Source organism: Actinomycetospora straminea, from assembly GCF_028737255.1.
Taxonomy (GTDB): Bacteria; Actinomycetota; Actinomycetes; order Mycobacteriales; family Pseudonocardiaceae; genus Actinomycetospora; species Actinomycetospora straminea.
This window is the reverse complement of the sequence record NZ_JAQZAN010000002.1, coordinates 340,502-444,039: the sequence shown is the minus strand read 5'-3', so window position 1 is coordinate 444,039 and position 103,538 is coordinate 340,502. Positions and strand designations below refer to the sequence as shown.

Annotated in this window: 98 protein-coding genes and 2 tRNA genes (1 of these 100 cut by a window edge); 55 read left to right on the top strand and 45 right to left on the bottom strand. The window is 75.1% G+C overall.

Annotation, left to right across the window (positions count from 1 at the left end):
* Positions 1 to 50: 50 nt before the first annotated feature.
* Positions 51 to 791, bottom strand: coding sequence for an AIM24 family protein (locus tag PH190_RS05365; protein WP_274230448.1), 741 nt, complete (start codon positions 789 to 791; stop codon positions 51 to 53).
* A 254-nt stretch (positions 792 to 1,045) separates the two neighbouring features.
* On the opposite strand from PH190_RS05365, the gene PH190_RS05360 reads away from it, so the two are divergent.
* Positions 1,046 to 2,200, top strand: a complete 1,155-nt coding sequence (locus PH190_RS05360) for a CaiB/BaiF CoA transferase family protein (RefSeq protein WP_274230447.1) — start codon at positions 1,046 to 1,048, stop codon at positions 2,198 to 2,200.
* A gap of 47 nt (positions 2,201 to 2,247) precedes the next feature.
* Entirely contained in the window at positions 2,248 to 3,540 is a 1,293-nt protein-coding gene (locus tag PH190_RS05355) for an MFS transporter (protein ID WP_274230446.1), read from the top strand.
* Positions 3,541 to 3,552: 12 nt separating this feature from the next.
* Here the strand turns inward: PH190_RS05355 and ileS are convergent, their stop codons facing one another.
* Complete coding sequence (gene ileS, locus PH190_RS05350) at positions 3,553 to 6,690, bottom strand: isoleucine--tRNA ligase (protein ID WP_274230445.1); 3,138 nt, start codon at positions 6,688 to 6,690, stop codon at positions 3,553 to 3,555.
* Positions 6,691 to 6,869: 179 nt separating this feature from the next.
* On the opposite strand from ileS, the gene PH190_RS05345 reads away from it, so the two are divergent.
* Together PH190_RS05345 and PH190_RS05340 are read left to right on the top strand one after the other, a co-directional pair.
* Positions 6,870 to 6,941: transfer RNA gene (locus PH190_RS05345), tRNA-Gln, on the top strand.
* Positions 6,942 to 6,989: 48 nt separating this feature from the next.
* A tRNA-Glu gene (locus tag PH190_RS05340) sits at positions 6,990 to 7,062 on the top strand.
* A 55-nt stretch (positions 7,063 to 7,117) separates the two neighbouring features.
* Here the strand turns inward: PH190_RS05340 and PH190_RS05335 are convergent.
* Entirely contained in the window at positions 7,118 to 8,017 is a 900-nt protein-coding gene (locus PH190_RS05335) for a LysR family transcriptional regulator (protein ID WP_274230444.1), read from the bottom strand.
* Between PH190_RS05335 and PH190_RS05330 the strand changes: the two genes are divergently transcribed.
* Together PH190_RS05330 and PH190_RS05325 are read left to right on the top strand one after the other, a co-directional pair.
* Positions 8,016 to 8,483: a DoxX family protein gene (locus tag PH190_RS05330; RefSeq protein WP_274230443.1), complete on the top strand. Its 468-nt coding sequence runs from the start codon at positions 8,016 to 8,018 to the stop codon at positions 8,481 to 8,483. The two genes, PH190_RS05335 and PH190_RS05330, sit on opposite strands and share 2 nt — an antisense overlap.
* 74 nt (positions 8,484 to 8,557) lie before the next feature.
* Positions 8,558 to 9,349, top strand: coding sequence for an alpha/beta fold hydrolase (locus PH190_RS05325; protein ID WP_274230442.1), 792 nt, complete (start codon positions 8,558 to 8,560; stop codon positions 9,347 to 9,349).
* Here the strand turns inward: PH190_RS05325 and PH190_RS05320 are convergent.
* The 3 genes from PH190_RS05320 to PH190_RS05310 are packed head-to-tail and all read right to left on the bottom strand — an operon-like array spanning position 9,330 to position 12,975.
* A complete protein-coding gene (locus tag PH190_RS05320) occupies positions 9,330 to 10,289 on the bottom strand; it encodes an EamA family transporter (RefSeq protein ID WP_274230441.1) in 960 nt (319 codons plus the stop codon). The two genes, PH190_RS05325 and PH190_RS05320, sit on opposite strands and share 20 nt — an antisense overlap.
* Positions 10,290 to 10,341: 52 nt before the next feature.
* Positions 10,342 to 12,246, bottom strand: coding sequence for a S9 family peptidase (locus tag PH190_RS05315; protein WP_274230440.1), 1,905 nt, complete (start codon positions 12,244 to 12,246; stop codon positions 10,342 to 10,344).
* 54 nt (positions 12,247 to 12,300) lie between these two features.
* A complete protein-coding gene (locus tag PH190_RS05310; protein WP_274230439.1) occupies positions 12,301 to 12,975 on the bottom strand; it encodes a TetR/AcrR family transcriptional regulator in 675 nt (224 codons plus the stop codon).
* A gap of 143 nt (positions 12,976 to 13,118) precedes the next feature.
* On the opposite strand from PH190_RS05310, the gene PH190_RS05305 reads away from it, so the two are divergent.
* The 4 genes from PH190_RS05305 to PH190_RS05290 are packed head-to-tail and all read left to right on the top strand — an operon-like array spanning position 13,119 to position 17,756.
* Positions 13,119 to 14,705: a class I adenylate-forming enzyme family protein gene (locus tag PH190_RS05305; protein WP_274230438.1), complete on the top strand. Its 1,587-nt coding sequence runs from the start codon at positions 13,119 to 13,121 to the stop codon at positions 14,703 to 14,705.
* Positions 14,702 to 16,000, top strand: coding sequence for an MFS transporter (locus PH190_RS05300; RefSeq protein WP_274230437.1), 1,299 nt, complete (start codon positions 14,702 to 14,704; stop codon positions 15,998 to 16,000). Before PH190_RS05305 ends, PH190_RS05300 begins: the two co-directional genes overlap by 4 nt.
* A gap of 5 nt (positions 16,001 to 16,005) precedes the next feature.
* Complete coding sequence (locus PH190_RS05295; protein WP_274230436.1) at positions 16,006 to 16,938, top strand: fumarylacetoacetate hydrolase family protein; 933 nt, start codon at positions 16,006 to 16,008, stop codon at positions 16,936 to 16,938.
* A gap of 17 nt (positions 16,939 to 16,955) precedes the next feature.
* Positions 16,956 to 17,756 (top strand): cyclase family protein, encoded by an 801-nt coding sequence (locus PH190_RS05290; protein ID WP_274230435.1) that lies wholly within the window; start codon positions 16,956 to 16,958, stop codon positions 17,754 to 17,756.
* 13 nt (positions 17,757 to 17,769) lie between these two features.
* Here the strand turns inward: PH190_RS05290 and PH190_RS05285 are convergent, their stop codons facing one another.
* From PH190_RS05285 to glnT, 5 genes are read right to left on the bottom strand one after another with little or no spacing between them, the layout of a single operon-like run.
* Complete coding sequence (locus PH190_RS05285; protein ID WP_274230434.1) at positions 17,770 to 18,405, bottom strand: sarcosine oxidase subunit gamma; 636 nt, start codon at positions 18,403 to 18,405, stop codon at positions 17,770 to 17,772.
* Entirely contained in the window at positions 18,398 to 21,235 is a 2,838-nt protein-coding gene (locus tag PH190_RS05280; protein ID WP_274230433.1) for a 2Fe-2S iron-sulfur cluster-binding protein, read from the bottom strand. Before PH190_RS05280 ends, PH190_RS05285 begins: the two co-directional genes overlap by 8 nt.
* A complete protein-coding gene (locus PH190_RS05275; RefSeq protein ID WP_274230432.1) occupies positions 21,232 to 21,510 on the bottom strand; it encodes a sarcosine oxidase subunit delta in 279 nt (92 codons plus the stop codon). The genes PH190_RS05280 and PH190_RS05275 overlap by 4 nt, the downstream gene beginning before the upstream one ends.
* Positions 21,511 to 21,569: 59 nt before the next feature.
* A complete protein-coding gene (locus tag PH190_RS05270; protein WP_274230431.1) occupies positions 21,570 to 22,856 on the bottom strand; it encodes an FAD-dependent oxidoreductase in 1,287 nt (428 codons plus the stop codon).
* 31 nt (positions 22,857 to 22,887) lie between these two features.
* Complete coding sequence (glnT, locus tag PH190_RS05265) at positions 22,888 to 24,237, bottom strand: type III glutamate--ammonia ligase (RefSeq protein WP_274230430.1); 1,350 nt, start codon at positions 24,235 to 24,237, stop codon at positions 22,888 to 22,890.
* Positions 24,238 to 24,460: 223 nt separating this feature from the next.
* On the opposite strand from glnT, the gene PH190_RS05260 reads away from it, so the two are divergent.
* The 5 genes from PH190_RS05260 (at position 24,461) to PH190_RS05240 (ending at position 28,828) form a co-directional block, all read left to right on the top strand.
* Positions 24,461 to 25,189, top strand: a complete 729-nt coding sequence (locus PH190_RS05260; RefSeq protein WP_274230429.1) for a FadR/GntR family transcriptional regulator — start codon at positions 24,461 to 24,463, stop codon at positions 25,187 to 25,189.
* 144 nt (positions 25,190 to 25,333) lie between these two features.
* Positions 25,334 to 26,227 carry a class II glutamine amidotransferase domain-containing protein gene (locus PH190_RS05255; RefSeq protein WP_274230428.1) on the top strand — a complete coding sequence of 298 codons (894 nt, stop codon included), beginning with the start codon at positions 25,334 to 25,336 and terminating at the stop codon, positions 26,225 to 26,227.
* Positions 26,215 to 26,955, top strand: a complete 741-nt coding sequence (locus PH190_RS05250) for a glutamate synthase (RefSeq protein WP_274230427.1) — start codon at positions 26,215 to 26,217, stop codon at positions 26,953 to 26,955. Before PH190_RS05255 ends, PH190_RS05250 begins: the two co-directional genes overlap by 13 nt.
* On the top strand, positions 26,956 to 28,278 hold the full coding sequence (locus PH190_RS05245; RefSeq protein WP_274230426.1) for an FMN-binding glutamate synthase family protein: 1,323 nt from the start codon (positions 26,956 to 26,958) through the stop codon (positions 28,276 to 28,278).
* Between the two features lie 109 nt (positions 28,279 to 28,387).
* Complete coding sequence (locus PH190_RS05240; RefSeq protein ID WP_274230425.1) at positions 28,388 to 28,828, top strand: SRPBCC family protein; 441 nt, start codon at positions 28,388 to 28,390, stop codon at positions 28,826 to 28,828.
* Positions 28,829 to 28,901: 73 nt separating this feature from the next.
* Here the strand turns inward: PH190_RS05240 and PH190_RS05235 are convergent, their stop codons facing one another.
* From PH190_RS05235 to PH190_RS05210, 6 genes are read right to left on the bottom strand one after another with little or no spacing between them, the layout of a single operon-like run.
* Complete coding sequence (locus tag PH190_RS05235; protein WP_274230424.1) at positions 28,902 to 29,381, bottom strand: (2Fe-2S)-binding protein; 480 nt, start codon at positions 29,379 to 29,381, stop codon at positions 28,902 to 28,904.
* Positions 29,378 to 30,223 (bottom strand): FAD binding domain-containing protein, encoded by an 846-nt coding sequence (locus PH190_RS05230; RefSeq protein WP_274230423.1) that lies wholly within the window; start codon positions 30,221 to 30,223, stop codon positions 29,378 to 29,380. Before PH190_RS05230 ends, PH190_RS05235 begins: the two co-directional genes overlap by 4 nt.
* Complete coding sequence (locus tag PH190_RS05225; RefSeq protein ID WP_274230422.1) at positions 30,220 to 32,574, bottom strand: xanthine dehydrogenase family protein molybdopterin-binding subunit; 2,355 nt, start codon at positions 32,572 to 32,574, stop codon at positions 30,220 to 30,222. Before PH190_RS05225 ends, PH190_RS05230 begins: the two co-directional genes overlap by 4 nt.
* A complete protein-coding gene (locus tag PH190_RS05220; RefSeq protein WP_274230421.1) occupies positions 32,574 to 33,338 on the bottom strand; it encodes an SDR family NAD(P)-dependent oxidoreductase in 765 nt (254 codons plus the stop codon). Before PH190_RS05220 ends, PH190_RS05225 begins: the two co-directional genes overlap by 1 nt.
* A gap of 7 nt (positions 33,339 to 33,345) precedes the next feature.
* Complete coding sequence (locus tag PH190_RS05215) at positions 33,346 to 34,137, bottom strand: MBL fold metallo-hydrolase (protein ID WP_274230420.1); 792 nt, start codon at positions 34,135 to 34,137, stop codon at positions 33,346 to 33,348.
* On the bottom strand, positions 34,134 to 35,678 hold the full coding sequence (locus PH190_RS05210) for a class I adenylate-forming enzyme family protein (RefSeq protein WP_274230419.1): 1,545 nt from the start codon (positions 35,676 to 35,678) through the stop codon (positions 34,134 to 34,136). The genes PH190_RS05215 and PH190_RS05210 overlap by 4 nt, the downstream gene beginning before the upstream one ends.
* Before the next feature lie 104 nt (positions 35,679 to 35,782).
* Between PH190_RS05210 and PH190_RS05205 the strand changes: the two genes are divergently transcribed.
* The gene (locus PH190_RS05205; RefSeq protein ID WP_274230418.1) at positions 35,783 to 36,403 is read left to right on the top strand and encodes a TetR/AcrR family transcriptional regulator; all 621 of its coding nucleotides are present in this window, start codon (positions 35,783 to 35,785) and stop codon (positions 36,401 to 36,403) included.
* On the opposite strand, the gene PH190_RS05200 is transcribed toward PH190_RS05205, so the two are convergent.
* A complete protein-coding gene (locus PH190_RS05200; RefSeq protein WP_274230417.1) occupies positions 36,388 to 36,831 on the bottom strand; it encodes a DoxX family protein in 444 nt (147 codons plus the stop codon). The genes PH190_RS05205 and PH190_RS05200 overlap by 16 nt on opposite strands.
* A complete protein-coding gene (locus tag PH190_RS05195; RefSeq protein ID WP_274230416.1) occupies positions 36,828 to 37,253 on the bottom strand; it encodes a MarR family winged helix-turn-helix transcriptional regulator in 426 nt (141 codons plus the stop codon). Before PH190_RS05195 ends, PH190_RS05200 begins: the two co-directional genes overlap by 4 nt.
* Before the next feature lie 84 nt (positions 37,254 to 37,337).
* Here PH190_RS05195 and PH190_RS05190 point away from each other — a divergent pair, with 84 nt between their 5' ends.
* The 4 genes from PH190_RS05190 to PH190_RS05175 are packed head-to-tail and all read left to right on the top strand — an operon-like array spanning position 37,338 to position 38,915.
* A complete protein-coding gene (locus PH190_RS05190) occupies positions 37,338 to 37,970 on the top strand; it encodes a DJ-1/PfpI family protein (RefSeq protein WP_274230415.1) in 633 nt (210 codons plus the stop codon).
* On the top strand, positions 37,967 to 38,422 hold the full coding sequence (locus PH190_RS05185) for a hypothetical protein (RefSeq protein ID WP_274230414.1): 456 nt from the start codon (positions 37,967 to 37,969) through the stop codon (positions 38,420 to 38,422). Before PH190_RS05190 ends, PH190_RS05185 begins: the two co-directional genes overlap by 4 nt.
* Complete coding sequence (locus PH190_RS05180) at positions 38,419 to 38,679, top strand: DUF3817 domain-containing protein (RefSeq protein ID WP_274230413.1); 261 nt, start codon at positions 38,419 to 38,421, stop codon at positions 38,677 to 38,679. The genes PH190_RS05185 and PH190_RS05180 overlap by 4 nt, the downstream gene beginning before the upstream one ends.
* Before the next feature lie 53 nt (positions 38,680 to 38,732).
* The gene (locus PH190_RS05175; protein WP_274230412.1) at positions 38,733 to 38,915 is read left to right on the top strand and encodes a hypothetical protein; all 183 of its coding nucleotides are present in this window, start codon (positions 38,733 to 38,735) and stop codon (positions 38,913 to 38,915) included.
* Positions 38,916 to 38,925: 10 nt separating this feature from the next.
* Here the strand turns inward: PH190_RS05175 and PH190_RS05170 are convergent, their stop codons facing one another.
* Complete coding sequence (locus PH190_RS05170; protein WP_274230411.1) at positions 38,926 to 39,168, bottom strand: hypothetical protein; 243 nt, start codon at positions 39,166 to 39,168, stop codon at positions 38,926 to 38,928.
* Positions 39,169 to 39,277: 109 nt separating this feature from the next.
* On the opposite strand from PH190_RS05170, the gene glyA reads away from it, so the two are divergent.
* From glyA to PH190_RS05135, 7 genes are read left to right on the top strand one after another with little or no spacing between them, the layout of a single operon-like run.
* Positions 39,278 to 40,567 carry a serine hydroxymethyltransferase gene (glyA, locus tag PH190_RS05165; RefSeq protein WP_274230410.1) on the top strand — a complete coding sequence of 430 codons (1,290 nt, stop codon included), beginning with the start codon at positions 39,278 to 39,280 and terminating at the stop codon, positions 40,565 to 40,567.
* Positions 40,564 to 41,829 carry a sarcosine oxidase subunit beta family protein gene (locus PH190_RS05160; protein ID WP_274230409.1) on the top strand — a complete coding sequence of 422 codons (1,266 nt, stop codon included), beginning with the start codon at positions 40,564 to 40,566 and terminating at the stop codon, positions 41,827 to 41,829. Before glyA ends, PH190_RS05160 begins: the two co-directional genes overlap by 4 nt.
* A gap of 21 nt (positions 41,830 to 41,850) precedes the next feature.
* Entirely contained in the window at positions 41,851 to 42,123 is a 273-nt protein-coding gene (locus tag PH190_RS05155; protein ID WP_274230408.1) for a sarcosine oxidase subunit delta, read from the top strand.
* Positions 42,120 to 44,870 carry a 2Fe-2S iron-sulfur cluster-binding protein gene (locus PH190_RS05150; RefSeq protein WP_274230407.1) on the top strand — a complete coding sequence of 917 codons (2,751 nt, stop codon included), beginning with the start codon at positions 42,120 to 42,122 and terminating at the stop codon, positions 44,868 to 44,870. The genes PH190_RS05155 and PH190_RS05150 overlap by 4 nt, the downstream gene beginning before the upstream one ends.
* Complete coding sequence (locus PH190_RS05145; RefSeq protein ID WP_274230406.1) at positions 44,863 to 45,483, top strand: sarcosine oxidase subunit gamma; 621 nt, start codon at positions 44,863 to 44,865, stop codon at positions 45,481 to 45,483. The genes PH190_RS05150 and PH190_RS05145 overlap by 8 nt, the downstream gene beginning before the upstream one ends.
* A gap of 35 nt (positions 45,484 to 45,518) precedes the next feature.
* The gene (locus PH190_RS05140; RefSeq protein WP_274230405.1) at positions 45,519 to 48,002 is read left to right on the top strand and encodes a GcvT family protein; all 2,484 of its coding nucleotides are present in this window, start codon (positions 45,519 to 45,521) and stop codon (positions 48,000 to 48,002) included.
* Positions 48,003 to 48,061: 59 nt separating this feature from the next.
* A complete protein-coding gene (locus PH190_RS05135) occupies positions 48,062 to 48,583 on the top strand; it encodes a cyclodeaminase/cyclohydrolase family protein (protein WP_274230469.1) in 522 nt (173 codons plus the stop codon).
* A 52-nt stretch (positions 48,584 to 48,635) separates the two neighbouring features.
* Here the strand turns inward: PH190_RS05135 and PH190_RS05130 are convergent, their stop codons facing one another.
* Positions 48,636 to 49,304, bottom strand: coding sequence for a GntR family transcriptional regulator (locus PH190_RS05130; protein WP_274230404.1), 669 nt, complete (start codon positions 49,302 to 49,304; stop codon positions 48,636 to 48,638).
* 100 nt (positions 49,305 to 49,404) lie between these two features.
* Between PH190_RS05130 and PH190_RS05125 the strand changes: the two genes are divergently transcribed.
* Together PH190_RS05125 and purU are read left to right on the top strand one after the other, a co-directional pair.
* The gene (locus tag PH190_RS05125; RefSeq protein WP_274230403.1) at positions 49,405 to 50,769 is read left to right on the top strand and encodes an L-serine ammonia-lyase; all 1,365 of its coding nucleotides are present in this window, start codon (positions 49,405 to 49,407) and stop codon (positions 50,767 to 50,769) included.
* A gap of 10 nt (positions 50,770 to 50,779) precedes the next feature.
* Entirely contained in the window at positions 50,780 to 51,646 is an 867-nt protein-coding gene (gene purU / locus PH190_RS05120; RefSeq protein WP_274230402.1) for a formyltetrahydrofolate deformylase, read from the top strand.
* Between the two features lie 108 nt (positions 51,647 to 51,754).
* Here purU and PH190_RS05115 read toward each other — a convergent pair whose 3' ends face one another.
* From PH190_RS05115 to PH190_RS05105, 3 genes are read right to left on the bottom strand one after another with little or no spacing between them, the layout of a single operon-like run.
* Positions 51,755 to 52,531: an IclR family transcriptional regulator gene (locus PH190_RS05115; RefSeq protein ID WP_274230401.1), complete on the bottom strand. Its 777-nt coding sequence runs from the start codon at positions 52,529 to 52,531 to the stop codon at positions 51,755 to 51,757.
* A gap of 25 nt (positions 52,532 to 52,556) precedes the next feature.
* Positions 52,557 to 52,748 (bottom strand): hypothetical protein, encoded by a 192-nt coding sequence (locus PH190_RS05110; RefSeq protein ID WP_274230400.1) that lies wholly within the window; start codon positions 52,746 to 52,748, stop codon positions 52,557 to 52,559.
* Between the two features lie 37 nt (positions 52,749 to 52,785).
* Positions 52,786 to 53,931 (bottom strand): aromatic ring-hydroxylating oxygenase subunit alpha, encoded by a 1,146-nt coding sequence (locus PH190_RS05105; RefSeq protein WP_274230399.1) that lies wholly within the window; start codon positions 53,929 to 53,931, stop codon positions 52,786 to 52,788.
* Between the two features lie 359 nt (positions 53,932 to 54,290).
* Between PH190_RS05105 and PH190_RS05100 the strand changes: the two genes are divergently transcribed.
* On the top strand, positions 54,291 to 55,481 hold the full coding sequence (locus PH190_RS05100; protein ID WP_274230398.1) for an NAD(P)/FAD-dependent oxidoreductase: 1,191 nt from the start codon (positions 54,291 to 54,293) through the stop codon (positions 55,479 to 55,481).
* Positions 55,482 to 55,487: 6 nt separating this feature from the next.
* Here the strand turns inward: PH190_RS05100 and PH190_RS05095 are convergent, their stop codons facing one another.
* Positions 55,488 to 56,921, bottom strand: coding sequence for an MFS transporter (locus PH190_RS05095; protein WP_274230397.1), 1,434 nt, complete (start codon positions 56,919 to 56,921; stop codon positions 55,488 to 55,490).
* A gap of 237 nt (positions 56,922 to 57,158) precedes the next feature.
* On the opposite strand from PH190_RS05095, the gene PH190_RS05090 reads away from it, so the two are divergent.
* Positions 57,159 to 57,494: a bifunctional 3-phenylpropionate/cinnamic acid dioxygenase ferredoxin subunit gene (locus tag PH190_RS05090; RefSeq protein WP_274230396.1), complete on the top strand. Its 336-nt coding sequence runs from the start codon at positions 57,159 to 57,161 to the stop codon at positions 57,492 to 57,494.
* 175 nt (positions 57,495 to 57,669) lie between these two features.
* Positions 57,670 to 58,044 (top strand): hypothetical protein, encoded by a 375-nt coding sequence (locus tag PH190_RS05085; RefSeq protein ID WP_274230395.1) that lies wholly within the window; start codon positions 57,670 to 57,672, stop codon positions 58,042 to 58,044.
* Between the two features lie 15 nt (positions 58,045 to 58,059).
* Here the strand turns inward: PH190_RS05085 and PH190_RS05080 are convergent, their stop codons facing one another.
* Together PH190_RS05080 and PH190_RS05075 are read right to left on the bottom strand one after the other, a co-directional pair.
* Complete coding sequence (locus PH190_RS05080) at positions 58,060 to 59,127, bottom strand: uroporphyrinogen decarboxylase/cobalamine-independent methonine synthase family protein (protein WP_274230394.1); 1,068 nt, start codon at positions 59,125 to 59,127, stop codon at positions 58,060 to 58,062.
* Complete coding sequence (locus PH190_RS05075; protein WP_274230393.1) at positions 59,127 to 60,635, bottom strand: hypothetical protein; 1,509 nt, start codon at positions 60,633 to 60,635, stop codon at positions 59,127 to 59,129. The genes PH190_RS05080 and PH190_RS05075 overlap by 1 nt, the downstream gene beginning before the upstream one ends.
* Positions 60,636 to 60,819: 184 nt before the next feature.
* Between PH190_RS05075 and PH190_RS05070 the strand changes: the two genes are divergently transcribed.
* Both PH190_RS05070 and PH190_RS05065 read left to right on the top strand, forming a co-directional pair.
* On the top strand, positions 60,820 to 61,740 hold the full coding sequence (locus tag PH190_RS05070; RefSeq protein ID WP_274230392.1) for a methylenetetrahydrofolate reductase: 921 nt from the start codon (positions 60,820 to 60,822) through the stop codon (positions 61,738 to 61,740).
* A 22-nt stretch (positions 61,741 to 61,762) separates the two neighbouring features.
* Entirely contained in the window at positions 61,763 to 62,857 is a 1,095-nt protein-coding gene (locus PH190_RS05065) for a winged helix DNA-binding domain-containing protein (RefSeq protein WP_274230391.1), read from the top strand.
* A gap of 67 nt (positions 62,858 to 62,924) precedes the next feature.
* Here the strand turns inward: PH190_RS05065 and PH190_RS05060 are convergent, their stop codons facing one another.
* Entirely contained in the window at positions 62,925 to 63,899 is a 975-nt protein-coding gene (locus PH190_RS05060) for a hypothetical protein (protein WP_274230390.1), read from the bottom strand.
* Positions 63,900 to 64,114: 215 nt separating this feature from the next.
* Between PH190_RS05060 and PH190_RS05055 the strand changes: the two genes are divergently transcribed.
* Both PH190_RS05055 and PH190_RS05050 read left to right on the top strand, forming a co-directional pair.
* The gene (locus tag PH190_RS05055) at positions 64,115 to 65,605 is read left to right on the top strand and encodes a ferredoxin reductase family protein (RefSeq protein WP_274230389.1); all 1,491 of its coding nucleotides are present in this window, start codon (positions 64,115 to 64,117) and stop codon (positions 65,603 to 65,605) included.
* 240 nt (positions 65,606 to 65,845) lie between these two features.
* Positions 65,846 to 66,133, top strand: coding sequence for a DUF3040 domain-containing protein (locus PH190_RS05050; protein WP_274230388.1), 288 nt, complete (start codon positions 65,846 to 65,848; stop codon positions 66,131 to 66,133).
* A 9-nt stretch (positions 66,134 to 66,142) separates the two neighbouring features.
* Here the strand turns inward: PH190_RS05050 and PH190_RS05045 are convergent, their stop codons facing one another.
* The 3 genes from PH190_RS05045 to PH190_RS05035 all read right to left on the bottom strand — a co-directional run bounded on the left by PH190_RS05045 (position 66,143) and on the right by PH190_RS05035 (position 67,812).
* Entirely contained in the window at positions 66,143 to 66,823 is a 681-nt protein-coding gene (locus PH190_RS05045; RefSeq protein WP_274230387.1) for a hypothetical protein, read from the bottom strand.
* Positions 66,824 to 66,830: 7 nt separating this feature from the next.
* Positions 66,831 to 67,019 (bottom strand): hypothetical protein, encoded by a 189-nt coding sequence (locus PH190_RS05040; RefSeq protein WP_274230386.1) that lies wholly within the window; start codon positions 67,017 to 67,019, stop codon positions 66,831 to 66,833.
* A gap of 97 nt (positions 67,020 to 67,116) precedes the next feature.
* Complete coding sequence (locus tag PH190_RS05035) at positions 67,117 to 67,812, bottom strand: IclR family transcriptional regulator (protein ID WP_274230385.1); 696 nt, start codon at positions 67,810 to 67,812, stop codon at positions 67,117 to 67,119.
* A 115-nt stretch (positions 67,813 to 67,927) separates the two neighbouring features.
* Here PH190_RS05035 and leuC point away from each other — a divergent pair, with 115 nt between their 5' ends.
* From leuC to PH190_RS05020, 3 genes are read left to right on the top strand one after another with little or no spacing between them, the layout of a single operon-like run.
* Positions 67,928 to 69,364 (top strand): 3-isopropylmalate dehydratase large subunit, encoded by a 1,437-nt coding sequence (gene leuC / locus PH190_RS05030; RefSeq protein ID WP_274230384.1) that lies wholly within the window; start codon positions 67,928 to 67,930, stop codon positions 69,362 to 69,364.
* 13 nt (positions 69,365 to 69,377) lie between these two features.
* The gene (leuD, locus tag PH190_RS05025; protein WP_274230383.1) at positions 69,378 to 69,971 is read left to right on the top strand and encodes a 3-isopropylmalate dehydratase small subunit; all 594 of its coding nucleotides are present in this window, start codon (positions 69,378 to 69,380) and stop codon (positions 69,969 to 69,971) included.
* 32 nt (positions 69,972 to 70,003) lie between these two features.
* Positions 70,004 to 70,828: a siderophore-interacting protein gene (locus PH190_RS05020; protein WP_274230382.1), complete on the top strand. Its 825-nt coding sequence runs from the start codon at positions 70,004 to 70,006 to the stop codon at positions 70,826 to 70,828.
* 66 nt (positions 70,829 to 70,894) lie between these two features.
* On the opposite strand, the gene glxA is transcribed toward PH190_RS05020, so the two are convergent.
* From glxA to PH190_RS05005, 3 genes are all read right to left on the bottom strand, one after another.
* A complete protein-coding gene (gene glxA / locus PH190_RS05015) occupies positions 70,895 to 72,877 on the bottom strand; it encodes a radical copper oxidase GlxA (protein WP_274230381.1) in 1,983 nt (660 codons plus the stop codon).
* A gap of 126 nt (positions 72,878 to 73,003) precedes the next feature.
* Entirely contained in the window at positions 73,004 to 73,912 is a 909-nt protein-coding gene (locus PH190_RS05010; RefSeq protein ID WP_274230380.1) for an NUDIX hydrolase, read from the bottom strand.
* Positions 73,909 to 76,251: an RNA degradosome polyphosphate kinase gene (locus PH190_RS05005; RefSeq protein ID WP_420791578.1), complete on the bottom strand. Its 2,343-nt coding sequence runs from the start codon at positions 76,249 to 76,251 to the stop codon at positions 73,909 to 73,911. Before PH190_RS05005 ends, PH190_RS05010 begins: the two co-directional genes overlap by 4 nt.
* Before the next feature lie 231 nt (positions 76,252 to 76,482).
* Between PH190_RS05005 and PH190_RS05000 the strand changes: the two genes are divergently transcribed.
* Positions 76,483 to 78,084, top strand: coding sequence for a DUF6777 domain-containing protein (locus tag PH190_RS05000; RefSeq protein ID WP_274230379.1), 1,602 nt, complete (start codon positions 76,483 to 76,485; stop codon positions 78,082 to 78,084).
* 219 nt (positions 78,085 to 78,303) lie between these two features.
* Here the strand turns inward: PH190_RS05000 and cofC are convergent, their stop codons facing one another.
* On the bottom strand, positions 78,304 to 79,008 hold the full coding sequence (cofC, locus tag PH190_RS04995; protein ID WP_274230378.1) for a 2-phospho-L-lactate guanylyltransferase: 705 nt from the start codon (positions 79,006 to 79,008) through the stop codon (positions 78,304 to 78,306).
* Positions 79,009 to 79,198: 190 nt separating this feature from the next.
* On the opposite strand from cofC, the gene PH190_RS04990 reads away from it, so the two are divergent.
* The 4 genes from PH190_RS04990 (at position 79,199) to PH190_RS04975 (ending at position 83,058) form a co-directional block, all read left to right on the top strand.
* Entirely contained in the window at positions 79,199 to 79,948 is a 750-nt protein-coding gene (locus PH190_RS04990; protein WP_274230377.1) for a lysophospholipid acyltransferase family protein, read from the top strand.
* Positions 79,945 to 80,976: an NAD(P)H-dependent glycerol-3-phosphate dehydrogenase gene (locus tag PH190_RS04985; RefSeq protein WP_420791577.1), complete on the top strand. Its 1,032-nt coding sequence runs from the start codon at positions 79,945 to 79,947 to the stop codon at positions 80,974 to 80,976. Before PH190_RS04990 ends, PH190_RS04985 begins: the two co-directional genes overlap by 4 nt.
* A 68-nt stretch (positions 80,977 to 81,044) precedes the next feature.
* Positions 81,045 to 81,518 carry an ATP-binding protein gene (locus PH190_RS04980; RefSeq protein ID WP_274230376.1) on the top strand — a complete coding sequence of 158 codons (474 nt, stop codon included), beginning with the start codon at positions 81,045 to 81,047 and terminating at the stop codon, positions 81,516 to 81,518.
* A 70-nt stretch (positions 81,519 to 81,588) separates the two neighbouring features.
* A complete protein-coding gene (locus tag PH190_RS04975) occupies positions 81,589 to 83,058 on the top strand; it encodes an Nramp family divalent metal transporter (RefSeq protein ID WP_274230375.1) in 1,470 nt (489 codons plus the stop codon).
* A 66-nt stretch (positions 83,059 to 83,124) separates the two neighbouring features.
* Here PH190_RS04975 and PH190_RS04970 read toward each other — a convergent pair whose 3' ends face one another.
* Positions 83,125 to 83,832: a pyridoxamine 5'-phosphate oxidase family protein gene (locus PH190_RS04970; RefSeq protein ID WP_274230374.1), complete on the bottom strand. Its 708-nt coding sequence runs from the start codon at positions 83,830 to 83,832 to the stop codon at positions 83,125 to 83,127.
* A 60-nt stretch (positions 83,833 to 83,892) separates the two neighbouring features.
* On the opposite strand from PH190_RS04970, the gene pdxR reads away from it, so the two are divergent.
* Genes pdxR through PH190_RS04955 form a run of 3 tightly spaced genes read left to right on the top strand, consistent with a single transcriptional unit; the run spans position 83,893 to position 87,216 of the window.
* A complete protein-coding gene (gene pdxR / locus PH190_RS04965) occupies positions 83,893 to 85,323 on the top strand; it encodes a MocR-like pyridoxine biosynthesis transcription factor PdxR (protein WP_274230373.1) in 1,431 nt (476 codons plus the stop codon).
* Complete coding sequence (locus PH190_RS04960) at positions 85,302 to 86,105, top strand: tryptophan 2,3-dioxygenase (protein ID WP_274230372.1); 804 nt, start codon at positions 85,302 to 85,304, stop codon at positions 86,103 to 86,105. The genes pdxR and PH190_RS04960 overlap by 22 nt, the downstream gene beginning before the upstream one ends.
* Positions 86,106 to 86,127: 22 nt before the next feature.
* Positions 86,128 to 87,216: a D-alanine--D-alanine ligase family protein gene (locus tag PH190_RS04955; RefSeq protein WP_274230371.1), complete on the top strand. Its 1,089-nt coding sequence runs from the start codon at positions 86,128 to 86,130 to the stop codon at positions 87,214 to 87,216.
* Here the strand turns inward: PH190_RS04955 and PH190_RS04950 are convergent.
* Together PH190_RS04950 and PH190_RS04945 are read right to left on the bottom strand one after the other, a co-directional pair.
* Positions 87,191 to 87,748 (bottom strand): DUF3515 domain-containing protein, encoded by a 558-nt coding sequence (locus tag PH190_RS04950; RefSeq protein ID WP_274230370.1) that lies wholly within the window; start codon positions 87,746 to 87,748, stop codon positions 87,191 to 87,193. The genes PH190_RS04955 and PH190_RS04950 overlap by 26 nt on opposite strands.
* Positions 87,749 to 87,750: 2 nt before the next feature.
* Entirely contained in the window at positions 87,751 to 87,987 is a 237-nt protein-coding gene (locus tag PH190_RS04945; RefSeq protein WP_274198933.1) for an Lrp/AsnC ligand binding domain-containing protein, read from the bottom strand.
* A gap of 148 nt (positions 87,988 to 88,135) precedes the next feature.
* On the opposite strand from PH190_RS04945, the gene PH190_RS04940 reads away from it, so the two are divergent.
* Positions 88,136 to 89,125 (top strand): thiamine-phosphate kinase, encoded by a 990-nt coding sequence (locus PH190_RS04940; protein WP_274230369.1) that lies wholly within the window; start codon positions 88,136 to 88,138, stop codon positions 89,123 to 89,125.
* 56 nt (positions 89,126 to 89,181) lie between these two features.
* Here PH190_RS04940 and PH190_RS04935 read toward each other — a convergent pair whose 3' ends face one another.
* The 4 genes from PH190_RS04935 to PH190_RS04920 are packed head-to-tail and all read right to left on the bottom strand — an operon-like array spanning position 89,182 to position 94,008.
* Positions 89,182 to 90,579: a (Fe-S)-binding protein gene (locus PH190_RS04935; RefSeq protein ID WP_274230368.1), complete on the bottom strand. Its 1,398-nt coding sequence runs from the start codon at positions 90,577 to 90,579 to the stop codon at positions 89,182 to 89,184.
* Positions 90,576 to 91,733 carry an FAD-binding oxidoreductase gene (locus PH190_RS04930; protein WP_274230367.1) on the bottom strand — a complete coding sequence of 386 codons (1,158 nt, stop codon included), beginning with the start codon at positions 91,731 to 91,733 and terminating at the stop codon, positions 90,576 to 90,578. The genes PH190_RS04935 and PH190_RS04930 overlap by 4 nt, the downstream gene beginning before the upstream one ends.
* Entirely contained in the window at positions 91,730 to 93,256 is a 1,527-nt protein-coding gene (locus tag PH190_RS04925; RefSeq protein WP_274230366.1) for an FAD-binding oxidoreductase, read from the bottom strand. Before PH190_RS04925 ends, PH190_RS04930 begins: the two co-directional genes overlap by 4 nt.
* Positions 93,256 to 94,008 carry an HAD family hydrolase gene (locus PH190_RS04920; RefSeq protein ID WP_274230365.1) on the bottom strand — a complete coding sequence of 251 codons (753 nt, stop codon included), beginning with the start codon at positions 94,006 to 94,008 and terminating at the stop codon, positions 93,256 to 93,258. Before PH190_RS04920 ends, PH190_RS04925 begins: the two co-directional genes overlap by 1 nt.
* A 562-nt stretch (positions 94,009 to 94,570) precedes the next feature.
* Between PH190_RS04920 and PH190_RS04915 the strand changes: the two genes are divergently transcribed.
* Positions 94,571 to 95,251, top strand: coding sequence for a uracil-DNA glycosylase (locus tag PH190_RS04915; RefSeq protein WP_274230364.1), 681 nt, complete (start codon positions 94,571 to 94,573; stop codon positions 95,249 to 95,251).
* Between the two features lie 3 nt (positions 95,252 to 95,254).
* Here PH190_RS04915 and PH190_RS04910 read toward each other — a convergent pair whose 3' ends face one another.
* The gene (locus PH190_RS04910) at positions 95,255 to 95,650 is read right to left on the bottom strand and encodes a hypothetical protein (protein ID WP_274230363.1); all 396 of its coding nucleotides are present in this window, start codon (positions 95,648 to 95,650) and stop codon (positions 95,255 to 95,257) included.
* Positions 95,651 to 95,771: 121 nt separating this feature from the next.
* Between PH190_RS04910 and PH190_RS04905 the strand changes: the two genes are divergently transcribed.
* Positions 95,772 to 96,047 (top strand): DUF397 domain-containing protein, encoded by a 276-nt coding sequence (locus tag PH190_RS04905; RefSeq protein ID WP_274230362.1) that lies wholly within the window; start codon positions 95,772 to 95,774, stop codon positions 96,045 to 96,047.
* Positions 96,048 to 96,162: 115 nt separating this feature from the next.
* Entirely contained in the window at positions 96,163 to 97,098 is a 936-nt protein-coding gene (locus PH190_RS04900) for a helix-turn-helix domain-containing protein (protein WP_274230361.1), read from the top strand.
* A 23-nt stretch (positions 97,099 to 97,121) separates the two neighbouring features.
* Here the strand turns inward: PH190_RS04900 and rpmB are convergent, their stop codons facing one another.
* Positions 97,122 to 97,310 carry a 50S ribosomal protein L28 gene (rpmB, locus tag PH190_RS04895; RefSeq protein WP_274198923.1) on the bottom strand — a complete coding sequence of 63 codons (189 nt, stop codon included), beginning with the start codon at positions 97,308 to 97,310 and terminating at the stop codon, positions 97,122 to 97,124.
* Between the two features lie 185 nt (positions 97,311 to 97,495).
* Between rpmB and recG the strand changes: the two genes are divergently transcribed.
* From recG to PH190_RS04880, 3 genes are all read left to right on the top strand, one after another.
* Positions 97,496 to 99,751 (top strand): ATP-dependent DNA helicase RecG, encoded by a 2,256-nt coding sequence (recG, locus tag PH190_RS04890; RefSeq protein ID WP_274230466.1) that lies wholly within the window; start codon positions 97,496 to 97,498, stop codon positions 99,749 to 99,751.
* A gap of 397 nt (positions 99,752 to 100,148) precedes the next feature.
* Positions 100,149 to 101,066: a C40 family peptidase gene (locus tag PH190_RS04885; protein ID WP_274230360.1), complete on the top strand. Its 918-nt coding sequence runs from the start codon at positions 100,149 to 100,151 to the stop codon at positions 101,064 to 101,066.
* 199 nt (positions 101,067 to 101,265) lie between these two features.
* Entirely contained in the window at positions 101,266 to 102,168 is a 903-nt protein-coding gene (locus tag PH190_RS04880) for an alpha/beta fold hydrolase (protein ID WP_274230359.1), read from the top strand.
* A 56-nt stretch (positions 102,169 to 102,224) separates the two neighbouring features.
* Here PH190_RS04880 and PH190_RS04875 read toward each other — a convergent pair whose 3' ends face one another.
* The gene (locus PH190_RS04875; protein ID WP_274230358.1) at positions 102,225 to 102,950 is read right to left on the bottom strand and encodes a hypothetical protein; all 726 of its coding nucleotides are present in this window, start codon (positions 102,948 to 102,950) and stop codon (positions 102,225 to 102,227) included.
* Positions 102,951 to 103,093: 143 nt separating this feature from the next.
* Here PH190_RS04875 and PH190_RS04870 point away from each other — a divergent pair, with 143 nt between their 5' ends.
* Positions 103,094 to 103,538 carry the beginning of a pyruvate carboxylase gene (locus tag PH190_RS04870; protein ID WP_274230357.1) on the top strand. Its footprint extends 2,933 nt past the window's final position, so only the first 445 of its 3,378 coding nucleotides appear in the window; it begins with the start codon at positions 103,094 to 103,096; the stop codon falls past the right edge of the window.

The window sequence follows — 103,538 nt, the reverse complement described above, 5'->3', positions numbered from 1 at the left end:
TCACCTTCCGCGCCACCCTGGCCTGGATCTCATGATCCGCCAGACACGCTCTAGCTGAACAGCCCGCCCAGCACCCCGCCGCTGCCCGACTGCTGGCCGCTGCCGTGGCCGCCGACGGCGCTGGCCGGCGGCTCCTCGCTGGGCTGGACGATGACGAAGCCCCGGCCGGAGAAGCCCATCGTGTAGGCCTCGCCCGTGGTGCGGCCGAGCAGGGTGCCGAGGCCGAGCTGGTCGGCACGGTGCACGCCGACCTGCAGGCCGGCCGACCACGCGACGGCGGCCTGGGGGTCGGCGTAGGTGGGCTGGTCGACGTTGAGCACGACGGGCGAGCCCTTGCACGTGATGGCCAGCCGGCCCTGCCCACTGAACACGCAGTTGAACAGGCCCGAGCCCGACATCGACGCGGCGCCCTGGACCATCTGGATGTCGTAGGACAGCGTCGGCTCGAAGGCGAGCACGTTCGCGCCGTTGATCGACAGCGCGTCCTGCGGGCCCTCCAGGTCGATGAGGTGCACGTCGGAGGCCGCGTCGGCGAGGAACACGTCGCCGCGCCCGCTGACCTTCATCAGCGGCACGCCCTCGCCGGTGAGCTGCTGCTTGAGGAACCGCCCGATGCCCCCGGAGCCCTTGGCCTCGAAGTGCACCTGCCCCTGGAACGCGACCATCGAGCCCTGCCGCGCGAGGCACTCGCCGTTGAGCTCGATCTTGAGCATCTTCGAGTTCTGCAGGCGCAGACCCGGCTGGGCGGACTCCTGCTCCTGGTTCTCCGGGGCGAACAGGTTGCTGCGCATCGGGGTCTCCTCGTGACGCTCAGTGCTCGATCAGCCGAGAATGCGCCGAGATCATCCACTCGGCGAACACGCACGGTCAACGAGCACGAGGTGAACGGAGTTCCCCGGCCGGTACAGCGGGGAGACGCGAAGACGACGACGTTGTCGACGTACGACCGCGACCAACCGGGGGGACTGGTTCGCCAGAACGAGACGACGTGGGTCACAACGAGCAGTGCCGAGCGAGGATGTGCGCCGAGGGGCACGATCTCCGCGTGACCTCCCTCCCGCTGGACGGCGTCCTGGTCGTGGCGTGCGAGCAGGCCGTGGCCGCGCCGCTCGCGACGCGCCACCTCGCCGACCTCGGCGCCCGCGTGATCAAGGTCGAGCGGCCGGGACGCGGCGACTTCGCCCGCGACTACGACACCGTCGTCGGTGGCCTGTCCAGCCACTTCGTCTGGCTGAACCGGGGCAAGGAGAGCGTCACGCTCGACCTCAAGGACCCCGACGCGCTCGCCGCCCTGCACCGGATCCTCGCCCGCGCCGACGTGTTCGTGCAGAACTTCGCGCCCGGGGCCGCGGAGCGCCTGGGGCTCGGCGCCGCGGACCTGCGCCGGGAGCACCCACGCCTCGTGCACTGCAGCATCTCGGGCTACGGCTCGTCGGGCCCGTACCGCGACGCCAAGGCCTACGACCTGCTCATCCAGGCCGAGACCGGTCTGGTGACGATGACCGGCACGCCCGAGCACCCGGCCAAGGCGGGCATCCCGGCCGCCGACATCGGGGCCGGGATGTACGCCTTCTCCGGCGTCCTCGCCGCCCTCTACGAACGGGAGCGCACCGGCGAGGGCGCCGCGCTCGAGGTCAGCCTCTTCGACGCGCTGAGCGAGTGGATGGGCTTCCCGCTGACCTACGCCGCCGGCGCCGGCCACGCGCCCCGCCGCGCCGGCACCTCCCACCCCGCCATCGCGCCGTACGGGACGTTCACCGCCGGCGACGGCACCGAGGTCGTCCTCGCGATCCAGAACGAGCGGGAGTGGGCGCGCTTCTGCGCCGAGGTCCTGGGCGACGAGGCCCTCGCGACCGACGAGCGCTTCGCCACCGGCTCGGCGCGCCTCGAGCACCGCGACGAGCTGCACGCGGCCATCGACGCCGTGCTGGGCGGGCTCGACGGCGAGGAGGTCGTGGGACGCCTCGCGGCCGCCGGCATCGCGCACGCCCGTCAGCGCGACCTCGTCGGCGACGACGGCGTCCTCGCCCACCCCCAGCACGCCGCCCGCGACCGCTGGCGCACCGTCGGCTCGCCGGTGGGCGAGGTGCCCGCGCTCGTACCGCCGATCGGGCTCGTCGGCCGGGAGCCGCGGATGGGCGCGATCCCCGACGTCGGTGAGCACACCGACGCCGTCCTTTCCGAGTTCCGGGAGACCTGAGCCGCGCTGTTGCCCCGCCCCACCCGCGTGCGCTTCCCTGCCTGACCATGGCCGCTCCCTCGCGCCGCAGCATCTTCGCGGCGAGCTTCGTCGGCACGTCGATCGAGTGGTACGACTACTACATCTTCGGCACCGCCGCGGCGCTGGTGTTCGGGAGCCTCTTCTTCCCGCAGTTCTCCGCGGTGGCGGGCACGCTCGCGGCGTTCGGCACCTTCGCGGTCGGGTTCATCGCGCGCCCGCTCGGCGCGGCGGTGATCGGGCACTTCGGCGACCGCATCGGCCGCAAGGCCATGCTCGTGCTGACGCTGCTGCTCACCGGCGGCGCGACCGCGCTCATCGGCGTGCTGCCGACGTTCGCCGCGATCGGCATCGCGGCCCCGCTGCTGCTCGTGCTGTTGCGCCTCCTGCAGGGCTTCGGGGTCGGCGGGGAGTGGGGCGGCGCCGTGCTCATCGCCACCGAGCACGCCTCGAGCCGCCGGCGCGCGGTCTACGGCAGCTTCGCCCAGTTCGGCGTGCCGATCGGCGTGCTCACCTCGAACCTCGCCTTCCTCGCCGTCGCCGGGCTGCCCGACGAGGCGTTCCGGTCGTGGGGCTGGCGCATCCCGTTCCTGCTCTCGGTCGTGCTCGTCGTCGTCGGGTTCGTGGTGCGCAGCCGGCTGCAGGACGCACCGGAGTTCGAGCAGGTCAAGCAGCGTCGCGAGACGAGCACGGTCCCGGTCGCCGACCTCGTGCGCCGCCACCCGAAGGTGCTGGCGCTGGCGAGCCTGGCCTCGATCGCGCCGCCGGCCGTCGGCTACACCGTCATCGTCTACATGCTGAGCTACGGCACGACGGCGCTCGACTACGAGCGGACGACGCTGCTGACGTTGATCATGCTGTCGACGGTGGTGTGGGTGGCGACGATCGTCGTGGCGGCGATGCTGTCCGACCGGTTCGGCTCGCGCCCGGTGTTCGTCGTCGGCGCGCTGACGGCCGTCGCCTGGCCGCTGCCGATGTTCGCGCTGGTCAACACCGGGTCGGCGGCCCTCGCCGGGATCGCGTTCGCGGTCGCGGCGATCGTCCAGGGCATCATGGCCGGCGCCCAGGGCGGCCTCTTCGCCGAGATCTTCCCGGTGCGCGTGCGCTACAGCGGCATCTCCATCGCCTACCAGGTCGGTGGCATGGTCGGCGGGGCGGTGACGCCGCTCGTCGCCACCGCCCTGTTCGGCGCCACGGGCTCGTCGACGCCGATCGCGCTCTACGTCACCGGGCTGTCGCTGCTCAGCCTCGTCGCGGTGTTCGGGCTGCGGGAGGGGTCGGCCCGCTCGGCGGCGACGCCCGACGAGGTGTCGGCGGGCTGACCCCCGCGCCCGTCACGCCCCCGCGGCGGGGGCGATCGCGACGGCCAGCGCGAGGTCGTCGGAGTGCGCGGCGGCGTCCCCGTTGACGGCCCCCTCGGTCATCTCGACCGCGAGGACCTCCTCGGCGATGGTGCCGGCGTGCGTGCGCACGGCGTCGGCGACGTCGGCGCGCTCGGCGGCCCAGGTCAGCGCGATGCGGTCGGAGACCTCGAGCCCGCGGGTCTTGCGCGCCTCCTGCACGACGCGCACGACGTCGCGCGCGAGGCCCGCGGCGCGCAGCTCGTCGGTGAGCTCGGTGTCGAGGCCGACCGACAGGCCGCCCTCCGACCGGACCGCCCAGCCCTCGCGCGGGCTCTCCTCGACGACGATCTCGTCGCCCGACAGCACGATCTCCTCGCCGTCGACGGCCACCGTCAGCGTCCCGTCGACCGGGGCCCCGGTGGAGGCCTTGACCGCCTCGGCGACGACCGGGGTCTGCTTGCCGAAGCGCTTGCCCAGCGCCCGGAAGTTCGGCTTCACCGTGACCTCGACGAGGTCGGACCCCGCCGCCTCGACCCGGCCGACGTTGAGCTCCTCGGCGATCTCGGCGAGCAGCCCCTCGTCCAGGTCGGCGAACCCGGGCGCGGCCACCACCGCGCGCGACAGCGGCTGGCGCGTGCGCACCCCGCTGGCGGCGCGGGTCGACCGGCCGAGCTCGACGATCCGCTGCACGAGCGCCATGCGCTCCGCGAGCACCGGGTCGAGTGCCGCCTCGTCCAGGACCGGCCAGTCGGCGAGGTGCACCGAGTCGGGGGCGCCCTCGACGACGTCGCCCTGCAGCCGCGTCCAGAGGTGGTCGGTGGTGAAGGGGATGAACGGCGCCATGAGCCGCGAGAGCGTCTCGACGCAGTGGTGCAGCGTCGCCAGCGCCGCCGTGTCGCCCTGCCAGAAGCGCCGGCGCGAGCGGCGGACGTACCAGTTCGACAGCTCGTCGACGAAGGACGAGATCGCGCGGCCGGCGCTCGAGGAGTCGAAGTCGTCGAGCGCGCGGGTGACCTCGCGGACGCAGGTCGCCAGCTCGCCGAGCACCCAGCGGTCCATGGGGTGGTCCGACGCGAGCGGCTCTCCGGTCGGCCGCCACCCCGAGGCGTTCGCGTAGGTGACCAGGAAGGACGCGGTGTTCCAGTACGTCAGCAGGATCTTGCGGACGATCTCGCGCAGTGCCTCGTGCCCGACGCGCCGATCGACCCACGGCGAGCCCTGGGCGAGCATCAGCCACCGCACGGCGTCGGCGCCGTGGGACTCGAAGAGCTCGAACGGGTCGAGCACGTTGCCCAGGTGCTTCGACATCTTGCGGCCCTGCTCGTCGAGCAGCAGCCCCAGGCACACGACGTTCTCGTAGGACGACCGGTCGAACACCAGCGTCCCGACGGCCATCAGCGAGTAGAACCAGCCGCGGGTCTGGTCGATCGCCTCGCAGATGTACTGCGCGGGGTAGGCCTGCGCGAAGTCGGCCTCGTGGTGGTGCGGCGCGCCCCACTGGGCGAACGGCATCGCGCCCGAGTCGTACCAGACGTCGATGACGTCGGTGACGCGGCGCATCGTCCCGGTGCCGCTCGGCGCCGGGAACGTGACGTCGTCGACGTAGGGGCGGTGCGGGTCGAGCTCGGACAGGTCCTCGCCGGCCCACGACGAGAGCTCGGCCAGCGAGCCGACGCACACCATCTCCGACGGGTCGGCGTCGTTGCGCCAGATCGGCAGCGGGGTGCCCCAGTAGCGGTTGCGGGAGAGCGCCCAGTCGACGTTGTTCTCGAGCCACCCGCCGTAGCGGCCGTGCTTGATGTGCGGCGGGTACCAGTTGGTCCGCTCGTTCTCCTCGACCAGCCGGTCGCGGACCGCGGTGGTGCGGATGAACCACGAGGGGAGCGCGTAGTAGATCAGCGGCGTGTGGCAGCGCCAGCAGTGCGGATAGGAGTGCTCGTAGGACTCCGAGCGCCACAGCACGCCCCGGGCCCGCAGCTCCTCGACCAGCGTCGGGTCGGCGCCCTTGAAGAACATCCCGCCGATGAGCGGGACGTCGGCGTCGAAGTGCCCGTCCGGCCCGATCGGGTTGACCATCTCGAGGCCCTCAGCCTTGGCCACGAGGTGGTCCTCGGCGCCGAACGCGGGCGCCATGTGCACCAGGCCGGTGCCGGCGTCGGTGGTGACGTGGTCGCCGTGCACGACGCGGTGGGCGTCACCGAAGCGGTCGGGATCGATGAGGTCCAGCGGGCGGCGGTAGTGGCTGCCGATCAGGTCGGCGCCGGTGAGGCGGTCGGTGACCCGCGCGTCCTCGCCCAGCACGGGCAGGAGGTCCTCGGCGACGACGAGGTCGTCCCCGCCGGCGGTGGTCGCCCGGACGTAGCCGATGTCGCGCGCCACGGCCACGGCGGTGTTCGACGGCAGCGTCCAGGGCGTCGTCGTCCAGATCAGCAGGTCCGCCCCCGCCCACGGCCCGTCGGTCAGCGGAAAGCGCACGTAGACCGAGGGGTCGACGTCGTCCTCGTAGCCCAGCGCGACCTCGTGGTCCGACAGCGGCGTCTCGTCGCGGGGGCAGTAGGGCGTCACGCGGTGGTCCTCGACGAGCAGGCCGTCGTCGAAGATCTTCTTGAGCGACCACCAGACGCTCTCGACGTAGCGCGGGGCCATGGTCAGGTAGGCCTCGTCGAGGTCGACCCAGTAGCCCATGCGCTCGGTCATCGCGGCGAAGGCCGAGACGTTGCGCAGCGCCGACTCGCGGCACGCCGCGTTGAACTCCGCGATGCCGTAGGTCTCGATGTCGCCCTTGCCGGTGAAGCCGAGCTCCTTCTCGACGGCGAGCTCGACCGGCAGGCCGTGGCAGTCCCAGCCCGCGCGGCGCGGCACGTGGTAGCCGCGCATGGTCTTGAACCGCGGGAAGAGGTCCTTGAACGCGCGGGCCTCGACGTGGTGGGTGCCGGGCTGGCCGTTGGCGGTCGGCGGGCCCTCGTAGAAGATCCACGGCTCGCCGCCCGCGGTGCGCTCGAGGGAGCGACGGAACACGTCGCGGTCGGCCCAGCGGGCCAGGACCTCGCGCTCGATCGCGGGGAGGTCCACGCTCGCGGGGAGGGCGGCGAACGCGGGGCCCGTGGCGGGGGACGGCTGAGAGCTCACGTCTCGATCTTCCTGGTCGTACGGCGGCCCAACTCACCCAGGTTACCGGGGAGCGCTCCGGTGTCCTGAGCTGCGGGTGCGGGGGTCGCCGCGGGGGGTGTCGAACCGGCGTGCGGGCATGTCCTAGACTGGACGACGTCATCGGGCAGGACATGATTCGTCACGCTCGGTGATCGCCATGGGGTATGGTGTAATTGGCAACACGGCTGATTCTGGTTCAGTTGTTCTAGGTTCGAGTCCTGGTACCCCAGCTGCGAGCGGTGGCGGACCGTGATCTAGGGTCGTCGCCGTTCTCCTAGGGCCCCGTCGTCTAGCGGCCTAGGACGCCGCCCTCTCAAGGCGGTAGCGGGGGTTCGAATCCCCTCGGGGCTACACCACGAACGCGGTGCACCGTCCTCGGTGCACCGCGTTCGTCGTCTCCGGGGTCTCAGGCGATCGACCGGCCCGCCGCGCGCAGCTCGTCGCGCAGCCAGCAGTGCATCGGGTCGGCCTCCAGGCGCGGGTGCCAGACCATCCCGTAGGGGATCGCGTCGAACCCCTCCGGCGCCTCGACCACCCGCACCCACGGGAACGCGCCGGCCTGCGCCTCGGTCATCCGCCGCGGGATCGTCGCCACGAGGTCCGTCCCGTGCAGCGGCGCGGCGACCGAGCTGAAGTAGGCGACCCGCACGGCGATCCGGCGGGTCTGCCCCAGGGCCTGCAGCCACCGCTCGATCATCGGCTGGTCCCCGCCGACGACGGCGACGGCGACGTGGCGGGCGGCGACGTAGTCGGTTACCGAGAACCGGTCGCGGACGGGGTGGTCGCGGTCGACGACGCACACCAGGTCGTCGGTGAACAGGCGCTCCCAGCGCAGCGGGGCGGCCGGGCGCAGGACGGACAGGGCGACGTCGGCGCGGCCGCGCTCGAGGTCGGCGTAGCTGTCCTGGTCCCGCGGCTCGATGCGGACCTCGAGGTCGGGGGCGGCCCGCGCCAGCCGGGGGAGCAGGACCGGCCCGAGGGTTGCGGTCGTGTAGTCGGTGCCGATGAGGCGCACGACACCGGTGGCCGTGGACGGGTCGAAGCCCCGCCCGGACACGAGGCCCTCGAGGCGCGGCAGGAGCACCGCGAGCTCGCCCTGCAGCTCCCGGCCGCGCGGGGTCAGCGCGTAGTCGCCGCCGGACCGGACCATCAGCTCGTCGTCGAACACGGCCCGGAGCCGCTGCAGCGTGCGGCTCATCGACGGCTGGCTGAGGTGGAACCGCACGGCGGACCGGGTCACGTTGCGCTCGTCGAGCAGGATCGCGAGGGCGCGCAGATCGTGCAGCCCGAGGTCGCCATGCGACATGCGCCCAGTCCGCGAGGTCGTGGTCCGCGACGCGTTGTCGGTCCGCGCCGCTGCTCGGCAGGTTCGCCTGGCACGCGGACGCCGCCCCGGCGTCACCCTCCTGCGCCCGTGGGCCCTGCTCGCGTTCCGGTGCGTCGTGACCGCGCTCTTCCTCCTGCACCCCGTCGGCGCGTTCGGGGTGCTCGACGGCTCCACGCCCGCCGCGCCCATGATCGCGATCTCCGCCGTCGAGATCGTCGCCGTGCTGCTCGTCGCGGTCGGGCTGTACGCGCGGGTGGCGGCGTTCGTCCTGTCCGGGATGATGGCGTTCGCCTTCTTCGTCGTGCACCTGCCGTCGGGCTGGAACTGGCTCGAGAACGGCGGCGAGCCCGCGGCCCTCTACAGCTGGGTCTTCCTGCTGCTGGTCGTGCTCGGCCCCGGCTCGCTGAGCCTCGACCGGCGCCGGATCGCGCCGGCCGCGGGCTGAGCCGATCCCCGTCGACGGCGTCCGGTGATCGGTCGTAGCGTCCCCGACCGATCAGCACCCGACCGAGGAGCGCCGTGCCCCCGACCACCCACGTCCTCGTCCACGGCGCGTTCGCCAACGCCTCGCACTGGGGACCGGTGGCCCGCGCCCTGGCGCTCGCCGGCCACCGGGCCGTGGCCGTCGACCTGCCCGGGCACGGGCTCGACGCCCGGCCCGACGGCATGGCCGGCCTGTCGACCCCCGACGACGTCGCGGCCGTCGTCGGCGTCGTCCGCGCCGCCCGCGAGCACGGGCCGGTCGTGCTCGTCGGCCACAGCCGCGGCGGGATGACGGTGACGGCCGTGGCCAACGCCGTGCCGGAGCTGCTCGACCACGTCGTCTACGTCTCGGCGTGGTGCTGCGTCGACACCGGCCCGTCGACCTACCTCACCGACACCGGGCCGTCGGCCCTCGACCGGCTCGCCCCGAGCCTCATGACCGCCGACCCCGCCGAGGTGGGCGAGCTGCGGGTCGACCTGCACACCCAGGACCCGACGGCCCTCGACGCCCTCCAGGACGCGCTGCTCGCCGACGGCACGCGGGCCGAGCTGCTCGCGCTGCTCGCGGCGATGGACGTGCGCGAGGCCCTCGCGATCGACGAGGACCTCGTGCGCGTCGACCCGGAGCGCTGGGGCCCGCTCCCGCACACCTACGTGCGCCTGTCCGAGGACCGCGCGCTGTCGCCGGCGCTGCAGGACCGGTTCGTCCGCGAGGCCGACGCGGCCCTGCCGGTGCCGTTCGCCGTCGTCGACGTGCCCACGTCGCACGTCGGGATCCAGCTGCACCCCGCGCGGCTGGTGGGGGTGCTCACGGGGCTGTCGCCGTAGACCGGCGCTCGGGCGGCTCGGCCCGGCGGATCAGCGCGACCGCGCCGACCACGAGCACCCCGCCCGCGACCTGCGTGGCCGTCGGCTCCTGGGCCACCAGCCACCAGGCGCCGAGCACGGCGAAGAGCACCTCGCTCAGCCCGACGAACGACGCCAGCCGCGAGCCGAGCCGCCCGACCGCCGCGATCCGGGTGAGGTACGCCAGCGCCGTCGACAGGGCCGCGACGAGCAGGACGCCGACCCACCACGGGGCGCCCCGTCCGCCGAGGTCGATGGGCGCGGTCGTCGCGGTCAGCGGGAGCAGGCCGACGAGCCCCAGCAGCGCGACGACCACGCTGCCGACGACCGCCCCGCCCGCGGTGAGCACCAGGGCGGGCAGGCCCTCGGCGCCGCCGGCGTCGGCCGAGAGCCGGAAGTACGCCGCCAGGCACACCGCCGCGCCCAGGCCCCACAGCACGCCGACGACGTCGACCTGCGCCCCGCGCGCGACGTCGAGGACGAGCACGAGGCCCGCCACGGCCAGCGCGGCGCCCGCCAGCGTCAGGGGCCGGGGGCGGACGGCGGTGCGCGCCCACGTCCAGGCGAGCAGCAGGACCGGCGCGGTGTACTCGATGAGCAGGGCGACGCCGACCGACAGGTGCCCGACGGCGCTGAAGTAGCAGACCTGCGCGCCGGCCAGCGGGACCAGCCCGTAGACCACCACCGCCCGCCCGTGCCCCGCGCGCGGCCGCCACCCGCGGGCCAGGAGGAGCGCCAGCGGCACGGCGAGGAGGACCGCCGCGCCCGCCAGCCGGGCCAGCGCCACCGCCGGCGGCGACCACCCGACCGCGATCAGCGACGCCGCGAAAGGTCCGGCCAGCCCGAAGGAGAAGCCCGAGAGCAGGGCGATCGCGAGCCCGGACGCGGTGCGGGTCGTCGGCCGCGCGTCCGGGTGCCCCACGAACAGTGATCAGAACAGGCTGCGGGTCGGCCGGACAAGCGGCTCAGCCGGCTCAGCCGGCTCGGCCGCCGAGGTGCTCGGCGAAGTGCGCCTCCATCGCGCGGTAGAGCCGGAACCGGTTCTCCGGGTTGGCGAAGCCGTGGCCCTCGTCCTGCGCGACCAGGTACTCCACCGGTATGCCGCGGGCCCGCAGCGAGGACACGATGTTGTCGGACTCGGCCTGCACCACGCGGGCGTCGTTGGCGCCCTGGGCGACGAGCAGCGGGGTGCGGATCCGGTCGACCATCGTGATCGGCGAGCGGGTCAGCATGTCGGCCTCCTGCTCCGGGACCGCCGGGTCGCCGACGTAGCGGTACCAGTTGTTGATCAGGCTGGGCCGCGCGAACTCCGGCAGCGTGCGCATGAAGTTCGCGAGGTCGGAGATGCCCACGTAGTCGACCGCCGCGGCGAAGACGTCGGGGGTGACGGTGACGCCGACCAGCGCGGCGTAGCCCCCGTAGGACCCGCCGTAGATGCCGATGCGCTCGGGGTCGGCGTAGCCCTCGGTGACGGCCCAGCGCGCGGCGTCGATCAGGTCGTCGTGCATGGCGCCGGCGAGCTCGCCGACCGCCGCGGTGAGGTGGCGGCGCCCGTAGCCGGTGGAGCCGCGGAAGTTGACGTGCAGGACGGCGTAGCCGCGGTTGGCGAGGAACTTTGCCTCGGGGTCGTAGCGCCACGAGTCGTGCGCCCACGGCCCGCCGTGCACGATCAGCACCAGCGGCAGGTCCTCGAGCGGCACGCCCACCGGCAGCGTCAGGAAGCCCGGCAGCTCCAGACCGTCGCGGGCCGGGAACCGGACCGGCGTCACCGGGGCGAGCTCCTCGGGCGCGATGTGGGTGAACGACCGGAACAGCAGCCGGCTCTCGCCCGTCGTCCGATCGAACAGCCAGGTCGCGCCGGGCGCGCGGTCGTGGACGAAGCTCGCGGTCCACCACCGCTCCGCGTCGTCGGACGAGACCGGACCCAGCACGCCGTCGGAGAGCGCCGCGAGCGCGGCGAACACGTCGGCGTACGCGAGGTCGAGCACCTCGACGCGCGGGCGGTCGCCGACGAACCGGGCGGCGACGACCTCGTGGGTGCGGGCGCTCTCGATCACGGTGGCGGGCAGGAGCGGCGAGTGCGCCCCCATCGTGTCGAGGCTCTGCCCCTCGACGGCCGCGACGACGGTCTGCCGGCCGGTCGCGCGGTCGACGCGCACGAGTCGCAGGTCGTCGCCGTCCTGGTAGAGGCCGAGCAGCAGGCCCGTGCCGTCCGGGGTGACGAGCTGCGGGTAGACGCCCAGCGGGTGCTCGGGGCCGCCCACCCGGAGCAGGAGGCGGGTCTCTCCGGAGCCGTCGACCGCCGAGAACTCGTACTCGCCGTCGTCGGTGAGCTCGGAGAGGAACGCCGGGCGGCCCTCGCGGTCGAGGAGGAACGTCCGGCGCGGCGAGGGCTGCTCGAGGTGCAGGGTCGTCTCGCCGGTGGCGACGTCGACGCGGAAGACGTCGAACACCGTCGGCCGCCGGTTCATCGAGACGAGGACCTGCCCGGGGGACGACGGCAGGGGCTCGACGCCGACGACCCGCGAGCCGGCCGGCAGGGGCGTCAGGTCGACGGCCGGTCGGTCGGGCGCGGTGAGGTCCACGCGGTGGAGATGCCAGTCCTCGTTGCCGTCGGTGTCCTGCAGGTACAGCAGCCAGCGGGGGTCGTCGGTCCAGTGGTAGTCCGTGACGCCGCGCCGGGTGTCGTGCGTGACGGGCACGGCGTCGGCGTGCTCCTCGTCGATCCCGCGGACCCAGACCTGCAGCCGCCCGTCGCGCGGGGCGAGGTAGGCGAGCCGCGTGCCGTCGGGCGACACCGTCGCGTGCGCGAACTCGGGGTCGGCGAAGAAGTCCTCGACGTCGATGAGGCGCGGGCGGGACTGCGTGGGTGTGCTCATGACGACCAGTCCAGTCCGTGCCGTCGCGGCACACTCAAGCCCGCGTGCCCGCCGTCACCGGGCAGGACCCGCCGCATCGGCCTCAGCCGCGAGCGCCCCACCGAGCACGGTGTCGAGGATCGCGGCCAGCTCGACGGCGAGGTCGAACGGCGCGGGGTCGACCGCGACCCAGCGGGTGACGGCCGAGAAGTAGCCGAGGGCGAGGAGCCACCCGACCCGCTGCGGGGACGCCGATCCCGCCAGCGGCTCCCCGGCGTCCTCGACGATCTCCGCGAGGTCCCGGGCCAGCGGGTGGTCGACGAGGATGTCCGTCTGCTTCACCGCGAGGGGCATCAGCGCCGCCGTCTCCGCCCGGGTCTCGACGTTGACCTCGGCCAGCGCGCGGAAGTAGCTGCCGAGCACCGTGCGCACGGTGTGGGCGCCCCCCGTGTCGCGGAAGGAGCGGGCCGCCCGCTCCCGGCGCCGCAGGGTCCACTCCTCGAGGAACGCGGTCTTGCGCGGGAAGTGGTTGAACACCGTCGTGCGTGCCAGCCCGGCGCGCGCGGCGATGTCGTCCATCGAGGTCTCCTCGAAGCCCCGCTCGCCGAACAGGGCCACCGCGGCCTCGAAGACGCGGTCCCGGCGCTCGGTGCGCCCGCGCGTGCGCCGCGAGGGCGGCGGGCCGGGCGCCGCGGCGTCGCCGGTGTCGGCCATGAGCTCGCGGAAGCTCGGTGCGGCGTCGAGGTTCATCCCGGTCAGTAGACCACGCGACCCCACGAACTTGTACTCGGGTCTTGTTTCGAGCCGCCTCCCCGCTCTACCGTCCTCCCTCACGAACTTGTACTCGGGTACGCCTTCGTGACCCCGAGTGCGCTCCCGGAGGAGGCCGCACCGTGGCGACACCCCTGACCCCGACGGACCCGTCAGCCGCGTCGGCGCCGTCGTCGGACGCCTTCAGCCTGCTCGCGGCCCACGCCGCCGTGACCCCGGACGCGCCGTTCCTGCTGTTCGAGGACGCCGCGGAGCGGGTCTCGACGACCACCTACGCCGAGCAGGTCCGGCGCGCCGAGACCGCCGCGGCGTTCCTCTCCGACCGCGGCGTGGGGGAGGGGGACCGGGTCCACCTCCTGACGGCGAACCGCCCGGAGTTCCTCGACCTGCTGCTCGGCGCGGCCCGGCTCGGCGTCGTGCTGGTGCCGGTGAACCCGTCGTCGACGGCGGAGGAGGTGGCCCACCAGCTCGCGGCGTCGCGCGCGATCCTGTCGGTCGCCGAGGACGAGCGGGTCCCGGCCGTGCGGGCCGCGGCGGGCGCGGTGCCGGTCGTCCCGATCACCGAGGTGAGCGCCGGGCGCGGCGCCCTCCCGCCGCGCCGCCCCCGGGCGGGTCTCGCCGCGATCATGTTCACCTCGGGCACGACCAGCCGGCCGAAGGGCGTGCGGGTCAGCCACGCGAACTACGTGCGGGTCGGGACGGCGCTCGCCGAGCACCTCGGGGTCACGGCCGCCGACCGCTGGCTCGTCACCCTGCCGCTGTTCCACGCCAACGCGCAGTACTACTGCGTGATGTCGGCGCTGGTCGCCGGCGCGTCGGTGGCGCTGGCCGACCGCTTCTCGGCGAGCCGGTGGATCCGCCAGGCGCGCACCCTGCGCCCGACGCTCGCGAGCCTCTTCGCCGCCCCGGTCCGGATGATCCTCGCGCGGACCACGCCCGAGGACCGCGACGCCGACAACGACCTGCGGCTCGTGCTCTTCGCCCAGAACGTCGCCGACGAGCAGGCCGCCGCCTTCGAGCAGCGCCTCGGGACCCTGCTCGTGCAGCTCTACGGGATGACCGAGACCGTGCTGCCGCCGTTCGTGAACCCGCCGGACGAGCGCCGTCGCTGGGGCTCGATCGGCCTGCCGCTGCCCGGCGTCCCGGTCCGCGTCGTCGACGCCGAGGGCCGCCCCGTGCCCGCCGGCGCGCCCGGCGAGCTGCAGGTCGGGGGCACGCCGGGCGTCGACGTCACCGACGGCTACGACGGGCTGCCGGCCGCGACCGACGCGCTGCTCGCGGACGGCTGGCTGCGCACCGGCGACCTCGTGGTGCGCGACGCCGAGGGCCGCGCGTGGTTCGTCGACCGCGCCAAGGACATGATCAAGCGAGCCGGGGAGAACGTCGCCGCGAGCGAGGTCGAGCGCGTCCTGGCCGACCACCCCGACGTGCTCGAGGCCGCCGTGCACGGCGTGCCCGACCCGATCGCCGACGAGGCCGTCGTCGCCCACGTCGTGCCGCGGCCGGGCCACCGCCCCGACCCCGACGCCCTCGTCGCGTGGTGCCGCGAGCGCCTGGCCCGCTTCAAGGTGCCCGCCCTCGTCCTCGTCCGTGACGACCTGCCCCGGACGAGCGTCGGGAAGATCCGCAAGGACGTGCTCCGCGCGGAGACCCCGCCGCTCACCCCCACCGAGACCCCGTCGACCCCGTCCCTGCGGAGCCCGTCATGACCTCGTCCCTGTCCGCGTCCCCACCCGCCCCGTCGCCGGGCCCCCTCGGCGAGCTGCGCCGCCACTGGGCCGCCCTGACCGCGGCCACCGTCGGCATCGGCACCGGCGTCGCCGTCATGCCCTTCTACACGAACGGCCTGTTCATCCCCGCCCTCGAGGCCGAGTTCGGCTGGTCGCGCGCGCAGCTGTCCTCGCTGGCGCTGGTCGGCGCCGTCATCACGATCCTCACCTCGCCGCTCGTCGGCGTGATCGTCGACCGCTGGGGCGTGCGGCTCCCGGGCGTGGTGTCGCTGGGCGTGCTCGGCGGGGCCTACTTCCTGCTGTCGGCGAGCGGCCCGTCGTTCGCGGGCTACCTCGCCGTCTGGGTCGGGATGTACGTCCTCGCCGCCGCGTCGACCGCGGTGTCGTTCACCCGCACGGTCAACGAGCGCTTCGACCGGGCGCGGGGTCTGGCCCTGGGCATCGCGCTCGGCGGGGCCGGGCTGGTCGCCTTCGTCGTGCCGCAGGTCCTCGGCGGGCAGATCGCCGAGGACTGGCGCGGGGGCTACCGCGTCCTCGGCACCGCGATCCTCGTCGGCGCGCTCCTCGTGCTCCTGCTCATGCCGCGGCACCGGGCGCCCGCAGCATCGTCCCCCGCCACGTCGTCCCCCGCCGCGCGGTCGCAACGCGCCCGCATCGGCCCGCTGCTGCGCACCCCGCTCTTCGCCCGGCTCGCCGTGGCCTTCCTCGCGATCTCGCTGGCCGTCGGCGGGCTGACGGTCCACCTCGTCCCGCTGCTGCGCGACGCCGGGGTCGCGCCGGCGTCGGCCGCGGCCACCGCGGGGTTCGTCGGGATCGCGGTGATCGTCGGCCGGGTCGTCAGCGGCCTGCTCGTCGACCGCTTCTTCGCCCCGCGCGTCATGGTCGGCGTCCTGACGGTGGCGGCCCTGGGGTACGTCGCCCTCGTCGTCGGCGGGCCGTCGTTCGCGACCGCCGCCGCCGTCGGCGTCGGGCTCGCCCTCGGCGCCGAGGTCGACGTCGTCGGCTACCTCGTCGCCCGCTACTACGGGATGGCCGCCTACAGCCGCGTGTTCGGCGTCTTCTACGCCGTCTTCACCCTCGGCGTCGGCGCCAGCCCCCTGCTCATGGCGTTCCTGCGGGCATCGACGGGCAGCTACACCGCCCCGCTGCTCGGCGCGATCGGCCTGCTCGTGCTCGCGGCCGGCCTGTTGCTCACCGCCCCCCGCTTCCCGGCGACCACCGACCCCGCGGACGTCCCCGTCCCCGCGGCGACGACCGCGGGAGGCGCCTCGTGAGATGGGTGTCCTACGACGCGGGCGACGGCCCGCGGACCGGGCTGCTGGAGGGCGGTGAGGTGCGCGGGCTGCCGGCCCCCACGACGCTCCTGTCGCTGCTCGGCGACGACGGCGAGTGGCTCGCGGACGCCGCGCGCACGGCACGGGACGACCCGGCGGAGGTCCGGCCCGCCGGCGCCGTGCGCCTGCTCGCCCCGATCCCGCGCCCACCGTCGGTCCGCGACGGGCTGTGCTTCCTCGAGCACCTGCGCGGGTGCTGGCGCGCCCTGGGGCGCCCCACCGATCTCCCCGAGGTCTGGTCGCAGACCCCCGCCTTCTACTTCGGCAACCCCGCCGCGGTGGTCGGCCCGCACGACGACGTGCCGATCGCTCCCGGGTCGGCGCTCTTCGACTTCGAGCTGGAGATCGGCGCGGTCGTCGGCCGGGGCGGGCGGGACCTGCACCCGGACGAGGCCGCCGCGCACATCGTCGGGCTGACGTTCTTCAACGACTGGACCGCCCGCGACCACCAGGTCCGCGACATGGCCCAGGGCATCGGGATGGGCAAGGCCAAGGACAGCGCGATCACCCTCGGCCCCGCCCTCGTCACCGTCGACGAGCTCCCGCCCGCCCCGGACGGCCGCTTCGACCTGGACGTGAGCGCCGCGGTGAACGGGACCGAGGTCGCGCGCGGCTCCCTGACCGGCACGGACTGGTCCTTCGGCGAGCTCCTGGCCTACGTCTCGCGGGGCACCGACCTCGTCCCCGGCGACGTCGTCGGCTCGGGGACGGTGCCCGGCGGCTGCCTCCTCGAGGCCGTCGACACCCCCGACATCGCCGACTTCACCGGCTGGTTGCGGCCCGGGGACGTCGTCTCCCTCCGCTCGCCGGTGCTGGGCGAGACCACCCAGACCGTGCGCCCCGCCCCGCCCGTCCACCGCCTGCACTCCGGCCACTGACCCCGAGGAGCCCCCCCATGCCTACCCTCGTCGACCTGACCCGCACCATGGACCCCGAGCGGCGCGCCCAGGTGCACGAATCGTTCCGCGCGCTCGAGACCGTGATCGCCCCGCGCATCGAGTACCTCCGCCCCGAGGCCGGCGGGCTCGAGCGCATGACCTCCATCTTCGGCTGCGAGCCCGCCGACCTGCCCGACGGCGAGGGCTGGGGCGAGGACCTGCTCACCGAGATGAACACGCACTGCGGCACGCACGTCGACGCGCCGCTGCACAGCGGCAACACCGTCGAGGGCCGTCCGGCCCGCACCCTGTCCGACATCGGTCTCGCGGAGCTGTTCCGGCCCGGGATGGTGCTCGACCTGCGCGAGTGGGTGTCGCCGGGCACCGCCATCCCGATCGAGGGCCTCGAGGCGGCGGTGAAGGCGACGGGCCGCGACATCGCCGAGGGCGACGCCGTGCTGCTGCGCACCGGCCAGGAGGACTGGTACACGGTGTCGGACCCGGAATACTTCGACTACCCCGGGATGACGGGGGAGAGCACGCGCTGGCTGACCTCGCGGGGCGCCACGATCCTCGGCACGGACGCCATGGCGTGGGACCGCCCGTTCCCGGTGATGCGCCGGGCGTTCGAGGAGACCGGCGACCCCGCCCAGATCTGGGACGGCCACTTCGCCATCCGCGACAAGGAGGCGTTCATCGTGCAGCAGATGACCAACCTCGGTGCCCTCCCGCTGACCGGGTTCACCGTGGGCTTCTTCCCGATCAAGCTGCCCGGGACCAGCGCGGCCCCGGCGCGAGCGGTGGCGTTCCTCGACTGACCCCTGACTGACCTCAGCCCAGGCCGCGGAATCCCGTGACCTCGAGCCCCGCCCCGGCGCCCGCCTCGAGCAGGCTGTCGGCGAGGTACTGGCCCGACGACCGCTCGCCGTGCAGCAGGTAGGAGCGCACGCCGGCCCGGTCGTCGCGGACGACGTCGGTGACCACGGCCGCGACCGACGTCCGCAGCGCGGTGCCGTCGGGCGTCACGGCGTCGGCGAGGTCGATCGCGCAGACGCCGGCGAGCACGCGCGGCGCGGCGGCTCCCTCGAGGCGGACGAGGGCGCGGCCGTGAGTGAGGTCGAGGACCGAGGTGAACTCGCCGGTGCCGGCGAGCAGCTCCTCGAGCGACGCCACGAGCGCCGCGCCCGTGCCCGGCGCGCCGAGCACCAGCCACTCGCCGGGCCCGGCACCCGCGATCAGCACGCCCTCGCCGCCGAGGTCGACCCGCCCGGTGCGGCCGTACCGCACCCCGAGGGCCCGCCGCGCCGCGCCGTCGAAGGGCGCGCGGACGGACACCTTGGCCAGCGGCGTCTCGTCGGACAGCGTCAGCGGCCCGACGGTCACCGTCGCGTCGACCTCCCAGCCGTGCCGGACGGTCGGCGCGGCGGGCGCGATCGGGCTGCGCGCGACGGCCGTCTGCTCAGACACGGAGCCTCGCCCCCTCGGGGTCGACGTGGACCGGGCTGGTGACCTCGGCGGTGACGTCGCGGCCGTCGGGCAGCCGGATGGTGACGCGCGTGCCGACCTCGGCGAGCTCGCGGTCGAGCTGGGCCAGCCCGATCGACCGGCCGAGGGTGGGCGACATCCGGCTGGAGGTCACCCGGCCGGCGATGCCCCCGGCGCGGTCGAGGATCTGGCTGGCCTCGGGCGGGACGACCATCCCGTCGAGCGGGCGCAGCCCGACCAGGCGCGGGGCGGTGTCGCGCTCGCGCTGCCAGCGCAGCTCGGGCAGCCCGACGAAGTCGTCCTTGTCGAGCTTGATCAGCCCGTCGAGACCGGCGCTGAAGCCCTGGGTGAGCCCGTCGGTGTCCTGCCCGACGATGGCGTGGCCCTTCTCCAGGCGCAGGACGCGCTGGGCCTCCACCCCGAACGGCCGCACGCCGAGGTCGGCGCCGGCGGCCATCAGCTGCTCCCAGACGTGCAGGCCGTAGCCGGCGGGCACGTGGACCTCGTAGGACAGCTCGCCGGTGAACCCGATGCGCCACAGCACGCAGCCGTCGACGCCGGCGACGCGCCCGGTGCGGACCTGCATGTAGCCGAACCGCTCGGGGTCGAGGTCGACGTCGGTGAGGCGGCCCAGCAGCTCGCGGGAGCGGGGGCCGGCGATGTTGGTGCTGGCGTAGGCCGTGGTCACCGGCGTGACGTGGACGCGCCACTCGGGGTGGGCGGTCTGCAGCCAGTTCTCGACCCACTCCCACACCGTCGCCGCGCCCGACGACGTGGTGGACATGAGGTAGTGGTCCTCGCCGAGCCGCCCGGTGACGCCGTCGTCCATGACGACCCCGTCCTCGGCGCACATCACCCCGTAGCGCACCTTCCCGACCCCGAGCGTCGACCACCTGTTGACGTAGAGCAGGTCGAGCAGCGACGCGACGTCCGGGCCGCGCAGGTCGAGCTTGCCGAGCGGCGTGACGTCGATGATCCCGACGCCGGTGCGCACGGCGGTGACCTCGCCGGCCGGGTCGCCGTAGTGCTCGGGGCGGATCCACTGCCCGGCGATCAGCGGCACCGCGCCGTGGCGCTCGTGCCAGGGCTGCATCGGCGAGTACCGCACCGGCTCGTGGCTGCGCCCGGCCAGCGCCCCCAGGGTCACCGGCGCCCACATCGGGCGCCACGTGGTCGTGCCGGTCTCGGCGATCGTGCGGCCGGTCGCGGCGGCGAGCACCGCGACGGTGTTGACGGTCTCGAGCTTGCCCTGGGCCGGGCCCATCGTCGCCGTCGTGTAGCGCTTGACCAGCTCGACGGAGTCGTATCCCTCGGCCGCGGCGGTGGTGATGTCCTTCGCCGACACGTCCTCGGAGAAGTCGACGAACCCGCCGGTGCCGGCGCTGAACAGCTCGGGGTGGTCGGCGACGGGCAGCGCGGGGACCGCGACGGCCGCACTCGCGCTCCGGCCGGCCCGCCGCGCCGCCTCGCGGCCCACGGCGTCGGCGTGCTCGACCAGCGCGTCCACGTCGCCGTCGCCGACGATCCCGCCGGCGGCCAGCACGTTCTCCGGCATCCGCGTCGGGTCCGGCACGAAGCGCGCGGCCCGCGGCTCGTAGACCGGGCGGTCCCCGGACTGGTTGAGCAGCGACGTCGGCGCGGTCCACCCGACGGCGGTGACGAGCAGGTCGGCCTCGACGCGGCGCCCGTCACCGAGCTCGACGACCCGCAGCCCCGAGCGCCCGTGCGCGGCGCGCACCGACTCGCCGCGGCGGGCGTCGACGACCTCGGCCACCTCGACGCCCGCGGACTCGAGGTCACCGACGGCGGCGTCGCCCTCGGGGTTGGCGGAGAGCACGACCGCGCGCCGGCCGGGCCGCACGGCGTGGAGGTTCACCAGGCGCCGGACCGCGGTGGAGAGCACGACGCCGGGCAGGTCGTTGCCGGCGAAGACGTAGGGCCGTTCCACCAGCCCCGGCGCCACCACGAGCACGCCCGCGCGGGCCTTGACCAGCCGCTCGTCGATCCCGGGGACGCCGCGCGCGACGATCGGGATCCCGTTGTCGTCGAAGCGGGCGCCCACGACGGCGTCGGTGAGCACCTCGATCGCGGGCTCGGCGGCGACCTGCGCGCGCAGCTCGGCGAGGCGCGCGAGCTCGGCCGGGCCGCCCCAGCGCAGGTGCCCGCCGAGCTGGTGCTCCTCCTCGACGAGCATCACGGTGGCGCCGGAGCGGGCGGCGGCGACGGCGGCGGCCATGCCGGCCGGACCGCCGCCGGCGACGACGACGTCGGGGTGGGCGTAGCGCTTGTCGTAGACCCCGGGCGCGCTGTCCGGCGGCACCTCGCCGGCGTGCACGAACGTGCGCAGCACCTTCTCGTAGGCCGGCCAGAGCACCTCGGGCTTGATGAAGGTCTTGTAGTAGAAGCCGGTCGCCAGGAAGCGGCTCGCGAGCCCGTTCACGGCGCGGACGTCGAAGCGCAGCGACGGCCACGTGTTCTGCGAGCGCACGTCCATGCCCTCGGCGAGCAGCCGGTGCGCGCCGCGGACGTTGGGCTCGTCGCCGACCTGGACCACGCAGCCGGGGTCGAGGTAGCTCGCGGTCAGCAGGCCGCGCGGGCGGTGGTACTTGTAGCTGCGGGAGAACACGCGCTCGCCGGCCGCCGCCAGGGCCGAGACGATCGTGTCGCCGGGGTGGCCGGTGTACGGGGTGCCGTTCCAGCGGAAGCCCACCGTGCGGCGGCGGTCGATGACCTCGCCGGCCCGCGGCGGGAGGCGCTCGGCGTCCGCGCGGTCGGTCGCCCGGGTGCGCCGGGGCGTGGGCAGCAGGCTCACGGGGCGGCCTCCGCCGTCGTGCCCGTCGCCGCGTCCCGGACCGCGCGGATCTCGTGGGTGAGCGTGTGCCGTTCCACCGACAGGTACCGGCGGCAGCCCGCGCGGTGGTACCAGGTCTCGGTCGACCAGCCGCACGGGTTGGCGTGGACGTAGAGGTAGTGGCGCCACTGCTCGGGCGTCGCGGTCGCGGGGTCCGGGCGCGGCCGGGCCTCGCCGACGAACCGGAACTCGGTCGCGGTGCGGGGCCCGCACCAGGGGCAGGGGAGCAGCATCATCGTCGATCACCTCCGGGAGGGGCTGGCGGGGGAGCGGGACGGGCGGGCCTCTTGGGGGCTCAGTGGCCCACGGCGGCCGCCCCCTTCTCGCCGACGAGCCGCCCGTCGCCGAAGCGGTCGAGGCCGAAGGCGGAGATGATCTCGGGCGGCTTGCCGTGCGCGAGGCACGCGGCCATCGCCTCGCCCGACACCGGGCCGGCCTTGAAGCCGTAGGTGCCCCAGCCGACGTCGACGTAGAAGCCCTCGACCGGCGTCGGGCCCATGATCGGCGAGTAGTCCGGGGTCATGTCGCAGAGCCCGGCCCACTGGCGCAGCAGCCGTATCCGGTGCAGGGCGGGCATGAGCTCGAGGACGTGCCCGGCGATGCCCTCGGCGAACTCCAGCGACCCGCGCATCGAGTAGGACGCGAACGGGTCGACGCTGGCGCCGAACACGAGCTCGCCGCGGTCGGTCTGGGACACGTAGACGTGCAGGGTGCCCGAGACGACGACGGTGTCGAGGAACGGGCGCACCGGCTCGGTGACCGCGGCCTGCAGCGGCGAGGTCTGGATGGGCAGGGACACCCCGGCCATGTCGGAGACGAGGCCGGCCCAGCCGGCGGTGGCGTTGAGCACCACCGGGGTCGCGATCCGCCCGCGGTTCGTCTGCACGCCGGTGACCCGGCCGCGCTCGACGTCGATGCCGGTGACCTCGGTCTGCTGGTGGATGTGCACCCCGTGCGCGTCCGCGCCGCGCGCGTAGCCCCACACCACGGCGTCGTGGCGCACGATCCCGCCCGGCGGGTGGTAGAGGGCCCCGAGGATCGGGTAGCGGGCCTCCCCGCTGGTGTCGAGGTAGGGGACGAGCTCGGAGATGCGGTCCGGCCCGATCACCTCGGAGTCGACGCCCTGGAGCTTGTTGACCTCGGTGCGCCAGTGCATCGTGCGCAGCGACGCGTCGTTGTGCGCCAACGTGAGGTGCCCGCGCTGGGAGAACATGACGTTGAAGTTCAGGTCCGCGGCGAGGTGCTCGTAGAGCTTCACCGACCGGTCGTAGAACCGCACGCCCTCGGGGGTGAGGTAGTTCGACCGCAGGATGGCGGTGTTGCGCCCCGACCCGCCCGAGCCGATGTAGGCGCGGTCGAGCACCGCGACGTCGCGCACGCCGTGGTCGCGGGCCAGGTAGTAGGCGGTGGCCAGGCCGTGCACCCCGCCGCCGATGATCACCGCGTCGTAGCTCCCGCGCAGCTCCCGCTCGTACCAGGCCCGCGGCCACTCCTCCCGGCCGAGGCCGTGGCGCAGCAGGCTCCACGCCGAGTAGCCGCGCCGGCGTCCGGGCCGGTGCCCGTCGCCGTTCGTGCTGGTCACCGGGGCGTCCTCCTCGACGGTTCGGTGCGTCTCACGCCTGGGTCAGGTAGCGCCGCACTTCCCAGTCGGACACCGAGGCGTGATAGTCGTCGAACTCCTGCTGCTTGACCGCGGCGAAGTAGTCGACGAAGTCACCGCCCGAGGTCTTGCCCAGCGCCGCGCGCAGGACGTCGTCGGTGACGAGCTCCTCGATCGCGCGGTCGAGGGTCTTCGGCAGGTGCTGGATGCCGCGCGCGCGGACCTCGTCGGCGCCGAGCGTGAAGAGGTTGTCGTCGGTGCACGCGCCGGGGTCGATCTCCCGGTCGATGCCGTCGAGGCCGGCGGCGAGCAGCACGGTGGCGGCGAGGTACGGGTTGGCCGACCCGTCGACCCCGCGGTGCTCGACGCGACCGCCCTCGGGCACGCGCAGCATCACCGAGCGGTTGTTGCCCCCGTAGGCGACGTAGGCGGGCGCCCACGTGGAGCCCGAGGTCGGGGCGCCGACGCCGATGCGCTTGTAGGAGTTGACGGTCGGGCAGATGATCCCGGCCGACGCGCGGCCGTGCTCGATCAGCCCGCCGAGGTAGTGGTAGCCGGTGCGGGACATGCCGAGCGCGTCGGTGTCGTCGGCGAAGAGGGCCTGGCCGTCCTGCGTCCAGAGGCTCTGGTGGATGTGCATGCCGTTGCCGGTGAGGTGGGAGAGCGGCTTGGGCATGAACGTCGCGACCATGCCGGCGTCGTGCGCCAGCATGTGGATCATGTAGCGGAAGAAGACGGCGCGGTCGGCCGTGGTCAGGGCGTCCGCGTAGTGCCAGTTGTTCTCGAACTGGCCGTTGCCGTCCTCGTGGTCGTTGGCGTAGTTGCCCCACCCGAGGGCGTTGAGGTGCCGCGACACCGTGGAGAGGTGGTCCCACATGCGCGTCAGGCCCTTGACCTCGTAGCAGGGCTTGTCCGCGGTGTCGTGCGGGTCGGCGGGCTCGAGGCCCCCGTCCGCGCGCCGGCGCAGCAGGCTGTACTCCAGCTCGGTGCCGGTGTTGAACACCCACCCGCGCTCGGCGAGCTGGTCGAGCTGCCGGCGCAGGATCACCCGCGGCGCGTAGGGCCAGGGCCGCCCGTCGACGTGGGGGTCGCAGTGCAGCACCGCGACGCCCGGCTTCCACGGCAGCTTCGTGTACGACGCCGGGTCCGGGACGGCGAGCACGTCCGGGTCGGCGGGCGACTGCCCGAGGTCGCCGGCGGCGAATCCGGCGAATCCCGCGCCGCCGTCCATGAGCAGGTCGAAGGACGAGGACGGGACCGCCTTCGCGCACGGCTTGCCGTGCAGGTCCACGAACATCGCCAGGAAGAACTCGATGCCGTCCGCCTCGGCGCGCTCCCGCAGCTCGTCGCGCGTGTCGCCCACGCCGCCTCCTCGCTCGTGACGGCCGACGACCGTGTCGGTCCTCCGGTGTCCCGTCCCGCGACGGTCGCGTCGGCACGCTCCCGCCCGATCAAGGTCTGGACCGAGAACCATTCACGGCCCCGCCGAAGGGTGTCAACCCCGTCGCTCCCGTCACGGCCACGGCGGGACGCGGGGCGCTCCCTCGTCCGGACACGCACCGTGACGTGCGGGGTAGCCTCCGACCATGGCCCGGCAGGTCTCCTCCACGACGCTGGCCCAGGCCGTGGCGGACCACCTGCGCATGCGCATCCACCGCGGCGACGTCAGCCCCGGCGAGCGCCTGCCCGCCGAGCGCGAGCTCGCCGAGCAGCTCGGCGTCGCGCGGATCAGCCTGCGCGAGGCGATCCGCCAGCTCCGCGAGGACGGCTACGTCGAGGTCCGCCGCGGCTCCACCGGCGGCACCTACGTCACCGAGCTGCACCGCCCGGCCGAGGCGTGGCGGGCCCGGATGCGCGCCCAGGCCGGCGAGATGGACGACATCATCGACTTCCGGATCGCCCTGGAGACCGAGACGGCGGCGCTGGCCGCGCGCCGGCACACCGCCGTCGGGCTCGCCCCGGTCCGCGAGGCGGTGCTCGCGCTGCACGACGTCATCGGGCGCACCGCGTTCCGCCAGGCCGACTCCCGCTTCCACGTCGCCCTCGCCCGGGCCGCGGGCAACGAGCGCCTGGAGGAGGCGGTCGAGTCGGCGCGCGGCGAGCTGTTCAGCCCCCGTGACCTCCTGCCGTTCCGCGAGCCCGTCGAGGAGACGCTGCGCGACCACCAGGCGATCTACGAGGCGGTCGCGGCGGGCGACGCGGCGGCCGCGTCGGCGGCGATGCGCGCGCACCTGGAGGGGACGCGGCGGCAACTGAGGATCATCGTGTTCGGCGCCGAGGACGGGGCGGACGAGGTGGCGTGGAGCCCGGTGTGACCGCCGCCCGCCCGACGCGGCCGGTGACGCCGCCTTGACACGACGCGGCGTCGGTCTCCTATCGTGGCCCTCGATGGTCCTCTCACCGGACCAATGCGCCGGGCCGTCGCGGTGCTCCCTCACGACGCAGGAAGGCTGAGCCCCGTGTGCGGCATCATCGGTCTCCACCTCCGCGACCCCGCGCTGCACCCGGTGCTGGGACGCCTGCTCGACGACATGCTCGGCGGCGTCGCGGAGCGCGGGCCCGACTCGGTGGGCATCGCCGTCTACGGCGACGAGGAGCGCACCCCGCCGGGCCACGCGGCCGTGTCGGTGCTGCGTGCCCCCGGTGACCTCGCGGCCACCGTCGGCGGGCTCCTGCCGGGCGCGCCCGCGGTGTGCGCGCAGGCGGCGGGGGACACGACGGTGCTCACCGCGCCGGTCGCCGTCGACGCGCTGGTCGCCGCGGTGTCCGCGGCCGCGCCGGACGCGCTGGTCGTCGGCAGCGGCACCGACCTCGTCGTCTACAAGGGCGCGGGCCACCCCCGGGACCTCGCCCGCACCTACGGGCTGCGCGACGTCACCGGCTGGCAGGGCCTGGCCCACACCCGCATGGCGACGGAGTCGGCGATCAACCCGGAGGGCTGCCACCCGTACTCGGTGGGCGCCGACCAGTGCCTGGTGCACAACGGGTCGTTCTCCAACCACGCCACCGTCCGCCGCGAGCTCCAGCGCCGGGGGACGGCGTTCGACTCGGAGAACGACTCCGAGGTCGGCGCGCGGTTCGTGGCGGCGTGCCTCGCCGAGGGCGACGACCTCGAGAAGGCGCTGCTGCGCCTCGGGGAGACGTTCGACGGCTTCTACACGCTGCTCGTCACCACCGCCGACGGGTTCGCGGTGGTCCGCGACGAGATCGCGTGCAAGCCCGCGGTGATCGCCGAGCACCCGCGCTGGGTGGCCATGGCCTCGGAGTTCCGGGCGCTGGCCGACCTGCCCGGCATCGACGAGGCCCGGATCTTCGAGCCCGACCCCGGCCGGGTGTACACGTGGCAGCGCTGAGCCGCGCCGAGGCCGAGGCTCGCGAGACCGCAACGAGCACCGCCCACACCGTGACGGTCGACCTCGCCACCGCGACCGTCCGGTCGCTCAACGCCGAGCTCCACCGGCCCACCGCGACGTCCTACGAGGTGCTCCACCCGCACGGCGCGCACTCGATCGCGGCCGGCGTCCACGACGAGATCGACGTGCACGTCCGCGGGCACGCCGGCTACTTCTGCGCCGGGATGAACCAGCTGGCGCACGTCGTGGTCGACGGTTCGGCGGGCAACGGCGTCGCCGAGAACATGATGTCCGGGACCGTGCGGGTCCGCGGGGACGCGTCGCAGTCGGCCGGCGCGACCGGGCGCGGCGGGCTGCTGGTCGTCGAGGGCTCGGCGTCGATGCGCTGCGGCATCTCGATGAAGGGCATCGACATCGTCGTGGGCGGGTCGGTGGGCCCGATGAGTGCGTTCATGGCCCAGGCGGGGCGGATGGTCGTGTGCGGCGACGCCGGCGACGGGCTCGGCGACTCGATCTACGAGGCGCGGCTCTACGTGCGCGGGTCGGTGGGCGCGCTCGGTGCCGACTGCGTCGAGAAGGAGATGCGCGACGAGCACCGGGCCGAGCTCGCCGAGCTGCTCGCCGCGGCGGGGTTCGAGCACGGCGACCAGCAGCTCCGGGAGTTCCGCCGCTACGGCTCGGCCCGCGGCCTCTACCACTTCACCAGCGAGCACTCGGGGACGTACTAGATGAGGGATCCCTCGGAGCGGGGCCTGCGCGAGTCGGCGACGTTCGACCGGGCGTCCATCGCCGCGATCCAGCACGCCGCGCGCACCGGCGTCTACGACATCCGCGGGTGGGGCGCCAAGCGCGCGGTGCCGCACTTCGACGACCTGCTCTTCCTCGGCGCGTCGATGTCGCGCTACCCGCTCGAGGGCTACCGCGAGCGCTGCGACACCGACGTCGTGCTCGGCGACCGCCACGCGACACGGCCGCTGCACCTGGACATCCCCGTGACCATCGCCGGCATGAGCTTCGGCGCGCTCTCGGCGCAGGCCAAGGAGGCGCTGGGCCGGGGCGCGTCCGAGGTGGGCACGTCGACCACCACCGGCGACGGCGGCATGACCGACGAGGAGCGCGGCGAGTCGACGACGCTGGTCTACCAGCTGCTGCCCAGCCGGTACGGGATGGACCCCGACCACCTGCGGGCCGCCGACGCCATCGAGGTGGTCCTCGGGCAGGGCGCCAAGCCGGGCGGCGGCGGGATGCTGCTCGGGCAGAAGATCTCCGACCGGGTCGCCGAGATGCGCACCCTGCCGGCGGGGATCGACCAGCGCTCGGCGTGCCGGCACCCGGACTGGACCGGGCCCGACGACCTGACCATCAAGATCGGTGAGCTGCGCGAGATCACCGACTGGGAGAAGCCGATCTACGTCAAGGTCGGCGCGACCCGCACGTACTACGACGTCAAGCTCGCCGTGGCCGCGGGCGCGGACGTCGTGGTGGTGGACGGGATGCAGGGCGGCACGGCGGCCACCCAGGAGGTGTTCATCGAGCACGTCGGCATCCCGATCCTCGCGGCCATCCCGCAGGCGGTGGCGGCCCTGCAGGAGCTCGGGCTGCACCGGAAGGTCCAGCTGATCGTCTCCGGCGGGATCCGCACCGGCGCGGACGTCGCGAAGGCGATGGCCCTGGGCGCGGACGCCGTCGCGATCGGGACCGCGGCGCTCATCGCGCTGGGCGACAACGACCCGCAGTACGCCGCGGAGTACGAGGCGATCGGCTCCGCGGCGGGCTACTACGACGACTTCCAGGACGGCCGCGACCCCGCCGGGATCACCACGCAGGACCCGGAGCTCGCGAGCCGTCTCGACCCCGTCGAGGGCGGGCGCCGCGTCGCGAACTACCTGCGCGTGCTGACCATGGAGGCCCAGACCCTCGCCCGGGCCTGCGGGAAGGCGCACGTCCAGCACCTCGAGCCCGAGGACCTCGTCGCGCTCACCATCGAGGCCGCGGCGATGGCGCGGGTGCCGCTGGCGGGCACGTCGTGGATCCCCGGCGCCGGGAGCTGACGGGCGGCGTGCGGCACCGGGGATAGGGTGACCCGATGGAGTCCGTGGTGGCGCACCCGCACCCCGAGGGCCGCTCGCCCGCCACCGCCCACGCGGCGGGACGCGCCTGATGTCGCGGGTGGTGAGCGCGCGCCGCGAGGTCGCCGCCTCGGCGGCGACGATCTTCGAGCTGATCGCCGACCCGGCCCGCCAGCCGCTGTGGGACGGCAACGAGAACCTCGCCGAGGCCGCCGACGACCAGCGCGTCCGGGCCGTCGGCGACGTCTTCCGCACGCGGCTGACGATGGGCGAGGTGCGGGAGAACCACGTCGTCGAGTTCGAGGAGGGCCGCCGGCTCGCCTGGCGTCCCGCCGAGCCGGGCTCGCCGCCGCCGGGGCACCTGTGGCGCTGGGAGCTCGAGCCGCTCGCCGCGGACCGGACGGCGGTCACGCACACCTACGACTGGACCGACCTCACCGACGAGGGCCGCTTCCGACGCGCCCGCGCGACGACGTCCGAGCGCCTCGCGGCCTCGCTGGACCGGCTCGCCGCGCTGGCCGAGGGCTGCTGAGCAGAGGACCGGCGGACCGGTGGGTCGACCCGTGTCCGGAGGACACGGGTCGGGGGCGCCGGGCTCGTGAGCGTCAGGACGTCTCCGACGTCACACGGCGCCGGGCGGCCTCGGCGACGGCGTCGACGATGCCCGTGTAGCCGGTGCAGCGGCAGATGTTGCCCGACATCTCGGCGCGGATCGTCTCGCGGCCGGGGTCGGGGTCGGTGTCGAGCAGGTGCACGGCGGTCATGAGCATCCCGGGGGTGCAGGCGCCGCACTGCAGGCCGTGGCACCGCGAGAACGCCTCCTGCAGCGGGTGCAGGGTGCCGTCGTCGCCCGCGAGGCCCTCGACGGTCGCCACGGACGCGCCGTCGGCCTGCACGGCGAGCATCAGGCACGCGCGCACCGGCTCGCCGTCGACGAGCACCGTGCAGGCACCGCACACGCCGTGCTCGCAGCCGACGTGGGTGCCGGTCAGGCCCAGGTCGTCGCGCAGCGCGTCGACCAGCGTGCGGCGGGGCTCGACGTCGAGGCGGTGGCGCTCGCCGTTGACCGTCACGGTGATCTTCATGCGGGCTCCCGGACGGGACGGAGGTGCCCGGCGAGGTCCGCGAGCGCCCGGAGGGTCATCTGCTCGGTGAGCGCGCGGCGGTAGCCGGCGCTGCCGTGCAGGTCGGAGGCGGGGTCGACGTCGTCGGCGGCGGCCGCGGCGAGGAGCGTGACCCGGTCGTCGGAGACGTCCCCGTCCACCGTGGCGAGGTCGCCGGCGTCGACGAGGTGGGGCACGCCGGCGACGCCGCCGACGACGATCCGCACCCGCTCGCCGAAGCGCGCCGCGGCCACGGAGACGACGGCGAAGTCGCCGTGGCGGCGGGCGAACTCGGCGAACCCCCACGCGTCGGGCACCGGCAGCTCGACGCCGGTGATCATCTCGGTGTCCGCGAGGGCGCTCTGCAGCGCGCCGACGAACAGCTCGTCGGCCCGCAGTCGCCGTGTGCCGGACGGCCCGGCCACCTGCACCGCGCCGTCGCAGGCGCGCAGTACCGCGGGCAGCTCGGCGGCGGGGTCGGCGTGCGCGAGGCTGCCGGCCAGCGTGCCGCGGCTGCGGATGGCGGTGTGCCCGATCCAGCGGGCGGCCTCGGCGGCGAGCGGGTGCTGACGCTGGTCGGCGAGCGCGAGGTGGCGCACCAGGGCGCCCGCGTGCAGCACCCCGTCGCGCCGCTCGAGGCCGGCCAGCCCCGGGATGCGGTTGACGTCGACGAGGACGGCGGGGCGGGCCAGGCGCAGCGCGAGGACCGGGACGAGGCTCTGGCCGCCGGCGAGGATCTTGCCCTCGTCGCCGGCGGCCTGCAGGGCGTCCACGGCGTCGGCGACGCTCGTCGCGCGGTGATAGTCGAACGGGGGGCACTTCACGGGTGCACCAGCTCCCAGACCCGCGCCGGGGTGACGGGCAGGTCGTCGATCTCCACGCCGAGGGCGTCGGCGAGCGCCCCGGCCACCACGGCGTTCGGGGCGAGCGTGCCGCCCTCGCCGACGCCGCGGACCCCGGTCGGGTTGGCCGCCGGGGTGCTGACGTGGCCGATGCGCAGCTCGGGGATCTCGCCGGCGGTGGGCATGAGGTAGTCGAGCAGGGTGCCGGTGGAGAGGTTGCCGGCGTCGTCGTAGACGAGGTGCTCGTACATGGCGCCACCGATGCCCTGCGCGATCGAGCCGGCGATCTGCCCGTCGACGATCACGGGGTGGACGATCCGGCCGGCGTCCTCGACGCAGACCCAGTCCAGGATGCCGATCTCGCCGGTGGCGGGGTCGAACTCGAGGGCGGCGATCTGGGCGCCGGCGGCGAACGCGCCGCGGATCGGGTCGTAGAACTTCGTGCCCTCCAGGCCGGGCTCGAAGCCCTCGGGCAGGCGGTCGGACTGCAGGTAGGCCACTTTCGCGACCTCGGCCAGCGAGATGATCGGCTTCGCCTGGCCGGCCATGTACACCTGCCCGCCGCGCAGGTCCAGCTCCTCGACCGGCGCCTCCTTGAGGGCCGCGGCGAGCGCGAGGGCCTTGCCGCGGACGTGCTCGCCCGCGAGGTGGGCGGCGCCGCCGCCGATCACGGCCTGGCGGGAGGAGAAGGCCCCGAAGCCCCACAGCGACTGGTCGGTGTCGCCGATGCGGACCTCGACGTCGCCGTAGTCGACGCCGAGCGCGTCCGCGACGACCTGCGCCATCGTCGTCTCGAGACCCTGGCCCTGGGAGGTCACGCCGGAGAACACGGTGACGGCGCCGTCGGGGTTGATCCGCACGGTGCAGGCGTCGTGGCCGGTCCGGAAGGCCATGCGGGGCCCGGCGGACGCGGCGCGACCCAGGCCGGTGAGCTCGTTGTAGATCCCGACGCCGATGCCGAGCGGCCGGCCGCCGTCGCGACGGCGGCGCACCTGCTCGCCGCGCCAGCGGTGGAGGTCGAACGTCGCGACGGCCCGGTCGAGGCAGGCCTCGTAGGCGCCGGAGTCGTCGACCAGGCGCGACGGCATCCGGTAGGGGACGTCGGCGGGGAGGATGAGGTTGCGGCGGCGCAGGGCGATCGGGTCCATCCCCAGGGCCCGGGCGCCGGAGTCCATCAGCGCCTCCATCGCGAACACCGTCGAGGGCCGGGCGACGCCGCGGTACGGGCCGGACGGGCTGGTGTTGGTGGCGACCCCGCGCACGGTGCACTCGTAGTCCGCGAGCTTGTAGGGGCCGGTGAGCAGGCCGCCGGCCATGAGGGGCTCGATGCCGGCGGTCCACGGGTGGACGGAGTAGGCGCCCGCGTTGCACCAGACGTCGGCCTTGACGGCGAGCAGCTCACCGTCGGCGGCGAACCCCGCGCGCAGGACGTAGCGGTGGTCGCGGGCGTGGGTGGCCGCGAGCAGGTGCTCGACGCGGTCCTCGACCCACTTCAGCGCGGTGCCGGGCATCGCCATGGCCATGAGGCACAGCGCGACGTCCTCGGGGTAGAGCACGGCCTTGACGCCGAACCCGCCACCGACGTCGGGGGCGATGACCCGGATGTTGCCCTCGGGCAGGTCGAGCAGCTCCGCGAGCTGGGTCCGCACGATCCAGGGCACCTGGGTGCCCGACCAGAAGGTCAGCTTCCGGTCCGCGGCCTCGTAGCGCGCGACGCCGGCCCGGCACTCGACGGGGTTGCCGCCATGGCGGTTGGTGGTGAGCTCCCGGTCGACGACGACGTGCGCGTCCGCGAGCGCGGCGTCGACGTCGCCCGCACGGAAGGTCCGCGACAGCAGCAGGTTGTCGGGCGCCTCGTCGTGGACGGGGTGCGCCGGCTCCGCCCACGCGCAGACCGTCGGGGGCAGCGGCTCGTAGTCGACGACGACGGCCTCGGCGCCGTCCTCGGCGACGTAGCGGTCGGTGGCGACGACGGCGGCGACGGCCTCTCCGGCGAAGCGGACCTTGCCGCGCGCCAGCGGTGGCTGGTCGGTCTCGACGTAGCCCGGCAGCGCCGACTGCGCGCGCATCGCGACCGGGCCGATCGCCGGGTGCTCGCCGGTGAACACCGCGGACACGCCCTCGACCTCGAGCGCCTCGGCGGTGTCGACGCCGGTGATCCGCCCGTGGGCGACGGGGCTGCGCACGAACGCGACGTGACGCATCCGCGGCAGCGCGAGGTCGGAGACGAAGCGGCCCCGCCCGGTGAGCAGGCGCGCGTCCTCCTTGCGGCGCACCGGGGTGCCGCTGGCGGGCCCGTGGTCTGCGGTCATCGCGGGGTCGGCGGCGGCCATCACGGCATCGCGAACCCGCCGTTGACCGAGACGACCTGGCCGGTGGTCCAGGACGAGCACGGCGAGGCGAGCAGCAGGATCGTCGGGGTCACGTCCTCGGGGCGCCCGAGGCGGCGCAGCGGGTAGAGCGCGGTGATCTTCTTCAGGCGCTCGTCGTCGGTGCCGCCGGCGTGGTCGGCGAACCGATCGGTCTGCACCAGGCCGATCGACACCGCGTTCGCGCGGATGCCGTGGCGCGCCAGCTCCTTGGCCAGCGACTTCGTCAGCCCGAGGGTCGAGCTCCGGGCGGTCGCGGTGACGGTGAGCCCCGACTCGCCGACGCGTCCCGAGTCGCCCATCAGCGAGACGATCGCGCCACCGCCGTGCTCGGCCATGCGCCGGGCGACGGCGTGCGAGATCCGCACGGTGCCGGTGACGGTCACGTCGATCTCGGCGGCGAACTCGTCGGCCGAGCGCTCGAGGAAGCGGCCGCGACTGGTCACCGCGGCGTTGTTGACGAGCACGCCGATCGGCCCGAGCTCCGACTCGACGGTCGCGACCGCGCGGCCCACGGCGTCGTCGTCGCGGGTGTCGACGGCGACCGCGATGGCCTTCACGCCGGCGGCGCGGGCGGCCGCGGCGGCCTCCTCGGCGCCGCCGGACGAGGTGTGGTGGCCGAACGCGACCTGGGCGCCCTCGGCGGCGAAGGCCTCGCCGATGGCGCGGCCGAGACCCTGGCCGGCCCCGGTGACCAGCACGGTGGTGCCGGCGAGCTGCAGATCCATGGCTCTCCTAGACGACGGTGAAGCGGCGCCGGCCGCCGACGGTGACGATCCGGCCGAACGCGAGGCCGGGGAAGTGGGCGGCGGCGACGAGGTCGCCGGTGGCGGCGACCTCGTCGGCGAGGCGGTGGCGCACCGCCTGGGCGGCGACGGGGTCGACGTCGAACACGGCCTGCCAGTCGGGCTCCTCGAGCTCCACCACCGAGTGGGCCACGTCGCCGATGAGCAGGGCGCGCTCGCCGCGGCTGGAGACGACGTAGCTGGTCGAGCCAGGGGTGTGGCCCGGCGTCGGGCGGGCGTCGAGCCCGGGGGCGACCGTGTGCTCGGCGTCGAAGGTCGCGAGGCGCTCGCGCAGCGGCGCGAGCTTGCGCACCGCGCCCGGGTCGGCGTCGGCGGCCTCGACGAAGTGCGCCCAGTCCGCCTCGTGCACGCGGCAGGTGGCCCGGTCGAAGACGACCTCGCCCTTGCTGGTGGCCCAGCCGACGTGGTCGAAGTGCAGGTGGGTGAACACCACGTCGGTGACCTGGTCGGTGGTGACGCCGAGCGCGGCGAGGGCGTCGAGGAACCCGCCGCCCGCGTACTGGTCGTTGTGGATGCGGCCGACGCCCGTGTCGACGAGCACGAGCCGGTCACCGGTGCGCAGGAGGAAACCGCCGAGCGTCAGCTCGAGGTCGCCGTGGGCGTCCAGGTGCTCGGGGTGGCAGGCCCACCGGTCGCCGCCCGGCGCGGTGAGCACCTCGCGGGCTCGCTCGCGCCCGGTCCCGTCGATCACGGGGACGATCTCGAGGTCGCCGACCCTCATGCCGTCACCTCGGCGTCGGTGAGCAGCCGCGCCAGCTCGAAGCGCTTGATCTTCCCGGAGCCCGTGCGCGGGATGACGTCGACGGTGCGGACGTCGGTGGGGACCTTGAACCAGGTGAGCCGCTCCCGGCAGTGCGCCGTGACGACCTCGGGATCGATCTCGGCACCGCTCCCCGGGACGACGAACGCCACCGGCACCTCCCCGAGATCGGGGTGGGCCCGGCCGACGACCGCCGCGTCGGCCACGCCGGGCGCGTCGAGCAGTGCGTTCTCGACCTCGGCGGGGTAGATGTTCTCGCCGCCGCGGATGATCATCTCCTTGGTACGCCCGCTGATCGTCAGGTAGCCGTCGGCGTCGGCGCGGGCGAGGTCGCCGGTGCGGTACCAGCCGTCGACGAGCACGCTCGCGGTCTGCTCCGGCTTGTTCCAGTAGCCGCGCATGACGCTCGGCCCGCGCACCCACAGCTCGCCCTCGCCGCCGGGCGGGGCGTCGGTGCCGGTCGCGGGGTCGACCAGCCGGACCGCGAGGCCCGGCAGCGGGAGGCCGCACGAGCCGTAGGGCCGCGTGCCGTGCGGCCAGTTCATGACGACCATCGTGGAGGTCTCGGTGATGCCGTAGCCGTCCAGCAGCTGGACCCCGAACACGCGCTCGAAGGCCTCGTCGACCGCCGCGGGCAGGATGGCGCCCGCCGAGACCGCGAGGCGCAGGCGGTGGGCCGGCGGCCGGTCGCCCGCCGCCTGCAGCAGGTAGGAGAAGCCGGTGGGGACGCCGGGCAGGACGGTGTAGCGGTCGGGTCCGCCCAGCATCTCGAGGATCCGGGTGGGGGAGAACCGCGGCAGGATGCGCTCGCTCGCGCCGGTCGCGACCACGGCCAGCACACACATGTCGAGGGCGTAGGAGTGGAACAGCGGCAGCGCCGAGAGCACGACGTCGTCGGGACCGAGGCCGACGATCGGGGCCCAGCACGCGGCGACCACCCAGAGGCAGCTGCGCAGGCTGAGCTCCACGCCCTTGGGGCGCCCGGTGGTGCCGGACGTGTAGAGCATGTAGGCGGTGACGTCGAGGTCGGCGGGGTCGGGGGCGACGACCCCGGGCTCGCGGGCGAGCAGGTCGGCGTAGGACGCCCATCCCGGCCGGGTGCCGCCGACGAGCACCACCGCGACGTCGGGTCCCACCAGGCCCGCGACCAGGTCGGCGTGCGCGGCGTCGGTGACCACGGCGCGGGCCCCGGAGTCGGCGAGCATGTACTCGAGCTCCGCCGCCGCCGCGTCCGGGTTGAGGCACACCGCGATCGCGGCGGCCCGGGGGACCGCGAGGTAGGTCTCCGCGACCTCGACCGCGTTGCCCATCACCATCGCGACGCGGTCGCCGGGGGCCACCCCGAGCGCGACCAGGTGGCCGGCGAGCCTGCGGGTCGACGTGGCGAGCTCCGCCCACGTCACCGACCGCACGTCGTCGGTGAACGCGACGTCCGCGGGACGGGCGGCGGCGTGGCCCTCCAGCAGGGCGTGGAGGGGCCGGATCACCTCGGTTCGCAGCATCGCGCCTCCCGGGCTGATGAACGCTCGTTAGTCGGACGGTAGCGAGCGTCACGTCTTCTCCACAAGGCTCACTAGCGCTCGTTCGTCGTGGCACCATGTCGGCCGTGAGCACGAACCCGGCCGACCTCGCGGAGCCGCGCGCCACCCGCACGGCGCTGACGCCCGACGTCGTCCTCGACGCGGCGCTCACGCTCTTCGCTCAACGCGGCTACCACGGCACGGCGCTGAGCCAGATCGCCGAGGTCCTCCGGGTCCGCACCCCCAGCCTCTACAACCACATGGGGTCCAAGCACGACCTGCTGCTCACGATCGTCGACCGCGCCACCGCCGGCGTGCTCGCCGACTTCCACCGGGTGGTCGATCCGGCCGACCCGCCCGTGGAACAGCTCCGCAAGGCCACGCACGTCTACGTCCACCGCCACGTCACCCACCGGCGCGAGGCGCTGGTGGTCAACCGGGACACCGGCAGCCTCGCCGAGCCCGCCGTCGGCGAGATGCAGGCCCGTCGTCGCGAGCACGAGCACGCGCTGCGCGCGGTGATCGCCGCCGGCGTCGCGGCGGGCGAGCTCCGCGTCGAATCCCCCGCGCTCGCGTCGTTCGCGATCCGGGAGATGTGCGTGAGCGTGGCGCGGTGGTTCTCCCCGCACGGTGCCCTCACCGCCGAGCAGGTCGCCGACCAGTACGTCGAGTTCGCGCTGCGCGTGGCCGGTCACCTCGAGCGCTGAGCCGCCCCCACCCGCGCGCGCAGCCACGTCCACGCCCCGGTGCACCACAGGGCCCAGGCGACGAGGACCGGCTGGTAGAGCAGGCGCACGGCCCGCTCCCGGTCGGTGTCGAGCCCGAAGGCGGAGCGCCCCTCGAGGTACTGCGCGACGTTGCCCGGGAAGATCACGACGAAGAACGCCGCGACGACGAGGCCGACGACGACGCGCCGCCGGGCGAACACCAGGAGCGCCAGGCCGAGGAGGATCTCGACGACGCCGGACACAACCACGACGACATCGGCGTCGGCGGGGAACCACGACGGCACCTGCGCCCGGAACGCGACCCGGGCGACGGTGAGGTGCGCCGTCCCGGCGCCGATCAGCGCGAGACCGAGCACGACGCGGGCGACGGTGCGCAGGACCGCGCCGACCCGGGACGCGGTGCTCACGGCGACCGGAGCACGTCGAGGAGCGCCGCCGTCACCACCCGGAGCTCCTCGTCGCCCCACCGCTCGGCGAGGCGCGCGTCGATGTCGGCGACGATCCGCATCCCGACCTCTCGCAGGCGGGCGCCCTCCTCGGTGACGTGCAGCTCGGCGGTGCGCCCGCGCCCGGGATCGGTGCCCCGCGTGACGGCGCCGCGCTGCTCCAGGGCGGTCAGCGTGGCCTGCATGCTCTGCGGGGTGACGCCCGCGCGCCGCGCGAGCTCGCTGTAGGACAGCCCCGGGCGAGCCGCGAGGTGGCCAAGCGCCGCGACGTGCCGCAGCGCGATCCCCTCCGCCCGCAGGCCCTCCTCGACCTGCTCGCGGAGGCGGCGACCGAGGGCCATGAGCAGGAACGCCGGGCTGGTCGGTGGCTCCCCGGACGTCACGGCGGGCACCCTACTGGCCGCGGGTGCAGCCCGACTGTAACATGTTTCAGGCAGGCTGGAACACAGCGACCGGGAGAGGTGCCCGTGGACGTCCAGATCGTGCTCTTCGACGGCTTCGACCCCCTCGACGTGCTCGGGCCCTACGAGGTCCTGCACCTCGGCGGCGGGCTCGCGGGTGGCGCGGTGAGCGTCGAGCTCGTCAGCGCCGAGGGGGCACGCGCGGTGCCGAGCGGGCTGCCCGCGGTGTCGCTCACGGCGTCGGCTCGGCTCGACCCGGCGGCCGCCGACCTCGTCGTCGTGCCCGGTGCCGCGGGCTCGCTGTCGCTCGACCCCACGGAGGAGGGGAGCGTCGCGTCGCTGCTCGCCCGCGCGGGCCGCGGGCCGCTCGGCCCGGCCCTGCGCGAGGCCGTCGAGCGCCCGGACACCGTCGTCGCCACGGTGTGCGGCGGGTCGCTGCTGGTCGCGTGGGGCGGGCTCGCCGACGGCCGTCCCCTCGTCACGCACGACCGGGGCCGGGACCTCGAGGGCACCGCCGCGCGTCCGGTGGAAGCACGGGTCGTCGACGACGGCGACCTCGTCAGCGCCGGCAACGTCACCTGCGGTCTCGACCTGGCCCTGTACCTGCTCGAACGCGAGATCGGCCCGCAGGTGGCGCACGCCGTCGAGCAGGTCATCCGCCTCGAGCGGCGCGGGACAGTGTGGCGGTCGGCGGCATGAGTGCCGTCCTGCTCGCCGTCCACGTCCTGGCGGCGATCGTGGCGATCGGGCCGGTCTGCGTGGCCGCGAGCATGTTCCCGCCCGAGGCGCGGCGGGCGCTCGGCGAGGAGCCCGGCGCGGCGGCGAGGCTGCCCGTGCTCGCCCGCATCTGCCGCACCTATGCCCTCGTCGGCGTCGCCGTCCCGGTGTTCGGGCTCGCCACGGCGTCGTCGATGGGCGTGCTCACCGAGCCGTGGGTGCTCGTGTCGATCGTGCTGACCGTGGCGGCGGCAGGCGTGCTCGCGGGGATGGTCCTGCCCCGCCAGCGGGCGCTGCTGGAGGGCGCCGGTCCGCGCGAGGCCCTGGTCGCCACGACCGGCCGGCTCGCCGCCGTTACCGGCGTGTTCAACCTGCTCTGGGCGGTGGTGACGGTGCTGATGATCGTGCGGCCCGGCTCGAGCACGGGGGTGTGAGCGTGCCGCTGCGCCTCGCCGCCACCGTCGAGCTCGTCAGCCTCGTGGTCCTGCTCGCGAACCTCGCGACGGTGCACCTCGACGGCGTCGCCGCGCTCGTCGGCCCGGTCCACGGTTGCGCCTACCTCGTGGCCGTCGCGCTCACGGTGGCCCGCGCCGGGTGGCGTTCTCGTGCGGCGGCGCTGTCCGTGGTGCCCGCGGTCGGGGGGTGGGCGGCGGCCGTCGCGCTGGAGAGGGCGGCGGGCGCCGCCGGCTGACGCCGACTCCACGGCGCGACGTATCGCCCGACCGGGCGGGTCGTTGTCTCTCCGTGACCAGACGAGAGCGCACGGCGTCCGGCGGCCCCACCCGGTACGTCCTCACGGCCCTGGGCGTCTTCCTGTTCGCGCTGCTGGTCGTCACGGGCACGGAGCTGGTCATCGGCCACCCGCTCTCCGGCGGCCTCGACGGCCAGACGTCCATGAGCACGCTGTTCGTGACGCCCGGGGACTGACCCCGCCGGCTCACGCCACCGGCGAGAACACCGCCCACACGCGCCCCGGCTCCTCGACCGGGCGCACATCCAGCTCGTAGCCGTACCGCCGCGCGATCACCGCGGCCTCGTCGCTGTTGACGCTGCGGATCGTCAGCCCGACCTTCTGGTCGCGCAGCACCCGTGCGGCCAGCGCCTGGTCCAGCCGGCCCATCTCGAACCCGGCCGCCCACTGCTCGGCGTCGACCGAACCCTCCCGCGTGCCCTCGCGCATCCCGCGACCTCCTCCACATCCGGCGCGCCCCAAGTGTTGACCCTGCCAAACGCTCCTGTCTACAGTCATCGGCGTCAGATATATCAGTTGGCTACGATGAGGATCGCGGATGACGATCACAGTCGCCCCCGCAGCCCGAACGCTCGACCGGACGCTCGCCGAGGCCGACCCCGAGGTGCACGCCCAGGTGCAGCACGAGGTCCGCCGGCAGGACCGGACGCTCGAGATGATCGCGAGCGAGAACGTCGCGCCGCTCGCGGTCCGCCAGGCCCAGGGCTCCGTCCTGACCAACAAGTACGCCGAGGGCTACCCCGGCCGGCGCTACTACGGCGGCTGCGAGCACGTCGACGTGATCGAGCAGCTCGCGATCGACCGGGTCTGCGCCCTGTTCGGCGCGCAGTACGCCAACGTGCAGCCGCACTCGGGCGCGCAGGCCAACGCCGCGGTGATGGCGGCGCTGCTCGAGCCGGGCGACACGATCCTCGGCCTCGCGCTCGCCCACGGCGGCCACCTCACCCACGGCATGCACCTGAACTTCTCGGGGCGCCTCTACGACGTCGCGGCCTACCACGTGCGCGCCGAGGACCAGCGCGTCGACATGGACGAGGTCCGCCGGCTCGCCCACGAGCGCCGCCCGAAGCTCATCGTCGCCGGCTGGTCGGCGTACCCGCGCCGGCTCGACTTCGCGGCGTTCCGCGCGATCGCCGACGAGGTCGGCGCCTACCTCATGGTCGACATGGCCCACTTCGCCGGCCTCGTCGCCGCGGGCCTGCACCCGTCGCCGGTGCCGCACGCGCACGTCGTCACCTCGACGACGCACAAGACCCTCGGCGGCCCCCGCGGCGGCATCATCCTCGCCGGCGACCGCGAGCTCGCGAAGAAGCTGAACTCCAGCGTCTTCCCCGGTCAGCAGGGCGGCCCGCTCGAGCACGTCATCGCGGCCAAAGCGGTCGCCTTCAAGCTCGCCGGCGAGCCGGAGTTCGCACAGCGCCAGGAGCGCACGCTCACCGGTGCCCGCCTCCTCGCCGAGCGCCTCCTCGCCGAGCCCGGGCTCGGCGTCGTCTCCGGCGGCACCGACGTCCACCTCGTGCTGGTCGACCTGCGCGAGGCCGAGCTCGACGGCCGGCAGGCCGAGGAGCGCCTGCGCCGCGTCGGGATCACGGTCAACCGCAACGCGGTCCCCTTCGACCCGCGCCCGCCGATGGTCAGCTCCGGCGTCCGCATCGGCACCGCCGCGCTCGCCGCCCGCGGGTTCGACGCCGACGACTTCCGCGAGGCCGCCGACGTCGTCGCCCTCGCCCTGCGCCCGCAGGTCACCGAGACCGAGATCGACGCGCTCGCGCAGCGGGTCGCCGCCCTCGCCGCCCGCCACCCCCTCGAGACGGAGACGCCGGCATGACCGCAGGCACCAGCGCACCGAACACCGCACCGAAGCCCCCGGGCGCCGACCTGCCCGAGCACCCCGACCACCTCTGGCGCGACGCCGAGCCGAAGAAGGCCTACGACGTCGTCATCGTCGGCGGCGGGGGCCACGGCCTGGCCACCGCGCACTACCTCGCCAAGCTCGGCATCACGAACGTCGCGGTGCTCGAGAAGGGCTGGCTCGCGGGCGGCAACATGGCCCGCAACACCACCCTCATCCGCTCGAACTACCTCTGGGACGAGTCCGCCGGCATCTACGAGCGGGCGCTCGAGCTCTGGGAGGGGCTCGAGGAGGACCTCGACTACCCGATCCTGTTCAGCCAGCGCGGCGTGCTCAACCTCGCGCACACGGAGCAGGACGTCCGCGACTCGGTGCGCCGCGTCGAGGCCAACAAGCTCAACGGCATCGACGCCGAGTGGCTCGGGCCCGACGAGGTGGCGAAGGTCTGCCCGATCGTCAACGTCTCCTCGGACATCCGCTACCCGGTCCAGGGCGCGACGTTCCAGCCGCGGGCGGGCATCGCCAAGCACGACTACGTCGCCTGGGGCTTCGCCCGCCGCGCCAGCGAGGCCGGGATCGACATCATCCAGGACTGCGAGGTCACCGGGTTCGTCACGGGAGGGTCGGGCGCCGACCGCGTCACCGGCGTGCGCACCACCCGCGGCACCATCGCCGCCGGCACCGTCGCCCTCTGCGCCGCCGGGCACACGTCGACGCTGCTGGACATGCTCGGCGTGCGCGCGCCGCTGCAGTCGCACCCGCTGCAGGCCCTGGTCTCCGAGCTCCTCGAGCCCGTGCACCCGACGATCGTCATGTCGAACGCGGTGCACGTGTACGTCTCGCAGGCCCACAAGGGCGAGCTGGTCATGGGCGCCGGCGTCGACAGCTACAACGGCTACGGCCAGCGCGGCGCGTTCCACGTCATCGAGCGCCAGATGGCCGCGGCCGTCGAGCTCTTCCCGGTCTTCGCCCGCGCGCACCTGCTGCGCAGCTGGGCCGGGATCGTCGACGTCACGCCGGACGCGAGCCCGATCATCGGGCACACGCCGTACGAGAACGTCTTCCTCAACTGCGGCTGGGGCACCGGCGGCTTCAAGGCCACCCCGGGACTGGGCTGGGCGTTCGCCGACACCCTCGCCCACGGCCGCCCCCACCCCCTCGTCGCGCCGTTCGGCCTCGACCGCTTCGTCAGCGGCGCCCTCGTCGACGAACACGGCGCCGCCGCCGTGGCCCACTGAATCGGATCTCCGGGAGTCCTCGTGCAACTCATCACCTGCCCCTGGTGCGGCCCCCGCGAGGAGATCGAGTTCTCCTACGGCGGCCAGGCCGGCGTGGCCTACCCCGAGCACCCCGCCTCGCTGACCGACGAGCAGTGGGCGCACTTCGTCTTCTTCCGCGACAACCCCAAGGGCCCGTTCGCGGAGCGGTGGAGCCACAACGCGGGCTGCCGCCGCTGGTTCACCGCCGTCCGCGACACCCGCACGTACCGCTTCCTGTCCAGCCCGACGAGCAACCCGGAGCTGACCTCATGAGCCGCGTCGACGGATACGGCCGCATCGACCGCAGCCGCACGGTCACCGTGACGGTCGACGGCACCGCGTACACCGGGCACCCCGGCGACACCGTCGCGTCGGTGCTGCTCGCCCACGGCGCGCGGCCGCAGAACAGCAGCGTCAAGTACGGCCGGCCCCGCGGGATCGGTGCGGCGTGGACCGAGGACCCGGTCGGGCTGGTCCAGGTCGAGGAGCCGTTCCCCGAGCCGATGCTGCTGGCCGCGACGGTCGAGGCCACCGACGGGCTCGTCGTGCGCGGGGTCGCCGGGCAGGGCCGGCTCGCCGAGGTGCCCGACACCGCCCGGTACGACCGCAAGCACACCCACTGCGACGTGCTCGTCGTCGGCGCCGGGCCCGCAGGGCTCGTCGCCGCCCGCGCCGCCGCCCGCGCCGGGCGGAGCGTCGTCCTCGTCGACGACCGCTCCGCCGCCGGCGGCACGCTCACCGGCACCGAGACGATCGACGGCCGGCCGTCCCTGGAGTTCGTCGCCGACACCGTCGCCGAGCTCGCCGCCCTGGGCGTCGTCCACCTGCAGCGGACCACCGCGTTCGGGCACTACGACGACGGCTTCGTCCTCGCCCTCGAGCGCCGCGGCGAGTCGGCGCGCACCCGCCAGCGCGTCCACCGGATCCGCGCGGGGCGCGTGGTGGTCGCCGCCGGCGCGATCGAGCGGCCCATCGCGTTCGAGGACAACGACCGCCCCGGCGTGGTGCTGGCCGCGAGCGCGCGGGACCTCCTGCACCGCCACGGCGTGCTCGCCGGCCGCGAGGTCGTCGTGTTCACCAGCGACGACGCCGCCTACGCGGCCGCGGCCGACCTCGCCGACGCGGGCGCGAGCGTCCGGGTCCTCGACGCCCGCGAGCGGGCGCCCCAGGCCGGGCGGCGACGCTGTGAGGAGCGCGGCGTCCCGGTCGAGACCGGCACGCTCGTGCACGGCACCCGCGGCGAGGACCGCGTCACCGCCGCGGTCGTCGGTCCGGACCGTCGCGAGGTCCCCTGCGACCTGCTGTTGGTCAGCGGCGGCTGGAACCCGGCCGCGCACCTGGCCAGCCACGTCGGCGGCTCGCTGGTTTACGACCCGGTCATCGGCGCGTTCCGGCCCGCCGAGCTGCCGCCGGGCGTCACGGTCGTCGGCGCCGCGAACGGCACGTTCGCCCTGGCCGACGTGCTGCGCGAGGCCGGCGGTCCCGAGGCGCCCGTCGCGCCGGCGCAGGAGTGGCCGGAGCCGACGCTCGTGCTCTGGCGCACCCCCGGCGACCCGGCGCGGCAGTTCGTCGACATCGCCCGCGACGCCACCGTGGCCGACGTCGAGCGGGCGGTCGGGGCCGGCATGTCCCACCCCGAGCACGTCAAGCGCTACACGACCATCGGCACCGCGCACGACCAGGGCAAGACGTCCGGGATCATCGCGCTCGGGATCATCGCCGAGCTCACCGGCCGGCCGATCCAGGAGGTCGGCACCACGACCGCCCGGCCGCCCTACACCCCGGTCGCGTTCGCCGCCCTCGCGGGCCGGGAGCGCGGCGACCTGTTCGACCCGGTGCGCACCACCGCGCTGCACGCCTGGCACGTGGCGGCGGGCGCGGAGTTCGAGGACGTCGGGCAGTGGCAGCGCGCCCGCCACTACCCGCGGGCCGGCGAGGACATGACCGCCGCCGTGCTGCGCGAGTGCGCCGCGGTGCGCACGTCGGTCGGGATCATGGACGCCTCGACGCTGGGCAAGATCGACGTCCGGGGTCCCGACGCGCCGGTGCTGCTCGACCGGCTCTACACGAACCTGATGTCGAGCCTGAAGGTCGGGCGCGTCCGCTACGGCGTCATGTGCGGCAACGACGGCATGGTCTTCGACGACGGCACGGTGCTGCGCCTCGCCGAGGACCGCTACCTCGTCACGACCACCACCGGCAACGCCGCCGCCGTCCTCGACCGGATGGAGGAGTGGCTCCAGACCGAGTGGCCGGACCTGCGCGTGCGGCTGACCTCGGTCACCGAGCAGTGGTCGATCGCCGCCGTCGCGGGCCCGCGCTCGCGCGACGTGATCGGCGCGGTGTTCCCCGGCGTGGACGTCAGCGCCGAGGCGTTCGGCTTCACGACCTGGCAGGACACCTCGCTCGACGGGGTCCCGGTGCGCCTGGCGCGCATCTCGTTCTCCGGCGAGCTGGCCTTCGAGGTCACCGTCAGCTCCCCGTACGCGCCGGCGCTGTGGGAGCGGCTCGTCGAGGCCGGGGCGCCGTACGGCATCACGCCCTACGGCACCGAGACCATGCACGTCCTGCGGGCCGAGAAGGGCTACCCGATCATCGGCCAGGACACCGACGGCACCGTCTCGCCCCACGACCTCGGCATGGCCTGGGCGGTGTCGACGAAGAAGGACGACTTCGTCGGCAAGCGGTCGTACGCCCGCGCGGAGAACCGCAACCCGCTGCGCAAGCAGCTCGTCTCCCTGCTGCCCACCGACGGTGCCACCAAGCTGCCCGAGGGCTCGCAGATCGTGGCGCACTGCGACGACGGCCGGCTGCCCCCCGCGCCCGTGCCGATGCTCGGGCACGTCACGTCCAGCTACCACAGCGCCGCGCTCGCCCGGCCGTTCGCGCTCGCCCTGGTCAAGGGTGGGCGGGAGCGCCTCGGCGAGGTCGTGCACGTGCCCGTCGGCGACGAGCTCGTGGCCGCCCGCATCGGCGAGTCGGTGCTCGTCGACCCCGAAGGAGCCCGCCGAGATGGCTGACGAGATGGCTGACCGCACCCTCACCCCGACCCACCCGCTGGCCGACCGCCGGCGCCTCCTCGCCGCGGTCGCCGACGAGACGGCCGGCGCGGTCCGCCTCGAGCTCGAGGCGCCCGTCGCCGCCGTCGACCTGCGTCTCGACCCCCGCGGCACCGGCCCGGCGGCGATCGCGGCCGACCTCGGGGCGGAGCTGCCCTCCGAGCCCGACACGTGGACCGCGCACCCCACCGGCACCGCCCTGCGCCTCGGGCCCGACGAGTGGCTGCTGACCAGCACCGCCGCCCGTCCCGAGGACTGGGAATTCCACCTCGACGAGGTCGCCGTCGCCCACGGCGGCATGGCGGTCGACGTGTCCGCGCAGCGCACGAGCTTGCGGGTGCGGGGCGCGGCCCGGGAGCTGCTGTCCTTCGGCTGCGCGCTCGACCTGCGCCCCGCCGCGTTCCCGCGGGGCCGGTGCGCCCAGACCCTCCTCGGTCAGTCCGGGGTGCTGCTCGCCGCCGGTCTCGACGGCGACGTCGACGACCTGCAGATCCTCGTCCGCCCCTCCTTCGCCGCGTACGTCGCCGACCTGCTGGTCGACGCCGCCGCCGAGCTCGTCCCCCAGCCCGCCTGACCAGCCCGTCTCGCCCGAGAAGTCCTGGAGACGCCATGAGCACCACCCCCCGCGTCGTCGTCATCGGGGCCGGCATCGTCGGCGCCAACCTCGCCGACGAGCTCACCGCCCGCGGCTGGACCGACGTCACGGTCCTCGACCAGGGACCGCTGCCGCTGGCCGGCGGCTCGACCTCGCACGCGCCCGGTCTGGTGTTCCAGACCAACGCGTCGAAGACGATGAGCGAGTTCGCCTCGTACACCGTCGAGAAGTTCCTCGGTCTCGGCCGTGTCCTCGGAGACGGGGACGGCGCCTGGTGCTTCAACCAGGTCGGCGGGCTCGAGGTCGCGACGACCCCCGAGCGGCTCGCCGACCTGCACCGCAAGCAGGGCTGGGCCACCGCGCGCGGCATCCCGGCCGAGGTCGTCGACGTCGACGCCTGCGTCCGGCTGCACCCGCTGATCGACCCCTCGCGGATCCTCGGCGGCCTGCACACCCCGACCGACGGGCTCGCGAAGGCCGCCCGCGCCGTCACCGCGCTGATGCGGCGGGCGGCATCGCGGGGTGCGGTGTTCCGCGGCTCGACGCGGGTCACGGGCGTCGCGCAGCAGGGCGGCCGGGTCACCGGCGTCGAGACCGACCAGGGCCTCGTGCCGGCCGACATCGTCGTGTCGTGCGCCGGGTTCTGGGGCCAGGCGATCGGCGACATGGTGGGGATGCGGGTGCCGCTGCTGCCGCTGGCGCACCAGTACGTGGTCACCGGCCAGGTGCCCGACCTCGTCGGCCAGGGCGACGAGCAGGTCGAGGCGCGGCTGCCGATCCTGCGGCACCAGGATCAGGACCTCTACTACCGCGAGCACCACGACCGCATCGGCATCGGCTCCTACGCCCACCGCCCGATGCCGGTCTCGCTCGCCGAGCTGCCCGAGACCGACGACGTCACCGAGGCCCGCCAGCCGTCGATGCTGCCGTTCACCGAGGAGGACTTCGCGCCGCAGTGGGAGGAGAGCCGCCTGCTGCTGCCCTCGCTGCACGACGCGAAGGTCGACTCGGGCTTCAACGGCGTCTTCTCCTTCACCCCCGACGGCGGGCCGCTAATCGGCGAGTCCCCGGACGTCGCGGGGTTCTGGATCGCCGAGGCCGTGTGGGTCACGCACTCCGCCGGCGTGGCGCGCAGCGTCGCCCAGCTGCTCGTCGACGGCCGCAGCCAGATCGACCTGCACGGCTGCTCGGTGCACCGCTTCGACGAGTTCCAGCTCGCCGACGACTACGTGCGCGAGACCTCGCAGCAGAACTTCGTCGAGATCTACGACGTCGTGCACCCGCTGCAGCCGCGTCTCTCGCCCCGCGAGGTGCGCACGAGCCCCTTCCACGCGCGCCAGACCGACCTGGGCGCGGTGTTCGGAGAGTCGCACGGCTGGGAGCGCCCGCACTGGTACGAGGCGAACGCGCCGCTGGTCGCGGAGCTGCCGCCGGAGTGGGCGCCGCCGCCGCGCGACGCCTGGTCGGCCCGCTTCCACTCGCCGATCGCGGCGGTCGAGGCGTGGAAGACGCGCACCGCCGTGGCGATGTACGACATGACCCCGCTGACGCGGATCGAGGTCTCCGGGCGCGGGGCGCTCGCGTTCCTCGACCGGCTCACCACCGGGAAGATGGACAAGTCCGTCGGGGCCGTGACCTACACGCTCGCCCTCGACGAGGCCGGCGGCATCCGCAGCGACCTCACCGTCGCCCGGCTCGGCGAGGACCTCTTCCAGGTCGGCGCCAACGGTCCCCTCGACGTCCACCTCCTCGAGCAGGCGGCGGCCGCCGAGTCCGACGTCACCGTCCGCGACATCACCGGCGGCACGTGCTGCGTCGGCGTCTGGGGCCCGCTCGCCCGCGACCTCGTCCAGCCGCTGACCTCGGCGGACCTCTCGCACGAGGGCCTGAAGTACTTCCGCGCCACGCGCGCGGTGATCGGCGGCGTGCCGGTGACCGCGATGCGGCTGTCGTACGTCGGCGAGCTCGGCTGGGAGATCTACACCTCGGCGGAGTACGGGCAGCGGCTCTGGGACGTGCTGTGGCGCGCCGGCCGGCCGCTCGGTGTCGTCGCGGCCGGGCGGGCGGCGTTCAACAGCCTGCGTCTGGAGAAGGGCTACCGCAGCTGGGGCGCCGACATGACGACCGAGCACAGCCCCTACGAGGCGGGCGTCGGCTTCGCGGTGCGGCCGTCGACGAAGGGCGAGTTCGTGGGCCGCGAGGCCGTCACCGCGCCGGGGGCGCAGGACGTCACGCGGTCGCTGACCTGCCTGACGGTCGACGACGGGCGCAGCGTCGTGCTCGGGCACGAGCCGGTCCTCGTCGACGGGGAGCCCGCGGGCTACGTGACGTCGGCGGCGTTCGGCCACACCGTCGGCCGGCCGATCGCGTACGCGTGGCTGCCCGCGGGACTCGCGCCGGGGACGCCCGTAGACATCTCCTACTTCGGGCATCCCGTCCGCGCGACGGTCGCCAGCGAGCCGCTGGTCGACCCGGAGATGGCACGGATCCGGCGCTGAAGACGTCGGTGGACGGAGACGCGCCGGCGGACGACCCCGTGGGAGGCCCCGTGGGAGACATGGTGCGCGGCCGGTCGGTCGAACAGGTCCTGGAGTCGTTCGCGACCCCGAGCGCCGGCCCGGGCGGCCGGGCCGGCGCTCGGGCGGGCGCCGCCCTCCACGCCGCGCTCGGGGCCGCGTTCGTCGCCCGGGCCGCGGCGTCGGTCGGCGGGCGCGCGGGGGAGACGGCCGATCGGCTGCGGGAGGCGGCGCTGGCGCTCGCCGCGGGGGAGGCGGATGCCGCACCCGCCAAGGCCGCGCGTGCGGCGGTGCGCGTCATCGAGGTCGCCGAACGCGCCCTGACCCTCGCCGAGACCGTGCGTCCCGTCGGCGACCGGGCCGCGGCCGCCGACGTCGCCGCCGCCGCCGAGGCGCTGCGCGCGGCGGTGGGCACGGCGCGCGTCGAGGTCGAGGTGCACCTGGTCGCGGTGACCGAGCCGGCCGATCGCGAGGAGCTGCTCCTCGCGATCGACCCCGTCGACGACGTCGTCCTGCGCGCCGCGAAGCTCACCGCCGTGGTCCGGGAGCAGATCCACCGCTGAGACCTACGTGCGTGATCTTCTGAGCCATAGCTCAGAAGATCACGCACGTGCGTCAGATGACCGCCCGGATCGCCTTCTCGAAGCCCAGCACGTGCTGGCGGGCGCGGCGGGCGGCGACGTCGGCCTCGCCGTCGGCGATGGTGCGCAGCAGGCCGGCGTGCTCCTCGACGTGCGAGACGAAGTCGTGCATGCGGTCGAGGAACAGGCAGAAGATGCGCGTCGCGAGGTTGTCGTAGCGCACGAGGGTGTCCTCGAGGTGCGGGTTGCCCGCGGCGCTGTAGATCGCGCGGTGCACCCGCATGTCCCAGCGCATCAGCTCGTCGCGGGTGAGCGCCGGCACGTCGAGCGCCTCGGTGGCGTCGGCGAGGTCGCGCAGGTCCGCCCGCACCGCCTCGCTCGCGTTCTCGGCCGCCCGGCGCGCGGCCAGGGGCTCGAGCTGCACGCGGATGTCGGAGATGTAGGCCAGGTCGGTGATGTCGACGGCGGTGGCGAACGTCCCGCGGCGCGAGTACGAGATGACCAGCCGGTCGACCTCGAGCCGCTTGAGCGCCTCGCGGACCGGGGTGCGGCCGACCCCCAGGGACTCCACCAGCGCGACCTCGTCGATCGGGGCCATCGGGGGGATGTCCAGCATGATCAGCTTGTCCTGGATCGCCTGGTAGGCGCGCTCGGACAGCGACAGCGGGGGGCTCGACTCCTGCTCGTCCGGGAGAACCGTCACGGCCGGAGCCTACAACAGATGGAGCAGCTCTTCTCCTATCCGTGCCATATTGATATACTAGTTCAACATCAATTGCTCTCTCAGCGCCCCGGGGGTGACCGTGGCCATCTCGGTGTTCGACCTGTTCAAGGTGGGGATCGGCCCGTCCAGCTCGCACACGGTGGGGCCGATGCGGGCGGCGTTCCTCTTCGTCTCGCGCCTGCACGACACCGACCGGCTCCACCGCGTCGCGCGTGTCCGCGCCGAGCTGTTCGGTTCGCTCGGGGCCACCGGGCACGGGCACGGCAGCGTCGGCGCCGTCGTGCTGGGCCTGTGCGGCGAGCAGCCGCACCTCGTCGACCCGGTGGAGGCCGAGCCGCTCGTCGCCACGGCGCGGGCGGAGGGCCGGATCGCGCTCGGCGCGAAGCACCCGGTCGCGTTCTCGGTCGCCGACGACGTCGTGCTCCACCGGACCAAGCGCCTGCCGTTCCACAGCAACGGCATGGTGTTCACGGCGTTCGACGCCGACGGCGCCGAGCTCGCGCGCCGCGAGTACTACTCGGTGGGCGGCGGTTTCGTCCTCGACGAGGACGAGACCGGCGGGCCCGTGCTGCGCGAGGACGCGACGCCCGAGCGCCACCCCTTCACCAGCGGCGACGAGCTCGTCGCGATCGCGCGGTCGCACGGCCTGCGCATCAGCGACGTCGTCCTGGCCAACGAGGCGTCGTGGCGCCCGGAGCCGGAGACACGCGCGGGCCTGCTGCACCTGTGGTCGGTGATGCGCGAGTGCGTCGAGCGCGGCTGCCGCACCGAGGGCGTGCTGCCCGGGGGCCTGCGGGTGCGCCGGCGCGCGCCCGACCTGCGCCGCCGCCTCGACGAGGAGGGCGCGGGCTGCACGGACATGGACCGCGTGACGCTCGACGCGCTCGCCGTCAACGAGGAGAACGCCGCGGGCGGGCGGGTGGTCACGGCGCCGACCAACGGCGCGGCCGGGATCGTGCCCGCGGTGCTGCACCACGCGGCCCGCTCGCTGCGGGGGTTCGACGACGACGCCGTCGTGCGCTTCCTGCTCACCGCCGGCGCGGTCGGGCTGCTGTTCAAGCGGAACGCGTCGATCTCGGGGGCCGAGGTCGGGTGCCAGGGCGAGGTCGGGTCGGCGTGCTCGATGGCCGCGGCCGGCTTCGCGGAGCTCCTCGGCGGCACGCCCGAGCAGGTCGAGAACGCCGCCGAGATCGGCATCGAGCACAACCTCGGCCTGACCTGCGACCCCGTCGGCGGGCTCGTGCAGATCCCCTGCATCGAGCGCAACGCCGTGGCGTCGGTCAAGGCGATCACCGCCGCGCGCATGGCCGTGCGCGGGGACGGCGTCCACCACGTCTCGCTGGACAAGGCGATCCGCACGATGCGCGAGACGGGCGCCGACATGAAGGTCAAGTACAAGGAGACGGCCCGGGGCGGGCTCGCTCTCACCGTCGTGGAGTGCTGAGGAGCGCGCCGTGCCCGACCCGTCCGACCCGTTCGTCTCCGTCGTCCTCACCCTGAGCTGCCCCAACCGCGCGGGCATCGTGCGCGCGGTCAGCAGTCACCTCGCCGCGCACGGCGCCGACATCGTCGAGCACCAGCAGTTCGACGACCCCGTCAGCGGGCGCCTCTTCCTGCGCACGCGCGTGGCCGCCCCCGCGGGCACGGACCTCGACGCGGTCGCGGCGGACTTCGCCCCGGTGGCCGAGGCGTTCGCCATGGACCACGCGTTCCACCGGCTGGCCGCGCCGCGGGTCCTCGTCATGGTGTCGACGTCGGGGCACTGCCTCAACGACCTGCTCTTCCGCTGGCGCTCGGGCAGCCTCGGCGCCGAGCTCGTCGGTGTCGTCAGCAACCACGAGACCCTGCGGCCCATGGCCGAGTCCGCCGGCCTGCCCTACGTCCACGTCCCGGTGACGCCGGCGACGAAGCCCGACGCCGAGGCGGAGATGCTGCGGATCGTCGACGAGCTCGACGTCGAGCTGGTGGTGCTCGCCCGCTACATGCAGGTGCTCTCCGACCGCACCTGCGCGGCGCTGCGCGGGCGCGCGATCAACATCCACCACTCGTTCCTGCCGGGCTTCGCGGGCGCCAAGCCCTACCACCAGGCCTACGACCGCGGGGTGAAGTTCGTCGGCGCCACCGCCCACTACGTCACCGCCGACCTCGACGAGGGCCCGATCATCGAGCAGGAGGTCGTGCGCATCGACCACTCCTACGACCCGCGGGCCCTGCAGACCGTGGGCCGCGACGCCGAGGCCCTGGCGCTCTCGCGCGCGGTGCGGTGGCACTGCGAGCGCCGGGTGCTGGTCGACGGCCACCGGACGGTGGTCTTCCGCTGAGTCCCGAGCGACGGGCCCGTCGCTCGGCTCGACGGGCGGGGGCGCCCGTCGCCCGGAGGCGCGCGCGACGGACGCGGGGGCGGGCGGGCGCCGCGAGGGGCGCGGCGCCTACTCCCCGCGGTGGCCGAGCTTCGCCGACAGCTCCGCCGCGCCCTCGCGCAGGTCGGCGACGATGGCGCGGGCGCGGCGGCGGGGCAGGCGGTAGACCGGGCCGGTGGCCGAGAGCGCCGAGGCGACGCTGCCGTCGGCCGCGAACACCGGCACCGCGACGGCGTGCATGCCGACCTCGAGCTCCTCGAACGAGCGGGCGTGGCCCTCGTCGAGCACCCGCGCCAGCTCGGTGCGCAGGGCGGCGACCTCCGTGATCGTGTCGTCGGTGTACTGCGCGAGACGCCGGCGCAGCACCGCGCGGCGCTCGTCCTCGGGCGCCCAGGCCAGCAGGACCTTGCCCGCGGCCGTGGCGTGCAGGGGGCTGCGACGCCCCACCCAGTTCTGCGAGGCGATCGTCGCGGTGCCGAATTCCTGCGCGACGGTGATGCCCGCCTCGCCGTCGGTGATCGCGAGGTTGACCGTCTCGCCGAGCACCTCGGCGAGGCGCTGGCAGACCGGCTGGCCGAGGCGGGCCATGTCGAGCCGGCCGGTCGTCGCGGCCGCCAGGCGCACGATGCCGAAGCTCAGCGCGTACTTGCCGCGGTCGGAGAGCTGCTCGAGCAGGTGGCGGTGCTGCAGCGCGGCGACGAGCCGCGAGGCGGTGGACTTGTGCACGTCGAGCCCCTCGGCGATCTCCGTGATCCCGAGCTCGCCCCGCGCGGCCACCATCTCGAGGATGGTGACCGCGCGGTCGACGGACTGGACCGCGGAGGCGCCGGTGCCCGAGGTGCTCATGACTCGACCGTGGTGACCGCGACGGTCAGTCCACGGTGTCCTTCTCGATGGCGCGCGCGAGCTCGGCCAGCAGGCCGGGCAGGCGCCCCGCGCAGCGCGGGCAGACGCAGTCGCTGCCGTGCACGGCCAGCTCGTCAGCCACGGCGAACGCGTCGCGGTAGCGCGTCTCGCCGACCTCGGTCCCGGACGGGTCGCGGTCCTCGGGGGTGATGGACATCGGTCTCTCCTGCGTGCGTGGGGACGAGTGTGGACGGTCAGCCGACCCGCTGGGCGACCCAGTCGTGGAACTCGGCGATGTGGTGCTCGCTGGGGACGAGGACGCCGCCCCGGGCGTAGGAGCGCGAGTCCATGGAGACCTGGCAGCGCTCGCAGGCGTCGAAGTCCTGCAGGTTGACGCGGTGGAAGAGCTCCACCGACCGGTCGATGTCCGCCCCGGAGTCGACGACCTCGGGCAGGTAGAGCCAGTCGCAGCGCACCAACGTGCGGTCCGCGGTCAGCGGGAACATGCGGTGGAACACGACGTGGTCGGGCACGAGGTTGATGAACACCTGCGGCCGCACGGTGATCGCGTAGTAGCGCCGGTCCTGGTCCTCGGCGACGCCCGGGATGCGCTCCAGGCCCGCGGAGCCGTCGACGGTGAAGCCCGCGACGTCCTCCCCGAACTCGGCGCCGTGGCCGACGAAGTACTGGGCGGCGAGCCCGTTCGCGAACTCCGGCAGCACCTCGGTGAGCTCCGGGTGGATCGTCGCGCAGTGGTAGCACTCCATGAAGTTCTCGACGATCTGCTTCCAGTTCGCCTTCACGTCGTACTCGATCCGCCGGCCCAGCTTCAGGTCCGCCACCTGGTACCCGACGATCGCGTCGGGCGCGCCCAGCCGGGCGGCCACGTCGCCGACCACGGTGTCCTCGAACGACGGCGGCTCCTCGGCCAGGCAGAGCCACACGTAGCCGAGCCACTCGCGCAGGTGGACGCGGTGCAGGCCGTACTCCACCTTGTCGACGTCGGGCATGTCGCCGAGGTTGGGGGCGGCGACGAGCTTGCCGTCGAGGCCGTAGGTCCACGCGTGGTACGGGCACTGGAAGGACCGGCGGACCGTGCCCTTCTCCTCGGTGCAGAGGCGGGCGCCGCGGTGGCGGCAGACGTTGAGGTAGGCGTTCACCGACCCGTCCCGACCCCGCGCGACGATGACGCTCTCGCGCCCGATCTGCACCGTCTCGAACGCGCCGGGCGTGGGGATGTCGGCGGCGAGGACCGCGCAGAACCAGCCCGTCTCGAAGACGAGGGCCTGCTCGGCCGCGAAGATCGTCGGGTCGGTGTAGTACCGGCCCGGGAGGGTGCCGCGCAGGCTCGCCGGCAGCTCCGGCGACGCGATCGCCGGTGCGATCTCTCCGGTCGTCATGGGTCGTGCTCCTCGCGGGGTGCGCCTGCAGATGGGGGTCGGGCCGACGGCCTGACGCCGACTCGCCGTTGAGTTGCGTATAGAGAAACAAGGTTCGCTATGCGCAACGACACGGTCAGCGATCCCGAGGTCGGCTGTCAAGGGTGCGGACGGGGGAGTCCTCGCGCGCACACGCGCAGGCCCGTGTGGATCGGGGCTTGACAAGGGGCTCCGGCTCTCCCACGGTCTTGAGTTGCGCATGGAGAAGAGCTGTTCTGCTATGCGCAACTCTTCACTCCAGATCGTGGGGTGTCCCTTCCACCGGTCCGTCCCCGACGCGGGGGAGCGGCCCGACGTCGAGGCCCACGAGGAGGCCGCGCATGCAGACCATCACGATCGTCGGCGGGTCGGTGGCGGGGGTCCGCTCCGCGGAGGCCCTGCGCGCCGCCGGACACGACGGGCGCCTGCTGCTCGTCGGCGACGACCCGCACCGGCCCTACGACCGCCCGCCCCTGTCCAAGGCGTTCCTCGCCGGCGGCGTCGACGAGGACGCGATCGCGCTGCTCGACGACGCCGAGGTGGCCGAGCTCGCCCTGGAGATGCGGCTCGGGGTCCGCGCGACGCGCCTGGACCCGGCCGCCGGCGCCGTGGAGCTCGCCGACGGCACCGCGATCGCCACCGACGGCGTCGTCGTGGCCACCGGGGGGCGCGCCCGGCGCCTGCCGGGCACCGAGGGCATCGCCGGCGTGCACACGCTGCGGACCCTCGACGACGCCCGCGCCCTGCGCGCGGAGCTGCGCGCCGGCTCGCCGCGCGTCGTGGTCGTCGGCGGCGGCTTCATCGGGGCCGAGGTCGCGTCGACGTGCCGCGCGATGGGCCTGGACGTCACCGTCCTCGACGGCCTGCCGCTGCCGCTGGCCCCCGTCCTCGGGCCGCGGATCGCCCGCCACTGCGTCGACCTGCACGCCGAGCACGGCACCGACCTGCGTCCCGGCGCCGCCGTGTCCGGTTTCGCCACCGCCCCCACCGCCGACGGCCCTCGCGTCGTCGGTGTCGAGCTCGGCGACGGCACCACCGTCCCGGCCGACGTCGTCGTGGTGGGCATCGGCATCGCCCCGAACACCGCGTGGCTCGACGGGTCGGGCCTGACCGTCGCCGACGGCGTGGTCACCGACGCCGGCATGGTCACCGGGCGGCCCAACGTGGTGGCCGTCGGCGACGTCGCGCGGTGGGCCCCGGACGGGACCGGCCGGCGCCACGAGCACTGGACCAGCGCGGGCGAGCAGGCCGCCGTCGCGGCGACCAACCTGCTCGCGGGCCGCACCGAGGCGACGTTCCGGCCGACGGGCTACGTGTGGTCCGAGCAGTACGGGCGCATGCTGCAGCTCGCCGGGCACCCGTCGGCGCAGGACCGGGTCGACGTCGTCGACGGCGAGCCCGACGCCGGCCGCTTCGTCGCGCGCTACGTGGACGGCGACGGCGTCACGACGGGCGTGTTCGGCATGGACGACCCGCGCACGTTCGGCCGGGTGCGCCGCAGCGAGCTGCGCCGGCGCGCCGCGGCGGCGTAGGAGCGGTCACTCCTCGCGCGGCGGCTCCAGGGGCACGCCGTGCTCGTCGCGCGCGGGCGGCGGGAGGTCGGCGCTCGAGGTCAACGGCGCGGCGCCGGCCAGCGGCCGGCCCGCGGACTCGGTGAGGAACAGGACGCTGACGACACCGACCACCCCCGCCGCCACGAGGTAGTAGCCCGGCCAGTCGAGGTTGCCCGTGGCCGTCGTGGCCGCGGCGATGACGGTCGGCGCGGTGCCGGCGACGAGCGACACCGAGACGTTGAAGGTGAGCGCGAGCCCGCCGTAGCGCACGAGCGTGGGGAAGAGGGCGGGCAGCGTGGACGGCGCGACCGCGGCGAAGCAGACGAGGCACGCGCCGATGAGCAGCAGGCCGCCGAGCTGCCCCGCCAGGCCCTGGCGCAGCAGCCACACCGCGGGCAGGCCGCCGACGACGAGCGCGATGCTGCCGGCCATGAGGATCGGGCGGCGCCCGACGCGGTCGGACAGGCGCCCGAGCGAGGTGACGACGGCCAGCATCGCGACCATGACGACCACCTGCAGCGCCGTCGAGGTGGCCGTCTCCGCGCCGGTCTCGCCGTACTCGGCGAGCGTGCTCGTCAGGTAGGTCGGGATGTAGTTGGTGAGCACGTAGTTGGTGATGTTCCAGGCCACGACGACGCCGCCGGCGACCAGCAGCGCACGGCGGTAGCGCACGCGCAGGATCTGCAGCGCCCGGCGCAGCGGCATCGTCGCGAGGGCGGGGGAGCGCTCCATGAGCTGCCGGAACGCCGGGGTGTCCTCGAGGCGCAGGCGCAGGTAGATGCCCACGACGCCCAACGGGAGGGCGAGCAGGAACGGCAGGCGCCAGCCCCAGGCCAGCAGGTCGTCGTCGGGCAGCAGAGCGATGACGGCGGCGCTGACGCCGGCGCCGAGCGTGTAGCCGGTGAGCGTGCCGAACTCCAGCCAGCTGCCGAACAGACCGCGGCGCCGGTCCGGGGAGTACTCGGCGACCATCGTCAGCGCGCCCGTGTACTCGCCGCCGGCCGAGAAGCCCTGCAGCATGCGCATGACGAGGACGAGGACCGGCGCGGCCGCCCCGATCGCGCCGTGGCTCGGGATGAGCCCCAGCAGGACGGTGGCGGCCGCCATGAGCACGACCGTCGCCGAGAGCACCCGGGTCCGGCCGATGCGGTCGCCCAGCGGCCCGAAGAACAGCCCGCCGAGGGGACGCATGACGAACGCCGCGGCGAAGGCGCCGAGGGTGTACACGGCGGCCCAGGGCCCGGCGTCGGGGAAGAACACCCGGGAGAGCACGACCGCCAGGTAGGAGTAGATCCCGAAGTCGTACCACTCGGCGACGTTGCCGACGGCCGCCGCGGCGGTGGCCCGGCGCAGCGTGTACTCGCCCTCGACGGCCCGCGCGGCGCCGCCGCGGCGACGCGGTGGCGGGTGCTCGGACACGGTGACGCTCCTCGGACCGACGGCGGCGGAGGGGCTCGGCCCGGCGCGCAGTGTGACAGCCCGGCCACGGCGCAAACCTCAGGCCGCTGACATATGAGACGTGTATCAGTAACACACGCGTTCGGCATTGGAAACACTCGCGACGTCGGCCACAACGCTTGACGGCGGACTTCGTGGGCCTCAGGCTTTGTGTTGCGGATGACAGGACTCGATGCGCAAAGCGCAACAGGAGCCGAAATGATCTACGTGGGCGAGCTGGCCGACATCCCGGTGGGGGAGTCGGTGCGGGTGCAGGGCTCGGTGGCCATCGCCGTCTTCAACGCGGACGGCGAGCTCTACGCCATCGACGACACCTGCACGCACCAGGACGCGTCGCTGTCCGACGGCTGGCTCGAGGGCTGCGCGGTGGAGTGCCCGCTCCACGCCGCGTGCTTCGACCTGCGCACCGGGCAGCCGAGCGGGCCGCCGGCCAAGAAGCCGGTGCGCACCCACCAGGTGACCGTCGACGACGGCCTCGTGTACGTCGAGGAGACCGTGCGCGTCGAGGACCGGGAGCTGGCCCGGGCCGAGTGATCCCGGCCGGCTGAGCCGGACCCCGGGGAGTCGCGGATGAACGGCGGGGCCGGTGCGGCTGTGCCGCCGTCCACCCCGGTCGCCTCTCTTCGAGAGCACTGCTCTTGTCCGCGGCGTCCGGCTCGGGCATGCTGCGAGAGCACTGCTCTCGTATCCGAGTTCCCCGGAGGCCCCCGTGTCCGTCACCCCGACCAGCACCCCGACCCCCGCCCCAGCCGGCCCCACCGCCCGCCGCGTCCCGCGCTCCGTCCTCGTGTCGGCGTGGGCCGTGCCCGTCATGCTCGTCGGCGGCTTCGCGATGCTCGCGGTCGTGCCGGTGACCGTCGCGGTCGTCGGCATCCTGCGCGACGCCCGCCTGCGGGCTCTGCGCTGGTGGGCGGCCGCGCTCGGGCTCGCCTACGCGACGCCGCTGGCGCTGTGGGCGATCGGGCCCGACCGCGCGCCGAGCCTCACCAAGGACATGCACCCCGCGCCGGCGGCGGTGATCGTCGCGGTGTCCCTGGGGCTCGTGGCCGTGCTGCACCTGCGGGGACGGGCCGGTCGTCGTTGACCGGTCGCTCCCGGCTCAGCCCGCGGCGGCCGGCGCCGGGTCCTGCGCGGGGGCCGGCGCCGCGGCCGGCAGGGTGGCGCGGACGCGGGCGGCGCCCTCGACCATCGCCCGCAGCTTCGCCGTCGCGACGTCGAGCGGCAGGTTCCGCAGCCCGCAGTCCGGGTTGACCAGGAGGCGCTCGGGCGGCACGAGGTCCAGGGCGCGCCGGATGCGGGTGGCGACGAGCTCCGGGGTCTCGACGACGTGGCTCTTCACGTCGATCACCCCGAGCCCGATGTCGCGGTCCCACCCGGAGCGCTCGATGACGGGCAGGTCCTCGTCGCCCTTGCGCGCGAACTCCAGGACGAGCTGGTCCACCCGCGCCTCGAGCACCGCGGGGAACAGGAAGTCGTAGTGCCCCTCCCAGAGCGGGCGCGCGTAACGGTTGCCGTAACAGACGTGCAGCGCCCACGAGACGTCGACCTCGCGGGTGACGGTGTTGATCGCCTCCACCGCGAGTCCCACCTGGTCCGGGTAGCCGGCGAGGAACGGCTCGTCGATCTGGAGCAGCTCGGCGCCCGCCTCCCGCAGGGCGTGCGCCACGCCGGCGAGTACGTGGGCCAGCGACCGCACGAGGTCGGCCCGGTCGGCGTGCACGTGGTCGGTGACCCGCCGCGAGAGCGAGAACGGCCCGGTGAAGGAGAACTTGACGGGCCGGTCGGTGCGCGCGCGGGTGAACGCGAAGTCGGCGTCGAGCCCGAGCCCGCGACCGGTCGGGGGCGGCGCCGGGGTCGCGCGGACCTCGGCGTCGTAGTAGTCGTGGTAGAAGTCCTTGCTGGTCACGGGGATGTGGATCCCGGGAATGCGTGCCAGCAGGTGGTCGACGTCGTTGTCCCGGCGCAGCTCCCCGTCGGAGACGATGTCGATCTCGGCGAGCTCCTGGTCCTTGATCGCGGCCGTGACGGCGCAGTCGTGGACCGCCTCGAGCTGGGTGCGGCTCATCCGCGCGCGGAAGAAGTCGGTCTTGAGCCGCTCGAGCCACTCGGGGACCGGCCAGGAGCCGACGACGGTGGTGGGCAGCAGGGGGAGTCCGGTGGTCGGCATCAGTCACGCACCTGGGCGGTCATCGTCACGATGTTGGTGCCGGCGCGGTGGGCGAACGGGGTGTAGGTGACGTCGACGCCCCGCCGGCGTCCGAGGTGGGCGAGCAGCGGGCCGTTGACCCAGTTCACCACCGAGCCGTCGTACTTGCCGGGGCCGCGGAAGCCCGTGCGGTAGGCCCCGACGTCGCGGGCGAAGAGGTCGTGGCAGACGAGCCGGCCGTAGGGGTGCAGCAGGCCGATGGTCTCGGTGAAGCTCGCGACGGCCCCGTTGCTGACGTGCATCCGCAGGTCGGCGCCCGACTCGAGCAGCGGGCGCAGCGCCTCGCCGTTGACCGTCGGGGAGAGGTCGTAGAGGTCGAGCCCGGCGAGCCCGACGTAGCGCTCGGCGAGCCGGACCGCGGCCCACGTGCGGCGCCAGAAGTCGACGGCGGCCGCCGTGTCGGGGAACCGGCCCGGCTGCGCCTCCGCGAGCAGCGCCGGGCCGAGGCGCAGCAGCGTCGCCACCAGGCCCGCGAGCTCGTCGGTGCGCACCCCGACGAGCGCGGCCAGCTCCGCCGCGGCGTCGGCGGGCAGGAAGGCCCGCGACTCCACGAGGTAGGTGCGCCCGCCGAGCTGGGCGACCTCGTCGGAGGGCAGGTTGTCGTAGACGTTCGAGATGTAGATCAGGAACACCTTGAACTGCAGGAACCCCAGCACGTCGCGCGGTGAGGTGGCGTCGGTGACGAACGAGCTGACGTGCTCGGCGTGGTCGGCGACGGTCGCGCGGGCCCGGGCGAGGACGTGCGGGGAGTAGTCGCACATGAGGTAGTGCAGGCGCCGGTAGTACCCGCGGCCGTGGCGGGCGTCGAGCTCGCGCAGCTCGTCGAGGAAGACCTGCGCCTGGTGCCCGTCGCCGACCCCGATCTCCACCACGTAGAGCTCGGGCGGCAGCGCGCCCCGGTCGACGAGCCCGTCCCACACCGTGAACAGCTCGGCGAGGACGGCGCGCACCGCGTCGCGGTTGCGGGCGTCGCTCTCGCCGCCCGGCAGCGCCTGCTCGTAGGCCGTCCCGGTCGCCTCCTCCCACAGGTCGAGGGCCGACCAGTAGAGGGCGTTGAAGTCCCAGATGACGCTGCGCCGGGTCGGGCCCCAGTCCTCGAGGACGACGTCGCCCGCCTCCGCGCCCTCCGCGTGGGCACGCAGGACCTCGCGGGTCGCGTCGCGCAGCGCGGTCTCCCCGCCGCGGCGCACGTCGACCGCGATCTCGAGGTCGTCGTCGCGGACGCCCTCGGGCACCGGGCCGTGCGGCGGCGTCCCCGCCGGGTCGGCGCCGTCGGTCGGCAGGATCGGGCGCACCTCCACCACGCCGCGGAAGTTGTGGCGGTACTGCACCCAGTCGCACACCACCCGGACGCGGGCGAGGTCCGTCGGGCTCTCCGACAGCGCGTCCACCACCGGCCCGATCGAGTCGGCGACGCTCACCGGCGCGCTGCTGCGCAGCCGGGCGTGCGGTCGGAAGTCCACGAGCATGCGTGCCTCCTCGGTGGGCCCGCGTCCGGTCGCGTCCCTCCCCGCATCGTGAGACGCGTCACGCCACCTGGTCATCGTCGTCGTCGACAGGAAAGAGGGCCGCGTTCCTGTGGCCGAGCACGAGGACGCCGTGCCCGGCGCGCGGGGAGGATCGATCTCGTCCCCGCGAGCACCCGGAGGCCCGATGGACACCGGTCCGGTCGACGTCGACGGGATGCGCGCGACGGTCGCGCGGCTCGCGCGAGCGGTGAGCATCGAGGTGACGCCGCGCGAGCGCGGCGCCCTCGACGACGTCGCCGGCCTGCTGCCGCCCGGCACCCCCGTGTACGTCACCTTCCTCGCGAACGTGGGGTTCGACCGGGTGCTCGCGACCGCGGGGCGCGCCCGGGAGCTCGGCCTGCGTCCCGTGGTGCACCTGGCGGTCCGCGCCGTGCCCGACCTCGACGCCCTGGACCGCACCCTCGGGCAGCTGGTCGACGTCGGGGTCCGCGACCTGCTGCTCATCGCGGGCTCGATCGACCCGGTGGGGTCGATCGACAACACCCTCCAGGTCCTGGAGTCGGCGGAGCTGGCCCGGCGGGCGTTCGCGGGCATCGGCGTCGCCGGGCACCCGGAGGGCAACCCGGGCGTGGACGAGCGTGCCGTCGACGACGCCCTGGTGCGCAAGAACAAGATCGCGGCGGAGGCGGGACTGCCCCTGCACGTCGTCACCCAGTTCACCTTCGCCGCCGAGCCGATCGTGGCCTGGGAGCGCCGGGCCCGCGAGGCCGGCAACGCCCTGCCGGTGCACGTGGGCCTGCCCGGCCTGACCTCGCCCGCGACGCTGCTGCGCTTCGGGCTCGCGTGCGGGGTCGGCCCGTCGCTGGCGGTGCTGCGCAAGCAGAGCGGCAGCGTGCTCCGGCTCGCGACGCAGACCTACCGGCCGGACGCGACCCTCGCCGGCATCGCCCGTGCGGCCGCCGCGGACCCGGACAGCCGCTTCACCGGCGTCCACCTCTTCCCGTTCGGCGCGGTGGAGCGCACCGCGCGGTGGGCGGCGGCGCTGCGGGACGGGCGGGTCGGGGTCACCGACGACGGCACGCTGGACGTCGCCGACCCCCGGTGACGGGTGCGGCAGGCTCCCCGTCGTGACCGTCCTGTCCCGCCGGGCCCTCAACCGGGCGACGCTGGCCCGCCAGCTCCTGCTCGAGCGGTCGGCGCTCGACGTGCTCGACGCCGTCGCCCACCTCGGCGGGCTGCAGGCCCAGGAGCCGCAGGAGCCCTACACGGGCCTGTGGTCGCGGCTCGCGGGCTTCGACCCCGCCGAGCTCTCCGACCACGTGGCCGAGCGCCGGGCGGTGCGCACCCACCTCATGCGCCGCACCGTGCACCTCGTCACCGCCGACGACGCGCTGACCTGGCGGTCGCGCCACGACGCGATGCTGCGCCAGCGGATGCTCGGGGTGTACCGGCAGGAGCTCGCGGCCGTGGACCTCGACGAGCTCGCCGCCGTGGGGGCGCGGCTCGTCGCCGACGAGGCCCGCACCCTGCCCGACGTGGGCCGGGCGCTGGCCGACACCTGGCCCGACGTGCCCCCGCGCGTGCTCGGGGAGGCGCTGGGCACGCTCGTGCCGGTGGTGCAGGTGCCGCCGCGCGGGCTGTGGGGGCAGGCCGGGCCGGCGCGGTGCCTGCTCGTCGCGACCTGGCTCGGGCGGCCGGTGGACCCGCCCGCCGCCGACGGCACCGACCCGGTGGGGGAGGCGCTGGTGCTGCGCTACCTCGCGGCGTACGGGCCGGCGGCGTCGGCCGACCTGCGCGCCTGGTCGGGGCTCGCCGGGCTGCCGGCGGCCGTCGCGGCGGTCCGCGACCGCCTGGTGAGCTTCCGCGACGAGCGCGGCCGCGAGCTCCTCGACCTCCCCGACGCGCCCCGGCCCGACCCCGACACCCCGGCGCCGGTGCGCTTCCTGCCCGCCTTCGACAACGCGGTGCTGGGCTACGACGACCGCACGCGGATCATCGACGACGCCGACCGCGGCCTGTCGGTGGCGGGCGAGCGCGTCGTGCTCGTCGACGGCCGGGTGGCGGCGCGCTGGACCGTCGCCGACGGCACGGTCGAGGTGACGCCGCTGCGGCGGTTCTCCCGCGCCGACCGGACCGCGGTCGCCGAGGAGGGCCGGGAGCTGGCGGGCTTCCTGTCCGGCGGCGCGCACCGCCGGGTGCAGGTGGCGGCGTCGCCGGGGTGAGGTGCGCGTGATCAGCAGGACGTGGTGCACCGCGGGAGGCGCGGCGCGGTGCACCACGTCCTGTTGATCAGCTGCGGCCGGCGCCCCACCACGCGAGCCCGGCGGCCAGCGCGTCCTCGGCGAACGCGCCGGGGAGGTCGGAGCCGAAGCGGTCGGCGGCGATCGCGCGCAGCCGCTGCCCGCCGAAGGCCGCCCCGACCGCCGCGGCGGTGGCGACGAGCGCGCCGGGCCCGCCCTCGCGCCCGTCGCGCCGCGCCGCCGCCCCCGCGCCACCCGCCGCGAGGGCGAGGCGCGGCGCGAGGCCCGGTGCGGCGGTGCGGGGCGGGACGGCGGGGTGCTTGTCACCCGACGCCTCGGCCAGGGCGGCGAGCGTGGCCCCGCCCCGCCCGACCCTGCTCCCGAGCAGGCCAACCGCGCCGCGGTCGCCCGGGCGCGCCCGCCACGCCAGCGCCGCCGAACCGAACGTGCTGCGCGCCCCGTTCGCGGCGCCGAGCGCGGCCGCGCGCAGGAGCGAGCCCGCCGTCGCCGAGCGCGGCGCGCCCTCGGGGTGCTCGGCGCGCTCGCGCTCGTCGGCGCGGAAGGTGGCGGCGAGCGTGGCGTGGGTGGCGACGCCGTAGGCGAGGTGGGGGACGACGTCGGCGGCCCAGTCCGCGGAGCCCCAGCGGCGGGGGTCGGTGAGGCCGAGGCGTGCGGTCGGCAGGTCCGAGGCGACCATCGCGGCGGCGCCGAGCAGCGGCGCGCCGATCACGGCGGGGAGACGCACCCCGGCGCTGCGCAGGGCGCCGGCCAGACCGCCGACCGCCACGCCCGTCGCGGTCCCGGCGAGACCGCCGAGCCCCTCGAGGCGGTGTTGCCGCTCGCGGCGAGCGCCCGGGATCGCCACGTCGGCCTGCTCGGCGAGCGCCGAGACCGTCGCGGTCGGCATGCCGCTCGCCGGCCGTGCGCGCAGCGCCATGTCGGCCTGGGTGGTGACGTTGAGCGCGGTGGTGCCCGCGGCGCCGGCGGCGGTGCCGCGGAGGAATCCGGTCACGAGGGAGGTCACGACGAGTGGACTACCCGGCCGCGACGAGCGGGACGCCGGTGAGCGGTCCCTGAGAGCCGCACCGGCGGGCGCCGGGCCCTGATGGTCCGAACGGGGCAACGAGGACACGGCCGACCGGCGCTCACCGACCGCGGGCGCCCGCCCGTCCCGCCCGTCGATCCGCCCTTCTCAGGAGCGGCGGGTGCCGACCGTCCGCGCCCCTACGGTCACGGATCGTGTCGAAGCGGGCGAGACGTGCGCTGTGGACCGCGGTCGCGGTCGTCGCCCTCGTGGGACCGGCGGTGGTCTTCGTCGGCCGGCACGGGGTCGGGGCCGGCGAGCTGGTGGACCTCGGGGTGGTCCTCACGGGGCTGGTCGCGACCGTCCTCGTGGTCGTCACCACGGTCGGGGCGTCGCGCCTGCGGTCGCTGACCACCGCGCTCGGGATCGACCGGGTGATGAGCGGGCACCGGTGGCTCGGCGTGGCCGCGGTGGCGCTGGTGGGCGGCCACCTCGGCCTCGCGGTGATCGAGCGCCCGAAGCTCCTGAACCCCTTCGCGGCCTCGTTGGGCATCCAGTTCGGCTACGCCGCCTTCGCCGGCATGCTGCTGCTCGCGGGCGCGGCCTCCTGGGGCCGCCGGCGGGGCACGCGCTACGAGTGGTGGGCGCGGCTGCACGTCGCCGCGGCCGCACTCGCGCTCCTGCTCGCCGGCCTCCACGTGGTCTGGCTGGGCGATCTCCTCGAGGACCCGGTGATGCGGGTCGTGCTGTCGGCGCTGGCCCTGCTGCTGCTCGCCGTGCTCGCGCGCCGGTGGGTGTGGCGGCCGCTGTTCACCCAGCGCGGCGCGTACGTCGTCTACGGCGTGCGCCACGAGGGTCCGGAGGTGGCGACGCTGGCGCTCACGCCGGTGTTCCGGCGCCGCGGCCTGCGCTTCGCGCCCGGGCAGTTCGTGTGGCTGCGCCTGCACCGGCGCGCCGTGGGCGTGCAGGAGCACCCGTTCACCATCGCGTCGAGCGCCGAGCTCACCGACCGCCTCGAGCTGACCGTCCGCGCGACCGGCGACTTCACCCGCGCGCTGGCCCGGATGGAGCCCGGCCGCAAGGTCTGGCTCGACGGCCCGCACGGCAGCTTCACCCCGGAGACGCCGGACCGGGTCGACGGGCTCGTCCTCGTCGCGGGCGGTGTCGGGATCACGCCGATGATGAGCATGTTGCGCACGCTCGCCGAGCGCGGCGACCGCCGCCTGCACCGCCTCGTGCTCGCCGAGCGGCCCGACCAGCCGCTGTTCGGGCCGGAGCTCGAGGTGCTGGCGCGCCGTCTCGACCTGGAGATCCTGCGCACCGCGGGCCGGCGGGTCGACGCCGACCTGCTCGCCGAGGTGCTCCCGCGCGCCCGCGGCCGCCTCGAGTACTACGTGTGCGGGCCGCCGTCGCTGCTCTCGGGCACCCTCGCGGCGCTCGACCAGCTCGGCGTGCCGCCCGGGCGCATCCACAGCGAGCAGTTCGGGTGGACGGGCGCGCTGCCGGTGGCGTCCTCCCCACCGGCGCCCCGCACCGGCGACGTCCCCGCACCCCGCCGGACCCGCCGGGGCGACGCCGCGCCCGCGGACTCGCCGGCCGACCGGCTCCCGACCCACCCGTCCTTCCCGATCCCGCGGATCGACGAGGACAGCGGGGTCGGGCGAGGCAGGGTCGGGTCCGGCTCCGCCGACGGCGGGCGGTCGTGAGCGTCCGCCGAGCGGCGCGCGACCGCCGCGACCGGGAACCCGACGGGCCGACCGGCCCTCCGGTCCGCCCGCCCCGTGCGGGAACCCGGTCGCCGACACCGAGCGACGTCTCGACGTGACGTCGTCGTCCCGCCGTTTCGCCTGCTCCACGCCCGGCAATTCGCCGGGTGATCCGGCGACCACGGCCCGTCAACCCACGTCGGCGTCCGGTCGCCGGCGGCACGCCGAGGGGGTCTCCTGGTGCTCGACGAACGAGAGCAACGCATCCTGGCCGACATCGAGCGGCAGATCGAGGCCAGCGATCCCGGGCTGGCCCGCCTGGCCCGGACCAAGGACGAGCGACGCTCGTACTGGCGGGCGGTCGCCGTGCTGGTGCTCGGCGTCCTGTTCGGGCTGGGGCTGGCGTCGCTGGGCCCGGTCGGGCACGGCCTCCTGCTCATCCTGACCTCGGCGGTCCCGCTGGCCCTGTGGCACTGGCGCCGTCCGGGGTCGATCCGTCCCGGCTCCGAGCGCCCGCCGCGGGTCTGACCGCGGGTCTCACGCCGGGAGCGGCGGGAGGTCGGGGCGCAGGCCCTCGAGCAGCCGGTCGACGGCCCGATCCAGCCGGGCCGCCGCCACGCGGTCGCCGAGGCGGCGGGCGGCGAGGCCCCGCACGCACTCGTCGCGCACCCGCCCGGCGAGGGCTCCGACGGCGTGCCCCGCGAACGCACCGGGTGAGCTCACGGGCAGCACGTGGACGGGCACCGCGTAGCGACGTCGCAGGGCGTCGCCCAGCGTCTCGCCGAGCCCCGACACGCGGCGCGCGCGGGCGGCCCGCAGCACCGCCCGGCGGGCCTGCTCGACCGTGAGCGCCCCGACCGGCACGCCCAGGACCTCGTCGTCGGGGGACGGCACGAACAGCACGAGCGGGTACGAGTGCTCCCCGCGCCAGCCGTCGCCGTGCTCGACGACGCGTCCCCACAGCGCGGTGCACCCGAGGATGCCGTGGTGCAGGAGCCCGCCCACGAGCCGGCGCGGGTCGTCGACGGCGTAGAGCCCGCAGGAGCAGCCCCACGCCGGGGCGTCGCCACAGCCGCGGTGGCACACCGCCGTGACCGCGGTGCGCGGGGTCCAGGAGGCTGCGGCGAGGGGCGACTCGAGGACCGGGCCGTCGTCGTCGGCGCCCAGGCGCCAGACCCGCCAACCGCCGACGGGTGTGGCGAGGTCCGGAGCGGTCACCCCGGCGTCAGGCGCCGGTGATCGGTGTCGGCCGCGGGCGCCCCCGGCGGGCCGGCGGCACCCCCGCGCCCCGCCGTGGCGTCGGGCGGGGCCGCGGCTCCGGCAGGGCGGCGGCGACCTCGGGGAAGTCGCCGTCGGGCACCGGGCTCACCACCGGCTCGACGTGCAGGACACGGACGGGCTCGCCCAGGTACATCCGGACCCCCTGATCGACGGCGTGGCGCAGGTCTCACTCGGATGGGGTAACCCTACCGTGTTCGGCAGGCAGCCGAACAGTCCGGATGCTGACGACCTCAGCGCGCCGCCACGAGGCCCTCGAGCTGCCGGGCCGCCGCGAGCAGCGCGTCGGCCCAGCGCGCCCCGGGCCGGCGGCCGATCCGGTCGACCGGGCCCGACACCGACACGGCGGCGATCACCGCGCCGGTGGCGTCGCGGACGGGGGCGGACACGCTGGCCACGCCCGCCTCGCGCTCGGCGACGCTCTGGGCCCAGCCGCGGCGGCGGACCTCGTCGAGCACCGTGTCGGGGAACGCGGTCCGGTCCCGCGACCACGCCGCCAGGATCTTGGCGCCGGAGCCCGCGGTCATCGACACACGCACGCCGACCGGCACCGTGTCGCGCAGGCCGCTCGCCGGCTCGGCGGCGGCGACGCAGACACGCGCGGTGGGGTCGAGGCCGTCGCGCCGGTAGAGCTGCACGCTCTCGCCGGTGAGGTCGCGCAGCTGCGGCAGGACCTCCTCGGCGGCCGTGAGCAGCGGGTCGCCGTGGCCGTGGGCGAGCTCGCCGAGTGCGGGGCCGGGCCGCCAGCGGCCGTCGGGGTCGCGGGCCAGCAGCCGGTGCGCCTCGAGGCCGACGGCGAGCCGGTGGGCCGTCGCGCGGGGCAGGCCGGTGCGCTCGCAGAGCTCGCCGAGGGTGCACGGCGTGGCCGCGGCCGCCCGGAGGACGACCACCGCCTTGTCGAGCACGCCGATACCGCTACCCTGTCCCACAGGACGACATCGTAGTCCCAAGATGTGAGAAAGACCCAGGTGCGGGGACGGCACGGCAGCGCGACGGATGCGCTGGGTGTCGTCTCCTCGTCACCGGGATCGAGGAGGCGGAAGAGTGGGACGCACGCTCGCGGAGAAGGTCTGGGACCAGCACGTGGTCCGGCGCGGTGAGGGTCAGGAACCGGACCTCCTCTACATCGACCTCCACCTCGTCCACGAGGTCACGAGCCCGCAGGCGTTCGACGGCCTGCGCCTGGCGGGCCGGCGCGTGCGCCGCACCGACCTGACGCTCGCCACCGAGGACCACAACGTCCCCACCAAGGACCTCCACCTGCCGATCGCCGACGAGACCTCGGCGACCCAGGTGTCGACGCTGCGGCGCAACTGCGAGGACTTCGGGGTGCGCCTGTTCCCCATGGGCACGCAGGACCAGGGGATCGTCCACATGATCGGCCCGGAGCAGGGCCTGACGCAGCCGGGCACGACGGTGGTCTGCGGCGACTCGCACACCTCCACCCACGGCGCGTTCGGGGCGCTCGCGTTCGGGATCGGCACGTCCGAGGTCGAGCACGTCCTCGCCACCCAGACGCTGCCGCTGCGGCCGTTCAAGACGATGGCGATCGAGATCTCCGGGACGTTGCGCCCGGGCGTGACCAGCAAGGACGTCATCCTCGCGGTCATCGCCCAGATCGGCACCGGCGGCGGCGCGGGCTACGTGCTCGAGTACCGCGGCGAGGCCGTGCGGCAGATGTCGATGGAAGCCCGCATGACCATGTGCAACATGTCGATCGAGGCGGGCGGGCGCGCCGGCATGGTCGCGCCGGACGAGACCACCTTCGCCTACCTGCGCGACCGTCCCCACGCGCCGAAGGGCGAGCAGTGGGACGCCGCCGTCGCGGCCTGGCGCGAGCTGCGCACCGACGACGACGCCGAGTTCGACGCGGTCGTCCACGTCGACGCCGATGCGCTCACCCCGTTCGTCACCTGGGGCACCAACCCCGGCCAGGGCCTGCCGCTGGGCGAGTCCGTCCCGGACCCGGCGACGATGGACGACGACGACGCCGCCGCGACGCGCAAGGCGCTGGAGTACATGGCCCTGGAGCCCGGCACGCGGCTGCGCGACATCGCCGTCGACGTCGTCTTCCTCGGCTCGTGCACCAACGCGCGCATCGAGGACCTCCGGGCCGCCGCGGAGATCCTGCGCCACCACCAGGTCGCCGACTCGGTGCAGATGCTCGTCGTCCCCGGCTCGATGCGGGTCAAGGCGCAGGCCGAGGCCGAGGGCCTGGACGTCGTGTTCACCGAGGCGGGCGCCGAGTGGCGCTCCGCGGGCTGCTCGATGTGCCTCGGGATGAACCCCGACCAGCTCTCCCCGGGACAGCGGTGCGCGTCGACCTCGAACCGCAACTTCCAGGGCCGGCAGGGCAAGGGCGGGCGCACGCACCTCGTCTCGCCGCTGGTCGCCGCGGCCACCGCGGTGCGCGGCACGCTCTCCTCGCCCGAGGACCTGGTCGACGACCGGGCCGACACCACCACGCTGCAGCCCGCCTGAGGAGCACTGCGAGATGGACGCCTTCACCACCCACACCGGCATCGGCACGCCTCTGCGCATGTCGAACGTCGACACCGATCAGATCATCCCGGCCGTCTACCTCAAGCGCGTGACGCGCACGGGGTTCGAGGACGGCCTGTTCGCCTCCTGGCGCGCCGACCCGTCGTTCGTGCTCAACACCGAGCCCTACTCGCGGGGGTCCGTGCTGGTCGCGGGGTCGGACTTCGGCACCGGGTCGTCACGCGAGCACGCCGTCTGGGCGCTCCTGGACTACGGCTTCCGGGTCGTCGTCTCGTCGCGCTTCGGCGAGATCTTCAAGGGCAACTCGTCGAAGGCGGGCCTGCTCGCGGCGACCGTCGAGCAGTCCGACGTCGAGCTGCTCTGGAAGAAGATCGAGCAGCGACCGGGCCTGGAGCTCACCGTCGACCTCGAGGCCTGCACGATCACCGCCGACGACCTGACGGTGCGGTTCACGATCGACGAGTACACGCGCTGGCGGCTGATGGAGGGCCTCGACGACATCGACCTGACGCTGCGCCACGCCGAGGACATCGACGCGTACGAGGCCGGGCGGCCGGCGCACAAGCCGGTGACCCTCGCTACTTAGGGTCGCCTAAGTCGCGGGGTAGGGTCGGGGGCATGGCTGCTCCCGACACCCAGGCCCCCGCTCCCCGTCGCGGCAAGGGCGGGCCGGGCCACCGGCTGCGCGTGCTGCGCACCGAACGGCTCACGCCGCACCTGGTGCGCGTGGTGCTCGGCGGTCCGGGCATCGACGGTGTCGTCGACAACGGGTTCACCGACAAGTACGTCAAGCTCGCCTTCCCGCGCCCCGGCGTCGCCTACCCGACGCCGTTCGACGTGGCGGCCATCCGCGAGGCGATGCCCCGCGAGGACTGGCCGATCGTGCGGACCTACACGATCCGCGCGCTCGACCACGCCGCCGGCGAGATGGCGATCGACTTCGTCGTCCACGGCGACACCGGCGTCGCCGGCCCCTGGGCGCTCGCGGCGGCGCCGGGCGACGAGATCACGCTGATGGGGCCGGGCGGGGCCTACGCGCCGTCGCCGGAGGCCGACGCGCACGTGCTCGTCGGCGACGAGGCCGCGCTGCCCGCGATCGCCGCGGCCCTCGAGCGCGTGGCGCCCGGGGTGCCGGTCCACGCGTACGTGCAGGTCGACGGCCCCGACGACGAGCTCCCGCTCCCGACGGCCGGCGACCTCACCCTGCGCTGGCTGCACCGCGACGCCGGCGAGGACCTCGTCGCGACCGTCCGCGCCGCCGCCTGGCCCGCCGGCACGGTCCACGCGTTCGTGCACGGCGAGACCGGCGACGTGAAGGCCCTGCGCGGCCACCTCCTCGACGAGCGCGGGCTCGACCGCGCGTGGCTGTCGATCTCCGGCTACTGGCGCCGCGGCGTCGACGAGGACACGTTCCAGGCGGAGAAGCGGGCCCCGGTGCGCTGACGCGCTCGTGAGCAGAAAGGAGTGCTCCAGCACTCCTTTCTGCTCACCAGCGCGAAGCGCACGACTTCAGTCCGGCAGCGCCCGGCGGCCCGGGCCCACGGTCACCATCCTTGCCTCCGACGGCACGCCCCGGTCGTCGACGAGGAAGAGCATGTACGGCCCGGGCGGGGTGAGCGCCGGGTTCTCGGGCACGTGCACCGACACCCCGCCGGCGGCGGGGCCGACGTCCAGGGCCACCGAGCGCATGTCGGTGGTGGTCACGTGGGTCGCGGTCGACGCCTTGATCAGCCGGGCGGCGCGGACGTGCCCGGCGTCGGGGGTCGGGACGGTCGCGGTCTGGTCGCGGGCGAGGGTCGGCGGGGCCGCGGTGATCGTCGGGCGCGCCCCCCGGAACAGGTACGGCGGGCTGTAGATCTCGATGCGCTGCTCGAAGGTGCCCGGGACGAGGTTCTGCTCGTCGTCGAACAGCGGATCCGAGCCGGCCGTGAGCACGCGGCCGTCGGGCAGCAGCAGCGCTTCGGTGTGGTAGTCGCGCCCGACGGCCGGGTCGGCGGCAGGGGTCAGCGCACCGGTGTCGGGGTGGAGCAGGCGGGCGATGTGGTTGTTGGTGCCGCCCTTGCCGCGGTAGTCCCGCGAGCCGCCCGAGATCAGCAGGGTGTCGTCGGGCAGGTCGACGAGGTTCGGGTACCGCACGCCCTCGGGCAGCACCGGGCCCGGCGTGAAGTGGGGCGCCGGGTCGGTGAGGTCGAGGTAGTCGATCCGTCCGGTGGAGCGGGGGCTCTCGCCGACCCCGCCGCCGCCCACGACGGCCATCTCCTGATCGTTGACGGGGCCGATGAACGCCGAGCCCGCCGTCTCGAGCAGGTCGGGGTCGCGCAGGCCCGGGATCGCGGTGAAGGCGCCGGTGTCGAGGTCCCAGAAGCCGGGCTCGCGGCCCTGGTCGGCCGGCCCGTAGCCGGCGTTGGCGCCCGTGTAGACCATCCGCCCCGCCCGCGCCGTCTCGAAGATCGCCGGGTAGGTCGGGAAGTAGTGCTGCAGGTCCTGGCGCTCGGTGAAGGCGTTCGTCGTCGGGTCGAAGACCTCGGTCTGCCCGGCGAGGACCTCACCGACCCCGTCGAGCCCGGCGGTCGTCAGCACCCGGCCGTCGGACATCGGTGTCAGCGTCGCGTACCAGCGGTGGAACTCCATGTCCGAGACGCGCGACCACGACTCGCTGACCGGGTCGAACGTGTAGGCCTGGTCCGTGCCCTGGTAGTCCTGCTTGCGCAGGGTCATCGCCTGGCCCTGCCCGTAGACGTTGCGCGCGACGTCGGGCGGCAGGCCCTCGACCTGGTACTTCTCCGGATTCGGCACGACCGCGGCGGGCCCGGGGTCCACGGCCTCGACGAAGACCTGCTCCTCCGACGCGGTCACCGTCGTGCGCCGGCCCTGCCCGGTCTTCTGCGCCGGGTCGAGGCGGACCTCCTGCGTCGCGCGGTAGCGCAGGCCGGTCGGGCCGACGAACACCGTCCCCGCGGGGAGCACCCGCGGGACGTTCGGGTCCTCGTTCTTGACGGTCATCGCGCCCGCGGCGTTGGTGACCGCGCCGTCGAGCTTCTCGTAGCGCTGGGTGCCGCCGGCGACGAGGAGGCGGCCGTCGGGCAGCGTCGTCTGGCCGCCGCAGAACATGTCGTCGGGGACCGGGATCATCCGCGTCGCCCCGGTGGCCGGGTCGTAGAGCAGGCTCTTGAGCGCCCGCGTCGCGAACATGTCCTCCTTGTTGCCGGACCCGGCGATCAGCAGGACCTTGCCCGACGACAGCAGCGCCGCGTGGATCGCGTTGACCCGGCTCTCCTCGGGGACGTCGACGACGTCCCAGTGGCCGTACTGCCGCACGTAGTCCGGGCTGTTGATCAGCTGCTCGTGGCGCCACTCGCTGAGGTAGGACCACGCAGGCGGGACGTTGACGCCGAGGAGGACGACCGCCGCGACGACGACGAGGACGACCTGTCGGACGCGCCGGGAGTTCGACGGACGCACCGGGGCGGGCTCCTGCGGGCTCGGGGGCACGGGGGAGGGGCTGGGGCGCGCCGACGTTAACCCAGGTCGGAGGGCCCTCCGCGCGCGCCCCGATCCCTCCCCGTCCGTGCTCCGGTGACCGGTTCGTCCGGCGACGGAGATCTCGTCGGACCGGGCTCAGACCCCGGCGTCGCGCACGTAGTCGGCCGCGACGAGCTCCCCGGCGGGGGTGGACGACAGGACCCAGACGCTGCCCTTGCGGCACGGCGGGTCGGTGAGGTCGCGGTCGGAGACCGGTGGCTCGTCGGCCGCGGCGGCGAGCGCCCGCACGAGGTGGGGGATGCCGTCGCCCTGGGCGCACACCGCCGCCGTGGCCTCGCCGGCGACGAGCTTCGCGAGCGTCGCCCGCGCCGGGCCGTCGTCGCGCGCGACCGCGCCGTCGCCGAGCTCGGAGGCGTCGTGCACCGTCAGCCCGGTGGCCTCGGCGTAGGGCTCGAGCGTCTGCCGGCAGCGGGTCTTCGGCACCGCGAGCAGCACCTCCACCCCGAACCGCGCGAGCAGCGCGGCCAGGCGCTGCGCCTGCTCGCGGCCCTCGTCGACGAGGGGGCGCTCGCTGTCCGGGCCCTCCCACTCGGCGCGCCTGCCCGCCAGCGCGTGGCGCACGAGCAGCAGGGTGCGCAGGTCCGCCGGGCGCGCGGTGAAGGCGGCCAGCACCTCGCGGTCGGACGGGTAGCTCAGGAGCGCCGACGCCTCCGCGGGCGGGAGCCAGCGCAGCTCGTCGGTCTCGTCGCCCGGGTGGAACTGCCCCGCGCCGGCGCGCGCCGCCCAGAACTCGACGACCTTCTCCTCGCCGCTCACCGTGTAGCGCACCGTGCGCAGGTGCCGGCCCAGCACCGCGGCGAAGCCGGTCTCCTCGGCGAGCTCGCGGACCGCGGCGTCCGCCCGCGTCTCGCCGGGGTCGACCTTGCCCTTCGGCAGGCTCCAGTCCCGGTGGTGCGGGCGGTGGACCACGGCCACCTCGACGCCGTCCGTGGCGGGGTCGGACGTCGGGCGCCAGAGGACGGCGCCGGCGGCGTGGACGGTCACTTCTCCCCCTGCCGGCGCGCGAGCAGCTGCACCTGGTGGTCGCAGACGGCCATCCCCTCGTGGTCCTGGCCGGACGCGACCGGCCAGGGGTCCCAGGAGCCGTCGGGCTGGAGGACCCAGCACCGCGTCGACGGGGCCGTCGCGGAGTCCAGGACGTGGTCGAGCTGTGCGGTCAGGCGCGGGTCGGTGACCGGGACGAGCAGCTCGACCCGGCGGTCGAGGTTGCGGTGCATCATGTCGGCGCTGCCGATCCAGTGCTCGTCGGCGCCCACGAAGTGGAAGATCCGTGAGTGCTCGAGGAAGCGCCCGAGCACCGAGCGCACCCGGATGTTCTCCGACAGCCCGGGCACGCCCGCGCGCAGGGAGCACAGGCCGCGCACGACGAGGTCGACCGGCACCCCGGCCGCCGAGGCGCGGTAGAGCGCGTCGATCACCTGCTCGTCGACCAGCCCGTTGACCTTGATCCGGACGCCGGCGCGCTCCCCGCGCTCGGCCCGCTCGCGCTCGCCGTCGATCCGTTCGACGACGCCGCGCCGGAGCCCGTAGGGCGCGACCAGCAGCTTGCGGTACGCGGTGCGCCGGGCGTAGCCGGTGAGCACGTTGAACAGGTCGGTGAGGTCGGCGGCCACCGTCTCGTCGGCGGTGAACACGCCCATGTCCTCGTAGAGCCGGGCGGTCTTCGGGTTGTAGTTGCCGGTCCCCAGGTGGCAGTACCGCTTGATCGTCGAGCCCTCCTGGCGGACGACCAGGACGGCCTTGCAGTGGGTCTTGAGCCCGACGAGGCCGTACACGACGTGCACGCCCGCCCGCTCCAGCGCGCGGGCCCAGCCGATGTTGGCCCGCTCGTCGAACCGCGCCTTGATCTCCACGACTGCCACGACCTGCTTGCCGGCCTCGGCGGCGTCGATCAGCGACTCGACGATCGGGGAGTCGCCGGAGGTGCGGTAGAGCGTCTGCTTGATCGCCAGCACCTTGGGGTCGGCGGCGGCCTGCTCGATGAAGCGGTGGACGCTCGTGGAGAACGAGTCGTACGGGTGGTGCACGAGCACGTCGCCCTCGCGCAGCGTCGCGAACACGCTCTTCGGCGTCTCGCCCTCGCTGAACGCGGGGTGGGTGGCCGGCACGAACACCGGGTCCTTGAGTTCGGCCCGGTTGAGGCCCTGCAGCTCCATGAGCGCCGAGAGGTCCAGCAGGCCCGGCACCTTGACGACGTCGTGCGGGTCGACGTCGAGCTCGCGCAGCAGCAGCTCGAGCATGTGCTCGCTCATGGTGTCGGTGATCTCGAGGCGCACCGGCGGGCCGAAGCGCCGCCGCGCCAGCTCCCGCTCGAGGGCCTGCAGCAGGTCCTCGTCGCGGTCCTCCTCGACCTCGAGGTCGGCGTTGCGCGTGACGCGGAAGACGTGGTGCTCGGTGACCCGCATGCCCTCGAAGAGCTGGTCGAGGTTCTCGGCGATGAGGTCCTCGATGGGCAGGAACCAGGCCTGGCGGTCGGTGTCGCCGACCCCGTCGCCGTCGGCGCCGGGATCGGGGACGCGCCCCACCCGCACCAGCCGCGGCACGTTGTTCGGCACCTTGACGCGGGCGAAGTGCTCGGTGCCGGTCTCCGGGTCGTGGACGGCGACCGCGAGGTTCAGCGACTGGTTGGAGATGTAGGGGAACGGGTGCGCGGGGTCGACGGCCAGCGGGGTGAGCACCGGGAAGACCTGGCGGGCGAACCAGTCCGACAGGCGCGGGCGCGCGGCGTCGGTGACCTGCGACCAGTCGATGATGTGGATGCCGGCCTCGGCGAGCGCCGGGTCGACCTCGTCGAGGAACACCCGGGCGTGCTTGTGCGCGAGCTCCTGGGTGCGGGCGGAGATGCGTGCGAGCTGCTCGCGCGGGGTCAGGCCGTCGGCGCCGCGCACGGCGAGCCCGGCCTGGTCGCGCCGCTTCAGCCCCGCCACGCGGACCATGTAGAACTCGTCGAGGTTCGACGCGAAGATCGCGAGGAACTTCGCCCGTTCGAGCAGCGGCTGGCTGGGGTCCTCGGCCAGCGCCAGCACCCGCGCGTTGAACTCGAGCCACGACAGCTCGCGGCTGTCGTAGCGGTCCGAGGGCAGGTCGGCGGCGGCGGCCGGGCCCGCGGTCGGGGCGGCCGGGGCACCGGGGGTGCGGCGCACGCTGGGGCTGGTCTCGTCCGCGGGGGCGGGCGGGCGGGGGCCGGTGCGGTCGGCGAGGTCGGCGAGGTCGGCGTGCGCGCCGTCCGCGCCGTCCGCCTCCCGCTCGGGCGCCTCGTGCGCGCCGTGGGTCTCGTCGGCGGGGGCGGCCGTGGACGTCGCGGACGAGGCGGGATGGCTCACGACGTCCGATGGTGCCCGAGGCCGGGGCAGGTCGCGAGCGACCGCGACCCGTCCCACGCCCGACGGCGCGGGACGGGCGCGGGATAGGGGGTCGCGCGGCCCAAGATGGGGAGGTCGTCCCGTCGGCCGGGCACCGCGGCGTTCCTAGCGTCGGGGGCGTCCGCGGGCCGGCCCGGTCCCGCGGCGGGCGGCCGTACCGGCCGTCGTCACGTCCCGGACGAAGGACCCGCGATGACCTCCACGATCGACCCGCACACCCGGCCGCTGCCCGTCACGGCGTCGGGGACGGCGCCGCCACCCCCGGTTCCGCCCGCCGGGTCGCCGCCGTCACCTCCCCGGCGACGGCGGTGGAGGACGCTGGCCGCCGCAGTGGTCGCGCTGGCCGCGGCGGCCGGGACGGCGGTCGTCCTCGACGGCGTCGACCGCGCCGAGCCGGTGCGCTACCAGCCGGTCTCCTACGCCGGGGAGAACCCCTTCGCCTCGCCGGTCGGCACCGACCGACCCGGGGTGGCCCCCGTGCCCGGGGCCGGCGGCGAGCAGGACGGCGACACCCCCGAGATGTACGCCGCCGACCCGGCCGCGCCCGTCTGCGACGCCGACGCGCTGATCGCCGCGCTGGCGGCCGACCCCGCCCGGGCGGCCGTGTGGGCGCAGGTGCAGCGCACCACGCCCGACCGCGTCCCGGCCTTCGTCAAGAGCCTGACACCGGTGGTGCTGCGGACCGAGACCGCGGTGGTCGACCACGGCTACCGGGGCGGGGTGTCGGTCCCGACGCCGTCGGTGCTGGCCGCCGGGACCGCGGTGTTCGTCAACAGCTACGGGCAGCCGGTGGTCAAGTGCTTCTCGGGCAACCCGCTGACCCCGGGCACGAGCTCGGACCCGGCCGTGACCACGGTCGTCCCGGCCGCGACACCGATCACGACCCTCGTCGTCCACGACCCGGTCGGGCAGGGCCCCGTCGCGCAGCCGGGTCGGCCGGACACCACGGGCGGCGGCCCGGTCCCCGTGGAGCCGGACGGGAGCACCGGCGGCGCCCCGATCCCGGTGGAGCCCGACGGCGGCACCGGCGGCACGGGTGGCACGCCCGGCCCCGACGGCACCCCGATCCCGGTCGAGCCGGACGGCGGCACCGGCGGCACGCCCGGCACACCGTCGACGCCGCCGCTCACCGGGACGTTCACCTGGGACGGGTCGGTCGTCCTGTCCGACGGGCGTCTCCAGCGGCCGGACGGGCGCATCGTCGACCTGCCGCCCGTGCCCGCGGGCAGCACCCCGCTGCCCGACGGCGGCTACCGCGACGCGAACGGCACCTATCGCAACCGCGACGGCTCGCCGCGGGACGAGGTGCCGCTCACGGAGCAGGGCGGCGAGGTCATCCTCCTCGCCCCGGACGGCACCCTGACGGACGGGAGCGGGCGCGAGATCCGGCCGATCGAGGGCCTGACGGTGATCCGCGGCCACGACGGCTTCGTCACCGTGCTGACCGACAATCCGCGCGGCGAGGACACCCTCGTGCTCTACGCGCCGGAGGGGAAGCCGGTGAACATCGTCACCGGCACGATCACCGGTGGCGTCATCACCGACGCCGGCGGGCGGGTCCGCAACCCGGACGGCAGCGAGCGGCAGGAGACCACCCTGCCCGACGGCGGGCGGGTCCTGCCGGACGGGACGAACGTGCCCGCACCCGGGCGGCCCGGCGGGGGACCGGCGCACCCGGGGATCCCGACCCCGACCGTGCCGATCGACCCCCCGTTCACCCCGCGCCCGATCGATCCGGCGTCCCCGCGCGGCGCCGACGAGGCCTCCGGGGAGGCCGGCGGGCCGGTGGTTTGACCACCGGCGGCGGCACGTCCCCCGACGCCGGCGGCGGGACGCCCGCCGACGGCGGGTCCGGCGGATCCGGCGGGACGTCCGGGGCCGGTGGGACCGGTGCGACCGGCGCCTCGGCCGAGGAGACCCAGGGCTGATCGGGAGGCGTGGGGGCCCGGGAGCACACCGTGCTCCCGGGCCCCGCGTCGTGGCGCGTCGTCCCGCCTCGCCCCTGGGCCCGGGTCAGTAGCCGCCGGGCGTCGGGGCCGGGGCGTGGTCGGTGACGGAGCGGGCGGCGTGGTCGTCGCACCAGGCCGAGGTCGCCGGTCCGGTGCCCAGCGCGCGGGCGCGGGCGAGGTCGGCCACGGTGTCGACGTCACCGCGCAGCCCCGGCCAGTCGCCGTCGAGGGCGACCGCGCCGGACCGGGCGTGCGCCCACGCCGAGCCGGGACCGAAGCGGGGGCGCAGCGGGCGCCCGGGGGCCGCGACCAGCAGCGTCGTGCCCGTGCCGGCGTGGTCGGCGACGAAGGCCGCGCCGGCCCCGCCGGCGAACAGGGCCGACGCGCGGCGCAGCGCGTCGTCGAGCTCCTCGGGCCGCAGGGCGGGCAGGTCGGCCTGCAGGGCGGCGACGGCCCGGGCGCCGGCCCCGTGCAGGTGCGCCGCGCCGCGCCGGACGGCGGCGTTGAGCCCGCCGCCCTCGTCGCGGACGAGCTCGCCGCCGGCACCGAGGCGCTCGGCGGGCTCGGCGGTGACGACGACCAGCCGCCCGACGCGGTGCGCGGCGCGGGCGGCGCGCAGGGTGTCGCGGGCCAGGGCGAGCGCGAGGGCGCGATGCGCCTGCTCGCGGTCGGCGTCGTCGCCGGGGAGGTCGGCGACCGCCGGCGCGAGACGTGACTTGGCGCGGCGCAGCTCCTTGACCGGCACCACCAGGTCGACCGCGACGTCCACGGCCCCAGTCTGCCCCCGATCGGCGCAGCGGGGACGGAGCGAGTGACGGTGGCGGGTCTCGCTGGACCGCTCGCCGGGCCCGGGAGAGACTGCGCGCGTCGGGGCGGACTCGTCCGCGCCCGAACCGAACGCCGGATCGACGGCAGCGTCGAACACGGCAGCATCGAAACGCAGCGGAGGTGGCGAGCCGGTGGCACGGGCGCGCGAGAAGGGCGGGCCGTGGGTGGCCCTGGCGGCCGCGGTCTTCTATCCGCTCACCGTGCTGCTGGCCAGGCGCCGCATGGAGGGCCTCGAGCACGTGCCCGCGGAGGGGCCCGCGCTGCTCGTGTGCAACCACGTCTCGTACCTCGACCCCGTGTACACCGCGGTCTTCGTGCACCGCGCCAAACGGGTGCCGCGCTTCCTCGCGAAGGCGTCGCTGTGGAAGGTCCCCGTCCTCGGCCGCACGCTGAGCGGCAGCCGCCAGATCCCGGTGAGCCGCGGCTCCGCCGAGGCCGGGGCCAGCCTCGAGGCGGCGCGCGCGTCGTTCGACGACGACGGCGTCGTGGTCATCTACCCGGAGGGCACGATCACCCGCGACGAGGCCGGGTGGCCGATGGCGGCCCGCTCCGGCGCGGCGCGCCTGGCGCTGCAGGGCGAGGGCGTCCCGGTGGTCCCGGTCGTGCACTGGGGCACCCTGTCGGTCTACGACCACTACCGGCGCCGCTTCCGGCCCTCGCTCCGCAAGACGATCACCGTGCGGGCCGGCGCGCCGATCCCCATGGACGACCTGCGCGCGCGGGTCCGCGACGCCGAGCCCGGAGGCGAGCGCAGCGTGGAGGTCGCGGCGCTGCGCGAGGCCACCGACCGCATGATGACCGCCGTGCGCGCGCTGCTCGGCGAGGTCCGCGGCGAGCCGGTGCCGGCTCCCGTGCGGGGATCGCGGAGCAGCGAGAAGTGAGCACGACACCCCCCGACGGCGTGGCGCCCCTGCGGCGGGTCGCCGTGCTCGGCGCCGGATCCTGGGGCACGACGTTCGCCAAGGTCCTGGCCGACGCCGGCACGCCCGTGACGCTGTGGGCGCGGCGGGCCGAGGTCGCCGCGGCGGTGAACCGCGAGCACCGCAACCCCGAGTACCTGCCCGACGTGACCCTGCCGGCGGAGCTCGCCGCCACCAACGACGCCGACGAGGCGCTCGCCGGCGCCGAGGCCGTCGTGCTGGCCCTCCCGGCCCAGCGGCTGCGCGAGAACCTCGAGCACTGGCGCCCGCACCTGCCCGAGGGCGTCACGCTGGTGAGCCTCGCGAAGGGCGTCGAGCGCGGCACGCTGCTGCGGATGAGCGAGGTGATCTGCGAGGTCACCGACGCCGGCGCCGACCGTGTCGCGGTGGTGTCCGGGCCCAACCTCGCGGGCGAGATCGCCGCCGAGCAGCCGACCGCGACCGTCGTCGCCTGCCGCGACCACGACCGCGCGGTCGCCGTGCAGCACGCCTGCTCCACCGGCTACTTCAAGCCCTACACCAACACCGACGTCGTGGGCTGCGAGCTCGGCGGGGCGTGCAAGAACGTCATCGCCCTCGCGTGCGGGACCGCGGTGGGCCTCGGCTACGGCGACAACACGATGGCCTCGCTGATCACCCGCGGGCTCGCCGAGATCTCCCGGCTCGCGGTCGCGCTGGGGGCCGAGCCCCTGACGCTCGCCGGCCTCGCGGGCATGGGCGACCTGGTCGCGACCTGCTCCTCGCCGCTGTCGCGCAACCGCCGGTTCGGCGAGGCGCTGGGGCGCGGGCTGAGCGTGGCCGAGGCCGAGGAGGCCAACCACGGGCAGGTCGCCGAGGGCGTGAAGTCGTGCGACGCGATCAGCGAGCTGGCCCGCCGCCACGGCGTCGACACCCCGATCGTGGACGCGGTGCGGCGGGTGTGCGACGGCGAGGTGTCGGCCAAGGAGGTCGGTGACGAGCTGATCAACCGGGAGCTCAAGGTCGAGTGACGGACGGCCCCGGGTCGAGGCCCACCCCCGCACGTTTGCCGGTACCGGGCCCGGGAACACTGATCGCGATGGACGTGCTGCAGCGGATGGGGCCGCGGACGGCGCCGGCGACGGCGGTGCCGCCGCTGGAGCTCTGCGCGCTCGCCACCACCGAGAACGCCGCGTCGCTGCGCCGCCGTTTCCGCTGCTGGGTCGCCGAGATCACCGACCTCGACACCGCCGACGACCTCGCGCTCGCGGTGTACGAGGCCCTCGCGAACGTCGTCGACCACGCCTACGCCGACCGGGGCACCCCGGGCCTCATGACGCTGTGGTCCGCCGTGTCTTGCCCGTTGCTGACCGGCCGCGACCTCGTAGTCACGGTCGTCGACGAGGGAGCCTGGCGCCCGAGCACGAGCCCGGGCTGGCGGGGCCGCGGGTTGCCGCTGATGCGCGAGCTCATGCACTCCACGGCGGTGCTGCCCGGCGAGCAGGGCACCACGGTGCAGTTGCGCCGCCGCGTGCCGGTGCCCAGCCGTGATCGCGCCGCAGCCCTGGTCTGACGCCGCTCGAGCCCCCACACTGCTCGTACCCGCCGCGCACCGGGGCCCGGCGGTGACGGGGGGGGTCGGCATGGCTGACGACGTCGGGCAGGGCAGCACGGCGCTGGCGACCGAGCTGCCGGATCGTTACCTCCCGGCGGTCCCCTACGCGGACCTCCCCGAGCCCCAGGGCCTGCGGCGGTACCTCGGGGCGAGCGTCATCCTCACGGCGACCGCGCTCGGGTCGGGCGAGCTGGTCCTGTGGCCCTACGTCACGACCCAGGTCGGGCTGGGCATCATCTGGCTCGCCGTCGTCGGCATCACGCTGCAGTACTTCCTCAACATGGAGATCGAGCGGTACACGCTGGTCACCGGGGAGACCGCGGTGACGGGCTTCTCGCGGCTGTGGCTGCCCTGGGGCATCGTCTTCGTGCTCGGCGCGATCCTGCCGAACCTCTGGCCCGGGTGGGCGTCCAGCGGGGCCACCGTGTTCACGTTCATCTTCGGCTGGAGCGAGTCCGCGGTCCCCGTCGTCGCCACGATCTTCCTGCTCTCCATCGGCCTGGCGGTCACGGTGTCGCCGGTCATCTACCAGACCCTCGAGAAGATCGAGGGCGTGATGGTCGCGCTCATCCTGGTGTTCGTCGTCGCGGCCATCATCCTGGCGACCCAGGCGGGGGCCTGGGCGGACGTCGTCACGGAGATCCCGTCGGGGATCGGGAACCTGCCCGAGATCGTGGGCCAGATCGGCGCGGCGTCGCTGTTCGGCGCGATCGTCTTCGCGGGCGCGGGCGGGGCGAACAACCTGGTGCAGAGCAACTACATCCGGGACAAGGGGATGGGGATGGGGGTCCGCATCCCCAACATCGTCTCCCCGATCACCGGGCAGGAGGTGGCCGCGCCGTCCCTGGGCTACATGGTCCCCGCCACCCCGGAGAACGAGCGGCGGTGGCGGCGGTGGTGGCGCATCGCCAACCAGGAGCAGCTGATCACCTTCTGGTTCATCGGGGCGCTGCTGCTGGTCTCGCTGTCCGTCCTGGTGTTCTCGACGATCGGCGTCAACCCCGAACTGGAGTCCGAGCTGTCGTTCATCCAGGCGGAGGGGCAGGCGCTGGGTGACCTCGTCGCGCCGTGGTTCACGACGGCCTTCTACGTCGCCGGCTTCCTCATGCTGTTCTCCACCAACATCGGCGTCGTCGACTACGTCAGCCGGCTCACCGCCGACTCGCTGAAGGTCACGTTCCTCAAGGAGAGCACCTTCTGGAGCGAGAGCAAGATCTACATCGCCACGGTGTGGCTGCTGATCGTGGTCGGCTCCGGGATCATCTGGACCGGCATCGAGCCGGTCGTGCTCCTGGTGATCTCCTCGGCCGGCGGCGGCTTCGTCATGGCCGTCTACTCCGTGCTGATCATCATGGTCAACCGGAGGCTCCTGCCGGGGTTCGCGAAGCTGAAGGGCTGGCGGCTCCCGATCATGATCCTCGTCGCGCTGTTCTACGTGGCCTTCTCGATCTTCCTGGTCTACCAGATGATCAGCGCGGGCCCGGCGTCGCTGGCCTAGCGGTGCCGGGACCGATCCGTCGGCTGTGGCTGACGCTGTTGCTCGCCCTGACGATCTTCGTGCTGCTCACGACCCTCGCGTACGCGACGGGCCTGCTCCGCTGAGGAGCGGGAGCGCCGTCCCGCTCCGGGGGACGTGCGCCGGCACCGGGGTGTCCGCCGGCAGCGCCGGGCAGGTCGTGACGTCGGCGACCCGCGTCTCCAACCGCACCACCCCGGCCCAGCGGTCGTCGCCCGCCGCGACGGCGTCACCGTCGCCGGGCGGGCCGGTGCGGACCTTCACGCTCGCCTCGTCGAGGTCGACGGCGACGACCGCGGTCGCCGCCATCTCCTTGCGGCTGGGCGCCGCCGCGTGCTCCTCCTGGCCCGGCGCGACCTGCGCCACGAGCGCGCGCAGGGCGGCGAGCGCCTCGTCGGGGTCGGTCACCGTCCGCGCGCGGCCCCGCACCACCGCGCTGCGGTAGTTCGCGGAGTGGGTGAACCAGCGGCGGGCGTAGACCAGGCCGTCGATCAGCGTGACCGTGACGCACACCGGCTCGTCGCCGCGCAGGCTCGCCGCGCCGCTGGACCCGTGCAGGTAGAGCGTCTCGCCGACCCGGGCGTGGAGGGTGGGCAGCACGACGGGCTCGCCGTCGACGACGCGGCCGAGGTGCGCGACGAGGGCCTCGTCGAGCACGGCGTGCAGCTCGGCGCGGTCGCTGCGCTGGCGGTCGCGGTGGCGGCGGACCCGCGAGCGGTCGGTGGGGGAGAGCGGGGGTGCGGTCACGACGTCCATCGTCGATGCCGAGGTGGCATCCTCGAACGGCCACTCGGGCGCGAAGTCAGGAGGCCACTCGTGCGGGGTGTGTCGCCGGAGCTCGCGCTCCCGCTCGACCGGGACGCGCCGACCCCGCTCGCCGTGCAGCTCGCGGAGGGCCTGCGCGGGGCGGTGGCGCGCGGGGCGCTGCGGGTCGGCGAGCGCGTGCCCTCGACCCGCGCGCTGGCCACGGAGCTGGGCGTGAGCCGGACGGTCACCGCCGCGGCGTACGACCAGCTCGTCGCCGAGGGCTGGCTCGGCCCCCGCCGTGGCGCCGGCACCTACGTGCTGGCGACGGCCCACGTGCGTGATCTTCTGAGCTATAGCTCAGAAGATCACGCACGCAGCCCCCGGCCGGTCGACCTGCGCCCCGGCGTCCCGTGCCTCGCGGTCCTCGACCGGCGGGCGTGGCGCCGGGCCTGGCGGCGGGCGGGGGACCGGGACCCGACCGCCCGTCCCGAGCACGCGGGGGTGCCCGCCTACCGCGAGGCCGTCGCCCGCCTGCTGCTCCACCACCGCGGGCTGGCCGCCGCGCCCGACGACGTGCTCGCCACCGCGGGCACCACCGACGGCCTCGCGGAGATCGTGACCCTGCTGCGGTGGCGGACCGGGCGCGCGCCCCGCGTCGCGGTCGAGGAGCCCGGCTACCCCCGCGCCAACGCCCTGCTGCGCGCGGCCGGCGCCCAGCCGGTCGGCGTGGGCGTCGACGGCGAGGGCCTGCGGGTCGACGAGGTCCCGGCCGGCGTCGACGCGGTGTACCTGACGCCCGCGCACCAGTACCCGCTCGGCGCCCGCCTGCCCGTCGCCCGGCGCGCCGCGCTCGTGGCGCGCGCCCGGGACGAGGGCCTGCTGCTGCTCGAGGACGACTACGACGGCGAGCTGCGCTACGACGTCGCCCCGTTGCCGCTGCTCGCGGGGCTCGCGCCCGACGTCACCGTGCACCTCGGCACCACCAGCAAGATCCTGACCCCGGACCTCGGTGCGGGCTGGATGGTCGCGCCGCCGGAGGTCCGCGCGGAGGTGCTGGCGCGGCGGCGGGCCACGTCGGTGCGCCCGGCGCCCGCGGGCCAGCAGGTCGTCGCCGCCCTGCACGCCGACGGCGCGCTCGCCCGCCACCTCGCCCGCCTGCGCCGCGAGCTCGCCGCGCGCCGGGCCCGGGTGGTCGACGTCGTCGGGGCGGCGGGGCACACCGTGCGCGGCGACCGGGCCGGCGCGCACCTCGTCGTCCCGCTGCCCGACCGGACGGGCGAGGACGCCGTCCTCGCCGACGCCGCCCGCGGGGGCCTGCTCCTCGTCGGCCTCGCCGAGACCCACCTCGACCCCGACGCCCCGGAGGCCGCGCGCGGGGTGCTCGTCGGCTGGGCGGGGCCGGCGGCGTCGCAGATCGACGGTGCGCTCGCGCGACTCGGGGAGGTGCTGGCGGCCCGTCGGGGAGGAGGATCGGGGGCGTGGCCGAGTCGGAGTCCCTGACCTACGGGCGGTACCTGCACCTCGACGATCTGCTCGGGGCGCAGCACCCCCTCTCGCGTCCCGAGGCGCACGACGAGCTGCTGTTCATCGTCCAGCACCAGACCTCGGAGCTGTGGCTCAAGCTCGCGCTGCACGAGCTCACCGGCGCGTGCGACGACCTGGCCCGCGACGACCTCCCGCTCGCCCTCAAGCGCCTGGCGCGCGTCAAGCACGTCCAGAAGCAGCTCATCGAGCAGTGGTCGGTGCTCGCGACGCTCACGCCGACCGAGTACCAGCAGTTCCGCGGGTTCCTCGGCTCGTCGTCGGGGTTCCAGAGCTACCAGTACCGGGCGGTCGAGTTCCTCCTCGGCGCCAAGGACCCGGCGATGATCGAGGTGCTCGGCACCGACGAGGCGGCCCGGGCCCTGCTCACCGCGACGCTCGAGCGGCCCAGCCTCTACGACGAGTTCCTGCGCCTGCTCGCGCGCCGGGGCCACCCGGTGCCCGCCGACGTGCTCGAGCGCGACGTCCGCACGGCCCACCGGGAGGACGCGCGACTGGTCGAGGTGTTCCGCGCGATCTACGACGACCCGGAGCACCACTGGGACGTCTACGAGGCGTGCGAGGAGCTCGTCGACGTCGAGGACAACCTGCAGCTCTGGCGCTTCCGGCACCTCAAGACCGTGGAGCGCACCATCGGCTTCCGCACCGGCACCGGCGGGACGACGGGCGCCTCGTTCCTGCGCCGCGTCCTCGACCTGACGTTCTTCCCCGAGCTGTACGCGGTCCGCACCGCGCTGTGACCGCCGCGTAGGCTCCGCCGCCATGACGGGCCAGGGAGACCGCCCCCGCGTCGTCGTCCTCTTCGGGGGCCGCAGCAGCGAGCACAGGATCTCGTGCCTGTCGGCCGGCAGCGTGCTCGCCCACCTCGACCGGGACCGCTACGACGTCGTCCCGGTCGGCATCACGCCCGCGGGCGCGTGGGTCCTCGGACCGTCCGACCCCGCCGAGCTGCGCCTGCGCGGCCGCGAGCTCCCCGAGGTGACCTCCGGGCGCCCGGTGGCCCTGCCCGCCGACACGCGCCGCGAGCTCGTCGCCCTCGACGACGGCGCGTCGCTGGGTCGCGTCGACGTCGTCGTGCCCGTGCTGCACGGCCCCGGCGGCGAGGACGGGACCGTGCAGGGCCTGCTCGAGTCGGCCGGCGTCGCCTACGTGGGCGCCGGAGTGCTGGCGAGCGCGGCGTCGATGGACAAGGACGTCACCAAGCGCCTGCTGCGCGACGCCGGGCTCGCCGTCGGCGACGCCGTCGTGCTGACCCCGGACCGCGCGGACCTCACCGACGCCGAGCGCGACCGCCTGGGCCTGCCGGTGTTCGTCAAGCCCGCGCGCGCCGGGTCGTCGGTCGGCATCACCCGGGTCGCGGCGTGGGGCGAGCTCGGCGCGGCGATCGCGACGGCGCGCGCGGAGGACCCGAAGGTCCTGGTGGAGGCCGCGATCGTCGGGCGCGAGATCGAGTGCGGCGTGCTCGAGCACCCCGACGGCCGGCTCGAGGCGAGCGTGCCGGCCGAGATCCGCGTCGTCGGCGGTGACGCCGGCTGGTACGACTTCGACACCAAGTACCTCGACGACGCCTGCGAGCTCGACGTGCCCGCGAAGCTCGACGACGAGGTGGCCGAGGCCGTGCGCACCACGGCGCTCGAGGTGTTCCGGACCATGGGCGTCGAGGGCCTCGCCCGGGTCGACTTCTTCCTGACCGGCGACGGACGCCTGCTGGTCAACGAGCTCAACACCATGCCGGGGTTCACCGCGACCTCGCTCTACCCGCGGATGTGGGCGACGGTCGGGGTCGACTACCCCGCGCTGCTGACGACGCTCGTCGAGACCGCGCTCAACGGCTCACGAGCGAGATCTTGACGCCGCGGGAGACGTCCTGGATCGGGGCGGTGCCGACGCCGTCGGGCACCGTGATCGCGACGTAGACCGCGCGGTCGGTGGTCACCCACGTCCGGCTGCCCGGCACGCCGTCCTCGACCTCGATCCAGTCGACCCCGTTGACCACGGTCATCGAGCCCCCGCCGGACAGGGCCGCCGGCCGCGGGAGCCCGCAGCGCAGGACGACCGGCGCGGCGCCCTCCTCGCCGCCCCACGCCACCGTCGCCGGCGGCACCGGGTCGGCGAGCACGCGGCGCGCCAGCATCCCCTGCTCGGTGGCCATCTCGCCGGGCAGGCCGGAGAGCAGGCGCGAGCAGTCGGCGCTCGCGGCGGCGGGCGTCGGGACCGCGGGCACGCGCAGCCGCACGGTGTCGGCGTCGGGGACGGGCTGGCGCACCAGCACCAGCGACGCCACGAACACCCCGGTCACCACGAGCACGGGCACCGTGAGCACGAGCACCACCAGCACGCGCGGGAGCCGGCGCGCCACCTCGGGCGCGCTGCGCAGGACCACGGTCAGTCGGTCGAGACGACGGGGCAGGTGAGCGTGCGGGTGATCCCGGGGACCTTCTGCACCGCGCCGACGACATCCCGCCCGAGCGTGTCGACGTCATCGGCCTCCGCGGTGACGATGACGTCGTAGGGTCCGGTGACGTCCTGGGCCCGGGTGACACCGTCGATCCCGGCCACGTCCGAGGCGACCGCGGCGGCACGACCCACCTCGGTCTGGATCAGGATGTAGGCCTGGACCACGGACGTGCCTCCTCGGGGGGAACGGGCCGGCGGTGACGTCGGCCAGGGTGGCAGGGAAGGTACCGCAGGGAGACGAGGGGTGAGCCGGACGGCGAACGGGCGCGGGGGACACGGACGAACCGGAGGGTCCACCCGACGGAGCGCGGGCGTGCCGGGCGGCGCAGGGGCCGCCCGGTCGGGCCCGGCTGCCGCCGACACGGCCGCGGAGCTCGGCGAGTTCGGTGTGATCGACCGCATCACCGGCGACCGCTTCCAGCCCGAGCCCACGCTGCTGGGTCCCGGCGACGACGCGGCGCTGGTCGCGGCCCCGGACGGGCGGGTGGTCGCGACGGTGGACACGCTGGTCGAGGGCGTGCACTTCCGGTTCGACTGGTCCGCGCCCGAGCAGGTGGGGCGCAAGGCGGTCGCGGCGAACCTGGCCGACGTCGCGGCGATGGGCGCGGTCCCGACGGCCCTGCTGCTCTCGCTGGCCTGCCCGGGGACGACGAGCACCGAGGTCCTCGACGGCCTCGCGGCCGGGGTGTGGGACGCCGCGGCGGACGCGGGGATCGGCGTGGTCGGGGGCGACACCGTGTCCGCCGACACGATGGTGGTCTCGATCACGGCGCTGGGCGATCTCGAGGGTCGCGCGCCCGTGACCCGCTCGGGAGCGCGCCCGGGCGACGTGGTGGCGGTGCGCGGCGAGCTCGGCTGGTCGGCGGCCGGGATGGCGGTGCTGCGCCGGGGCTTCCGCTCGCCGGTCGCGATGGTCGCCGCCCACCGGACGCCCCGCCCGCCGTGGCGCGAGGGCCCCGTGGCCGCGCGGGCCGGGGCGACCTCGATGATCGACACCTCGGACGGCCTGCTCGCGGACCTCGGGCACGTCGCGGCCGCCTCGCGGGTGCACGTCGACCTCTCCTCGCGCCTGCTGCCCGTGGCCGACAAGCTGCGCGACGTGGCCTCGGCCCTCGGCGGCGACCCGCTGACCTGGGCGTTGACCGGCGGCGAGGACCACGCGCTCGTCGCCACCTTCCCGAGCGAGGACCACGTGCCCGACGGCTGGGTGGCGTGCGGGGAGATCCGCGCCGGCACCGGGGTGACCGTCGACGCCGACCGCTGGGGCGGCGCCGGCGACCCGGGCTGGCGGCACTGGCGCTGACCCCGAGGTGCGTGATCTTCTGAGCCATAGCTCAGGAGATCACGCACGTAGACCCGTCAGCCCATCTCCGGCGGGCGGACGCCGCGGATGGAGGCGTCGACGAGCTGGATCGGGTGGAGCATCGGCAGCTCGCCGTCCAGGTACTTCCGGATCTGCAGCAGGCACCCCGGGTTGGCGGTGACGAGGACGTCGGCGCCGGTGCCCCGGATGTTGTCCGCCTTGCGCCGCCCGAGGTCGCCCGCGGCCTGGGGCTGGAGCATGTTGTAGATCCCCGCCGACCCGCAGCATATCTCCGCCTCGGGCAGCTCGACGAGCTCGACGCCGGGGATCGCGCGCAGCACCCGGCGCGGCTCGGTGCGGATCTTCTGGGCATGCCCGAGGTGGCAGGCGTCGTGGTAGACGACCGTGGCCTCGATCGGGTGCCGGCGCGCCCGCGGGTCGGCGAGGGTCTCGTCGACGACCTCGGAGATGTCGCGCACCTTCGCCGCGAACGCCTGCGCCCGGTCCGCCCACTCCGGGTCGTCGGCGAGCAGCTCGCCGTACTCCTTCATCGACGACCCGCAGCCCGCGACGTTCGTGGCGATCGTGTCGACCCGCGCGCGCTCGAAGGTCGCGATGAGCTTCTTCGCCCGCGCGATCGCCTCCTCCTCGCGCCCCGCGTGCAGCCCCAGCGCCCCGCAGCACGTCTGCTCGCGCGGCGCGATGACGTCCCAGCCCTCGGCGGCGAGCACCCGCACGGTCGCCTCGTTGACCGGGTGGAAGAAGACGTCCTGGACGCAGCCGGTGAGCAGGCCGACCCGCCCGCGGCGGGGACCGACCGCGGGCGTCCGCGCCGGGATGCGCGCGAACGCCTCGCGCACGCTCACCGGCGGCAGCAGCGACTCCATGGCCACCAGCCGCGAGAACCGCTCGGGCAGGCGCGCCATGAGCCTGTCCATGCTCTTCGGCCGCAGCTTCTGGTAGAGCGCGCCGCCGATCGACGCCGCGCGCAGCCGCCGCTTGTAGGGGAACAGCGCGAAGATCGCTTCACGGAAGAGCCGGTCGGAGCGCGAGCGGGCCACGTTGCGCTCGATCTGCGGCCGGGTGGCCTCGAGCAGGCGGTCGTACTGGACGCCCGACGGGCACGCCGTCACGCACGCCATGCAGCCCAGGCAGCGGTCGATGTGCGTCGTGAACGCGCCCTCGAGCGGGATCTCGCCCTTCTCCGCCATCTCCATGAGGTAGATGCGCCCGCGCGGCGAGTCCATCTCCTCGCCCCACAGCGCGTACGTCGGACACGTCGGCAGGCAGAAGCCGCAGTGCACGCAGTCGTCGAGCAGCTCCTGGGCCGGCGGGTGGTGGTCGTCGAACGACCCGAACTCGCCGCCGAGCACGTCGGCGCGCTCGGGGGCGGGCTTCTCGCCGCGCTCGGAGGAGAAGTCGGGCGACGGACCGGTGGTGGGATGGGTGGTCATGCGCTCACTCCGGTCGGTGCGGGGATCCAGGGCGCGAGCCGACCACGGCCCAGGCGCTGGTCGGGGTCGAGGGACGCGGCGACGGCGCGCAGCACGGCCGCCGACGCCGGGGCGGGCCCGAACGCCGGGAGGTCGGCCCCGGCCGGGCGCTGGCGCAGCGAGGACGTGCCGCCGGCGTCGGCGACCCGGCGGTGCGCGGCGGCGACGACGTCGGCGTCGGCCGGGACCGCCACCGTCGCCACGCCGGTGCGCGGGGACGTCGTGACCTCGGCGAGCCCGCCGGTGTCGGCCTCCAGGCCGTCGAGCACGCCGGTCAGCGACGACGGGATGACGCCGAAGCGGAACACGGCACGGTCGGCGGGGCGCGCCCGGACCGACGCCGCGTGCGCCTCCCACGCCGCCTCGGCGTCGTCGGGGGCGAGGAGCTCGCCGCCCACGGCCTCGGCGAGCCGCCGGGCCCGGGTGTCGGCGCCGCGCTCGGAGCCCTCGACGAGGACGAGCAGCCGGTCTCCCCGGTCGGAACCGTGCCACTGGATCGCCGCCGCCTCGACCGGGCTGTCGGCCACGCGCCGGGCGAGGTCCGCCGACGCCGACCGCGCACACGGCACCGCGACGGTGGCCGTGACCTGCGGCGTCGGGTGGAGGCGCAGCACGAGCCGGGCGACGACGCCGAGCGTGCCGTGGGCGCCGTGCAGGACCTTGGTGAGGTCGTAGCCCGCGACGTTCTTGATGACGTGCCCGCCGGAGCGGGCGACGGTGCCGTCGGCGAGGACGATCGTCGCGCCGATGACGAGGTCGCGCAGCGAGCCGTACTGCAGCGCGCGCGGACCGGAGTCGGCGGTGGCGAACAGCCCGCCGAGCGTGGCGCCCTCGGCGGCGCGGGCGGGGTCGACGGCGACGCGCTGGTGGTGCTCGCCCAGCTCCTCCCGGAGCTGCGTGAACGGCGTGCCGGCGCCGACCTCGACGGTCATGTCGCCGGGGTTGTGGGTGACGATCCCGGAGAGTCCCGTGAGGTCGAGGACCGTGTCGGCGGGGGCGGGCGTGCCCGCCCAGTCGGCGGCGGTGCCGGCGCCGGCGAGGCGGATCGTGCCGGGGCGGTCGAGGACGGCGGCGCGCAGCTCGTCGACGGTGGTGGGCGTGACGGTCTCACTCACAGGCGCTCGATCACTCCTGCTTCCTCGAGGGGATGGGGCGCGTACTTGCCGGGCCGCTCGCCGCAGAGCCGGGGCGTCGGGAAGAGCTTGCCGGGGTTGCAGCGCGAGTCCGGGTCGAAGGCGAGCCGGACGCGGTGCATGACGCCGAGGTCCTCGGGGGAGAACATCACCGGCATCGAGCAGGCCTTGTCGGTGCCGATGCCGTGCTCGCCCGACAGCGACCCGCCCAGCTCGACGCACAGCTCGGCGATGTCGGTGGAGAGCTTCTCCGCGGCGTCGTGCTCGCCCGCGGCCTCCGAGTAGAGCACCAGGGGGTGCAGGTTGCCGTCGCCGGCGTGGAAGACGTTGGCGACGCGCAGCCCGGCGTCGCGGCCCATCTCGGCGATGCGCGTGAGCACCTCGGCCAGCCGGGTCCGCGGGACGACGCCGTCCTGGACGATGTAGTCGGGGCTGATCCGCCCGACCGCGGCGAACGCGGCCTTGCGCCCCTTCCACACCTTCTGGCGCTCCTCGGCCTCGGTGGGGACGTGCAGGCGGGTGGCGCCGTGGCGCTCGCAGATCGCGGTGAGGTGCTCGAACTCGGCGTCCACCTCGTCGGCCGGCCCGTCCAGCTCGATGATCAGCGCGGCGGGGGCGTCGACGGTGAGCCCCGCGCCGGTGGCGGCCTCGGAGGCCTCCATCGACAGCGAGTCCATCATCTCCACGGCGGCCGGGATGATCGCCGCGTCGACGATGTCGCCGACGGTGTCACCCGCGGCCTCGATCGACGGGAAGTCCGCCAGCACGGTGCGGACCGCCTCCGGAGTCTGCAGCAGCCGGACGGTCACCTTGGTGCAGATGCCGAGCGTGCCCTCGGAGCCGATGAACAGCCCGCGCAGGTCGGGGCCGGCCTGCTCGCCGGTGGGGCCGCCGAGGGTGACCACCGAGCCGTCGGCGAGCACGACCTCCATCTCGAGGACGTGGTTGGTGGTGAAGCCGTACTTCAGGCAGTGCGCGCCGCCGGAGTTCTCGGCGACGTTGCCGCCGATGGTGCACACCTGCTGGCTCGACGGGTCGGGCGCGTAGTAGAGGCCGTGGGGCTTGGCGGCCTTGGAGATGTCGAGGTTGTAGACGCCGGGCTCGAGCACCGCGCGCCGGTTCTCCACGTCGATCTCGAGGATGCGGCGCAGCTTCTGCAGCGAGATCACGACACCGTCGGCGACGGGCATCGCCCCGCCCGACAGGCCGGTGCCCGCCCCGCGCGCGACGAACGGGACGCCGTGGCGGGCGCAGATCCGGACGCAGGCGGCGACCTCGTCGGCGTCGCGCGGCAGCACCACCAGGGCCGGGACCTGCCGGAACCCGGTCAGCCCGTCGCACTCGTAGCTCCGCCGACCGACCTCGTCGGTGATCACCGAATCGGCGGGCAGGACGTCGCGGAAGTCCCGGGCCAGCTCCGGCCCCACGGGCGCGGGCGGGGTCGCCGCCGCGGGCGCGTCGCTCCCCGTGCCGCCGTGGGGGGCCTCCATCGTCCGCTCGGGCATCACGAGCCTCCTTGCGTGGTGTGCCACGAATCCTCGCGCGTGGTGCGGACCACCGCCACCAGACGGGACGGGTCGGACAGGTCGTCGAGGACGTGCGCGGCCCCCGACGCGACCAGCTCCGCGCGCGTCGCGCTGCCCGTGGCGACGCCCACCGCGACCGCGCCGGCCTCGTGCGCGGCCTCGACGTCGAGCGGGGTGTCGCCGACGACGACCAGCGCCGGCGGGGTGCCGTAGCGGGCGGCGAGGGCCTCGCGGGCCGCCACCACCACGCGCACCCGGGCGCCCGGCCCCTCGCCGTAGCCGCCGAGGTCGACGTCGATGGGCCCGCCGTCCAGGCCCACCGCGGCGAGCTTGGCGCGGGCGCCGGCGCGGACGTTGCCGGTGGTCAGCGTCTGCACCACGCCGGGCTCGGCGGCCAGGGCGGCGACGGTCTCGGGGACGCCGGGCAGCGTGCGCGCGACGGCGTGGAGGTCGCGCGCGCGCCGCGACCAGCCGTCGGCGACCGCGGCGATCATCGCGTGACCGAACCCGTCGCCCCGCGCGAGCACGGCGGCCGCGTCGTCGGGGTCCAGCGCGTCGCGCAGCGCCTCGCCGATGAGCCAGTCGGTGCGGCCGCCCATGGCGACGGCCTCGGCCCGGGCGGGGTGTCCGGTGACGGTGGTGAACGCCTCGAGCAGCACCTCGCGCCCGATCGTCCCGCCGTGCAGCAGGGTCCCGTCGACGTCCCAGCAGACGGCGACCTGGGGGCTCATCAACGCGGGTCCTCCTCGGGCAGGTCGCGCTCGCGGGTCGGGCCGTGGTCCACGACGACGTCGAGCTCGACGACGACGGTCGTGCGCCGGATCGTCGGCGAGGAGCTCGGCAAGATCAAGGACGCCGTGGGCGGGGAGGTCGTCGAGGGCCGCCGGCGCAGCGAGGGCGTCCCCGGCTGCGTCCGGAGCAGCGGAGGACGCCCTCGCTCCCACCTCGCCCCTCGTGCGCCCGCGGACCGCGCTGACCAGGGGCGTCGGCGATGGGCTTCCCGACCCGTGTCCCGGAGACACGGGTCGGGACCGCGGGCCGCCGGAGAGGAGGCGGTTCCCGAGGACGGGCCTTGCCTGGCGAGCTGCCCGGCGGACCCGTGTCCCCGGGACACGCCTCGGCACCGTCGTGCGCCGTGGAGGAGGCGTTCACCCAGGAGACGCCTCGGCGTCCCGGGCGCCCGCCCCGGCCAGGGTCGGCGACCGCGACGACGCCGGCGGGCGCTAGCGTCGCCCGGTCGGGTCCAGCCGCCCGGCCGCACCTCGCTCCCGCGCCCGTCCGGAGGCTCGCACCGTGGCCCGTCCCCTCTCCGAATCCGTCGAGGCCGGGTGGGCCGAGGCGCTCGCGCCGGTGGCGGACACCGTGGCGGCGATGGGCGACTTCCTGCGCACGGAGGTGGCGGAGGGCCGCCGGTACCTGCCGGCGGGACCGAACGTGCTGCGGGCGTTCCAGCAGCCTTTCGACGAGGTGCGGGTGCTGGTCATGGGCCAGGACCCCTACCCGACCCCGGGCCACGCCGTCGGGCTCTCGTTCTCGGTCGCGCCGGACGTGCGGCCGCTGCCGAAGAGCCTCGTCAACATCTTCCGCGAGTACACGAGCGACCTCGGCCACCCGCCGCCGAGCACCGGCGACCTCTCGCCCTGGGCCGCCAACGGGGTGCTGCTGCTCAACAGGGTGCTCACGGTCGGGCCCGGCGCGCCGGGGTCGCACCGCAACAAGGGCTGGGAGAAGGTCACCGAGGCAGCCGTGGCCGCGCTGGTCGCGCGGCCCGACCAGCCGCTCGTCGCGGTGCTGTGGGGGCGGGACGCGCAGACCGTCAAGCCGCTGCTCGGCGAGGACGTCCCGACCGTCGAGTCGGCGCACCCGAGCCCGATGTCGGCCGACCGCGGCTTCTTCGGCTCGCGGCCGTTCAGCCGCGTCGACGAGTACCTGACCGAGCTCGGCGACGAGCCGGTCGACTGGCGCCTGCCCTAGAGGTCAGTACCGGCCCCAGCGGCTGCGTCGCCGGCGCTGCGGCGAGATCATGCTCCAGCTCTGCGGCGGCGTGGTCTCCGGACGGTGGCGCCCGGCGCGGCGGCGCGCGAACACCAGACGCCACAGATCGGACCACCGGCGCCGCGGGCGCGGGGCCACCACCGGCAGGGCGGGGCGGGGGGCGACGACGGGCGCGGCGGACGCGGGCCCCGGCGTGCCGACCGGGAGCGGGCCGGTGGCCGTGGCGGTGGCGGTGCGTGCCGGGGCGGCGACGGGTGCGGCGGACGCCGCGTCGGCCTCCCGGGCCTCGCGGGCCTCGTCCTCTCCGAGGCGCTCGGAGGTGACACGGAGCGGCGCAGGTGTACGCCCGGGTGAACCTGGGCGTCCCGGCTGGCTCACGTGGACCTCCGTTCGTCGCACTCCCCGACGTCGGCGACGACCTCGATCCTGACCGACGTACTGTGCAGATGCAAGAACATCTGCACCGCCGACAGCTGTTGCACGACCAGGGGGAGGTCGCATGACGGAGCAGACGGAGCCGACGAGACCATCCGGAGCACCGCAGCCAGGGGTCCGCGGCACGGTCGCCGACGACATCTCCTGGCGCAAGAGCCGCCGCAGCAACCCGAAGGGCAACTGCGTGGAGGTGGCCCCGCTCCCCGACGGCGGGGTGGCCGTGCGCAACTCGCGCAACCGGGAGGGTCCGGTGCTCGTCTACACGCGCGCGGAGATGACGGCCTTCCTGCTCGGCGCGAAGGACGGTGACTTCGACGACCTCCTCGCCGAGGGCGCCTGACACCACCGGGCGCGCCGGCGAGCCCGCTCTGCCGGGGGGCCGACTGCTAGGGTCGTTCCCCTGACCGGGCGTGCCTCCGTACGCCCGGCGCGGCGAGGCTGGTGGAGGTACCGGCGTGGTCCCACCCCGGGAGCCCGTGGGGTCGGCGGCCGAGCAGGTCCCGGACCGCCCGCGCGACATCCGTGACGCACCCGGCGGCGGCCCGACCGTGCTGCGGATCATGCTCGGCCAGCAGCTGCGCGGCCTGCGCGAGCGGGCCGGGGTGACCCGCGAGGCCGCGGGGGACCGCATCCGCGGCTCCCACGCGAAGATCAGCCGGCTGGAGAACGGGCGCACCGGGTTCAAGGAGCGCGACGTCGGCGACCTGCTGACGCTGTACGGCGTGCACGACGTCGACGAGCGCGACGCCCTGCTCGCGCTGGCGCGGCGGGCCAACGCGCCGGGCTGGTGGCACCAGTACTCCGACCTGCTGCCGCCGTGGTTCGAGACCTACGTCGGGCTCGAGCAGGCCGCGGACCAGATCCGCACCTACGAGCCGCAGTTCGTGCCCGGGCTGCTGCAGACCGAGGCGATGATCCGCCACGTCACCGCGCTGCGGCCCGGCTCGATGCCGGCCGGCGAGCACGAGCGGCGGGTGGAGCTGCGGCTGCGGCGCCAGGAGATCCTCGACGGCGCCGACCCGCCGACGCTGTGGGCCGTGCTCGACGAGGCCGCGCTCCGGCGGCTCACCGGTGGCGTCGAGGTCATGCAGGCCCAGGTCGACCACCTGCTCGAGGTGTCCGAGCAGCGCCACGTCGTGGTGCAGATGGTGCCGTTCGGACACGGCGGGCACGCGGGCGCCGGCGGGCCGTTCAGCATCCTGCGGTTCCCGCGCGAGGCCGGGGTGCCTGACGTGGTCTACCTCGAGCAGCTCACCAGCGCGCTCTACCTCGACAAGCGCTCCGACGTGGACGACTACCTCGCCACGATGGAGCTGCTGTGCGTCCAGGCGCTGCCTCCGGACGAGACCCGGGACGCGCTCCGGACGCTGCGCGACGAGCTCGGCCGCTAGGCCGGCTCAGCGAGCGGACGCGCTCAGCGCGCGATCTTGCCGGCCTTGAGGCACGAGGTGCAGACGTTCATGCGCTTGCGGTTGCCGTTGGCCAGGCGGGTGTGGACGACCTGGACGTTCGGGTTCCAACGGCGGTTCGTGCGCACGTGCGAGTGCGACACCGACTTCCCGAACCCGGGGCCCTTCGCGCACACGTCACAGACGGCACTCACGGCTGAACTCCTCGACACGCTGGTGATCTACGCAGGCGCACGGACACCGGACGGTGGTGCGCACTCCCGACCAGCGTAACCGAGTCCCGCACCGCGCCCGGCCGCCGGGGTCCGCCGCAGATCGTCGGCCGCGCCGCGCGCCGTCGCTGTCGGACCGGGATGACATCCTCGTCGGTGTGGTCGGGATGGACACGTCGCTGCGCACGGCCCTGGGCGACAAGACCGCGCGGCCGCTCGCCCGCCAGCTCGAGCTGGAGACGGTGGGCGACCTGCTGCGCCACTACCCGCGCAAGTACATCGAGCACGCCACGGTCACCCACGCCTCGGAGCGCGAGGACCAGCGGTTCCGCCCCGGCGAGCACGTGACCTTGCTGGGCACCGTCGAGAAGGTCGCGGGCCGGCGGATGCGCCACCGCAAGGGCCACATCGTCGAGGCGTCGGTGGCGGTCGGCGCCCAGCACTTCACCTGCACGTTCTTCAACCAGCCGTACCGCGAGCGCGACCTCTCCGTCGGCACGCGGGCCCTGTTCTCCGGCGACCTGAGCCGCTACCGCGGCGGCTGGCAGCTGGCGGCGCCGGAGTTCATCGTGCTCAACGCGGGGGCCGAGGCGCAGCTGCCGGGCCTCATCCCGATCTACCCGGCGACGCGCAAGCTGCGGTCCTGGGTGATCATGATGGCGGTGCGCCAGGTGCTCGACCTGCTCGACGAGCCCGAGGACCCCCTGCCCGAGACCCTGCGCGCCGCCCACGGGCTCGCGTCCCTCGGCGATGCGCTGCGCCGGGTCCACCTGCCCGACACCCGCGAGGAGCAGCGCGCGGCTCGGCGCCGCCTCGTGTGGGACGAGGCGTTCGGCCTGCAGCTCGCGATGGCGGGGCGGCGCGCGAGCGCCACCACCCGGCCCGCCCCCGCCTGCCCGCGGCGCGACGACGGGCTCGCCGCGGCGTTCGACGCGCGCCTGCCCTTCGCGCTCACCGGGGCCCAGCGCTCGGTGGGGGAGTCGCTGGCCGAGGTGCTCGCCGGCGAGGACCCGCTCAACCGCCTGCTGCAGGGCGACGTCGGCTCGGGCAAGACGGTCGTGGCGCTGCGGGCGATGCTCCAGGTGGTGGACGCCGGCCGGCAGGCGGTGCTGCTCGCGCCCACCGAGGTGCTCGCCGCGCAGCACGCCCGCTCGCTGCAGGCGATGCTCGGGCCGCTGGGTCGCGCGGGCGAGCTGGACGCCGACCCCGAGCACGCCACCCGCGTCACCCTGCTCACCGGCTCGCTGGGCGCGAAGGCCCGGCGCGAGGCGCTGCTCGACGCCCAGTCGGGGGCGGCGGGGATCGTCGTCGGCACCCACGCGGTGATCCAGCAGGGGGTGGGCTTCGCCGACCTCGGGCTGGTGGTCGTCGACGAGCAGCACCGCTTCGGGGTCCACCAGCGCGACGAGCTGCGCTCGCGGCCGGGCCCGACGACGCCGCACGTGCTCGTCATGACGGCGACGCCGATCCCGCGCACGGTGGCGCTGACCCTCTACGGCGACCTCGACACGTCGGTGCTCGACGAGCTGCCGCAGGGCCGCCAGCCCGTCGCCACCACGGCCGTGCCGGCGGGCGTCAAGCCCCGGTGGCTCGAGCGGGCGTGGGAGCGGGTGCGCGAGGAGGTCGCCGCGGGCCACCAGGCCTACGTCGTGTGCCCGCGGATCGGCGAGGAGGGCGGCGAGCCGGGCGAGCCCGAGACGCCGTCCCGCCCGGACGACCTGCTCGATCCCGAGGCCGACGCCGACGACGACTGGGACGGCGGCATCCTGCGCGAGCTGGAGACCGGCCCGGAGGCCGAGCCCGAGGCCCGCCCGCCGCTCGCGGTCACCGACGTCGGGCCGATGCTCGCCGAGGGCCCGCTCGCCGGGCTGCGGCTCGAGATCCTCCACGGCCGCATGCCCACCGACGAGAAGGACGCCGTCATGCGGGCGTTCTCGGACGGCCGGGTCGACGTGCTCGTGGCCACCACGGTGATCGAGGTGGGTGTCGACGTCCCGAACGCCACGATGATGATCATCATGGACGCCGACCGGTTCGGTGTCTCCCAGCTCCACCAGCTGCGCGGGCGCGTGGGACGCGGGGTGGCGGCGTCGTCGTGCCTGCTCGTCACCGAGGCCGCGGAGGGCTCGCCCGCCCTCCAGCGCCTCGAGCGGCTGGCGGCCACCCCCGACGGGTTCGAGGTCTCGCGCATCGACCTCGAGGTGCGCGACGAGGGCGACGTCCTCGGCGCCGAGCAGTCGGGGCGCCGCTCGGGCCTGCACATGCTCTCGGTGCTCAAGCACGGCGACCTCGTGGCCGAGGCCCGCGAGGAGGCGCGCGCGGTGGTCGCCGACGACCCCTCGCTCGCCCGTCACCCGGGACTGGCCGGACTCGTGCGGTCGGTGGTCGGCGAGGCCGAGGCCGCGTTCCTCGATCGGCTGTAGGCACCGGCTCGTCCGGCCGCAGGACGGCGACGAGGCGTGAGCACGCCCGCTCGTCGTCACCGGATCGGGTCAGTCCAGCGCCGAGCGGTCCCGGATCGACCGTCCGCACCAGTGAGCGCGGTGCAATGACCGGTGAGCGCGCTGTGACGGCGTGGCGTGGCCAGTGGGGGTCACGGATCGGTTACGTTTCGGTGGTCGCCAGGCATCAGCGTGGCGGCGCGCTCGGCCGCTTCGTCCGACTCCCCGTCCGGCGGCCTCCCCGGAGCGCACGACCTCCCAGGACGGGGCGGGTGACCGACGTCGAGCCGCAGCTCCCCAGCGGCCCGCCGTCCGCGGACCCCGGCCGTCCCCGCGGCCGAGAGTCCGGCGAGCGCCGCCCGGCGGGCGAGGAGATCGCATGACGGCTGTGCTGCCCGAGATCGCCGAGGGTGCCGCGCCGCGTCCCGCCGGACGCCACCGCGCTCCCGAGGACGCGACGACCGGCTCGATGGGCGTCGTCCCCGCCGACCGTCGTTCCCGCTCCGCCCACGGCCGTCACGGCCGCCCCACCGGCCGCGCCCACGGCTCGGCGAGCAGCCCCGTCTCGCGGGCCGCGCGCACCGCCGGCCTCTCGCTGGCCGCCCTCGGCGCCGTCGCGACCGCCGGCGGGATGGTCACGCACGGCCTCCTGGGCGACGAGGAGCCGCCGGCCACCGGCGAGGTCGCCGCCGCCCCCGAGCTGGCCTCGGCGGCCCTCGCCGTCGCCCCGGCCGCGCCCGCCGTGTCGCCCGGGCACAGCTCGGACGCCGCGACCTCCTCGGTCCTGCCGGTCGTCAGCCCGGCGGCGGCCGCGGCCCCGTCGATCAAGCACGACTCGCCGACCTCGCGTGCGGCGGCCAACTCGCAGGAGACCGAGCGACAGTCGGCGCGCAGCAGCGAGTCGTCCGAGAGCCGCGAGCAGGCGTCCTCGTCCGCCGGCTCCTCGGCCGCGCAGCAGGCCATCTCGTCGGCGCGCGCCCAGCTGGGCGTGCCCTACGTCTGGGGCGGCACGACCCCGGACGGCTTCGACTGCTCCGGGCTGATCCAGTTCGCGTACGAGAAGGCCGGCGTCGAGCTGCCGCGCACCTCGCGCGCCCAGGCGCAGGAGGGTCAGGAGGTCAGCGTCGACAGCATGCGGCCCGGCGACCTGATCTTCTTCAACGAGCCCGTCAGCCACGCCGGCATCTACATCGGCGGCGGCAAGATGATCGAGGCTCCCCGCACGGGCTCCGACGTGAAGATCTCCGAGGTCGAGCGGCGCCTGGACGACGTCAACACGGTGCGGCGCGTCCTCTGACCGGCGCCCGGCCGTGACGTAGAGGAAGGTCCGGGCCCGTCGCCCCGAACGACGGGCCCGGACCATACGGTGGCCGGAGGCTCCCCAGCTCCCACCCACCTGGTCTCGTACGGTGCGGATGCCCGACTGGGGTCGTGACAAACATCCCCCGGCGCGGCCGATCGGTCGTTCTCGCGCGCCGACCGGTCACCCTGCGCGAGTGGCGCGCGTCGTGGTGGCCGTACTGCTGGTGCTCGGGGTGCCGCTGAGCGCGTGTGGGGCGCCGAGCGGTCCCGATCCGTGTGCGCCGATCGTGGCCGGCGGGACGACGCGGGACGTCGACACGGCCGGCACGCGCCTGCACGTGACCCTCGCGGGCCCGCCGGGCGCCCCGGCCGTCGTGCTGCTGCACGGCTTCCCGGAGACGTCGGCGACCTGGCGCGCCGTCGCCGCCGACCTGGCCGCCGACCACCGCGTCGTCGTCCCCGACCTGCGCGGGGCCGGCTGCTCGCGCTTCGCCCCGCCCGGCACCGACGCCTACGCGGCCACGGACCTCGCCACCGACCTCACCGACCTGGCGGACGCCCTGGGCCTGCCCCCGGCGACGGTCGTCGGCCACGACCTGGGCGCGATGACCGCCGTCGCCTGGGCGCGCGCCCGCCCCGAGCACGTGGCGCGCCTCGTGATCTCGGGCGGCGGCGTCCCGGGATACGGGCTCGCGGAGCTCGGGCCGCCGCACCTGAGGACCTTCGGTGACGCCCCGCCCGGCGCGGTGGAGGCCGCCGAACGCCCGCGGCTCCGGGAGTTCCTCGCGGCCTTCACCGGCTCGCCGGCCTTCCCGCTCGACGAGGCCGTCGCCGCCTACGCCCCGCCCGGGCGCCTCGACGCGGCGATGGGTCGCTACCGGGCGCTCGACCGGGACGCGGACGCCCAGCGCGCCGACCCGCGGCCGCTGGCGATGCCCGTGCTCGTCGTCGCGGGCGGGGTCCCGGACCTCAGCGCCGCCACGGTGACGGCGCTGCGCCCCGACCGGCGCGTGGTCGTCGTGCCGGGGGCGGGGCACTACGTGCTGGTCGAGCAGCCGGCGGCGTTCGCGGACGCCGTCCGGGCCGAGGCTCGGTGATCAACGGGGCTTTCGTGCGCGTAGAAGCAGCGAGATACCCGTTCGCTGCAGGATCCTCAGGCGCGCAGGCGATCGCGCAGGTCGCGCGCCCCGCGGACGGCGGCGCGGCGGACGGCGTCGGCGGCCTGGGTGTACTCCGACCCGGGCGGCGGGGCCCCTGTCCCGACGCTGCGCGGGGGAGCGGGGTCGACGGCGCGGGTCTCGCGGGCCGGCGGGGCCTCGTGCCGTGACTGGGCCAGACCCTCGGCGACGCGCTGGGCGTCCTGCCACGCGGTCTCGGCACGGTCGACGGCGGCGGCGAACTCGGCGCGGCGGGGCCCGGCGGGCTCGGTCTCGGTGGCGAGGAACTCGGCGTCGCCCATCGCCTGCACGAAGCGGGCGGTGGCCGGGACGGTGACGTCGGCGAGCGCCGGGCGGGCGGCGACGGCGCGCGGGTCGGCCTCGAACGCGGCGTACTCGGCCTGGAGCGTGGCGAACCGGTCGCGGGCGAGGTGCCAGCGCGCGGCGTCGTGCTCGGCCATGCGCCCGACGCGACCCTGGGGGTGACCGTGCACCACCGTGCGCACGCGGGTGACGCCCCGGCGGACGGCGAGGACGGTGGCGGTGACCGCGGCGACGGCGGCGAGGAAGAGGTCGACGACCGCGGCGAGGAGGGCCACGCCCACACCCTCGATGTCGCCCGCCGCGACCCACACGGCGAGGAAGACCACGGGCGAGAGCAGCGTGAGCAGCGCGGCGAGGCCGAACAGCCACGGGGCGGCGGAACGTCGGGGTCGGTCCACGATGTCCTCCTCCGGGGGTCTGCTCGCCCCTCCTTGATACCGCACCGCCATGACACACGTCGCCCTCACGGGACGGCCCGGTCGCGATAGCCTCCGCCGACCCGGATGCCGGGTGGTGCCGGTGGGAGGGGTGTGTCGGAGAGATGTTCCGCAAGGTGCTCGTCGCCAATCGTGGCGAGATCGCGATCCGGGCCTTCCGGGCGGCCTACGAGCTCGGCGCCGCCACCGTGGCCGTGTTCCCCCACGAGGACCGCAACTCCGAGCACCGGCTCAAGGCCGACGAGGCCTACCAGATCGGCGAGGTCGGGCACCCCGTCCGCGCGTACCTCTCGGTCGAGGAGATCATCAGCGCCGCGCGGCGCTCCGGCGCCGACGCCGTGTACCCCGGGTACGGCTTCCTCTCGGAGAACCCGGGGCTCGCCACCGCGTGCGAGCAGGCGGGCATCACCTTCATCGGGCCGCCCCCGCGGGTGCTCGCGATGGCCGGCAACAAGCACCGTGCGGTCGCCGCCGCCCGCGAGGCCGGCGTCCCGGTGCTCGACTCGTCGGACCCCTCCGACGACCTCGAGACGCTGCTGACGGCGTCGG

What these genes read in the sequence shown, in the direction of transcription:
- PH190_RS05365 (WP_274230448.1), bottom strand. Translation starts at nt 791, where the DNA reads ATGCGCAGCAACCTGTTCGCCCCGGAGAACCAGGAGCAGGAGTCCGCC.
- PH190_RS05355 (WP_274230446.1), top strand. Translation starts at nt 2,248, where the DNA reads ATGGCCGCTCCCTCGCGCCGCAGCATCTTCGCGGCGAGCTTCGTCGGC.
- PH190_RS05330 (WP_274230443.1), top strand. Translation starts at nt 8,016, where the DNA reads ATGCGCCCAGTCCGCGAGGTCGTGGTCCGCGACGCGTTGTCGGTCCGC.
- PH190_RS05335 (WP_274230444.1), bottom strand. Translation starts at nt 8,017, where the DNA reads ATGTCGCATGGCGACCTCGGGCTGCACGATCTGCGCGCCCTCGCGATC.
- PH190_RS05315 (WP_274230440.1), bottom strand. Translation starts at nt 12,246, where the DNA reads ATGAGCACACCCACGCAGTCCCGCCCGCGCCTCATCGACGTCGAGGAC.
- PH190_RS05310 (WP_274230439.1), bottom strand. Translation starts at nt 12,975, where the DNA reads ATGAACCTCGACGCCGCACCGAGCTTCCGCGAGCTCATGGCCGACACC.
- PH190_RS05300 (WP_274230437.1), top strand. Translation starts at nt 14,702, where the DNA reads ATGACCTCGTCCCTGTCCGCGTCCCCACCCGCCCCGTCGCCGGGCCCC.
- PH190_RS05290 (WP_274230435.1), top strand. Translation starts at nt 16,956, where the DNA reads ATGCCTACCCTCGTCGACCTGACCCGCACCATGGACCCCGAGCGGCGC.
- PH190_RS05275 (WP_274230432.1), bottom strand. Translation starts at nt 21,510, where the DNA reads ATGATGCTGCTCCCCTGCCCCTGGTGCGGGCCCCGCACCGCGACCGAG.
- PH190_RS05260 (WP_274230429.1), top strand. Translation starts at nt 24,461, where the DNA reads ATGGCCCGGCAGGTCTCCTCCACGACGCTGGCCCAGGCCGTGGCGGAC.
- PH190_RS05245 (WP_274230426.1), top strand. Translation starts at nt 26,956, where the DNA reads ATGAGGGATCCCTCGGAGCGGGGCCTGCGCGAGTCGGCGACGTTCGAC.
- PH190_RS05240 (WP_274230425.1), top strand. Translation starts at nt 28,388, where the DNA reads ATGTCGCGGGTGGTGAGCGCGCGCCGCGAGGTCGCCGCCTCGGCGGCG.
- PH190_RS05235 (WP_274230424.1), bottom strand. Translation starts at nt 29,381, where the DNA reads ATGAAGATCACCGTGACGGTCAACGGCGAGCGCCACCGCCTCGACGTC.
- PH190_RS05225 (WP_274230422.1), bottom strand. Translation starts at nt 32,574, where the DNA reads ATGGCCGCCGCCGACCCCGCGATGACCGCAGACCACGGGCCCGCCAGC.
- PH190_RS05220 (WP_274230421.1), bottom strand. Translation starts at nt 33,338, where the DNA reads ATGGATCTGCAGCTCGCCGGCACCACCGTGCTGGTCACCGGGGCCGGC.
- PH190_RS05215 (WP_274230420.1), bottom strand. Translation starts at nt 34,137, where the DNA reads ATGAGGGTCGGCGACCTCGAGATCGTCCCCGTGATCGACGGGACCGGG.
- PH190_RS05210 (WP_274230419.1), bottom strand. Translation starts at nt 35,678, where the DNA reads ATGCTGCGAACCGAGGTGATCCGGCCCCTCCACGCCCTGCTGGAGGGC.
- PH190_RS05185 (WP_274230414.1), top strand. Translation starts at nt 37,967, where the DNA reads ATGAGTGCCGTCCTGCTCGCCGTCCACGTCCTGGCGGCGATCGTGGCG.
- PH190_RS05170 (WP_274230411.1), bottom strand. Translation starts at nt 39,168, where the DNA reads ATGCGCGAGGGCACGCGGGAGGGTTCGGTCGACGCCGAGCAGTGGGCG.
- glyA (WP_274230410.1), top strand. Translation starts at nt 39,278, where the DNA reads ATGACGATCACAGTCGCCCCCGCAGCCCGAACGCTCGACCGGACGCTC.
- PH190_RS05160 (WP_274230409.1), top strand. Translation starts at nt 40,564, where the DNA reads ATGACCGCAGGCACCAGCGCACCGAACACCGCACCGAAGCCCCCGGGC.
- PH190_RS05150 (WP_274230407.1), top strand. Translation starts at nt 42,120, where the DNA reads ATGAGCCGCGTCGACGGATACGGCCGCATCGACCGCAGCCGCACGGTC.
- PH190_RS05145 (WP_274230406.1), top strand. Translation starts at nt 44,863, where the DNA reads ATGGCTGACGAGATGGCTGACCGCACCCTCACCCCGACCCACCCGCTG.
- PH190_RS05140 (WP_274230405.1), top strand. Translation starts at nt 45,519, where the DNA reads ATGAGCACCACCCCCCGCGTCGTCGTCATCGGGGCCGGCATCGTCGGC.
- PH190_RS05135 (WP_274230469.1), top strand. Translation starts at nt 48,062, where the DNA reads ATGGTGCGCGGCCGGTCGGTCGAACAGGTCCTGGAGTCGTTCGCGACC.
- PH190_RS05115 (WP_274230401.1), bottom strand. Translation starts at nt 52,531, where the DNA reads ATGAGCACCTCGGGCACCGGCGCCTCCGCGGTCCAGTCCGTCGACCGC.
- PH190_RS05110 (WP_274230400.1), bottom strand. Translation starts at nt 52,748, where the DNA reads ATGTCCATCACCCCCGAGGACCGCGACCCGTCCGGGACCGAGGTCGGC.
- PH190_RS05105 (WP_274230399.1), bottom strand. Translation starts at nt 53,931, where the DNA reads ATGACGACCGGAGAGATCGCACCGGCGATCGCGTCGCCGGAGCTGCCG.
- PH190_RS05100 (WP_274230398.1), top strand. Translation starts at nt 54,291, where the DNA reads ATGCAGACCATCACGATCGTCGGCGGGTCGGTGGCGGGGGTCCGCTCC.
- PH190_RS05090 (WP_274230396.1), top strand. Translation starts at nt 57,159, where the DNA reads ATGATCTACGTGGGCGAGCTGGCCGACATCCCGGTGGGGGAGTCGGTG.
- PH190_RS05080 (WP_274230394.1), bottom strand. Translation starts at nt 59,127, where the DNA reads ATGCCGACCACCGGACTCCCCCTGCTGCCCACCACCGTCGTCGGCTCC.
- PH190_RS05075 (WP_274230393.1), bottom strand. Translation starts at nt 60,635, where the DNA reads ATGCTCGTGGACTTCCGACCGCACGCCCGGCTGCGCAGCAGCGCGCCG.
- PH190_RS05070 (WP_274230392.1), top strand. Translation starts at nt 60,820, where the DNA reads ATGGACACCGGTCCGGTCGACGTCGACGGGATGCGCGCGACGGTCGCG.
- PH190_RS05040 (WP_274230386.1), bottom strand. Translation starts at nt 67,019, where the DNA reads ATGTACCTGGGCGAGCCCGTCCGTGTCCTGCACGTCGAGCCGGTGGTG.
- leuD (WP_274230383.1), top strand. Translation starts at nt 69,378, where the DNA reads ATGGACGCCTTCACCACCCACACCGGCATCGGCACGCCTCTGCGCATG.
- PH190_RS05020 (WP_274230382.1), top strand. Translation starts at nt 70,004, where the DNA reads ATGGCTGCTCCCGACACCCAGGCCCCCGCTCCCCGTCGCGGCAAGGGC.
- PH190_RS05000 (WP_274230379.1), top strand. Translation starts at nt 76,483, where the DNA reads ATGACCTCCACGATCGACCCGCACACCCGGCCGCTGCCCGTCACGGCG.
- PH190_RS04980 (WP_274230376.1), top strand. Translation starts at nt 81,045, where the DNA reads ATGGACGTGCTGCAGCGGATGGGGCCGCGGACGGCGCCGGCGACGGCG.
- PH190_RS04975 (WP_274230375.1), top strand. Translation starts at nt 81,589, where the DNA reads ATGGCTGACGACGTCGGGCAGGGCAGCACGGCGCTGGCGACCGAGCTG.
- PH190_RS04970 (WP_274230374.1), bottom strand. Translation starts at nt 83,832, where the DNA reads ATGGACGTCGTGACCGCACCCCCGCTCTCCCCCACCGACCGCTCGCGG.
- PH190_RS04955 (WP_274230371.1), top strand. Translation starts at nt 86,128, where the DNA reads ATGACGGGCCAGGGAGACCGCCCCCGCGTCGTCGTCCTCTTCGGGGGC.
- PH190_RS04935 (WP_274230368.1), bottom strand. Translation starts at nt 90,579, where the DNA reads ATGACCACCCATCCCACCACCGGTCCGTCGCCCGACTTCTCCTCCGAG.
- PH190_RS04925 (WP_274230366.1), bottom strand. Translation starts at nt 93,256, where the DNA reads ATGCCCGAGCGGACGATGGAGGCCCCCCACGGCGGCACGGGGAGCGAC.
- PH190_RS04920 (WP_274230365.1), bottom strand. Translation starts at nt 94,008, where the DNA reads ATGAGCCCCCAGGTCGCCGTCTGCTGGGACGTCGACGGGACCCTGCTG.
- PH190_RS04905 (WP_274230362.1), top strand. Translation starts at nt 95,772, where the DNA reads ATGACGGAGCAGACGGAGCCGACGAGACCATCCGGAGCACCGCAGCCA.
- recG (WP_274230466.1), top strand. Translation starts at nt 97,496, where the DNA reads ATGGACACGTCGCTGCGCACGGCCCTGGGCGACAAGACCGCGCGGCCG.
- PH190_RS04885 (WP_274230360.1), top strand. Translation starts at nt 100,149, where the DNA reads ATGACGGCTGTGCTGCCCGAGATCGCCGAGGGTGCCGCGCCGCGTCCC.